The organism is Pseudomonas pisciculturae (genome assembly GCF_015461805.1).
GTDB lineage: Bacteria > Pseudomonadota > Gammaproteobacteria > Pseudomonadales > Pseudomonadaceae > Aquipseudomonas > Aquipseudomonas pisciculturae.
This window is the reverse complement of record NZ_JACVZE010000013.1, coordinates 1-111,362: the sequence shown is the minus strand read 5'-3', so window position 1 is coordinate 111,362 and position 111,362 is coordinate 1. Positions and strand designations below refer to the sequence as shown.

Genomic DNA, 111,362 nt, shown 5'->3' with positions numbered 1-111,362 from the left:
GCGGCCGAGTGGGACGTTTCGCTGATGGACGCGGCCCGTCGCCTGCAACCGGCGGGGGCGGTGTACTACGGCATGGATGAAGCCGATGTACGACGCATCCTCTCGCATCCGCTGTCGATGGTGGGGTCGGATGGGTTGCCCGAAGACCCTTTTCCCCATCCGCGTTTGTGGGGGGCGTTTCCACGGGTGCTTGGGCATTTCAGCCGCGATGTGGGGCTGTTCCCGCTGCATACGGCGGTGCACAAAATGACCGGGTTGTCGGCCGCACGTTTTGGCTTGGCCGAGCGCGGTGAAATTCGTGAAGGGCATTGGGCCGACCTGGTGTTGTTCGACCCGTTGCGGGTGCGTGATGTGGCGGATTTCAAGGCGCCGCAGCGGGCGGCGCAAGGGATTGAAGGCGTGTGGGTCAACGGGGAATTGAGCTACACCGAGCAGGGCGTATGTGGGCGGCGCTCTGGGCGCTTTCTGGCGCGCCAAGGTGATTTGCGTAAAGGGTTTTTGCCTAAGTGATGTCGGTGGTGGCGCATTGTAGGGATGGCATTTTCAGCACTGGAAAAGTTAATTGATGTTGTAGGAGAAGTTGCGGGTTAAGTGGTGTGTAAAGTTAGTATGAGGGGAGATGAAAATAAAACTCACACTTAACCGTTATATCGTGGCTTTAGAGGATGGTTAGTATTGGTGATGTGCCCGGCGCAATAAAAGAGCTGAGCGGGTGGGCTTTTTGAACGCGTCTGGTTTATTCAGCAGTTATCAGGGAAGTGATGATGATCTCACCAGTACGAGAGAATAGCTTTATCCAGAGCAATATCAACAGTGAAGCCGACGTCTCGGCCCCAGCAGAGGTTTTAAACTCCGATGTCAGTAGTGCACCTGTCGGGGTTATCCCCTCCGATAGCAGGATTCCCAATCTGCGAGAAACACTGAAGTGCTGGGTACAGCAAAAGGTCCAGCGGGCTACGGGTAAAGTGGTTGATCCCGATAAAGTCTATCTTCACCGATTTCCAGCCGCGCAAAGTAAGGCTTCCGGAGTAACGGTTACGCACTGGGAACATTCGGGTCGTCCTGATAAAAGTATGACGTTGATGGATGTCGTTATGAACGATTTCGCGAGTGCCGATCTCTATGGCTGGGTTGGTAAAACCCAAGCGATTGCACATTTCGCTTCCTCCAATGTGAGCGCGACGTCATTGTTTGATAGTTCGAGTGTGCCAGATTTTTTCTCTCGCTTGGGACTTCTGATTTGGGACAGGACATTACCCGGTTATATTTATTCGAAAGTTAAAGATGATGCTCCCCGCGCCAAGGAGAACTGGCGGGACCTTGATGCGGCCTATGGTATATATATGGACGGTCCCGAAAAGGGTCATTACAACGCAGAAAATGAATTGCGCCTCGCACCGTCTGCACTGTTGGATATTATTCGTGGCGGTAACTTGCAAGCTAAAATGGTGACGTTGGTTTCGACGTTTTGGAAAGACTATGGCGCTCAATGGCAAGCTGCGGCCAAAGCCCATTTTGTTGACGCGGCGAGAAACGCCCGCGCAGATAAAACGCTGACGGATGACGACTTTTCTTTATTGATGCAAGCTGGGGTGCCCACGCTTGATTTGAGTGAGTCTGCGTCCCAGGAACAAACCCAAGTGCAACTGCGTACACTTGCGCCACCGGCGCCCGGGACTCAAGTATTACGTTTCGACATCAATGGATATGCCGCCTCAGATATTTTGCGTTTCGTGCACAAAAATGGGCGTGAGGTGCTTTATGTTCCGGGTGCTACGCCTGCCTTTCATACGTTCAACAACACGCAGGCAGCCTATCAGTGGGTTGTTGAACAAGGGCGAGATCCGGTCAAGGCGAAGGCTTTGGCTCAGCATTTTTCTCTCGCTGAACGTCAGCAGGGTATTTTCGGGAAGTTAAGCGTCAACGGCGTCGATAAAACCCTTGAACTGCTCGGCAGCGGGCAGATGAACGCCGATAAGAGTCATATCAATGTCAACACACTGAGTATGGGAGAGGACGTGTTTGCGATGATGGCCAAGCAAACCCAATCCCGTATCGAGTCGGATATCGACACCCAAATGAAGTCCAACTCCGAAGTGATCAGGGACGATGCGTTGGGGCTCGCGCAATCTGCCAATGCCATTCTCTCCATTCCCTTGGCGTTTCTTGGGCCGCTGGGGATGGCCGTTAATGCCTTGTCATTCAGTACCCAGGTTGGCTTGGAGACCGAAAAGGCTGTTGAGGGAGATACCCGCAAAGAGCGCCAGGAAGGCATGCGCGGGGCCGTGATGGATGTGGCCATGATGGGCTTCACCCATGCAACGGGTTTAAGCCGAGTGTCGGGGCCATCAACGGAGTATCGCGTACTGGGTAGGGGAGAGATGCTCAACCCTCACTGGGACCCAAGCATGGATGTTTATCTGGAACCCCTGCGCGCAGGGCGAGCGTCACTCGGCTCAATCCAACAGAGCGAGCGTCCTAATTTACAGACCCCACGGCTGAGCCCTACGCCGGGCTCTGATCATGAACCTGCAAGCCCCGCAGGTTCTGAAGACTCCAGGCAGTACGACTCGGGCTCTGCTGATGAGTTTTCGGATTACGATGACAGTCATGTGCTGAAAACCAACCCCTACCAAGGCAATGTTCAGTTAGCGCCTGGTGGCTATTTTAATAGTATGGGAATGATTGAACGAACCGATTTGCCGTACGTGTATCGGGTAGAAAAAACCAATCGTGTCGATCGTCGAGGGTCGCCAGAGCGTTTCGGCTTTATGGATTCAGTTTGGTTCGGCGGCCCGGAAAAGATGATGGAGGGGCCGACGCTTATCGTCTCAAGAACACGCCAGGGCGCAGAGCGGTATGGCGACACTGAGTTCAAGGGTAACTACAAAATTTTCGAGATAAAAAGTAACGGGCTAAAGGCCGTTTCCATCAGGGAAAACATTAAATCAAACCCGCAATTTACGGCCGTCCGTCAGGGCAAACCCTCAGATTACATAACAGAGCCGGTAGACGAAGAAAATGTAAAGGATGTCGCCCCAAGTGCCTTTGAGTTCGATGAGGTCCATCTGTCGAACGCAGCGTTGGGGCCAGATCGGATTCGGCAGATGATGGCTTGGGAGCTTAGGGATAAACGCTGATCAGTATCCCTCAGCGTTTTATGAATACCGTTATAGTCGGTGTATTGAGAGAGGGAGTTGCGCGGATGCAATTGGGTAAAACGACACCGATTTTACGTATTTTTGACGAGACCAAAGCCCTTGAGTTCTATGTCGACTTTTTGGGGTTCAAGGTAGATTGGCAGCATCGCTTCGAGGCGAACTTTCCCTTGTACTTGCAGGTGTCGTTGGGTGAGTGCGTGTTGCACTTGTCTGAGCATCATGGCGATGCTTCACCGGGTGCGGCGGTACGGATTCAGGCGCATGGCGTCGATGCTTATCAGCAGCAATTGCTGGGCAAGGACTACCGTTATGCCAAACCCGAGGTTGAGCCCACGCCTTGGGGCTCGCGGGAGATGAGCATCAAGGATCCGTTTGGAAATCGGGTGGTGTTTGTCGAGGAAGGTGAGGGTTAATCGAGGTACAGCAATGAATACCTGTGGCCAGGGAGCTTACTCCCTGGGCACAGTGTTTTTTACACCCGGAAATGGCTGACCATCTGCTGCAACTGGCTACCCAAACGCGCCAGTTCCACACTTGATTTCGCCGTCTCATCACTCGCCGTTGCAGTCTGCTCCGACACATCACGCACGTTCACAATGCTGCGGCTGATCTCTTCAGCCACGGCGCTTTGCTGTTCGGCGGCGGCGGCAATCTGTTGGTTCATCGACTGAATATTCGACACGGTACGGGTGATGTTTTCCAGAGATGCACCGGCCTTGCGCGTCAGCTCGACGCTGCTGTCGGTGAGGCTTCGGCTGTTGTTCATCACAGTGGCCACCTGCTGGGTGCCATTTTGCAAACCGGCGACCAAACCTTCGATTTCTTCGGTGGATTTTTGCGTGCGCTGGGCCAACCCGCGCACTTCATCCGCCACCACGGCGAACCCGCGCCCGGCTTCACCGGCACGTGCTGCTTCGATCGCGGCGTTAAGCGCCAGCAGGTTGGTCTGCTCGGCCACCGCCTTGATCACGTCCATCACGCTGCCGATCTTGTTGCTCTCTTGTTGCAAGTGCGCCATGGCGTCAGTGGAGCGTGCCACTTCGGCGGCCAAGCGTTCGATCTGAGCGATGGCTTCGGCCACCACTTTGTCGCCTGCGCGGGCTTGACCATCGGCATCGGCGGCGGCTAGCGACGCCTGCTCGGCATTGCGTGCCACTTCTTGCACGGTGGCCGTCATCTCATGCATGGCGGTGGCGACCTGGTCGGTCTCGATCTTCTGGCTGTTCACACCGGCGCTGGTCTGCTCGGTGACCGCCGACAACTCTTCGGCGGCGCTGGCGATTTGGGTCACGCCGTCGCGAATCCCGCTGATCAGTTCACGCAAGGTGGTGCCCATGCGCTGGATGCCTTGTTGCAGCACGCCCAGTTCGTCGCGACGCGTGACCTGGATGTTGTGGCTCAGGTCACCGGAAGCGATGCGTTCCACCACGGCCAGGGTTTCCTGGATCGGGCGAGTGATCTGGCGGGTGATGACCAGTGCCGCGATGACGCCGACCAGCAGGGCCAGCAATGTGCTGATCAGTTGCAGGCTGCGAGCCTGGGCACTTTCAGCGTCGCGGCGATCCAGTTGGATGTCGTAGAGCTTGTCGCTGATAGTGACGATATCGGCACCCTGGGTGGTCATTTCGGCACGGGCGGTGACGATATTGGCATTGGCGGCCTTGTAGCTTTGTACAGCCGTGCGGTAGGCGCCGAGGGCGGTTTCCAGCGAGGCCAGTGCGCTTTGTTGGCTGCTGCCAAACACGGCGCTGAGGTTTTTCAAGCCGCTGATGGCTTTCTCGATTTGTGCGGCGGCCTGGGCTTCGGTGTCGGCGTTGACGTTGGCGATATAGCCGCGCACTTCGTAGCGGGCCAACAGGAACTGTTCCTTGGCCAGGGTCACTGCCTGAAACTGGGCAAAGCGCTCCGGGCTGTCGGCCATCTGCTGCACACTGGTGTCCAGCGCATTGATCTGCGTGTTGGCGATCTCGGCTTTGTCCCCCATGGCTTGACGCGCAGCATTGCCGTTACGGTAGGCCTCGCGCATTTTATTCAAAGACTGCTGGTAGGCCGTGATCACGGCTTTTTGCTGGTTGAGCAACTTGAGATTCTCTGGGCTCTTGAAGCTGTCCAGCAGTTTTTGTTGCTGGGCGGCAAAGGCATCCAGGTTGGTCTGTACGGTCTGCGCCACGGCTTCGTCGCCATTGGCCAGCATGTATTGCAGGCGCACGATGCGCAGTTTGGTCAGCGAGGCATTGAGTTGGGTGATGTCGCTCATCCAGTTGCTGCGGTCGATCAGGCCGCCAAGGCTGGTCCAGCCGGTCAATGCCAGGATCGAGGTGAGAACCAGCACCAGGCCGAAACCCAGGCCCAGTTTGAGATTGACGCTAATGTTGCCGAACCAGCTATTCATCGAATGCTCCGCGAAGGTGATATCTGTCTGCTGGACGGTGTTGTTATTTGAGCCAGCCAATGTGTAGGCCTATATCGGCGGGCAGGCGTGAATCTGAAACGGTTAAATCGTAAATCCTCAATGAATGCACCGCGCAACCGACCAGCGGCGCCAGGCTGGCATGAGGCGCCAGGCTCATCCAGTCATCATGTTTTGTGCTAGTCTGCGGGCCCTTTTAGTTCTGGATGACACGGGAAACCGTGTTGCCCTATTGCGGAGCCTCTTCATGTCCGAAGTTAATCTGTCCACCGACGAAACCCGCGTCAGCTACGGTATCGGCCGTCAGTTGGGCGACCAACTGCGCGACAACCCGCCACCGGGCGTTAGCCTGGACGCGATCCTGGCTGGCCTGACCGACGCGTTCGCTGGCAAGCCAAGCCGTGTTGACCAAGAGCAAATGGCTGCCAGCTTCAAGGTCATCCGCGAAATCATGCAAGCCGAAGCGGCTGCCAAGGCAGAAGCAGCTGCTGGCGAAGGCCTGGCCTTCCTGGCTGAAAACGCCAAGCGTGATGGCATCACCACCCTGGCTTCCGGCCTGCAATTCGAAGTGCTGACCGCCGGTGATGGCGCCAAGCCAACCCGTGAAGACCAAGTGCGTACGCATTACCACGGCACCCTGATCGACGGCACTGTGTTCGACAGCTCCTACGAGCGTGGCCAGCCGGCAGAATTCCCGGTGGGCGGCGTGATCGCCGGCTGGACCGAAGCCCTGCAACTGATGAATGCCGGCAGCAAATGGCGCCTGTACGTGCCGAGCGAACTGGCTTATGGCGCTCAAGGCGTTGGCAGCATCCCGCCGCACAGCGTTCTGGTGTTTGACGTTGAGCTGCTCGACGTTCTGTAAGACCTGGTAGCAACGGCGCCGGCTTCATGTGGGAGCTGGCTTGCCTGCGATAGCATCACCTCGGTGAGACGTAAGACCGAGTCGTCTGCATCGCGGGCAAGCCCGGCTCCCACACGGAGCTTGTGCATTCAGGTTGTGTGCGGTTGCTCATGGATGAAATTTGCCATTGAGCTCAGTGGCCGGGCGCAACGCTCGGGCATAGCAAAACAGAAACAGATTGCGCACCACCTCCTTCAACACCCCGGGCTCACTCGAACTCAGGCCATTGACGTCCAGGTCGCCCTGGTCCTGTAATTCATTCAGCGCTTCTTCTTCAAGCACCGCACAGACTTCGCCGGTTTCCCGATGCAGGATTCGCAGGTAAGGGTGTGGGCGATCCAGCCAGGCATCTATCAAATAAGTCATGGTCGTTCTCCTTGATGAATTCAATGAGAATAATTCTTATTCGTAGAATAGCAAGTGCCTATTGGCGGTTTGTGGTTTTTTCTGTGTGGGTATTGCGCGGGATCAATCGGGAGGGCGAAACGCCATCCCGCGGCGGGCGCGGGATGGATGCAGCAGACTCAGACTTTGCGCACGAACTCAGACTTGAGTTTCATCGGGCCAATGCCGTCGATCTTGCAATCGATATCGTGGTCACCGTCGCACAGGCGGATGTTCTTGACCTTGGTGCCGACCTTCACAACGAGGGAAGTGCCCTTGACCTTGAGGTCCTTGATCACGGTGATGGTGTCGCCGTCCTGTAGCACATTGCCTACAGAGTCTTTCTTCACGGTTTCATCGCTGGCCGCTTCGGCCTCGCCATTGGCGGACCACTCGTGGGCGCATTCCGGGCAGATCAGCTGGGCGCCGTCTTCGTAGGTGAATTCGGAATTGCATTTCGGGCAGGGTGGCAACGTGCTCACTAAGGCTCCTTGAGAGTCAGGGATGGCTAAAGTCGCACATTATATAGGGTTTTGTAGGCAGGGCGGGATGGTGAATTGGCAATACAAACCAAATGTGGGAGGGGCGGTGCGACGATTCGACTTGCCCCCGATTGCAGTGTGTCAGTCACTGAATGTGTTGACTGATACTCCGCAATCGGGGGCAAGTCGAATCGTCGCACCGCCCCTCCCACATTTTGGATTACACCCTTTTAGTGCGTACGGGCTACCGCAAACTCACTCAGCTCAACCAGGGCATCCCGGTATTCGCTGGCCGGCAGGGCTTCGAGACACTTGATTGCGCGAGCCACGTAGTCACGCGCCAACTGCGCGGTGTAGTCCAGCGAGCCCGAGGCTTCCACGGCTTCGCGAATGCTCTCCAGGTCTTCGATCCCGCCTTTCTGGATCGCCTTGCGCACCAGGGCGGCCTGTTCCGGCGTGCCTTCGCGCATGGTGTAGATCAGCGGCAAGGTCGGCTTGCCCTCGGCGAGGTCGTCACCGACGTTCTTGCCCAGGGTTTCGGCGTCGCCCTTGTAGTCGAGCAGGTCGTCCACCAGTTGGAACGCCACACCCAGGTGATCGCCAAAGGTGCGCAGGGCTTCAGCCTGTTCGGCAGTCGCGCCACACAACGCGGCAGCACTGTGGGTGGAGGCTTCGAAGAGCATTGCGGTCTTGCCGCGAATCACTTCCATATAGGTTTCTTCGGTGGTGCTGGCGTCGCGCACCTTGGACAGCTGCAACACTTCGCCTTCGGCGATGATGCGGGTGGCCTGGGACAGAATCTTCATCACTGGCATCGAGCCCAACTCGACCATCATCTCGAATGAGCGTGAATACAGGAAATCGCCTACCAACACGCTAGGCGCATTGCCCCACATGGCATTGGCGGTCTCGCGCCCACGGCGCATGCCAGACATGTCGACCACGTCGTCATGCAGCAGGGTGGCTGTGTGCAGAAACTCGATGGTGGCGGCCAGCAGGCGCAGGTCATCGCCTTCGCGGCCCAAGGCCTTGCCACACAGCAACACTAATAAAGGACGCAGGCGTTTACCGCCGGCCGACGTAATGTAGTCGCCAATTTTGGAGACCAACGGCACTTTAGACGTCAGCTGCTGCTTGATGATGCCGTCGACGGCGCTAAAATCGTCCGCTACCGCGCGGTAGAAAGCTTGGGGTTGCATCAGCGACAGTCGCTCCAGAAGGGTTGCGCGGCATGCTAGGACCCTCACCCCCGGGTGTCAAGGCGCGATGGGCGGCCCCTTGCAACGCGCGAAAGCCTTGCGTACAATCGCGCACCCTGAACTTCCTGGGCAGCACCTGCCTTACGCAATTGCATTCGGGACGTCCATCCCATGCAGCCATGCCAGCCAATACCTCTTCTTATAAAGAGCTGGGTGAGCAGGATTATCGGAGAAATACCATGTCGTACGCAGTAATTGTTACTGGTGGCAAGCAATACAAGGTCGCCCCAGGTGAATACCTGAAGATCGAAAAACTGGAAATCGCTACCGGCGAATCCGTTACTTTTGATCGCGTTCTGTTGGTCGCCAATGGCGATGACGTGAACATCGGCGCTCCAGTTGTTGCTGGCGCTACCGTTGTGGCTGAAGTGATCTCCCAAGGTCGTCACGATAAAGTCCGCATCATCAAGTTCCGTCGTCGTAAGCACCACATGAAGCGTATGGGCCACCGCCAGTGGTACACCGAGATCAAAATCACCGGTATTCAGGCTTAATTTCAGCCTAATTCCTCACTAGGAGAATTGACTCATGGCACACAAAAAAGCTGGTGGTAGTACCCGTAACGGTCGCGACTCAGAAGCCAAACGCCTTGGCGTTAAGATGTATGGCGGCCAGAAAATCATTCCGGGCAACATCATCGTGCGTCAGCGCGGCACCCAATTCCACGCCGGTTACGGTGTAGGCATGGGTAAAGATCACACCCTCTTCGCGAAAATCGAAGGCGTGATCAAGTTTGAAGTAAAAGGCGCGTTCAACCGCCGTTACGTGAGCGTTGTCGCAGCTTAATTGCGAGATCGCTGGAAAAGCCCTGTCTCGCGACGGGGCTTTTTCGTTTGTGGGGTGAGTCTCTTGCAAAGCTGTGTGTGATAGGCCCAGGCAGCGGATTTGCGGTCGCTGATTGAGGTCGCTACGCTCATTTTTGCAAGAGTCTTATGTCTTGGTTTTTTAAGCTCGTCCATGCGGCGAGAGGCGTTTTGTTATGAAGTTCGTTGATGAAGTTTCCATCCGAGTAAAAGCAGGCGACGGCGGTAACGGTTGCATGAGTTTCCGTCGCGAAAAATTCATCGAAAACGGTGGCCCCAACGGCGGTGACGGCGGTGACGGCGGTTCCATCTACATGATGGCCGACGAAAACCTCAACACCCTGGTGGACTACCGTTACACCCGGCACTTCGATGCCGAGCGTGGCTCCAACGGCGGCAGCACCGACTGCACCGGTAAAAAAGGCGAAGATCTGGTACTGCGTGTACCGGTCGGCACCACGATTATCGACTCCGCTACTCAAGAAGTGATCGGCGACCTGACCAAGGCCGGCCAGAAGCTGATGGTAGTGCAGGGCGGCTGGCACGGTCTGGGTAACACCCGATTCAAGTCCAGTACCAACCGTGCGCCACGCCAGACGACCCCAGGTAAGCCGGGCGAGCAGCGTGACCTCAAGCTGGAAATGAAAGTGTTGGCTGACGTGGGCCTGCTGGGCTTGCCGAACGCCGGTAAAAGTACCTTCATCCGCTCGGTCTCGGCCGCCAAGCCGAAAGTTGCCGACTACCCGTTCACCACCCTGGTTCCAAACCTGGGCGTGGTCAGCGTCGACCGCTGGAAAAGCTTCGTAGTCGCCGACATTCCTGGCTTGATCGAAGGCGCTTCCGATGGCGCAGGCCTGGGCATTCGCTTCCTCAAGCACTTGTCGCGCACCCGTTTGCTGCTGCACCTCGTCGACATGGCGCCGTTGGATGACACCAGCGCACCCGACGCTGCCGAAGTGATCGTCAGCGAACTGACCAAGTTCAGCCCGGCCCTGGCCGAGCGCGATCGCTGGTTGGTGCTGAACAAATGCGACCAGATTCTTGAAGAAGAGCATGAAGAGCGCGTCAAGGAAATCGTCGACCGCCTGGAGTGGGAAGGCCCAGTCTACGTGATCTCGGCCATCGCCAAAGAAGGCACCGAACGCCTGACTCGCGACATCATGCGTTACCTCGAAGACCGTGCCGACCGCCTGGCGGCCGACCCGGTGTTCAAGGCAGAACTGGCCGAACTCGATCAGCAGATCGAAGACGAAGCCCGTGCCCAGCTGCAGGCCCTGGATGACCAGCGTGCCCTGCGCCGCAGCGGCGTGAAGTCGGTCCATGACATCGGCGACGACGATTGGGACGAAGAAGACGTGGATGATGAAGACGGTCCAGAAATCATTTACGTGCGTGACTGATCCGTTGCAGTAAACTTGGACGCCGCTCTCTATAGAGCGGCGTTTTAGTATCCGGGTTTAACGTTATGGGCCGCGCTGGGTCGCGCAGCCCTCAATCTAAGGTTGAAGATGATGCGGAGCAAAGTGACAGGTGCGCAGCGCTGGGTCGTAAAGATCGGCAGTGCGCTGCTGACGGCGGATGGCAAGGGGCTCGATCGCGCAGCCATGAGCGTCTGGGTCGAGCAAATGGTGGCCTTGCATGAGGCCGGCGTTGAGTTGGTATTGGTATCGTCCGGGGCCGTTGCCGCCGGGATGAGCCGCCTTGGCTGGACCGCGCGACCCAGCGCGATGCACGAACTGCAAGCCGCCGCCGCCATCGGCCAGATGGGCCTGGTGCAAGCCTGGGAATCCAGCTTCGCCGAGCACGGCCGCCATACGGCGCAGATCCTGCTGACCCACGACGACCTGTCCGACCGCAAGCGCTACCTCAACGCCCGCAGCACCTTGCGCGCGCTGGTGGAGCTGAAAGTCATCCCGGTGATCAACGAAAACGACACCGTGGTCACCGACGAAATCCGCTTTGGCGACAACGACACTCTGGCCGCCTTGGTGGCCAACCTGGTGGAGGCTGACCTGTTGGTGATCCTTACCGACCGCGATGGCATGTTCGACGCCGACCCGCGCAACAACCCCGAAGCCCAGTTGATCTACGAAGCGCGCGCCGATGACCCGGCGCTGGACGCCGTGGCCGGCAGTGTCGGCGGCGCCCTGGGCCGTGGCGGCATGCAGACCAAGCTGCGCGCTGCGCGCCTGGCAGCACGTTCCGGCGCCCACACCATCATCGTCGGCGGGCGCATCGAGCGCGTGCTCGACCGCCTCAAGGCTGGCGAGCGCATCGGTACGCTGTTGTCGCCGGAACGCGGCATGCTGGCGGCGCGCAAACAGTGGCTGGCCGGTCATCTGCAAACCCGTGGCACGCTGGTGCTGGACGATGGCGCGGTGTCGGCATTGTCTCAGGGCAACAAGAGCCTGCTGCCGGTGGGCGTCAAGTTGGTGCAGGGCAGCTTCCGCCGTGGCGAGATGGTGGTGTGCGTGGCGCCGGACGGTCGTGAGATCGCCCGTGGCCTGGCCAACTACAGCGCCCTGGAAGCGCAGAAAATCATTGGGCAGTCGTCTGACGCGATTGTGAGTCTGTTGGGTTACATGGCGGAACCTGAACTGGTGCACCGCGACAACCTGATCCTGGTTTAACCAAAGGAATACACGATGCGCGTAATGAAGGGATTGCTCGGCCTGCTGTTGGCTATGCCGCTGCTGGCGTCCGCCGAAGAGATCGGCCAGGTGTCGACGGTATTCAAATTCGTCGGCCCCAACGACCGAATTGTCGTTGAAGCCTTCGATGACCCCAAGGTCGATGGCGTGACCTGCTACCTGTCCCGCGCCAAGACCGGCGGCGTCAAAGGCGGCCTGGGCCTGGCCGAAGACCGCGCCGAAGCCTCGATCGCCTGCCGCCAGGTCGGCCCGATCCGCTTCAAGGGCGAGCTCAAGGACGGCGACGAAGTGTTCAAGGAGCGTACCTCCCTGGTATTCAAGACCATGCAGGTGGTGCGCTTCCTCGACAAGAAGCGCAACACCCTGGTTTACCTGGTGTACAGCGACCGTCTGATCGAAGGCAGCCCGCAGAACGCGGTGACGGCCATTCCGATTCTGCCCTGGCCGACCGCTCAGTAACCCGCAGGCGAGTTTTGCAATCGGCGTCTATGATTGCAGGCTTGCGGGTTGTAATCTCGACGAGCCGCAATGCAAAGAACATGGGATATCTGGAGTTCGTCATGAGTGCTTTCCACGACCTGAAACTCAAAGCTTTGGACGGACAAGAGCTACCGCTGGCGCCCTTCAAGGGGCAAGTTGTGCTAGTGGTCAATGTGGCGTCCAAGTGTGGCTTGACCCCGCAATACGCGGCGTTGGAAAACCTCTACCAGCAATACAAGGGCCAGGGGTTTACCGTGTTGGGCCTGCCGTGCAACCAGTTTGCCGGGCAAGAACCGGGCTCTGAAGAGGAGATCCGCGAGTTTTGCAGCCTGAACTACGGCGTGACCTTTCCTTTGGGCAGCAAGCTCGACGTGAACGGCCCAGATCGTCATCAGCTCTACCGGCTGCTGGCGGGCGAGGGCGCTGAGTTTCCTGGGGATATCACCTGGAATTTCGAAAAGTTCCTGCTGGGCAAGGATGGGCGTGTGCTTGCGCGTTTCTCGCCACGCACGGCGCCGGATGACCCCACCATCGTCCAGGCCATCGAAAAAGCCCTAGCCTAACCCTCTGACAAGCGGGCTTTTGTGGTGAGCGGGGCAAGCCCGCTCACCACAGGTTTACGACAACCGCGCTATCTCGCTTTTACCCTTTAATCACCCAGATCAATAGTGCTGTTCATGTCCGTGCGCGGCCAATATTATCCACGTCATAAACCCGCCTTACGTGGAGTACACCCATGCCTGTCCAAGCCCTGTTCAAACCCTTCCAGCTAGGTGCATTGCAACTGTCTACCCGCGTAGTCATGGCGCCAATGACGCGCTCGTTCTCGCCAGGCGGCGTACCCAACTCCAAAGTGATCGAGTACTACCGCCGCCGCGCCGCTGCCGGTGTGGGCTTGATCATCACCGAGGGCACTGTGGTCGGTCACCAGGCCTCCAACGGTTACCCCAACGTCCCGCATTTCTACGGCGAAGCTGCGTTGGCCGGCTGGAAGAAAGTAGTCGACGCCGTACACGCCGAAGGCGGCAAGATCGTCCCGCAACTGTGGCACGTGGGCAGCGTGCGTCGTATCGGCACTGAGCCGGACGCCAGCGTGCCAGCCTATGGCCCTATGGAAAAACTCAAGGACGGCAAAGAAGTCGTCCACGGCATGACCCAGCAAGACATCAACGACGTCATCAACGCCTTCGCCCAAGCCGCCAAGGATGCCCAAAGCATCGGCATGGACGGTGTGGAGATCCACGGCGCCCACGGTTACCTGGTAGATCAGTTCTTCTGGGAAGGCAGCAACCAGCGCACCGACGAATACGGCGGCAGCCTGGCCAACCGTTCGCGTTTTGCCATCGAACTGATCCAGGCCACCCGCGCCGCCGTAGGCCCGGACTTCCCGATCATCTTCCGTTTCTCCCAATGGAAGCAGCAGGACTACACCGCACGCCTGGTGCAAACCCCCGAGGCGTTGGGTGAGTTTCTCAAGCCGTTGTCTGACGCTGGCGTGGATATTTTCCACTGCTCCACCCGCCGTTTCTGGGAGCCGGAGTTCGAAGGTTCTGACCTTAACCTGGCCGGCTGGACGCGCCAGCTCACTGGCAAGCCCACCATTACCGTGGGCAGCGTTGGCCTGGATGGCGAGTTCCTGCAGTTCATGGTCAACACCGACAAGGTCGCGCAACCCGCCAGCCTGGAGAAACTGCTGGAGCGCCTGAACAACGACGAGTTCGACCTGGTGGCCGTGGGCCGTGCCCTGTTGGTGGACCCGGATTGGGCCGTGAAAGTACGTGAAGGGCGCGAAGGCGACATCCTGCCCTTCAGTCGTGAGGCGTTGACGACTTTGGTGTAAGCGGCGACAGGGCGGGCACCGGGTGCCCGTCCTTGCACACCCCGCGCAACTGTCGTTCAAACTGCTCGATGATTGCCGGCCAGCCCTGGCGGCTCGCATGTTGTCGTGCGTTCAGTCGGGCTCTGCGTAACGTCTCCCGCTCTTCCAGCAGCCAGATGGCTGCATCGCAAAACGCCTCCTGATCCCCTGGCATTGCCAGCACACCGTTGTAGCCATGGCGGATATGCTGGGTGGCGGCCGCTTGGTCGTACGCGACTACGCCTAGGCCTGAGGCCATGGCTTCAAGCACCACATTGCCGAAGGTTTCAGTGAGGCTGGGGAACAGGAACAAGTCCCCGGAGGCGTAATGCCGCGCCAGTTCTTCGCCGCGCTGAGTGCCGCAGAACACCGCATCGGGCAGGCCAGACGCCAGCTGCGCACGTTGCGGCCCGTCACCGACGATGATCAATTTCAATTGACGCTGTGGATAAGTGCTACGCAAAGCATCAAAGCAGCGCTTGAGCATCCCCAGGTTTTTTTCCTGTGCCAGACGGCCTACATGCAGCACGGCGATATCGTCATTACCCAGGCCCCAATTCTCACGCAGGGCGTTATCGCGCTTGGCTGGATGAAACAGTTGGCTGTCCACCCCGCGAGACAACATGCCCAGGCGCTCGAAATGTCGGCGTTCCAACTCCAGGCGTTGGCTGGCGCTCGGCACCAGGGTCAGGGTCGAACGGTTGTGAAACCAGCGCAGGTAGTGGGTGACCACGCGGCTCAACAGGCTCAAGCCATATTGGTTGGAATACTGTTGGAAGTTGGTGTGAAAGCCGCTGACCACACTTATCCCCAGGCGCCGCGCAGCACGCAAGGCCGACAAGCCCAGCGGCCCTTCGGTGGCGATGTACAGCACGTCGGGGCGCTGACGGGTCCAGCGGCGCAGCAATTTGTGCATGGACGACTGGCCCCACTGCAACCCCGGATAACCTGGCAACGGCCAGCCACGGCACAGCAGCAATTGATCATCGCTGGGGCGGCTTTGGTCGGCGTTCTGGCGCGGGCGCACGAGTTCAACCTGGTGGCCACGCGCGCGCAAACCGTCGCACAGGCGACCCAGCGTATTGGCCACCCCGTTGATTTCTGGCGGGAAGGTTTCGGTAATCAGAGTGATGTGAAGCGAGGCTGTCGTCATGGCCCACAGTGTCGCCTTGGGCCATGTCGTCATTGTGTCATCGCGATGATGGATTTATGACTTGATCATCGCTTCGGCGCCTTGCTCGCGCACCCAAAACAACGTCGCCCCGGCCACCGCCGCCGGCATCATCAGCAGGTTGACCACCGGCACCAGCAACACCAGGTACACGACGCCGCCGAAGCTCATGCTCTGCCAGCGTTTCTGCCGCAGCCAGGCGAGCATTTCGTTCCAGCCCAGCTTGTGGTTGTCGGCCGGGTAGTCGATGTACTGGATCGCCATCATCCATACGCCGAACAGCAGCCACAACGGCGCCGCGATCAGATTGACCACCGGAATGAACGACAGGATAAACAGGCCAATGGCCCGAGGGAGGAAGTAGCCCAGCTTGCGCATTTCCCGCGTCAGGGTACGCGGCACCATGGCGATCAGCTCGCCCCAACTGAAAGCCGGGAAGTCATCGGTGCCGCGTACTACCACTTCAACCTTCTCCGAGAGAAAGCCGTTGAACGGCGCGGCGATGATATTGGCGAGCATGGTGAAGGTGAAAAACACCATCAGCACCACCAGCACCACAAACAAGGGCCATAACAGGTAATTCAAAAAGCTCAGCCAATTTGGCAGCGTTGGCATCAAGTGGTCGACCCACAGGCTGAACTGATGACCGGCGAAATAGATCAGGCCGACGAACAGCACCAGGTTAATCGCCAATGGCAGTAGCACGAACAGTCGCAGGCTGGGGCTCAACACCAGTTTGAGGCCTTCACGCAGGTATTGCGGGCCGGAAAGAGCAGGGGCGGGCATGGAGAACTCCGAGCAAAGGGGGCGAACGCGCCGACCTTACCGGCTTTGCCATACGGACGAAAGCGGCGACATCAGCTGTAACAAACGCGTCGATCAACCACCCCGACTGCATAGAGACCACCTATGAGCTGGATTGTTATTCCGTATTTCCTTAATCTTGCCCCCCTCTATACGCTGCACCCATTATTTTCAGGGTCTGCGAGTTAAAGCCTTCCCCAAGTGCTTCGTGGTCCCTTTTTTATTCCAGCCGCCTTGTTGTCCGGGCGGTCGACAGGAGTGAGTCATGTCTGATACCCGTCATTCGCGAGTGATTATTCTCGGTTCCGGCCCTGCCGGTTACAGCGCTGCGGTCTACGCTGCCCGGGCCAACCTCAAGCCGCTGCTGATCACCGGCATGCAGGCGGGCGGTCAGTTGACCACCACCACCGAAGTCGACAACTGGCCGGGCGACGTCCACGGCCTGACCGGCCCGGTGCTCATGGAGCGCATGAAAGAGCACGCCGAGCGCTTTGAAACCGAGATCGTCTTCGACCACATCAACCAGGTCGACTTCTCCAAGAAGCCTTACAGCCTGACCGGCGACAGCGGTGTGTACACCTGTGACGCGCTGATCATCGCCACCGGCGCCAGCGCCCGTTACCTGGGCCTGCCATCGGAAGAAGCGTTCATGGGCAAAGGCGTTTCCGCCTGCGCGACCTGCGACGGTTTCTTCTACCGCAACAAGCCAGTGGCTGTTGTGGGTGGTGGCAACACCGCTGTGGAAGAAGCGCTGTACCTGGCCAACATCGCGAGCACCGTGACCCTGGTTCACCGCCGCGAGACTTTCCGCGCCGAGAAGATCCTGATCGACAAGCTCCACGCCCGTGTGGCTGAAGGCAAGATCATCCTCAAGCTCAATGCCACCCTGGACGAAGTCCTGGGCGACAACATGGGCGTGACCGGTGCTCGCCTGAAAAACAACGACGGCAGCTTCGACGAGCTGACAGTCGACGGCGTGTTCATCGCCATCGGTCATACGCCGAACACCTCGCTGTTCGAAGGCGTGCTGGATGCCAAAGACGGTTACCTGGTGGTGCAGGGCGGACGTGAAGGCAATGCCACGGCCACCAACCTGGAAGGTATCTTCGCTGCCGGCGACGTGGCTGACCACGTCTACCGCCAGGCCATCACCTCGGCCGGCGCCGGTTGCATGGCGGCACTGGATGCCGAGCGTTACCTCGACGGGTTGCAGAACGCCTCGTTCTAAACAACGGCGCAAAACAAATGTGGGAGGGGGCTTGCCCCCGATTGCAGTGTGTCAGTCTCAACATCTGTAACTGATACACCGCAATCGGGAGCAAGCCCCCTCCCACATTTGGTTCTATGTCTGACTCAGGATTTGCGGGTGAGGGGTTGTGCGGTGAACTTCACCCCGGCCAGGCCGTGGGCGATCAGTGCACGGATATTGGCGTGGTCACTGCCCTCAGGCGTGGCTACCACCGAGCGGTAATGCTCGCCAAACGCCAGCAACGCTTCCTGGTCACTCAAGCCTTCCAGCACGGCCAAACCCAAGGTCTTGCACGACCCTTCATTCTGCCCGGCAGCGTTTTCCACATCGCCATTGGTAAAGGCCTGCGGCTGGTACTCATAACCTGCAGCAACAAACGCCAGGGTGTCGGCAAAAACATGTTCGCCGCTATTGAGGCTGGCGCGCAGGGTGTTCAGATCAGTCATGGGTTTTTCCTTTGGCGAACGCGGCCTGTTGGTCGGCGCTGGCTTCTTTCTGGTATTGGGCTTTCCACTCGGCGTACGGCATGCCGTACACCACTTCGCGGGCGTCATCGAGGCTCAGCTCGATATGGCGCTCATCGGCCTCGGCCTTGTACCACTTGGACAAGCAGTTGCGGCAGAAACCGGAGAGGTTCATCAGGTCGATGTTCTGCACATCCTTGCGGCTGTCCAGATGGGCCACCAGCCGGCGGAAGGCGGCGGCTTCGAGTTCGAGGCGTTGTTGGTCGTTCATAGGGCTCACGCAAATTCAGGGTTGGCGGCTGGCGGCGAGGGTAATCGATACCGACTCGGCAAAACGCAGCGCATGGGGCTTGTCCACTTCTACCTCGGCGTACAGCACCGATTCATTGCTCATCACCAGGTCCAGCAGTTCCTGGGTCAAGCGCTCCAACAAGGCAAAGCGGTTGCCTTCGACGTGGGCGATGATTGCCTTGGTGATGGTGCGGTAGTTCAGCGCGTGGTCAATGTCGTTGTCGCGCACGGCTTCCTGGGCGGCATACAGGATGGTCAGGTTGATCAGCACATCCTGCTTGTTGAGGATCTCGTCCTCATTGATGCCGATGTAGGTGCGCAGGCACAGGTCCTTGACCCGGATGCGCGCCATGCCTGGTTGAAGTTGTGGCATTGCTACTTGCTCCGTCCGATCAGTTGCAGGAACTCCATGCGCGTGGTGTTCGACTCGCGGAACGCGCCGAGCATCACCGAGGTGTTCATGGTTGAATTCTGTTTTTCGACACCGCGCATCATCATGCACATGTGCTTGGCTTCGATCACCACCGCCACGCCGGCGGCCTGGGTCACGCCCTGGATGGCGTCGGCAATTTGCCGGGTGAGGTTTTCCTGGATCTGCAGGCGCCGCGCATACATATCGACGATGCGCGCCAGCTTCGACAGGCCCAGCACCTTGCCGGTCGGAATATAGGCCACATGGGCCTTGCCGATAAAGGGCAGCAGGTGATGCTCACACAGCGAGTACAACTCGATGTCCTTGAGGATCACCATCTCGTCATTGTCGGAGGTAAACAGCGCGCCGTTGACGATCTCGTCCAGGTTTTGCTCATAACCGTGGCACAGGTACTGCATCGCCTTGGCGGCGCGCTTTGGGGTGTCGAGCAAACCTTCGCGCTCCGGGTCTTCGCCCAGGCCTTTGAGAATCTCGCGGTAGTGTTGGGGCAGGGATAAGGTCATACAACATCCTCACAAACGGCTTACTTGATATGCCGCCCGCCGTTGACGGTCAGGGTGGTACCGGTGACGTAGGGGTTATCCAACAGGTAACGCAGGCTCTGGTAGATCACCTCGGGGCCAGGCTCAATGCCCAACGCTGACTTGGCCAGCACCTTGGCGCGGTAGGCGGCGTCGTCGCCGTCGTTGAACATCACCATCGCCGGGGCGATGCCGTTGACCTTGATCGACGGCGCAAACTGCGCGGCAAACGACAGCGTAAGGCTGTCGAGCCCGGCCTTGGTGGCGCAATAGGCGATGTGCTGGCGGCTGCCCTTGCGCACCACGTCATCGCTGATGTGCACGATGTCGGCTGGTGTCGAGCGCTGCAGCAAGGGTGAACAATGCAGGTTGATCAGGTAGGGCGCAAGCATGTGCACGCTGAACATGTCGGTGAAGGCGCGGCTTTCATCGCCAGGGGGTTCCGCAACCCAGGCCGAAGCGTTGTGGATGATCGCGCGCAGGCTTTGGGTGTGGCTGTGCAGCTCGGCGATAAACGCCAGAATGCCGGCCTCACTGGAGAAGTCGGCAAACACACCGAGCGCGCCGCGCTCGCGCAGGGCCTGCACGCCGGGACGTTCGCTGCGGTAGCTGAAAATCACCGCATGGCCCTCGTCCAGCAGGCGCTGGGCGCAATGCAGGCCGACACGCTGGCTGGCACCGGTAATCAGGATCGGGGCGTCTGTTGCACTCATGGGGGGCTCGATTCGCTGGCAGGCTCAAATCATACCAGCGACCGGGCCCCCCTGTACTCACGCAGCGGCTTCGGTGGCCTTGCGTGGAGTGGGGGCGGGATGCAGCCAGTTGGCCAGCAGGTGGGTCGACAGCGGGATGAACAGGTAAACCATCAGTGGCGTCAGCGCCAGGGTGCTGACCAGTACGCGGGGCACCAAATCCAGTTCGCCCAGCAGCGGGCCCAGCACAAAGTTAAAGATCAGCGACACCGGGAAGAACGCCAGCCAGATAGCCACTGCCTGCTTCCAGCGCGGCGGGCGCGCACCCACGGCACCAAACCAGCCGTCGATACCCTGCACGCGGTGTTCGTGCGGGTTGGCAAACAAGTCACTGCCACGGCTAAGCCACGCGCTGCGTGAGGCAGAAAACTCCCAGGCATGCAGGGTCTGCTCATCGGCAAAGCGGAAAATAATCTGGAATTCATCATCATTGGGCGGTGGGGCGAGCACGCCGGAGCCCAGGTAACCGGGAAAGTCAGTGGCCAATTGCTCGCCTTCGCGCAGCCAGGCCATCAATTCTTCGTAACGACCCTTGGCCACGCGGCGCGCAACCATCAGGGTGACGGGGGAGGTAGACATTGTGTATCTCCAAATAAACGGGCGCGCTGAACCGGGTAGGTGGCGCACAAACGAGGCTGCGGGGTGTTGCAGCGACGTAGAAAAAACAGGCAAGGATTATTCCTGTTTTACACAAATACGCCAGACACTTCGGACGTATCGTCGAAAACCTTGAATCACGCGCGCTAATCAGCGTTAAATGGGATCCAAACCCGTATGGAAATTGCGACTCCAGATGCCCGAAATCATTGCTCCTCTTCGCGAAATTGCCCAGGCCAGTCATGCTGATTCAGAGGTGTTGTTTCCGATTCGCGAAGTTGCACGCATGACCGGCGTCAACCCCGTTACCTTGCGCGCCTGGGAGCGGCGCTACGGTTTGATCCAGCCGGTTCGCACCGAAAGCGGGCATCGGCTGTACTCAAGCACCGATATCGACACCGTGCACCGCATCCTCGACTGGATCGAGCGCGGCGTTGCGGTGAGCAAAGTGGGCAGGATCCTGGCTCGTGATGACTTACAGGGCGAGTCTGCCGACGGGGCAGGCATGGACACTGAATTGGAGTGGAGCCAGTGGCATGCCCAACTGCGCATCGCCATCAGTGCCTTCGACGACCGCCAGCTAGACCGCCTCTATGGCCAGATTTTCTCGGCTTACCCCATCGCCGTGGTGTTCCAGGACATTCTGATGCCGTTGTGGCAGCAACTGTTGCGCCACCAAGGGCGTTTTGGCCAGACCAGTGAATGGTTGTTCTTCGACAATTTCCTGCGTTCGCGCACGGCGCAGCGCTTGCACATGATGGTCGCCTTACCGGTGCCAAGGGTGCTGCTGGCGGCCATCGCCGGGGAGTGCCGCGAGCTGGAGTTGCTGGTGGCGGGTGTATTGATGTCGACAGACCAGTTGGCCGTGAAGCTTCTCGGCGTCGGCCAGCCTTTTGATGAGCTGACGCTGATCTGTGAAAAGACCCATCCTGAGGCGCTGGTGCTGTTTTCCAACCGCTCGCCCGGCAGCGAGTTGCCGCTACGGCTCCAGCGTCTGGCACTGACGCTGGATTGCCCGTTGATGCTGGCCGGTGATGCGTCGGACCTGGCAGAAGAAAGCCTGGCAGGTTCGCCGATTGGCTGCCTGGGCAACGAAGGACGGTTGATGCAGCGGCGCTTGCAGCAATTTTTGAGCGGCAGCCTGGACACCTGATCTCAGGCGTGGATCTCGGGGTGTACGAGACGGTGCTGATGCAGGATGAATTGGCGCAGGCGTTCGGTTTCGTCGGCGTCGCTCTGGTTCAGCCGATAGGCAAACAGGCCGCGCGCGGTTTCACGCTCGAAGGTGCCCCGCAGCGAAATACGCTCATAGCCCGAGGGGCTGAACCACAGCGAAAAGCTTTTCGGCGGTTTGACCCGGCCGCGAACTTCCACCAGTACACCCTTGAACGACACTTCATGCACCCACAGCGCGCCCGGTTGGCCCTTGATGTTTTCCAGGGCTACCGGTGCCTCCAGCGCCAGACGCCAAGGGCGGATCATCGGGCCATCTTCAAAAATCGTCGGTACGCCCAGGCGCAAGTGCACGGCGTGAAACTCGTCTTCCACCAACTGCAGAGGAAAGGTCAGTTGCTGGTTGTCGAATTGTGCCTGAATGGTCACGTGGTCGTGGGCGGCCAGGCGGGTGAGCAAATCGCGGATCTGCGCGCCACCATTGACGGTCAGGCTCGACGACGCATCCCGCAGGTTGAGCTGCGGGTTGTGGTGCATCATCTGAATGAAATCCAGCTCGTCCTGCGTCAGAAGTGCGTCGCGTTGCATGGGGCTTGCTCAACGGGTAGGTGTTAAAACGCCATTATCCTCTTAATGACCGTTTTTTCTAATTTTTGTTAGATCCGCTCGTCGCCTTGAGTGTGGCCAGCTCTGCCTTGAGCTCAGCCACCTGGGCTTCCAGTTGGGCTACGCGTTGCTGGGCTTTGACCTGCACCGTCACATCTTTTTGCACACCCACGAAGTAGGTCTGTTTGTCGGCCGGGTTGTAAGTTGTTGATAACGACAGCTCATTCCAGAAATGCGTGCCGTCCTTGCGGTAATTGCGCAGGGTTTCGCGGCAACTTGCGCCACTGCTCAACGCGTCGCGGATGGCCATCAGCGCCGGTTGGTCGCGGTCGCCCGATTGCAGGAAACGGCAGTCCTGATAAAGGATTTCGTCGCGGGTATACCCGGTCAGGCGTTCGAACGCCGGGTTGACGTAGATCAGCGGCAAGTCCTTGCCTTCCCGTTCAGCGATGACGATGCCGTCGTTAGAGGCGTCAATGACCATTTGCATCAGTTGAGCGTTAATCATGCGGGGAATCCGTCCTTTTGAGGTGACGCAAGTCTAAGACACTGCGCCAATCTGTCCACGGGGTGGCGACGTTTTTTCGTGTGGGTGGGTTGAGCTGGTAATATCCCACGCTTTCGCTCAACTACAGGATCAGATTGATGAAAGTCGCCATCCTTTCCGGCTCGGTCTACGGCACGGCTGAAGAAGTCGCCCGTCACGCGGCCGATATCCTCAACGCGGCCGGTTTTGAGGCCTGGCACAACGCCCGCGCGACGCTGGCAGATGTGCAAGCCTTTGCACCGGATGCGGTGTTGGCAGTGACGTCCACTACCGGCATGGGTGAGCTGCCCGACAACCTGCAACCGCTGTATTCGACCCTGCGCGACCAACTGCCGGCCGCCTTGCGCGACTTGCCCGGTGCGGTGATCGGCCTGGGCGATGCCAGTTACGGTGACACCTTCTGCGGCGGCGGTGAGCAAATGCGCGAGCTGTTTGGCGAGCTGGGTGTGCGCGAAGTGCTGCCGATGCTGCGCCTGGACGCCAGCGAAAGCGTCACCCCCGAAACCGACGCCGAACCTTGGCTGGCGGAGTTGGTGACTGCACTGCGCACGTGATTATCGCGCCTTTATTGGCGGCGCTTCTCTGACGCGGGTGACACCGACTTGAACTATTCTTCACGCTGACTCGTTCGGTCATCAAGCTGGCTGCGAAGGCAACTACTTCCGTCATGAGGTCTGACTAGACTGGCCCATCACCCAAAAAAACAATAAGAACGTGCGCCAAGGAGGTCGTTGCCGTGAGCCTAGCCCCTGTTGCATCGCCACAAAATGTCAAAGATCAGGTCAGTGCGGCCGAGTGGCAGGCCCGTGTAGACCTGGCGGCCTGTTATCGCCTGGTGGCGTTGCACGGCTGGGACGACCTGATCTTTACGCACATCTCGGCCAAGGTGCCGGGCACCGATGATTTTCTGATCAACCCTTATGGGCTGATGTTTCACGAGATCACCGCATCAAGCCTGGTGAAGGTTGACCAGGCCGGCAACAAGCTGATGGACAGCCCTTACGAGATCAACCCGGCGGGCTACACCATCCACAGCGCCATCCATGAAGTGCGCCACGACGTCACCTGTGTATTGCACACCCATACCGCCTCGGGTGTGGCGGTGTCGGCGCAGAAGCAGGGTGTATTGCCCATCAGCCAGCAATCGATTTTTGTGCTGTCGAGCCTGGCTTTTCATGCCTATGAGGGCGTGGCGCTGAACCACGAAGAAAAGGCCCGCTTGCAGGCCGACCTGGGTCAGAACAATTTCCTGATGCTGCACAACCACGGCTTGCTGACCTGTGGCAGCACCATCTCCGACACCTTCCTGATGATGTTCACGTTTCAGCGCGCCTGCGATATTCAGGTGCTGGCGCAAAATGGCGGTGCTGAACTGATCGCCATCGGGCCGCAGATTCTCGCTGGCGCCAAGGCGATGGTGGCCGCCGTCACCAAGAGTGCACAAGGCATGGGGGGCGCGCTGGCCTGGCCGGCGTTGCTGCGTAAATTGGACAGTCTCGATCCTGGGTATAAAAGCTGATGCCACTCGCCGAGATCCCGCTTAGAGCCTGGCGCAAGCGCGGCCAGGACTTCGTCTTTCGTGGCCGCACCATTCGTTATTGGGTGGCGGGGCAGGGCGAGCCGTTGTTGCTGATCCATGGCTTCCCGACCGCCAGTTGGGACTGGCACTACCTGTGGCAACCCCTGGCCCAGCGTAATCTGGTGATTGCCTGCGACATGCTCGGTTTTGGCGACTCTGACAAGCCGTTGGACCACGACTACTGCCTGCTGGAGCAGGCGGATCTGCAACAGGCGTTGCTTGAGCACCTGCGCGTGGACCAGCCGGTGCATGTGCTGGCCCATGATTACGGTGACAGTGTCGCCCAGGAATTGTTGGCCCGGCACTATGAAGGCCGTTTCCAGATGGCAAGCTGTGTGTTTCTCAATGGCGGTTTGTTCCCCGAGACCCATCGCCCGGCTCTGGTGCAAAAACTGTTGCTCAGCCCCCTGGGCTGGATGATCGGTCGCGCCTTCGGGCGCAGTTCCTTGTCCGACAGTTTCAGCCAGATTTTCGGCCCCAACACACGGCCGAGCGAAAGCGCCCTGGATGATTTCTGGAGCCTGCTCGATTGCAATGGCGGCACGCGCATCCTGCATAAACTCATTGCCTACGTGCCCCAGCGCCGACGCCTGCGGGAGCGCTGGGTGCAGGCGATGCAACAGGATGAAGTACCGCTGCGGGTGATTAACGGTGAAGTCGACCCGATTTCCGGTGCCCATATGGTGGCGCGTTACCGTGAGCTGGTGCCTTACGCCGATACGGTGTTGCTGGCCAATATCGGCCATTACCCGCAGTTTGAAGCGCCGGTGCAGGTGCTCAAGCACTACCTGGCGTTTCGCGAGCGAATTGCCGGCCCCGTGTGGGAGCTGGCTTGCCTGCGATAGCATCACCTCGGTGTGCCTGAATGACCGAGGTGCCTGTATCGCAGGCAAGCCAGCTCCCACAAAAAGCGGGCTCCACCGTTAGAGCATCAGCGGCTCATCGGCCATCATCCCCCAGCCTTATCGCGCACCATTCAGCCATAACCGTAGTTATTGTGACCAAAGCCCCCGTGCCCGACACTCAACCCATTCCCATTGTCGCCATTGGAGTTCGGTATGAGTGAGTCAGTGCAGTTTCAGGATAAGGTCGTGATCGTCACCGGTGCCGGCGGCGGATTGGGCCGGGCCCATGCGCTGCTGTTCGCCAAACACGGGGCCAAAGTGCTGGTCAATGACCTGGGCGGTTCCACCCAGGGTGAAGGTGCCAATGCCTCGGCCGCCGACCGTGTGGTAGCCGAAATTCGCGAAGCCGGCGGTATCGCCGAAGCCAACCATGACTCTGTCACCGACGGTGACAAGATCGTGCAGCACGCCCTCGACGTCTTTGGCCGTATCGATGTAGTGGTCAATAACGCTGGCATCCTGCGGGACAAGACCTTCCACAAAATGGACGACAGCGACTGGGACCTGGTCTACCAAGTGCACGTCGAGGGCGCGTGGAAAGTCACCCGCGCCGCCTGGCCCCATATGCGTGAGCAAGGCTACGGCCGGGTGATTTTCACCTCGTCCACCTCGGGCATCTACGGCAACTTCGGGCAATCCAACTACGGCATGGCCAAGCTTGGCCTGTACGGTTTGACGCGTACCCTGGCGATTGAGGGGCGCAAGAACAACATTCTGGTCAACGCCATCGCCCCCACGGGCGGTACACGCATGACCGAAGGCCTCATACCGCCGCAAGTGTTCGAGCGCCTCAAGCCGGAGCTGGTTAGCCCGCTGGTGGTGTACCTGGGCAGTGACGCCTGCCAGGAAACCTCAGGATTGTTTGAAGTGGGCGGCGGCTGGATCGGCAAGACTCGCTGGGAGCGCAGCCTGGGCGTGGGTTTCGACCCAGAGGCGGGTTTTTCCCCTGACGATGTGGCGGCGCAGTGGCAACAGATCTGCGACTTCGAAGGCGCCGTGCACCCCAAGGACACGATTGAGGCGCTCAAGCAGATGATGGACAACTTGCAGAAGTACAGCCTGTAATCGTTGCTGGAAAACCACGCAATACAACGGGGCGCCTTGGGCGCCCCGTTTTATTTGGGGCATAAAAAAGGCCGCTGCAGAGGCAGCGGCCGAAGTAAGACGTTTGATCAAGGAGCAATAAATCAACGTCAGTGAACACCGGTAACAGACTGAAAACAGGCATCAATCCATTTGAATCTGGCTTTTCTTCCGGGTGGGAAGCGGGCCATTTGCCCTGAAAGCCCGGCAAGAATAGTGGGTTGTAACAATTTGAGTAAGAGCGCTTCAGGACAAGGACTGTTACCGATATGGCAACAGTCGCCCAGAGCTCCATCCATTCTCCTGATAGCTCACCATCCACCTCGCCGATGCCCGCCCCCAGACGCAGCCCAGAGCGCTTGGTAATCCTTTCGGGCGACAACACGAATCCCTCCTTTGTGCGCTTATCGCTCTTCATGAGCGGCAGTAGGGTGGGGCCTTCTGTCACTCACCGGGGAAGACGCATGACAAAAACAACAATGCGCGCCATCTTCAGGCCACAGGCGCTGGCCGTAGCGGTTGCGTTAGGGTGCTGTGCCCAGGCACAGGCTGTTTCGTTCAACATTGGCGAGATCGAAGGGCAATTCGATTCTTCGCTGTCGGTGGGCGCGAGTTGGGGCATGCGCGATGCCGACAAGAAGCTGGTGGGCACCGTCAACGGCGGTACCGGGCAGGCTTCCACGGGGGACGACGGTCGTCTGAACTTCAAGAAGGGCGAGACCTTCTCCAAGATCTTCAAGGGCCTGCACGACCTGGAGCTCAAGTACGGCGATACCGGCGTGTTCGTTCGCGGCAAGTACTGGTACGACTTCGAGTTGCAAGACGAAGACCGCGAGTTCAAGCCGATCAGCAACCACAACCGCAAAGAAGGCGCTAAATCCAGCGGTGCGCAGATTCTCGATGCGTTCGTCTACCACAACTACTCACTGGGCGACCTGCCGGGCACTGTGCGGGCGGGCAAGCAAGTGGTGAGCTGGGGTGAAAGTACCTTCATCGGCAACTCCATCAACAGCATCAACCCTATCGACGTGTCGGCGTTTCGACGGCCTGGCGCCGAGATCAAGGAAGGGCTGATTCCGGTCAACATGCTGTTCGCGTCCCAAAGCCTGACCAACCAACTGACCGTAGAAGGCTTCTACCAGTTGGAGTGGGACCAGACGGTGCTGGATAACTGCGGCACCTTCTTCGGTGGCGATGTGGCGGCGGATGGCTGCACCAATAACTACACCGTGGGTAACCCGGCAATTGCACCCTTGCAACCGATAGCGGCAGGGGCGGGCCAAGGGTTCAGCACGACCAATGAAGGGGTGATCGTACGTCGCGCCGGAGACCGTGATGCACGGGATTCCGGTCAGTTCGGCACCGCCTTGCGCTGGCTGGGGGACGACACCGAGTACGGCCTGTACTTCATGAACTACCACAGTCGTACCCCGACGGTCGGCACCATCACCAACACGGCCAACCCACTCACGCTGGCCGCTATCTCGGCTGCCGCCGACGGTTTTGTGGCCGGCAGCGGCCAGGGCCTGGTCCAAAGCCTGATGCTCGGCCGTGGCAAGTACTACCTTGAATACCCGGAAGATATCCGCCTGTTCGGTGCGAGTTTTTCCACCACGTTGCCTACCGGCACGGCGTGGACTGGCGAGATCAGCTACCGCCCCAATGCCCCGGTGCAACTCAACACCACCGACCTGACCCTGGCGCTGATCAACCCCACGTCTGGCCAACTGGCCTCACCCATCCGCAGCAACTTCGGCGACGACAACAAAGGCTACCGCCGCAAGGAAATCACCCAGATCCAAAGCACCATGACCCAGTTCTTCGACCAGGTGCTGGGCGCCGAACGCCTGACGCTGGTGGGCGAGGCGGCCTACGTGCACGTTGGCGGTCTGGAAGACAAATCCAAACTGCGTTACGGCCGTGACTCGGTCTACGGTGCGTACGGTTTCCAGGGCGACACCGACGGCTTTGTCACCGCCAACTCCTGGGGCTACCGCGCCCGAGCGATCCTCGACTACAACAACGCGCTGTTCGGCGTGAACCTCAAGCCCAACCTGTCGTGGTCCCATGACGTGGCCGGTTATGGCCCCAACGGGCTGTTCAACAAAGGCGCCAAGGCCATCAGCATCGGCGTGGATGCGGATTACCGCAGCACCTACACCGCCAGCCTGAGCTACACCGACTTTTTCGGTGGCGACTACAACACCCTGACTGACCGTGACTTTCTCGCCCTCAGCTTTGGCGCGAACTTCTGATCTGGCTTAAACAAGGACAAGCATCCATGCGTAAGACAATTGCTGTATTGGCCCTGAGTCTGTTGGCGGCAAACGTGCTGGCCGCCGTGTCACCCGAAGAAGCCGCCAAACTGGGCACCAGCCTGACCCCAGTGGGCGCCGAAAAAGCCGGCAACGCCGATGGCTCGATCCCGGCCTGGACCGGCGGCATCCCCACCAACGCTGGCGCCGTGGACAGCAAGGGCTTTCTTGCCGACCCGTTCGCCAATGAAAAACCGCTGTTCGTGATCACCGCGGCCACCGTCGACAAGTACAAAGACAAGCTCTCCGACGGCCAGGTGGCGATGTTCAAGCGCTACCCCGAGACCTACAAGATCCCGGTGTACTCGACTCACCGTACGGTCAACCTGCCAGCGGACATCTACGAGTCGATCAAGCGCAGCGCGCTGAACGTCAAGCCGATCAACGACGGCAACGGCCTGGAAAACTTCACCGGCAACCGCTACTACGCGTTCCCGATCCCCAAGAATGGCGTGGAAGTGCTGTGGAACCACATCACCCGTTACCACGGCGGCAACCTGCGCCGCATCATCACCCAGGCCACGCCGCAGACCAACGGCAGCTACACGCCGATCCGCTTCGAAGAAGAAGTGGCGGTGCCGCAACTGATCCCCGACATGGACCCGGCCAAGGCCGCCAACGTGCTGACCTTCTTCAAACAGTCGGTGACCGCCCCGGCACGTTTGGCGGGCAACGTGCTGCTGGTGCATGAAACCCTAGACCAGGTCAAAGAGCCGCGCCTGGCGTGGATCTACAACGCCGGCCAACGCCGCGTACGCCGTGCGCCGCAAGTGGCGTATGACGGGCCGGGCACGGCCTCCGACGGCCTGCGCACCTCCGACAACTTCGACATGTTCTCCGGCGCCCCCGACCGTTACGACTGGAAACTGGTGGGCAAGAAAGAGATGTACATCCCCTACAACAGCTACAAGCTTGACCAGCCCACGCTCAAGTACGACGACATCATCAAGGCTGGCCACATCAACCAGGACCTCACCCGCTACGAGCTGCACCGCGTGTGGGAAGTGGTGGGTACGGTCAAACCGAGTGAGCGGCACATCTACGCCAAGCGCCACATGTACATCGACGAAGACAGCTGGCAGGTAGCGCTGGTAGACCACTACGACGGCCGTGGCCAACTGTGGCGCGTCGCCGAAGGCCATGCGCAGTTCTACTACAACCACCAGACCCCGGCGTACACCGTGGAAACCCTGTACGACATCATCGCCGGTCGCTACATCGCCCTGGGCATGAAGAACGAAGAGAAGAGCAGCTTCGTGTTCGGCTTCAAGGCCAAGGCCGCGGACTACACCCCGGCGGCCCTCCGGGCCGAAGGCGTGCGCTGAGCCCGGATTAAATCGGGATCAAATGTGGGAGGGATTTGTGTGGGAGCTGGCTTGCCTGCATCGCAGGCAAGCCAGCTCCCACACAAACCCCTCCCACATTTAGTTTTGTGCATGCCTTTCAATCACCCCGCTGAATACTTCTTCAACAACCGCCAATCACAGGACTAGGGTAGGCGCCAGGTTGCAAAACAATAAAAAAGCAGGATGCAGCAATGACCGCCATGACACGCTGCCTGGACCGTCCTGGATTCATGCCCCGGCTGTCCTCCCACCATGTGCTGCGCCCGCGCCTGACCGAACCGTTGTTGGCGGCGCAGGCCCGGGTCAAATTACTCTGCGCCCCAGGCGGCAGCGGCAAGAGCGCGTTGCTCGCCGAATGCGCGTTGCAGGCGCCCGCCGGTTGCCAGGTTTACTGGTTGCCCCTCAACGGCGTGGCCTTGAGCCCTCTCGATCTTTGCCAGCGCCTCGCGCAAAACCTGGGCCTGACGTTTACCGATGAAGCCACACTGCTGTTGGACCTTGCCCGCTGGCAGCCCGCCGCGTGGCTGTTTCTCGATGACTTCTGCCGCCTGCCTGCGCCACTCACCGACGCCTTGCTCGACCGCCTGCTCAGCGCCAGCAGCCCGGCCCTGACCTGGTGGCTGGGTGCGCGACGGCGGCCGCTGTGCAATTGGCCGCGCTTGCTGCTCGACGATGAGTTGCTGGAGTCCGGCGCCGAGCTGGCATTCAGCCCGGCGGAGATCCAGCAATTGCTGCCGGGGGAGCCCATCGACAACGTGCTGCAATTCAGCGCCGGTTGGTGCGCCGGGGTGCGCATCGCCTTGCTCGGCGACGGCCATCCCGAAAAGACCCTGCTCGACTACCTGCAACATGAACTGTTCATCACCCTGCCAGCCGAGCTTGCCGAAGCCTGGCGCGTGCTCGCCCACCTGCCGCGCTTCAACGCCGGGCTGTGCGAACACCTGTTCGGCTTTGGTGACGGTGACCAATACCTGCGCGACTTGCAGGCCCTCGGTGCGTTCATCCAACCCTGGGAAGACACCGACTGGTTGCAGGTTTTCCCACCGTTGGCCCAATTGCTACGCGATGAGCCCTGGCCGGCCAAGCGCTCCTGGCACCGGCGCGCCTGCCAATGGTTTACCGCCGAACAGGACTGGCAAGCCGCCTTCGAGCAAGCGCTGCTGGCCGAAGAATACGAAGTGGCCGTCAGCCTGTTGCAGCACTTTAGTTTCGAGGACCTGTTCCGTCAGCAGAACGCCGTATTGCTGTTGCGCCTGCATGAGGAACATGGCGATGAGTTAATGCTCGGCTCGGCGCAACTGGTGGGGCTGGTCACGGCGGCATTACTGTTTGCCGGCCGCTTTGACCAGGCTGCGCAGTGTATCGACCAATTGTCCCGTTTCGCCCCGCAACCCACGGCGGCGTTGCAACGCTACCTGCTGGCCCGCTGGCAGGCGCAATGGGGCTGGCTGCTGCACCTGGGCGGTGATGCCGAGCGCTCCCGCGTGCATTTTCTGGAAGCGTTGCAAGCGTTACCCGAGAGCGCTTGGACATCGCGGTTGATGTGCCTGTCGGGGCTCACCCAACAAGCCTTGCTACGCGGTGAATTGGACGTGGCTCAGTCGCTCAATCGCGAAGCGCTGTGCCTGGCCCGTGCCCATGGCTCGTTATTGCTGGAGGCGCTGCTGGAGCTGGATCACGCCCAGTTGCTGGAACAACGCGGCGCGCCATATCGAGCGCAGAGCCTGCTGGAAAATGTGCAGGCGATATTACTCAAGCAACGCCTCAAGGCCGGGCCGCTGGTCGGGCGCATCGCGCTGCGGCGTGGGCATCTGGCATTGCGCCAAGGGCACGACAGCCTGGCCGCCGAGTGCTTCGAGACAGGCTTGAAAATGTGCCTGCACAGCCAGGACAAACGCGTGCTATACGGGTTTCTCGGCCTGGCCTTGCTGGCCGCCAACCGTGGCGATTACGCCCAGGCGTTTGTGCAACTGCGTGACGCTGAACGCCTGATGCAGCAACGCCAGGTGCCCGACACGGTCTACCGCGCTGTACTGTTGTTGGTCAGCGGGCATTTCTGGTTGCAGCAGGGCCGCGCCGAGTTGACCGTCGAAGCCGTGCGCCGGGTGTTGCGCCACTTCCGTGGGGCCGAGGCCAAACAGGCGCCGCCGGCCACGTTGGAACTGATCCCGCGTCTTGAATACCTGCTGGTCTTGGCGGAGGTAAAACTGGGCTGCGCGGAGCAACCGGTGGCGCGGCTCAATGCCTTGCTGGCGAGCACTCACCAGCGCGGCATGTTGTGCCTGGAAACCGAATTGCATCTGGTGCTGGGGGAGGTGGCCTGGCAAGTCGGCGATGCCGCCCTGGCGCGGCGTTCGCTGCAAACCGGGCTGGATTTGGCGGCGCGCTGTCAGGTGCAACAAGCGATTCGCGAATTGCGTCTGCGTTCGCCGGGGTTGTTGAGCGAGTTGGGCCTGGAGCCCCAGGCTGCAACGCCGGGTGCGGTGGAAAACCCCTTGAGCCTGCGCGAACTGGAAGTGCTGCAACTGATCGCTCTGGGCAACTCCAACCTGGAAATCGCCGACCGCCTGTTCATCTCGCTGCACACCGTCAAGACCCATGCGCGGCGCATTCACAGCAAGCTCGGTGTAGAGCGACGCACACAAGCGGTGGCCAAGGCCAAGACGTTGGGGTTGATGGTTTAGGCGCAGAACGCCTGGCGATACTCACCGGGCGTGGCGCCCATGGCCTGGCGAAAGCGGTGGGTGAAGTGGCTGGCGCTGGAGAAGCCGCACATCAACGCGATCTCACTCAAGGGCAGGGCGCCGCTGCGCAGCAAGGCCTGCGCGCGGGTGAGTCGGCGTGCCAGCAGGTACTGATGGGGTGGCAGGCCGAAGGTTTGGCGAAACATCCGCGCAAAATGGTATTCGGACAGCGCGCACATCCCGGCCAATTGGCCCAGGCTGATCGGGTCTTCCAGATGCTGGTCGATAAACTCCACCAGGCGTCGTCGCTGATGCGCGGCCAGGCCGCCTTTCAACCGCAACCCTTCACGGGCGCCGACCTGGCTGAGCAGGGTGTGGCTGAGCATTTCATGGGCCAGGCTGCTGGTAAGCAGGCGCTCGGCAGGTTCTTGCCAATTGAGGGCAATCAACTGGTGAAAGCGCCGCGCTTGGCTGGCGTCTTCCAAAAACGTACTTTCGCGCAGTTGCAGCGTGCGCGGCTCGCGGTCCAGCAGGGTCACGCAGCCGAGGGCGAATTGCTCCGGGCTGAAATACACGTGGGCCAGGCGGATCTCGCCGTTGATCACCCAGGCTGACTGATGCTCGGCCGGCAGGATGCACAGCTTGTCTGGCCCGCCCTTGGTGCCGGGTTGGTCGCGCCGAAACGTGCCGGTGCCGCCGCCGATGTAGCACGACAAGGTGTGATGGGTGGGCGCCTGATAATCCTGGGCATCGTGATGGTTGCTCCACAAGGCCGCAGACAGGCCGTCACCGAGCTCGGCGCAGGCTTCGAGGCGTGCGTTGGGCGAGCGGTTAAGGGCTTGAAAGACTTGCAGGGATTCCAGGTCTGGCATGGTGAGTTCTCTTTGACGCCTTGCATCCTACTCTCGGATGCTGACGCTGTGATCCCACCGCCCGACAAAAGCGCAAGATTGTGCAAGAGGGCGCCACGGGTTCGGGGCAACACTGTGGCTCAATCGATGGAGCCCGCTATGAACCTTTCCCTGTATTTACTCACCGTGCTCATCTGGGGCACCACCTGGATCGCCCTCAAATGGCAACTGGGCGTGGTGGCGATCCCGGTGTCCATCGTCTATCGCTTCGGCCTGGCGGCGCTGGTGCTGTTTGCGCTGTTGCTGCTGAGCCGCAAGTTGCAGGTGATGAACCGGCGTGGGCATTTGATTTGCCTGGCCCAGGGCCTGTGCCTGTTTTGCGTGAACTTCATGTGCTTTCTGACGGCCAGCCAGTGGATCCCCAGCGGCCTGGTGGCGGTGGTGTTTTCTACGGCCACGCTGTGGAATGCGCTGAATGCCCGGGTGTTCTTCGGCCAGCGCGTGGCGCGCAATGTGTTGATGGGCGGCGGCCTCGGTTTGCTGGGCCTGGGCTTTTTGTTCTGGCCGGAACTGGCCGGCCATACGGCCAGCCCGCAAACCTTGCTGGGCCTGGGCTTGGCGCTGCTGGGGACGATGTGCTTCTCGGCTGGCAATATGCTCTCGAGCCTGCAACAGAAGGCCGGGCTCAAGCCGCTGACCACCAATGCCTGGGGCATGGCCTATGGGGCAGTGATGCTGGCGACCTACTGCGCGGTGCGTGGCATTCCGTTCGAGATGGACTGGAGCGCAAGGTACATCGGTGCGTTGTGGTACTTGGTGATACCGGGTTCGGTGATCGGTTTTACCGCGTACCTGACGTTGGTGGGGCGCATGGGGCCGGAGCGAGCGGCGTATTGCACGGTGTTGTTCCCGGTGGTGGCGTTGAATGTGTCGGCGTTTGCCGAGGGGTATCAGTGGACGGGGCCGGCGTTGGCAGGGTTGGTGCTGGTGATGTTGGGGAATGTGTTGGTGTTCAGAAAGCCCAAGCCTGCTAACCCAATCCTTAAGGCACAGCAGGCTTAATGTGGGAGGGGGCTTGCTCCCGATGACTGAGTGTCAGGCAATGCATGTGCTGACTGATCCACAGCTATCGGGAGCAAGCCCCCTCCCACATTTAACCAATGTGACCTTTCTATTTGAGCCCAAGCCGCTTGGCCATGCGGCCCAGGTTTGCGCGGTCCAGCCCCAGCTCACGGGCCGCACTGGCCCAATTGTGCTGATGGCGCTCCAAGCAGGCGCTGATGATCTGGCGCTGAAAATGCTCGGTGGCCTGGCGCAAGTCGCCGGTGACGAGAGGGGTGGCCTCTACATGAGCTTCGATCACCGGCGCGCTGACATCGGGTAAGTCCAGGTCCTGAGCACTCAAGCTAAGAATCTTCGGCCGCTCACGACAGTTACCCAAGGCCTTGAGCGCACTACGCCCAATCAAATGCTCCAACTCGCGCACATTGCCCGGCCAGTTGTACGCCAGCAGCGCCGCCTGGGCATCGCTGGTCAGGCGCAAGCTGCCCAGGCCCATGCGTGAGCGGTTCTGTTCGAGGAAGTAGCCGGCCAGCAGCAACACATCACGGCCGCGCTCGCGCAGGGCCGGCACTTGCAGCGGGTAGACGCTGAGGCGGTGATAGAAGTCGGCGCGGTAGCGGCCGTTGCGTACTTCATCGGCCAGGTCGCGGTTGGTGGCGGCGATCAGGCGCACATCCACTCGGTGTTCCTTGTCCGAACCCAAGCGCTGCAACTGGCCGCTTTGCAGCACCCGCAGCAGCTTGGCCTGCACGCTCAGGGACAGCTCGCCCACTTCATCCAGAAACAAGGTGCCGCCATTGGCCAGTTCGAACTTGCCGCGACGCTCATTCAGCGCGCCGGTGAAGGCGCCGCGCACATGGCCGAACAGCTCGCTTTCCACCAGGGTTTCGGGCAGGGCGGCGCAGTTGAGGCTGATCAGCGGTTTGTCGGCGCGGGAGGACGCAGCATGGATCGCCTGGGCCACCAACTCCTTGCCCACCCCGGTTTCGCCGGTGATCAGTACAGTGAGATCGCTGCCGCCCACCAACTTGATCTCTTCCACCAGGCGCTTGTGGGGTTTGCTCTGGCCGATCATTTCCTTGTGCTGCTGGCCGCTGGCCTCGCGGTAGATTTCGGCACGCAGGGTCAGGCGTTCGATACGCTGGGCCACGTTGACCGTGGCCGCGGCGAGGCTGGCGAAGGCTTGCAGGGCATCGAGCTCGACGCGTTCGAAGCGCTCGGTGTCGAGGGCATCGAGGGTTAACAAACCCCAGGGCTGGTCGTCGATAAACAGCGGGCACCCCATGCAATCATGCACTTCAAGCTGCCCATGCACGCCGGCGACCAGGCCGTCGTAGGGGTCGGGCAATTGGCTGTCGCTGTCAAAGCGGGTAGGGCCAGGGCTGCTCATCAGCGCGGCAAAACGCGGATGTTCGCTGACCTTGAAGCGCCGGCCCAGTGTGTCGGGGCTCAGGCCGTCCACCGCCAGTGGTACCAGCCACTCACCGTCCAGGCGCAACAGGGCGGCGGCATCGCAGGGCAGCAAGGCGCGCATCGCTTCCAGCAGGCGGCGGTAGCGCTCGCTTTCGGGGAGTTCGCGGGACAGGTCGGCGACCAGGGGCAGCAGGGTGGTGAGTAGCGATTGCGCAGTCATAATGACTCCTTGTAGTCCTTGTGACTATACGGCGTAGGAAGTCATATCGACTACAAAACATTTAAGTCATTGAAATTAAAAGTGTTATTAGTTGGCACGAATACTGAGTAACTAAAGGCAATCAGTAAAGAAGCCCAGGAGGCTCCCATGCTTAGTGCCCAAGACCGTGCCATCGTCAAATCCACCGTGCCCCTGCTGGAAAGCGGCGGTGAAGCGCTGATCACTCATTTTTATCGCATGATGCTCTCGGAGTACCCCGAGGTTCGCCCCTTGTTCAACCAGGCCCACCAGGCCAGCGGTGACCAGCCCCGTGCTTTAGCCAACGGCGTATTGATGTACGCGCGGCATATCGATCAGTTGGACCAGTTGGGCGACCTGGTGGCCAAGATCATCAACAAACACGTAGCCCTGCAAATTCTGCCAGAGCACTACCCGATTGTGGGCGCCTGCCTGCTGCGTGCCATCAGCGAGGTGCTGGGCAGCGAGATCGCGACCCCTGAGGTCATGAGCGCCTGGGGCGCGGCCTATGGCCAGTTGGCCGATATCCTGATTGGCGCAGAAGCGGCCATCTATGAAGAGAAGGCCCAGGCCCCCGGCGGCTGGCGCGGTGCGCGGTCGTTTCGGGTGGTCAAGCGTGTGGAGGAGAGCGCCGAGATCATCTCCTTCTATTTTGCCCCTGTGGATAACGGCCCGATCCTCGCGGCCGCGCCTGGCCAGTACATCGGTATGAAGCTGGTGCTGGATGGCGAAGAAGTACGCCGCAACTACTCGCTGTCGGCCCTGACCGATGCAGGCCTATACCGCATCAGCGTCAAGCGCGAGGCCGGTGGGCGGGTGTCCAACTACCTGCATGACCAACTGCACGTCGGCGCGACCATCGACCTGTTCCCGCCATCGGGCGAGTTCACCCTGGCGGTCAGCGACAAACCGCTGGTGCTGATCAGTGGCGGCGTGGGCATCACCCCCACCTTGCCGATGCTGGAAGCAGCCCTGGCGACGCAGCGGCCGGTGCACTTTATCCACTGTGCACGTAATGGCGGCGTGCATGCGTTCCGTGAGTGGGTGGATGGCCTGGCGGCGCAGCATCCGCAGCTCAAGCGTTTTTATTGCTACGCCGAGGACGATGGCGTGAGCCCGGCTGCCGATAAAGTGGGCCTGTTGAGCCAGGCGCAACTGGCGGCGTGGTTGCCGCAGCAGCGAGATGTGGATGCGTACTTCCTCGGGCCTAAAGGCTTCATGGCGGCGATCAAGCGCCACCTCAAGGCGCTGGGCGTGCCGGAGCAGCAAAGCCGGTATGAGTTCTTTGGCCCGGCGGCGGCCTTGGAATAATTTCGACAATCCACCACAGGGCAAATGTGGGAGGGGGCTTGCCCCCGATGGCGGTGTATCAGCTACCCGATATATTGGCTGACCCACCCTCATCGGGAGCAAGCCCCCTCCCACATTTGGTTCTGTATTCCCTCTGATTAATCTGCTGTTAACCCCCCTCTGGTTAAACCACTCTCGGTGTGTAAACTTGCGGCCATTGGCACGACCAAACAAAGGGAAGATGAGATGAGTGACGAATTGCGTTTAGGCAGGGAGCGGCGCTTTCTGGTGTTGCTGGGCATCATCTGCCTGGCGCTGATCGGCGGTGCTCTTTATATGCAAGTGGTGCTGGGCGAGGCGCCGTGCCCGCTGTGCATCCTGCAACGCTACGCCTTGTTGTTGATCGCGATCTTCGCGTTTATCGGCGCAGCCATGCGCCGCAAAGGGGCGATCACGCTGTTTGAAGGCCTGGTGGTGCTCAGTGCCCTGGGCGGCGTGGCAGCGGCAGGGCATCACGTGTACACCCAGTTCTTCCCACAGGTGAGCTGCGGTATCGATGTACTGCAACCGATCGTTGACGACTTGCCGCTGGCCAAGGTGTTCCCGCTGGGCTTCCAGGTCGATGGCTTCTGCAGCACGCCTTACCCTCCGGTGCTGGGGTTGTCCCTGGCGCAGTGGGCACTGGTGGCGTTTGTGCTGACGGTGGTTTTGGTGCCCCTGGGCATCTATCGCAATCGCCAACGCAACGCCTGAGCCGTTTACGGCAAACGCCCCGGCACTTCCTGAGGGAAGGTCGGGGCGTTTTTGCTTGTAGGGATTTGTGAACAGAGCGTGACGTGGAGCAATCCTGGGTGCGCGCAGCGTGCGACATGTTGTCACACGGACGTTGCCGCAGGACGTTTCTGACCCAGCAAATCGCCGCGTAAATTTGCACCAGACGGTCAAATTGTGCTGTCAGTTCGTGGTTTGCACGCTGGCGCGAAGTGCACGCCGCAGGCGCCATTGAGTGATGTCTGAATGCCTTGTTTTATGGGGGGTTGGATGGGTTTCGCATGCCCTTACAGGGTGTAAGGGCTGTGGCGGGTTGCCCTATAACACGGCAATTTTTGTGGTTTTTGTTGAGAATCGAACACGATAAGATCGCGAACCTTTGCGGTTTTGGTGAAGGATTATTGCTGTAATCGATAAAAATTATTTCTTTATAAGACATGGTTTATACATCGCTAGCTAACTACAATCGCCCGCACTGAATGTCCGGTGCTGTTCAATATTTGAGCACTGGAGCGGTCGAGGGGCAGATGGATGGCTCTGTGCGACCCCAAGGTTCCGACAGCCTTTCAACTATCCGCACCAAATGGAATTGGTCTGTAACAAGGCCTTTAACCACGAAATCGAATAAGAACTCACCGCAGGTCCGTGAAACGTCCCGATTTGGGGTGATGGGCAGGCTCTTATTCAATCGAAGAGAAATGCCAACCCTTGGCAGGGTGAAGTGTTGGCGATCAAAACCCAACTGCATTGCGCAAGCTGCTTTAGAGGTCGTGAGATGAGTAAAAACAGGTACCCCCGATTACTAGGCTTTTTGCCGCTGCTGGGCATGATGTTAATGCTGGGAGGCTGCAAGTGGACCTTGATGGACCCAAAAGGACAGATCGGTCTGGATCAACGAAACCTGATCATCACCGCCACCCTGCTGATGCTGTTGGTCGTGGTGCCTGTGATCATCATGACCTTCGCCTTCGCGTGGAAATACCGTGCGTCGAACACCAGCGCGACCTACGCGCCTAAGTGGTCGCACTCCACCAAGATCGAAATCGCGGTGTGGCTGGTGCCGGTCCTCATCATCATCGCCCTGGGTTACATCACCTATAAGTCGACCCACGAGCTGGACCCTTACCGTCCGCTGGAATCCGACGTCGCGCCGATTAATATCGAAGTGGTCGCGCTGGACTGGAAGTGGCTGTTCATCTACCCGGACCTGGGTATCGCCACGGTCAACGAGATCCAGTTCCCGGAGAACACCCCGCTTAACTTCCGGATCACCTCCGACGCCGTGATGAACTCGTTCTTCATCCCTGCACTGGGCGGCCAGATCTACGCGATGGCAGGCATGCAGACCCGTCTGCACCTGATCGCCAACGAAAAAGCTGAAATGGAAGGCATCTCCGCTAACTACAGCGGCGCTGGCTTCACCGGCATGAAATTCAAAGCGATCTCGACTAGCCAGGACGATTTCAACGCCTGGGTAGCCAAAGTCAAGGCAGCACCTAAACAGCTTGATCAAGCTGAATACGACGCCCTGACCAAACCAAGCCAGAACAACCCAGTCGCCCTGTACTCCACGTACGAGCCGAACCTGTTTCAGAAAATCGTCGACAAGTACGAAGGTATGAAGCCAGGCAAGCCGGTCAAGCACGAGAAGAAAGAAGTGGCCGCGGTTGAAGGTTCTGACACGGGCTCGCATTCAACTGCTGGGGCAGAGGAGTAAACGATGTTTGGTAAATTAAGTTGGGATGCGATCCCGTTCCACGAGCCGATTGTGATGATTACCATCGCCATGATCGCGCTGGGTGGTCTGGGGCTGTTTGCAGCAATCACTTATTTCAAGAAGTGGACCTACCTGTGGACCGAGTGGCTGACTTCGGTTGACCACAAGAAAATCGGTGTCATGTACATCATCGTGGCCATGGTCATGCTGCTGCGCGGTTTTGCCGACGCCATCATGATGCGTACCCAGCTGGCCATGGCCACCGAGGGTTCGCCTGGCTACCTGCCGCCTGAACACTATGACCAGATCTTCACCGCCCACGGTGTGATCATGATCATCTTCATGGCGATGCCATTCTTCACCGGCCTGATGAACCTTGCAGTGCCGCTGCAGATCGGCGCGCGTGACGTTGCCTACCCGTTCCTGAACTCCCTGAGCTTCTGGCTGCTGGTTTCCGGCGTTGTGCTGATCAACGTATCCCTGGGCGTCGGCGAATTCGCCAAGACCGGTTGGGTTGCGTATCCGCCATTGTCGGGCCTGCAATACAGCCCTGGCGTGGGTGTGGACTACTACATCTGGGCGCTACAGTTATCAGGACTCGGGACGACACTGACGGGGGTCAATTTCCTGGCCACCGTCCTGAAAATGCGCGCCCCTGGCATGAAACTGATGGACATGCCGATCTTCACCTGGACCTGCACCTGGGCAAACGTCCTGATCGTGGCTTCGTTCCCGATCCTGGCCGCTACCATGGCGCTGCTGTCGCTTGACCGTTACCTGGATTTCCACATTTTCACCAATGAACTTGGTGGCAATCCAATGATGTACGTGAACCTGTTCTGGGCATGGGGTCACCCTGAGGTGTACATCCTGATCCTGCCAGCGTTCGGTATCTTCTCCGAAGTGATCTCGACCTTTACCGGCAAGCGCCTGTTCGGTCACCACTCGATGGTTTACGCATCGGGCGCAATCTCTGTACTGGGCTTCATGGTTTGGCTGCACCACTTCTTCACCATGGGTTCGGGGGCGAGCGTCAACGCCTTCTTCGGCCTGGCGACGATGCTGATTTCTATCCCGACGGGGGTGAAGCTATTTAACTGGCTATTCACCATCTACCACGGCCGTTTGCGTATGACCAGCCAGGTTCTGTGGACCCTGGGCTTCATGGTGACCTTCGCCATCGGCGGCATGACCGGCGTACTGCTGGCCATCCCGGGTGCTGACTTCGTGCTGCACAACAGCCTGTTCGTGATCGCTCACTTCCACAACGTGATCATCGGTGGTGCTGTATTCGGTTACATCGCTGGTTTCAGCTTCTACTTCCCTAAAGCGTTCGGCTTCAAGCTGCACGAAGGTTGGGGCAAGGCTGCATTCTGGTTCTGGATCTCGGGCTTCTTCGTCGCGTTCATGCCGCTCTACGCTCTGGGCTTCATGGGCATGACCCGTCGTCTGAACGCTACTACCAACCCTGAGTGGGTGCCGTACCTGTACGTCGCCATGTTCGGTGCGATCATGATCGCGGTCGGTATCGCCTGCCAGCTGATCCAGTTGTACGTGAGTATCCGTGACCGTAAGCAGAACGCTTGCGACTCCGGCGACCCATGGAATGGCCACACCCTGGAATGGTCGACTTCGTCGCCACCTCCGTTCTACAACTTCGCCGTGATCCCGACTGCGAACACCATTGATGCGTTCACCGAAGCCAAGGAAGACGGTACTGCGTACCAGAAACCGGCTAAGTACGAACCGATCCATATGCCAAGCAACACCGCCACTGGCGTGGTGATGGGTGCGCTGTTGACCGTGTTTGGTTTCGCGATGATCTGGCACATCTGGTGGCTGGCAATCGTGAGCCTGGTGGGCACTATCGGTTACTTCATCGTTCACGCAGCCCGTGACGATCAAGGCTACATGGTGCCGGTCGAAGAGATCGAACGCATCGAAGCCGAGCAGCACGCTCGCCTGGTAGCCGAGAAGAAAATCCCGGCCAACCGTGTAGAAACCTCGTTGGAACAGGCTTAAACCATGTCGAACTTAGTGACCAATGCTGGACACGCCCATGTCGATGACCATGGGCACGATGACCATCACCACGACTCGGGGCCAATGACCGTTTTCGGTTTCTGGCTCTACCTGATGACCGACTGCATCTTGTTTGCGTCGATCTTCGCGGTGTACGCGGTACTGGTAAACAACGTAGCGGGTGGTCCGTCGGGCCACGACATCTTCGAACTGCCTTACGTGCTCGGCGAAACCGCCTTGCTGTTGTTCAGTTCGATCACCTACGGCTTCGCCATGTTGGCCTTCTACAAGGGCAACAAGAAAGGCGTACTGAGCTGGTTGGGCCTGACCTTCCTGTTCGGCCTGGGCTTCATCGGCATGGAGATCAACGAGTTCCACCTGCTGATCTCCGAAGGCTACGGCCCGCACCGTAGTGGCTTCCTGTCTGCGTTCTTCACGCTGGTAGGCACCCACGGTCTGCACGTAACAGCCGGCCTGCTGTGGATGGCGGTGATGATGTATCAGGTCAATAAACACGGCCTGACCAACACCAACAAGACTCGCCTGAGCTGCCTGAGCCTGTTCTGGCACTTCCTGGACGTGGTCTGGATCTGCGTCTTCACCGTTGTTTACCTGATGGGGACTCTGTAATGGCTAATGCACACTCCCATGACCATGACAGCCATGATGCGAGCCACGGCAGCGTTAAGTCCTACGCTATCGGCTTCATCCTGTCGGTAATCCTGACGCTCATCCCGTTCGGTCTGGTGATGTACCCGACCCTGCCGAAATCGATCACCTTGATGATCGTTCTGGCATTCGCGGTGATTCAGGTTCTGGTTCACCTGGTGTACTTCCTGCACCTGGATCGCTCGAAAGAGCAGCGCGATAACGTGATTGCATTTGTGTTCGCAGGCCTCGTAATCCTGCTGTTGGTTGGCCTGTCGATATGGATCATGTTCAGCATCCATACGTTCATGATGGCGAAGTGAGGTAAGACCCGATGTCGCTTAAGCACTTTATCCAAATCACCAAACCGGGGATCATTTTCGGTAACGTGCTTTCTGTGGCGGGCGGTTTCTTCCTGGCCTCCAAGGGACATGTCGATCTGGCCATCTTCCTGGCTGCGATGATCGGCACATCCCTGGTGGTAGCTTCCGGATGTGTGTTCAACAACTGCATCGACCGTGACATCGATATCAAGATGGAGCGCACCAAGAACCGCGTGCTGGTGCAGGGCCTTATCTCCCTGAAACTGGCATTGATCTACGCGACCGTCTTGGGTGTTGCCGGTGTAGCGTTGTTGTACAAGGTGGCCAACCCGCTGGCGGCGCTGTTTGCCGTGATCGGTTTTGTCATCTACGTCGGTCTCTACAGCCTGTACCTCAAGCGCAAGTCAGTTCACGGCACGCTGGTGGGCAGTCTGTCGGGGGCGATGCCGCCGGTGATTGGTTATGTGGCTGTAACCAATAGCTTCGACATGGCCGCGCTGACGCTACTGGTGATGTTCAGCCTGTGGCAGATGCCGCACTCCTACGCCATTGCGATCTTCCGCTTCAATGACTACCTGGCTGCGTCGATTCCGGTATTGCCGGTCAAGCGTGGCATTCAGGTCGCCAAGAAACACATCCTGCTGTACATCCTGGCCTTCCTCGTGGCGACCTTGATGTTGACCTTCAGTGGCTACGCCGGCATGAGCTACCTCGCCGTCGCTGCCGCCATGGGCATGTACTGGTTGTACATGGCCTGGACCGGCTACAAGGCGGTGGATGACACCGTCTGGGCGCGCAAGCTGTTCGTGTTCTCGATCTTCACCATCACCGCGCTGAGCGTGATGATGTCCCTGGATTTCCAAGTGCCGAAAGAGCTGTTGCTGACCTACGCTCACTGAGTGGTACCGCAGTGAAAAAGCCCCGCCTTCGTGAGAAGCGCGGGGCTTTTTCTTGGGCGGTCGGTTAAATCGTCCGGCGATTGTCTCGTCATACCCCAATGTACGAGCTGTGCGAATCCGTCATCCCCCTTACAAGGAGTTGCCACATGGTCAGCGTTAGTCGTCGGTCCCTGATTGCCCTTGGCGCAGCCCTGCCGTTACTGGGGCGCCTCGATTGGGCAGTAGCCGCCCCGCCTCCGGCAAAGACTGACACTGTGCTGCTCAACTACAACGAAAGCCCCTACGGCCCCTCACAGGCCGCCCGCGCAGCGATGCAGCAGGGCATTGCGACGTCCGGGCGTTATCCTTACAAACACATGTATGCCCTGGCCGGGTTGTTTGCCCAGCAGCAAGGCATCGCCGAACAGCAGGTGGCGGTGTTTGCCGGCTCCATGGCGGCCTTGCGCTACGCGGTGCTGGCGTTCACCAACGAACAGCGCGGCCTGGTGATGGCCACGCCGTCCTACGAAGTGCCGCGTGAGGCTGCCGAGTCAAACAAGGCGCCCGTGCTGGAGGTGAACCTCAACGCCGATCACGCCCACGACGTGCCGGCGATGCTCGCAGCCAATCCTCAGGCTGGCATGCTGTACCTGTGCAACCCCAATAACCCTACGGGCACTGTCACGCCGGTAGAGGCGATTCGACAGGCCTTGGCCAACAAGCCCCAGGGCAGCGTGTTGGTGGTGGACGAGGCCTATATTGATTTTGCCGACGCGCCCAGCGTGGTGAGTTGGGTCAAGGACCATGACGACCTGCTGGTGCTGCGCACGTTCTCGAAAATCTATGGCATGGCTGGTGCGCGCCTTGGCCTGGCGGTGGGTCATCCTGATTTACTGGCGCGGCTGGCGGTGTTTGGGGGGGGCAACGTCCCGGCGGGCCCCTCACTGCTTGCGGGCCTGGCAAGCCTCGAAGACATCAAGCTGTTGCCACAGCGCAAGGCGCTTAATCAGCAACTGAGGGACGAGACCATTGCCTGGTTGAAAGGCCGTGGGTTTACCTGCACCACGTCCGAGGCGAACTGCTTCATGATCGATGTGAAACAACCGGCAGAGCAGGTGATCGAGAAACTGGCCGCGCACGGTGTGCTGATTGGCAGGGTGTGGAAAAACTGGCCGAAGTGGGTACGGGTGACAGTGGGGAACAAGCAGGAGTTGGCGCGGTTTCGTGAGGTGTTTGCAACGCAGGTGGTGGGTAGTAACTGACACAACACAGATCAAATGTGGGAGGGGGCTTGCTCCCGATTGCAATGTATCAGTCACATTTTCATCGACTGACACTCAGCAATCGGGAGCAAGCCCCCTCCCACATTTGGTTTAGCGGCGCGGCTGAAAAATGAGTTACTGCTGCGCGATGCTGTAACCGTCGAACGCACTCTGCTGCTGCAACGCCGTAATCACACTCTTGCGGCTCAACGGCTGCTCGGCCCCCGAGTTATCCACAAAGCTCTCAACTTCCAGCTCGGCTTCATCACCTTCACCCACAAAGCTGAAACCCAAAAATTCAAACGCTTCACGGTCGACATTCAACTTCGAACGCGGCGTGCGCAGCGGCAGGGTAACGCTGATGCCGTCCTTGCTGATCACAAACACTTCGGCTTCTTTCTTGGGGCGTGCAGCCTTGCTCTTGCCCGAGCTTGGGTTGCTGATGGCCTGGTGGCTCTGGTTCAGCACTTTCAAGGCCAGGCCGTAGACGAGTTCCTGGAACTCGGGGTCGTCCTTGAAGCTGGACAGGATGCGGCTGATGGAGAACTTGCTGCTCAGGTCTTCGAGGGCGATGTTGTCGGCCGCCTCGGCGTCCTTGAGTTGCTTGAGCTGGCCCATCAGGTCGTAGGCCTTGTCGTCGTCGAAGGCATCGTGGGCCTGACGGATGGCGATACGCAGCTCGCGGATCTGGTCGCTTTCCTTGGACGTGTGGAAGGCGTCCAGCACCATCTCGCTGATGATCTTGGCCGCTGGCAGGTGCTGTGAAAGATTGATGGCGTTTTCGTACTCAGCTTTGGAGGGCAAGGCGACTACGGATTCTTCGTGGTGGGAATCAGACATTGAAATTTCACTTCAGTAAACGGGGGACAAAAAAGCGTCGGGCATTTTCAGGGGGGAGGGGGATCAGGTCAAGGCGGCACGTTGCCCACCTTGACGGTGTGCTCGGCTCAAAGCGGCGATGCATTCAATCGTTTGAGGCACCCTTCGAGAATATCCAACCCTTGCTCCAACACCGCGGGCTCAATCGTCAACGGCGCCAGCAAACGAATGATGTGCCGCGACTTGCCGCTGGGCATCAGCAGCAAGCCGGCATCGCGCGCCAGGCTCAGCAGTTGCGTCAGTTGCTTGGCGGCGGGCGTGCCGTCGGTGTTCACCAGCTCGATGCCGCGCATGGCGCCGACACCGGTGAGGCGACCGAGGTAAGGTGAAAGGCCCTGGGTGTGCCAGGCTTGATACCGGCTGACGATGGCTTCTTCGTGCTGCGCCCCCCAGGTGTTCAGGTGCTCGTCGGTCATCGCATCAAGAGTGGCCAATGCCGCCGCGCAGGCGATGGGGTTGCCCGAATAGGTGCCGCCCAGGCCGCCCTTGGGCAGGTTGTCGAGCAGTGCCTTGCGGCCGACCACCGCACCGAGCGGCACGCCGCCGGCGATGCTTTTGCCCAGCAGCATCAGGTCGGGCTCAATGCCCAGCCGTGAGAAGGCAAAGCGCTGGCCGGTACGGCCGAACCCCGATTGGATTTCATCGGCAATCAACAGGATATTTTTCTCGTTGCAGAAGCGCCGCAGCGCTTGGGCAAATTCGATATCCAGGGCCAAAAAGCCGCCTTCGCCCTGCACGGGTTCGATGATGAAACAGGCTACGTCCTCTACGTCAATTTCCACACTGAACAGGCGGTCCATGGCCTTCAGTGCTTCGGCACAACTCACGCCGTTATCGGCGCTTGGGTAGGGCAGGTGATACACAGGGCCAGGGAGTACACCGACCTTTTGCTTGTAGGGCGCCACTTTGCCGTTGAGGTTGAGGGTGGCCAGAGTGCGGCCGTGGAACGCGCCATCGAAGGCGATCACCGCCGTGCGTCCGGTGGCGCCACGCACGATCTTCAAGGCGTTTTCTGCGGCTTCCGCGCCGCTGTTGGTGAGCATGCCGCTGACGGGGTAGCCCACCGGGATGAACGCGCTCAGGCGATCCATCAGTTCGATGTAGGGTGCGTGCGGGGCGGCGTTGAAGGCGTAGTGGGTGAGTTGGGTGGCCTGGGCGCGTATGGCCTCCACCACACCGGGGTGGCAATGCCCGAGGTTGAGCACGCCGATACCGCCGACAAAATCGATATAGCGTTTACCCGTGGTGTCCCAGACCTCGGCATTTTTGCCGTGGCTGAGGGTGATGGGGTGAACGATGGAAATCGACTGGCTGATGGTTTCGCGGCTCATGACTCTCGGACTCGGCAGTGGCGGGCTTCTTTTTATCTAAGCCGCACGCCTGGCCCTGCCGCAAACGAAATAAAGTCGCCGGGTCATTCCAAATCGGAACGCAAGGGCAGTGCAATTTGTTTGGCGGCAATTAATCTGTGGCGAGGGAGCTTGCTCCCGCTGGGCCGCGAAGCGGCCCCGCTCTTTGGCTAAAGAAATGGAACTGCTACGCAGTCCAACGGGAGCAGTGTTCGCTTGCAACTGCCAGAGGTTAAGGCTTGCCTGCTCATGCAGTTACTCCGAAACCCCGTCTTTACCTGCGGCCTTGGCGCGATACAGCGCCTGGTCGGCGCGGGCCATCAAGGCGGCGGGCTGCTCAGCCAGTTGCCGCTCGGCGACGCCCAGGCTCAGGGTCACGCTGAAGTCGTCTCGCACGGGCATGCCCTTCAGCGCTTGGCGAATGTTCGCAGCCATGGCCTTCGCCTCTTCCAACGAGCTTTCCGGCAAGATCACCATAAACTCATCGCCCCCCCAGCGGGCCAGCAGGTCGTCGGGGCCCACGCAGCTTTCGAGGCATTCAACCACCCGCACCAACGTTTGGTCGCCTACGCCGTGACCGTATCGATCATTGATCGACTTGAAGTCATCGATATCCATGGCAATCAATGCCAGTGGCAGGCGAAAGCGCTCGGCGCGCTCACACTCCTCCAGCAGCACTTTTTCCAGGCGATAGCGGTTGGCAACCAACGTCAGGGTGTCCCGCTCAGCCAGGGAGCGGTTTTCATCCAGTTGCAATTGCAGTTGTTGATTGACCCGTGACAACTCCTGCGTACGCTCGGCCACCAGGGCTTCAAGGGATTGGTTGCGGCGCTCCAACTGTTCGACGGAGCATTTTTTAAGATGAATATCGCGGTGGGCGCCCACCATCCGCGCCACCGAGCCGTCGCCATTGCGCGCGATCACATAACCACGGTCTTCGATCCACAGGTAGCTGCCATCCTGTTTGCGGCAACGGTATTCGATTTGGTAATGGGGGGTACGACGGTTGATGTAGTCATCAAACCGCGTCATCACTTGGGGGTAATCCTCAGGGTGGATCACGTTTTCCCAGGTGAACACGTTGTTGTCCAGGGCGTGACGGGGGTAGCCCAGCATCTCGTACCAGCCTGGGTTGCGGTACACGAACCCAGTGTTGGCGTTCCAGTCCCAGATACCATCGCTGACCAACTCCAGGACGGTGTGCAACATATCGGCGTTGAGGTGCGAGAAATCAGTGTGCAACGGGCTATTGCCAGGAATATCGTTCATCTGCGTGCTCCATGCTGATGCTGGCTTCCAAGGCCAGTCAAATTGACGCCGATACTCCGTGGCTGGCGCTACTGTACAACGAGGCTTGGAGGCTTTGAATAGGGCGGGTGTGATGCTTTTGTAGCGTGGCAATAGGCTACTGCTTGGGCGCCAGCATTCTTGTCCGCATCTTTCCATTCGCGTTGTGCTGGTAGATCGCCTGCGGCTGGCCCTGTTCATTGAAAAACACCTGGCCAATTCCCGCCGAGTTCCACAGTCGCTCACCGGCCTCGGCATGCTCCGGAATATGCGGCACCACTTGCATGGTGCGCCGGCGCGTAAACCAATTGAGGGGCGAGCGTGGTGAGTAGAGCCAGCGGTTGAGGCGGTCGAACCATTCCAGTAGTCGCGGTGGGAACTCGTTCTTGATGCCACTGCTGGTGATTTGCCAGATTCGGGGGCCGGCGTTGCGATGGCGGATCAACACCTCGTAGACGAACGAATAGTGCACATCGCCCGAGAGCACCACGTAATTGCCCGGCGTGCGCGAGTGGCGAAAGATATTCAGGATCACTTGGGCGGCGCCGCGATGGGCCATCCAGTTTTCAGCGTCTACCAGTAGCGGATGGCCGCACCAACTGAACACTTTTTGCACCGTCTCGATCAGCTTGACGCCGAAGATCGGGGCGGGCGAGACGATGATGGCCGAGGGGTGGTCGAGCAGTTCCTGTTGCAGTTCACTCAGGGCTTCCCAATCCAGCAGGCCGGAGGGTTGCTTGAGGGTGAATTCGCTGCGCCAGCGCCGGGTGCGGGTGTCGAGCACCACCAGGGCGGGGGTGGTGGGCAACACGTAATGCCATTGCTGAAATTTGAGCAGGGCTTCGAGCAATTCATCCTGCGCAGCGGCATTCAGATGGTTGGCCTGGGCTTCACACGTGAGCGCTTGGGTTTGGCTTACCAGTTCGCCAAAAGCATCGGGCTGGTTGCCCCAGCCCTGGCACAACAGGTAGGCCAGCAGGGCGTTGCCGATGATGCGCTTGGAGAAGGGATGGCCGTAGGCCGTCTCTTCCCACTGGGCGCTGAGGTTCCAGTCATCGGTGATGTCGTGATCGTCAAAAATCATCAAGGTGGACAGGTGGGCGAATACACGCGCGACTCCGGGAAGGCCATCGCGGAATCGATCGATCTGCACGTGTTCTTGGGTATAGCGCGCCTGTTCGTCATTACTCAGTTGCGGTGGCTGCGTTGCGATCAGCGTCCAGGGCGTGGGTGACCAGACCAGCAGGTACATCGCCAGTACTTCGGCGAAGGTCACCAAGTGGTTGTCGGCGGTACTGCTGGTGAAGATAGGTTTTTTCACGCCACCGAAAAAGCGCTCGCGCAGGGTCTCGTTGCTGTCCAGCGCGGGTAACAGGTCGGCGCGGTGGTAGTAGCTGGCACGGTGCCCGTAGAGGCTGGCGCTGTCATCCACCACCGCGCCTTGCAGGTATTCGTCGAACAGGCCCAGGCGTTCGATCAGCGCGTGAATGGCTCGCAGCATTGGGCCCGCGACATCATCGGCATATACCTGGTCGCCGCTCATCATCAGTAGCGCCGGGCGGTCGGCCGGGGCTTGGGTATCGGCCAGCAAGCGGTCGACGCACAGCAGGCCTTCATTGGCGGGGTGATGCGGCTTGCGGCACGAGCCATGCACCAACTGGTGGATACGGCTGTGGAGTATGAACGTAGGCGCTTGTACGTTGGCGTACAGTAGGTGAGGGCCCCACTCGGCGATGCCAACGTTATCGATCAGCAGGTCATAGCCGATGACCACGTCCTGAGGCAGGGCATCGTCCAGCGACACATCGATCAAATGGATAAACGCGTGGCGGCCGACCGGTACGATTTGGCACTCGTGTTGGTCCAGCGTTATATCCCGGGTCTGTTCAGCGACACAAAGCCTCAACGTCATCGCCAGTGCGCGGCTGCCCACCAGCCACAGCACCAGACGGCGGGGTTCCAGGCGGCGCAGCAACGGACCGGCGAGTACGATGGGCAGTGTGTCTAGTTGAGGCATGCAGGTAACGGCTCACGCAGGGCAAACCAGAAGATTAGCGCAAAGGATGTCAGTGTTTTGTTAACGGCCAGCCTGAGGCTGTACTCCGTGGCGCGTCACCCGCGTGTTGCCGCCGTTCGCAGGGCTAAAGCAGATTGCCTTGCCCGAGGGAGTCCAGGTTCGAACTGTTCGATGTCGACTGGGTATTGTTCTCCCGATGGTTATCGTCGGTAGTTGCAAGTTTCTCTGCGGGTTTGGCGGGCTGCTGAACGGCTTCTATGGCTTGGCTCATGCTATGAGTATGGAACGTGCAGCCGATTATCATAGGAACACCTTTTGCTCAGATGGATTATTGGAATCACATCAATATTCCTTTTGAATGCGCACTCATTCAGTGGCATAGGCCGGGTCGAACGTTCCCGGCCATGGGTATTGGCATGTTTCCAAGGTGCACCGTACAGCGCCTCTCAGAGGGACTTTGGCACCGTAAACCTGAACTCACTGCCCCGGCCCAGCTCACTCTCAGCTTCGATTCGCCCACCGTGGGCCTGAATAATGCCTTGTGTGATATACAAGCCTAGCCCGCTGCCGGTGGGGTTGTTTTCGGTTTGGGTCCAATAGCGATCGAATACGTGAGGCAACTGCTCCGGCGCAATGCCTTCGCCGGAGTCGCGCACTGAAAACACAATTTCCTCACCATTGCTCATGGCACTGATGCCGATATTGCCTTGGCGCGGGGTGAACTTGATGGCGTTGCCAATCAGGTTCGACAGCACCTGGAACAGACGCTCCGGGTCGGCATTGATCTGCAGGCCGGGCTCGGCGTTGAACGACAGGTCGATGCCTTTCTCCATCGCCAGCGGCGCAAGCAGGGAGTAGGCCTCTTCGAATATCTGGCTGACATCCAGCGCCACCGGCTTGACCACATAACGCCCGGCCTCGATTTTCGAGGTGTCGAGCAGGTCCTCCAGCAGCACGTTCATGCGCCCGGCGGCTTGTTGCATGGTGTCGATGGCCGAGGAAATCCGCCGCGAGGTGTGTGGGCCATCGGAGCTGAAGGCCTTTTGCATCATGCCGCACAGCATCGAGATAACGGTCATCGGGTTGCGAAGGTCATGGGAGACCACCGCCACCAGCTCATCTCGCGCCCGCACCGCTTGTTGCTCACGCAGCACTTGGCGCGCCAGGTCGTTTTCCAGCGCTGAGCGGCGCAGGTCATTGGCGGCGAAGCGGTCGCCGTGGCTCCACTTGGTGGAGATACCGGCCATTTCGACCTTCCAGATTTCAAACGAGGTGCGTGGGCGAAGGCGCAGGCCGGCGTCGGAGGTTTCCAGGTCCAGCGGTTTTTTCGGGTCGCCACTCCAGTTGATGTTCTCTTTTACTTCCGGGCGAAACCACAGCACGCCGTTATCCACAGGCTTGGGCAAACTCATGGCCAACACGCCACTGGCCACCTGCTGGAACTCCGCGCCCGGCGGATACACTGAGGCCAGGTTATGGCTGGAAAACACCGGCTCGCCGCCTTCTTGCAGCCACTTGTGCAAGGCGCGGATCTGCGCCGGTTCCGGGCAATTGCCGTAGCGGTGCAGTTGCTTGTCTTCGATGATCGCTACGCCGCCGGCCAAGGCGAGTTCCATCAATACCTGAGGCTGCTGGGCCAGGCCGTCGAACACGTTTTCTTCCGAGCGCTTCATCGCTTGATCCAGCAGGGCCAAGGCCTCGACCTTCGCTTCGCGCTGGCGGCTCAGGTCCAGGGCTTCCATGGCGCTGATCTGCAACGACAGCACCTGGCCGATGGTCTGGCAGGCGGTGCGCAGGTCATTGGGCACCAGCAGTGGCTCGCGGTTGCCGCAGCTAATCAGGCCCCAGAGTTTGTCGCCCTTCATCAGCGAGATGCTCATGGACGACAGCACACCCATGTTCTGCATGTATTGGCAGTGAATCGGCGACACACTGCGCAAGGTCGCAAAGCTCAAGTCCAGCGGCTGGCCGGTGTCCGGGCGCAGCTTGGGCAGCAGCGGCACCGGCTCATACGCGGCGTTGGGGATGATGCGCAACCAGTTGGTGCGATACAGCTCGCGAGCCTGCTCGGGGATGTCTGACGCGGGGAAGAACAGCCCGTTGAACAGCTCCATCGACGGAGCCGACGCTTCGGCGATCACCTGGCCGTGGCCTTCGTCTTCGAAGCGGTAGATCAACACGCGGTCGTAGCCAGTCATGGCCTGGATTTCATTCACGCTGATTTCGTACAGCGCTTGCAGGGTTTTCGCCGACTGCAAGCGTTGCAGCATCTTGCCCAGGTCACTGGTGCGACCATTCAACGCCCGTGGGCGGAAGTCTTTGAGCAGCGGTTCGAACTCCAGCACCAGTACGTTCTGATGGCGATGCAGCAAACCTTCGAACGCTGCGCCGTTAAAGGTGACGTGCAGCGGCGGCGCGTCGAAGAACGTATTGTTTTCGGCCATCATCGCAACAGCCTTGGCATGCTCGGCGCCCACCAGTGTGTGCAGCGGCTGGCCCAGCAGCGCCTCGGGCGAGTGGCCGAACAGAGCAGCGATGTTGGCGCTGACCTGGATGATATTCAGGTCGGGTTCCGACAGGGTCAGCAGCACGCCGTGGGGCTGAATTGCCCCCGGAAAGCGGATGGGCTCGTCGGCACAGTTGGCAAGCAGCTCTTCAAAATCATCGGGTTTCATAGCAGTACCTCCTGGCTGTCGAGCCATTGCTCAAAACAGCTGAATGTCGAACGGGCCGCCTCCACCGCGCGCTGTTTAGCGCAGGCGTCCAGTGGCTGGTGGCCCAGGTAATCGAGAAAGTCTTTCCAGCGTCGACCGGTCTCGGCGCCGTATACATTGAGAAACGCACCGCCGTTCTCGGCGTGCACATCCAGGCGCAGGGCCATTTCCCGGCGCAATACCTGGCCGCCCAGCGTTGCGCCTTCCAGCACATACAGGGCACCGAGGCAGGCAGCGGGGGTGTCTAAGGTCGGTAGTTCGGTGCAGCGGGGCAGCGCGCGGATGGCGCCGTCAGCGAGTTGTAGCGCGTGCAGATCGTTCACCAATGTCGGCGTTTTCACACGCAACACCGTATCGAACCCATCGGGGATCAGGCCGCTGTCGTACAGCGCCAATTCCATCGGCCCATAAAACCCGTAGTACGCCTGGAGCAAACGCTGATACCAAACGGCATCCAGCCGTTCGCAGAAAAACGGCAAGCGCTTTTCCAACGCTACATGCAGCAGGGCGGTGCCTGTGCGCAACGCTTCCAGCAAAGAGGGCGCGGCCTGTGAATGCATTCAAAAAGCTCGAACTGTGGGCCTCTCGGCCATGAATGACGCATGGAAATGGGCGACGATTCTACACACCTCAAAGCGGTCAACTGTGCGCGCAAGGCGAAAAGGCTGACCAGCGGATCAGAAAGGTCGCTCCGTGCCTCATTAATGACCGCAGAGCGTGTTACGAAGTTCGATTTAAGTGATGTCGCGATGCTATCAATGCAGCGAGATGCCCTGCTGGGTCAATGCCGTCTGCACACACTCAATCAGATGTTCACTGCTCCAGGGTTTGGGCAGGAACCGTACCGAGCCGCCCAATTGCTCGGCTATCTTGGTATTGCCAGAGGTCAACACCACCGGCACGGTTGGCCAGCGATGGGCCACCACGCGGCTCAAGTCATAGCCATTGAGCAAACCGGGCATCTGTACATCGCTGACGATCAGGTCTACCACGTCGTCGCCCCGTTCCAGGTAAATCATCCCTTCATCCGCCGAAGGAAACGACGTCACCACCGCGCCGAAGTCCTCCAGTACATCCACCATTAACGAACGAATAATCTCGTCGTCTTCCAGCACTAAAATCGATGGCTGAGCCATGATCCTTACTCCACCATCAGGGTTCACTAAGGTGGAGTAGAACACGTCTGGATAGGTTCGATTGGATGTATTCGGGGCGATGGGTGGTCATCACAATAGCGTTGCAGGATACTGCACCCACCTCAAAGGCCACCTCGCACAAGGCAGTTCACCGTGAAAGACCCGGACTTGGGCAGCCGCATGATCAAAGTCGACCATGCCGGCGAGCATGGCGCGATCTGCATCTACAGCGGCCAACTGTTCATGGCGCGACTATTTGCCCCAGGCATGGTAGCTGAGCTGCAGGAATTTTTGTCCCACGAACGCCGTCATCGCGCTGTGTTCCAGGCCGAGTTGCAACGGCGCGGTTACCGGCGTTGCCGCAGCTACTGGCTGTGCGGACTAGGTGGTTTGGTGCTGGGGTTGATGACAGGGTTGTGCGGACGCAAGGCCATCGTCGCCACCACCGTCGCAGTCGAAAGCGTGGTGCTCAAACACTTGGCTCATCAACTGCACACCTTGCGCGATATCGACCCGCAGGCCGTGGCCGCCATTGCCTCGATCGTCGAAGAAGAACAGCACCATCACGACCACTCGGCCGCGCAGATTGATCGGCGCGACCCCTGGTTTCGCGCACTGGCGCCGGTGGTCACCGCCTGGACCGAAACCGTGATCTGGATGGGCATGCGTTCCTGACAAACAGGCATAATCGTCCGCTACACCTGCTGTGGAGCCCCCCATGAAGTACGCCGTGTTCGCCCTCGCCTTGATGTTTCCCACCAGCCTCGTCTTCGCGGCCGGCGATGCCGAGGCAGGCGGCAAGTTATTCACCAAGACCTGCGGCGGCTGCCACAGCGTTGGCGAAGGTGCACGGGGTGGGTTTGGGCCGGAGCTCAACGGCATCATCGGTCGGCCTGCCGGGACGACCACCGACTATCAATACTCCGATGCGATGAAAAACTCCGGCGTGGTCTGGACCCGCGACAAACTCGCCGCCTACATCGAAGCGCCGAAGAAAGTGGTGAGCGGCACGCGCATGATCTTCTGGGGCATCAGCGACCAGGAGAAGATCGACAACATCCTGGCCTATCTCGAAACGTTTCAGCCCAAATAGCCCAGCCCAAATAACCCAAGCCACCTCAATTTAACTGTGGGAGGGGGCTTGCCCCCGATAGCGGACTCTCATCCAGCTTATTCCTCACTGATCCACCTCCATCGCCAGTTGCGGAACATTCTGTCTAATCCCGGGTCCAGTCATCACGCCCATTCACACTGATAAGGACATCCCCCCTGTGAAGCGAATCGCCCTGCTTTCCCTCATCACCCTGGCCCTCTGCGCCTGCAACTCAAACCAACGCAACTCATCCCCCACCCTGCTCAACGACGGCATCCAACTGCGGCAAAAAACCGTAGCCGTCGACGCCGACCACGCCAAAGTCATCATGAAAGCCAACGGCGGCACCAACCCCGTCGAGTTTTCCATCCGCCGCGAAGGCGACCCCGACCAACGCATGGAAACCCTCGGCACCGTGATGGATACCGGCGAAGGCAAAGTCTTCAACTGGATCGCCAAAGTCAACCAAACCGTCGCCAGCGCTGGGTTCAAACGTTTCCCGCAATTGGAGACCCTGGCTGATCCTGGCAAAAAACTCACCGTCTCCAGCACAGCAGGCAGCCAGGGCAACGGGGTTTACTACAACTGTGGGCCGGTGATGAGCACGTTCAGCCCGCAGAAGGCCAAGGTGTATTTGGTGGAATTTCAGTTCAAGGGGCAGAGGTGTGAGCAGCATGTGTTTGATGTGACGGACCCTGCGCAGCGGGTTCCGGTGGATGGGACGGGGAGTTCAGTGAAGGCGGGCTAAGAGGCTCACTTCCTCGTTTTGGGAAGTGAGCCGGTGAGTGGGGGATCAAAGTCTTAAGTCAGCCCTGACCTCAGAACTGATACTTGAGCCCCACCATCACATTGCGCGGGTCGCCGTTGAAGTAGCTGTTATAGAGCCCGTAACCGGCATAGTACTGGCGATCAAACACGTTGTTGATGTTCACCGATGCACTCAGGTGTTTGTCTATGTCATAGCGCGCGAGCAGGCCCACCACGGCATAGCTGCCTTCCTTCGCCTCGGCGGGCAAGTCTTCGTTGACGTAGTAGGTGCGGCCCTGCCAGGTAACGTTGCCGCCGAGGGTCAGGTCCTTGAGTGCGCCGTCGAGTTTGTAGCTGGTGGCCAGTTTGAACTGCCGCTCGGGGCGTTGTGGGTCGATGCGTTTGTGTTGCTCGTCGCGTGGCTGGGCGTAGGTGAATCCCGCCAGTACCTGCCAGCGCGGCAACACTTCGCCGGAAGCCTGCAACTCGAAACCTTTGGTGGTATTCGATACGGCCTCATACGCATCGCGACCGTCGTCGGTGCTGCCTACGTATTGGGCGTAATTATCTTGCTGAGTCTTGAACACCGCGATGCTGGTGTTCAGTGCACCGCCGTAGAACTCGGATTTCAGACCCGCTTCATAGTTCTTGCCCGCTACCGGGTCGAGCACTTTGCCGCTCAGGTCGATGTTGCTTTGTGGCTCGAAAATATCGGTATAGCTGACATATACAGAGTGCTGTTCTGTCAGGTCATGCACGATGCCAGCGTAGGGAATGACCTTGCCGGTTTTCTTCGCGTCGTCGTGGTCCGGGTTGGCCGGGTCGGAGCTGTAGGCCAAGTCGCCTTCGCGTTTGTAGTTGACCACACGGGAGCCGAGGATCACCGCCAAGTCATCGGTCGGTTTCAGACGCACCGCCGCGAAGCCGCCAACTTCCTTGATGTGGTAATCCTGCGTGCTCCACGAAGCGTAGGACGTAGGACGCGGCGCGTTGTTAGCCCACGTATCGAAGTTGATAGGGAGGGTCGGGCTGTTGGCGTTTTCCGAAAAGTAATCCGAGCGACGATCGCTGACATTCAGCCCCAACATCACATCGTGGCTGCGGCCAAACAGGCTGAACGGCCCGGTGGCGTAAGCGTCCACCGAGTCGGTGTTGATCACGTAAGTCTTGTGGCTGCGGAACAACTGGCCTGTGCGGGTCTGCCGGTCGGGGAAGGGGCCCCAACCGATCAGGTTGCCCTGCAGTTGATCGGTGTCGCCTTTCCAGTGGCTGGCCTCGACCCGCAGCATCCAGTCATTGTCGAAGCGCTGTTCGACGCCACCGAAGTACTTGGTGCTTTCGCTGTCGCCGTAGGCCCACTTGGCGGCCGGGCTTTGGGAGCGTGAAAAGTCGCTACGACCACCGTCGGAAAAGAACAGCGGTAACTGGCCGAAGGACGACCCATTGGAGTCGATCTTCTGATAATCGATGCCGCCATAAAGCATGGTGTTGTCAGAAATATCCGCCTCACCGATGGCGTAGAACACGTTCTTTTTCGACGAGTAATAGTCGATGAACGAATGATCGTCCGCGTATGCCGCCACAACCCTGCCGCGTATCGCGCCGTTTTCCGACAAGGGGCCAGACAAATCCATTTCGGTACGGTAACGGTCCCAACTGCCGGCATTGCCCGACACATACCCCTGGAAGGTTTTGGTCGGCCGCTTGCGCACCAAGTTCACCACCCCGGCGGGGCTGCCCACGCCGCTCATCAGGCCGGTAGCGCCGCGCACCACTTCCACGCGGTCATAGATGGCCATGTCACGCACGCCCAGGCCATTGGTGTTGGTGGTGAAGTCCGATGTCGGCACCCCGTCGTACTGAAAGTTGTTCAGCGAAAAACCACGGGAATAGAAATTGAAGCGCTCGGTATCGTCATGCATCACTACAACGCCAGGGGTTTGCTGCAACACATCCGAGATGGTCGCCAGGCCTTGGTCGGTCATGTGCTGACGGGTGATCACCGTCACCGATTGCGGGGTTTCCCGTAGGCTCAGCGGCAATTTGGTCGCGGTACTGGTGGCGCCCGTGGTGTAGGAACCGGAGTTCTCCGTGGTAGCTCCCAGCCCTTGCGCCTGGATCGTCGTGGCGCCTAGGTTCACCGCGCCATCGCTGCCGGGTGGGGCGATCAGGTAACTGTCTTCTTCCACCTTCTGCACCTGCAACCCACTGCCGCCCACCAGGCTTTGCAGCGCTTGCTCCACACTCATCTGGCTGTGCAACGCCGGGGCCTGGCGACCTTCGGCGATGTCTGTGGCAAACAACACGCGGCTGCCGGTTTGCTGCGCCAGGGCGTTGAGGGATTTATCCAACGCCTGTGCAGGAATATCCACCCGATAAGTGGCGGACTGCGCATTGGCCAGCCCCGCCAGTGCGAGGCTGGAAGCCAGTAATGCCAAACGTTGCGCCAGAGTGTTGTTGCCCATCGTGATCCCCAAGTGGTGAAAAGTGTGCTCTCAGGGCATTGGCGTATCAGGTTGGGCAAACCTTGATGTGCAGTTGAAAATAATTCTCGTCTGTCAGCGCAGGCGATTGAGTATCACACTGCCATCGGCCGTACGTACCAGGCTCACTGGCAGAATTCTCGGCAACATGCCCACCAGTGCCTCGACGCGCTCGGTGTCGAATTCGCCCGACAAGCGCAACTCTCCAGTTGCAGCATCGGCCACGCGGATAGGGGCTGCGCGGTACTGTTGCAGGGTGCGCACCACTTCGCTTAACGGCGTACCGTCAAAGCGCAGCTTGCCGTGCTGCCAGGCGGTCAGTGCCTCACGGTTGGCCGGTTGCACCGAGCCGATCTGCTCGGCCGTGGCCCGCACCTGCTGACCCACGCTCAATACCTGCGGCGCGGCGCGGCCACTCCTCACCTCCACGCTGCCTTCAATCACCCCGACATCCACACCGCGAGCATCACTGCGCAGGTTGAACACCGTGCCGATATCCCGCACCCGCACACCCTGGCTACGCACAATAAAGGGCGAATCTTCATGCACCACCGTGAACGACGTTTCGCCGCGCACCAGTTCCAACTGGCGGCTGCGCAGGCGGTGTTCGATACGCAAATGGGTGCCGGAATTGAGGGTCACAGCAGTGCCATCTGCCAGGCGAATGTCCTGGCGCTGACCGATGGCAACCTGCACATCCTCCGTACGCCACGCCGGGTCTAGCTGCCACAGCCCACCCGCCAACGCCACTATCAACAAGCCTGCGCTGAGGGACTTCTGCTTGCTACGCCGGCTCTTGGTAAACGCCTTGCCCTCGGCGAGCAACGCCTCCTTGGACGGCACCCGCTCACGCAACGCATCGGCAAACGGCTGCAACGGATCGGGCTTATTCCCACGGGCCGACTTCACGACACCACCCCCAACGCCCGCCGCGCCGGTTCCCAGTGCAGCGCGATGGTCTTCATGGCGCGGCCGAAATGTTGCGTCACCATATTCACCGAAATCCCCAACTCATCGGCGATATCCCGCTGCGGCATGTCATGAATGCGATGCAGCAAAAACACCTGCCGCTGGCGTACTGGCAACGCATGAATGATGTCCAGCAACGCCGTGAGCTGCTGCTCGAAATCCAACGCCTGTGCACCGTCCCACTCATCCACTCCTACATATTCCGGTACATGCCCCTGCAAGTAGGCGTGACGCGTGCGCTCTGCACGGATGCGGTCGATGGCACGGTTGAAGGCCGTCTTACGCAAGAAGGCCAGGGGCGTGGCGATAGGCTCGCGGGGCGGTTTTTCCAGCATTTGCACACACACGTCATGCATCAAGTCGCGGGCGAAATCACGGCCATGGAAGCGACGCTTGATGTAGTCCACCAACTCGTCGTAATGAAGGGCGAGGGCGGTCATGAGGGGGTGATGGGCTGGGGGCGTGGGCATGGGAGATGCTGGGTTTATGAGAATAAATCGCAATCATAGGGGGTGTGGGGGAGGAGATGCAATGTGGGGGAGTATTTGGATAGCAGGTAAAACCTATGGGTCAGTAGGACTGTTCTCTATCTTCACCTCAATCTTGTAGTGAGCGGGCTTGCCCCGCGCTGGGCTGCGAAGCGGCCCCAAAACCAGACAACCGGATTGCGTTTGGAGGAATGCACGGGCCGGATTAGGGCTGCTGCGCACCCCAGCGCGGGGCGAGCCCGCTCACTACAGAGGTAGCGGCAAATGAGTCCGGGTTTTGTGCCCGAAATGATTGGAAGGTCTGGTACTTCCAACGCTCACCGCCTGGATATTCATCCGTTGTACTGACTTCGCCGTAGTACCAATGCTCTGACTCAAAGATATCTCCGTCCTCGTCCTCATGCACAAAGTGAAAACCAACCTCATGAAGCCCTGGCGGAACGGTCAGGCCCCACTCACTGGCAAGGCTTCGGCCCGTGATACGGGTATGACGGAACTGCTCGTAGTCAAAGGGTTGGGTATGGCCTAGAAAACGGCTTTTGTCGGTATAGACACAAACCTCGCTAGAGAACATATCGGGAATGATGATGTTTGCGACGATCCAGCATTCGGGAGCGTCGATGGGCCTGGCCTCAAGTAAATAACCAGCGGCCCTGATTAATTGTTGAGCGCAGTGGGCCAGGATTTCTGGTGTGGTTTGCTTGCCTTCGACGAGGGATTCGATCACGGGGATTTTCTCGTTTTCGAATCCGCGTTTCAGTGGTAGCTCTGCGTAGAAGCTGCCTTCGAAACTGTCGGCCCAGCGGGTGAGGGCTTTGAGGCGTCTGGGGATGTTGCGGAGTTTTTTGTTGGTTAGGGAGAGTCTGCGCATGGAGTTTGAATGCTCTTTGGATAATTAGTCGTGTGAGGTAAGGAATAAATCGAGGTGAGCGGGCAGTTCTAGAGCACTTGCCTCTTCTATTTTGAGTATTTGTTCTTTCGTCAATTGATAGTCAAAGACGCAATCCTCAAGTTTTTCCCATCCCATGATTTCCATCAGGTCTTGAGTGGACAGAGGTAACTCCTGTTCAAACGATGCAAAGTCTTCATTAGGCAAAACGCCCATGATTGAGTGGTTCATGGCTCTACCGACCTTCCAGGCTTAGCTGGCTTTCGCTGTTTACCGGTCAAATGTCGAACTCACTTCCTTGTGTGAGGGCGAGCCTATGGGCGCGAGGTAAGAGCCCGGAATCGGATTTGCTCGATGGTTATTGTGAGAAGGATCAGCTGGTTTTGTAGCTGGCTGACGGGCGTGGGTGTTGCCGTTCAGTCAGAGCTTGCGGGTAAGTAGGACCGTTCCGATTTCTATCTGACCGCCTCGCCAGAGGCCGAGCGTTTGCTACGGTCGCGCAAAAAACGCGATGGAAATGCCAAATGCTGAACTTCAACATTCTCTGGAAAAACCACCCCGAGATATTCGGCGACGCCGCCCCATGCCGAACTAACGGCGCTAAGAATTTCAGCGATCAATGCGCCATTAACCTCGGCGTTGCCCTGCGCAGATCCGGTGCAGACCTGAGCAGGTTAAGAGGGGTGCGCTATTGTTGGCAGCATCCCCAAAACGAAGGGCACGTACTGGCCGCAGAGGAAATGGCCAAGGCGCTCAGCAGCGCCAATATTCCGGGATTACAGCCTGTGAAAAAAATCAAACCCGAAGACTTCGACGATGTGCTGGCTGGGCAGCAAGGGATCATCTTCTTCAAAGACTTTTGGCGGCGGGGCAACGAGACGTTTGGTAATCGAAGCGGCGACCATATCGACCTGTGGAATGGGCGGCGGTTGACGGATTGGCTGAGCTATCCGCGTATTCAGCTGGGATTTTCGATTGAGGGGACGTTTTCGGATTACCACGAGTCCAGGGAGATTTGGTTTTGGAGGGTGGTATGAAGGTGGTTAAGGGGGTGTTGTTTGTGGTGTTGGTGGTTGCCGTGGCGGTTGGAGTGTTTAACGGGGTGGTGGTGGCGGTGTCTGCGTGCTTCGGGCCGTTTTATGAGGGGGATGCGGAGCAGAGTCGGAATTTTGGGCTTTGGTTGGTGGGGAATGGGGTGGTGGTTATAGGGGCGTTGGTTGGTGGGGTGGTTTGGTATTGCTGGTGGTTGGGGAAGTGGCGGTAGTTGTAGAGGTGTTTAGTGGTAGCGAAGTTTGGCTATTTTAAAATTGTGGCAGCGTCAGTGAGGTTGAGCCTATTTTGATTGCCTGGTTTTCGAAGGTTTATATGTTGTTGCCCTGGTTTTTTAGGGCTGTGGCTTTGGATGCTATAGAAATATCTTAATCGTCTTTTTTTATTGTTTGGCTTTTTGTATGTGATTCGATTATTTTGATAGTTTTTTTCTTTATGGCGTATTTGTTGTATTGGTGGGATTTAAGGTTTTCGATAAATTCGCAGTCAAAGTGTTCTTTATTAAGTATGGCTCGCTCTACCAGTCTCTCTGTCCAGTAACTTTTTTTGTTCATGGATTCCCAATTTGTAATGCCGCCTTCTCGAAAAAGTATTTGTGTTTTTAGTATTTTTGCACATGCGATTTCGGCGGTTTCTTTAGTGAGGTTTGTTATTGAGTCTTTCGCTCCCTTTCTGTATGCATACTTACCATTTCGCAACTGTAGCATAAGTTTTATTTCGTCTTGTGCAAGACCGAATGCTTTCAATGCACTCTCGTAGCCAAAAATGTATTTTGTTTTTAGCGCGTTCTTGCAGAAAATATAATTTCTTAGTGAGACGTATAAGACGTCCGATAGCCATAGTAGTCCTTTGTTTGAATCTGGGAACCATTCAATATTTCTAATGAAGGTCTCAGTTTCTAAAATGTTTTTCTGTATTGAGTTGTTGTTTGGCTTGAAGCCTCTTAGCATCGTCATCAAAGTTCGTTCCCCTAGGATGTATTTTCCATCCACACCAAGATGTGCAATGAAAAGGGAACCTTTGTCTTTCATTTTTTTTATATTTTGCTCTGAGTAGAAGACTATCTCTCCAAACTCTTTTCTTAACATCACAAAGTCTGGCTTTGGATCGTTCCAAATGCACACAATGTCCCTATCGCTTTCTGGGTTGAAGTCCCCTCGTGCAGATGAACCGCACTCAATTAATACAAAGCTCACTATTTCACTATCCTTTTAACAATTATTGCGGTCACAAGAGCACACCATATTACGGAGGATAGCAAGAAGATCATCGTTAAGATAAGAGCTGTGTCAGTTTTATTTGGAGCTAGATCTCCGTAGCCCACGGTGGTGAAGGAAACTATAGCGAAATATAGCGCTTTGACTAAGTTCATATTTTCTGAAGGAGATATAAAGTCTTTTATTAGCCAGGCAAAACCAGCTATCGATATCAAAGTGAAAAATAGTACGTTTATAATTCCGTACCCACACCCAAGTAAAATGTCAAAAAGAAAGCCTGCTATAAACTTGCCAATATTTCTTTTCAGACCAAAGAGGTATTCATATCTTCTGTAGAATAAAAAAGCTATATCGGCGCGCATTGCAAATTTTTCTTGGTGAACGTCCTTGGAATTTCTATATAGAGACTGAAATAGTCCGGCATTGACATTTGCATAATGTCTGTACCACTTATAGTTGAATTTGAATGATTTTGGGTCGATGTAGGTGTTGGAAAAAGTCGGTTTGTAAAAGCACGAATTTTTTATTAAGCATTTGTGGAATTCGCAAGAGTCGATGGTGACTCCGTTAAATATGCAGTCTATAAATGTGCATCCGTAAAAGTTAATGTTTTTTATAGTTTGCCCTGAAAATATGCATTTCTCGAAAGTAACATTTTTCACTCTGTGGAAAGGGGTGGGTTCGCCTTGTTGGGGGGTATCGATGAAGCAAAGTTTTATTTTGTGGTGGGCTCGTATTTCGTATGTGCCTACGTTAAGAATGTGCTGCCTGTTAGTTATTGGCTCTTTGATTCTTGGTAGTTCGGCCATGTCGATTGAGACTCGCAAAAGTTTTTAAGTTGTGATTGACGTTGGTGACTGTCGAGTTGAAAATCATTGTGCCTGTATTAGGAGTCTCCATGCTCTGGCGAATCATAGTAGATATTGTGGCTGTTCGAAATGCGTAGACACAATTTTGAGATTTAGATTTCGTCACCTTGAGGCTAATTTCTTCGAGTCGCCGCAACCCAGCGACCGGGCCTGGAAACCCGTGGAACAATAGCGCACAGGTGCCACTATTTATCACGATGTCTGGTGTTTTTGTGCCAGCATATCCGTGTTATGGCGGCTGTGCGCGGGAGACCTTCGGGTCTGCCGGGTTCCTATTGTCCCGGTTTTCCAGCCTGCGCATAGCTGCCACCCATTCGCCTGGAAACGAACGTGGCGGCTCTTCTCTACATTAGGAGTTAGGCCCATGAGTGTTTCTGTCTGGTTGTACCCTTGCAGTATCGAAAGCCGTGTCACCACTCTCGCCGGAGGTGCCCAATGATCAACCCACCCCCAAACAAAACCCTCGGCGTCATCACCTTCTCCACCTGCGGCACTCAGCCCGCGCTGCACCACCTATTCCGCGTCAACTCCGGCGTGCCCATCCGCGATGCGCTGGAGCATGCCTCTGAGCTTCTCCACTGTTCAAAACTGTTGGCAATGGATGCAGCGATGGACAAGAACGCCGACCGCTATGCCTGGGCCGCGCATTATTTGGGGGAGATGGCCAAGGCGGTGGTGGATGATTTGGCGAAGGGGATGTTGCCGAATGGGGTTGCTGAAGAGGGTGGGGTGTAAGGCTGGAGGTTGATGGTGTGGGGGAGGCCGTCATCGGGGGCAAGTCGAATCGTCGCACCGCCCCTCCCACATTTTGAGCCAGTACATCAGTTGAATCGTGTAAGCAGTAAAAAAGACCTTGGTGCGCCAAGGTCTTTTTTTGCCCGCCGATCAGCCCAGCAGATGCTTGGAAATCAACCGCGAAATCTCAACAATCGACGTCTTCCCCGTAAATTCAAACTTCACCTTCCCCAACGACGAAAAGTAAATCTCCAACTCCGAATCCAGGTCAAAGGTCCCGGACGTCTCCACCGAATACGCCACGATGTTTTTGTACGGCAGCGAGGTGAAGTCCTTCTTGCTGCCGGTAATCCCCTGCACGTTCACCGCGATAATGCGCTTGTTGGTGAACACCACCCCATCGCGCATGGATTTGTACGCGTCGATCACGGTTTCGCCGTCCAGCAGCAGGGCGGTGACGCGTTCGGCGTATTCGTTGTTTTGTTTGAGTTTGAAGAAGCCTTTGTTGTTGAAGTCGATCATGTGCCTGCCTCGTGGGTGTATGCCGTTTTGCTCGCGGATCTGTATCTAACGCGGGCATTTTGAACGCCCTACCATGACGGCCCACCTTACAACCTTGGCCAGATGTTTCAACCAACGGAGCCGAACCATGCCTGAACCGTCCAGCTGGCTTGCCTATGCGCTGATTTCCCTCGGCATGGTGCTCACCCCCGGCCCGAATATGATTTACCTGATTTCCCGCTCAATCTGCCAAGGGCGCACCGCCGGGTTGATTTCCCTGGGCGGCGTGGCGTTGGGTTTTTTGGTTTATATGCTGTGCGCCGCGTTGGGCATCACGGCCTTGGTGATGGCGGTGCCGTTTGCCTATGACGCGCTGCGGTTTGGCGGGGCGTTGTATTTGGCGTATATGGCCTGGCAAGCGATCCGGCCGGGTGGGCGTTCACCGTTCCAGGTGCGCGATTTGCCCGCGGACAGCCCGCGCAAACTGTTCACCATGGGCCTTGTGACCAACCTGCTGAACCCCAAGGTGGCGGTGATGTATTTGTCGTTGCTGCCCCAGTTCATCGACCCGAACGGCCACGGCAGTGTGCTGACGCAATCGTTGGTGCTGGGCTTTACCCAGATTTTCATCAGCGTGAGCGTGAACGCGGCGATTGCCACCCTGGCGGGCTCCATCGCGGTGTTCTTCGTTACCCGGCCCGGTTGGCAGGTGGTGCAGCGTTGGCTGATGAGCTCGGTGTTGATGGGGTTGGCGGTGCGTATGGCGGTGGAGGGGCGGCGCTAGGTCGCCTCACTGGATGTCTTTCAAGTAATCCTTAAGGTGCGCTAACGGCGCAGCCAGCTCATCCAACTGCTCGACACTTTGCACCCCCGCCGCCAGCCGTTGCAGTTCACGGCCCAGCACCGTGTCGACATCGCCCACGGCAACCAACGCCTGGCCCACGCATTCATCCACCTTGACCAAAACCCCAGCCAAATCCCCCTGGCGCACCAACAACCCAAACGCCTCCCGGTCGTAGCCCACCATCACCGGGTCATCGCGCAACACCGGGCTGCCGCCGTCCACCTCGTGCACCAGCTTCAGTGCAAAAAGCGCCACAGCTTCCAGCGTCAATTCCATGGTTTCGGTTCCTCAACATTCGGGGGGAGGGCGATGATCACTGTTCTGGATGGGAAAAAAAAGACCCGGCGGGCTTTGTGGCGTGGATCACATTCCGTCGCGTGCCCAAGGAACGATATTAATTAGCCATGCTCCAACCCGCCGTGCCGAGCACACCCAAGCAGTCGTTTTATCTACTTACAAGGACGCAAGCCCCCATGCACACTTCCTCTTCTCAAGCGCCTTCCAATGCTGGCGAGTTGATCGCCAGCTTCCGTCATGGCAAAGCCTTTCTTGTGGTCAGTCTGGTCTTTGGTGCCGTGATGCTGGGTATGGCCGGGTTTGTGCTGTACCTGAGCACCATCCTCCCGCAGGGCAACAGTGGCCCCGTCACTCTCCAGACTTCACGCGGCATGACCTTGAATTTCAGCGACCCGCTCATGGTGTTTTATGCCACCAGCGCCTTGCTGGCGGTGATCGGCCTGAGCATGTTTGCGGTCTACGTTTGGCACAAGAAACTGCGCGAGCCGCGTTACAACGTGTACGAGCATGGCATCGAGCGCTTCGTGAACGGTGAACCTGAATACACCGCTTTTGCCGATATCGAAGACCTGTACCTGTTCGGCTCCGGCCAAACCGTGTTGACCGGCATGGTCACTAACGTTGCCTATCGCCGTAACGCATCGGAGCCGTTTCACCGTGTGATCGAAACCCTCAAGGGCTTTCATGACTTCCAGCAACTGGTGCGTGAGCTGCACGTACGCGCACGCCTGCCGGCCGTGGCGGCGACGCTGGAAGCGGGCGGGGCGGTGACGTTCAATTGCGTCAGCTCCGCGCAGGTGTGGGGCAAGCGGGTGACGGGTAATTTCCTGAAGATCACTACCTCGCCGATTCTGGTCAGCGCGGCGTTTCTCGAATACCAAGGCCGCAAGGTGCCGATGGCCTCGCTGCGCACCGTCGATCTGAACGCCTGGACCGAAAACGTGGTGATCAAGGATGAAAGCGGCAAGGCCGTGCTGTCGACCATTGCCACCGGCATCCTCAGCCATGACCTGTTCCTCAACAGCCTGGAAGTGCTGTTTGCCGTTGAAGAACAACGCCGCGAGCTGGCTTGAGCCTGGGAGGACTGAACGATGATTTATCGCGGCGCAGGCTGGTTCACCTTGTTCACCCCGGTGGCGATGGTGCTGTTATTGATGTGGATGTGGCCCGACCCGAGCGTCAAGCCCGGCAACACCTCGCTGATGCAGGTGTTGCTCGGCGTGTGTATCGGCTCGGCGATTAACGTGGTGCTGGGTTTTGTGCTCAATCGCCAACCCCATGCCGATGGGGTGCGTCACCACTTCTTTTTCCTGCCGATGCAGTGGCCGGCGTTGGTGATCGGCGTGGTCTGCGGGTTGATCGCCCTGTTGAAATAACCCTGTGGCGAACACGCTTATTGTGGTGAGGGAGCTTGCTCCCGTTGGACTGCGTAGCAGTCCCAGTCTTTTTCAAACAAAGAGCTGGGGTCGCTTCGCGACCCAACGGGAGCAAGCTCCCTCGCCACAGGTGTTTGTGTGGCTTTAACCGAGCAGTTGCACGTAGGCAATCACCCCGATCATCACCGCGCAAAAACCCCATTGCAGCCAGTTCAGCCCGGCCACGCTTGGCGCGCGGATCATCCCCAGCAAGCCAGTCACCCCGTACGTCACCAACCCCAACACCCCAATCCACTGCCACACCACAAACCCCAGCGCCATCAGCGGCCCGCCATTGCGGATCACCAAATAACGCCGGTCCGGGATCAATTTATGGCGCACGCACCAGCCAGTGATGCGCTGGTCGAGGTCTTGCAGGCTGTCGGCCATGGCGGTCCAGTAGCTCAGCAGCCACTTGCCGATCAGGGCCATCAGCCAGCCGCCCAGTACGTAAAACGGCAGCATCAACAGGGTCGGCCCGAGGGCGAAACGGTCGGAAAGGCTGCCCAGCGCCAGGCAAGTCGCCAACACGGCGGTGGCGCGCTTCATGCCGTGGCGCGTTGGGCGATGGCCAACGAGCGCATGCCAAAACCACGGATTGTGATTGGGAAACAACCCCAGCAGGTCGGGGAATCGCGTGGAGAACTCGATGGAAAGTCGCTCACAGGCCAGCCAATCCGCCTCGCCAAACGTAGCCACCAATTGCGCTTGCTGCGAAGGCTGTGCACACATCAGAAACAACGCCCCCGCGCCCGGTTGCTGTGCCAACTCATTGAGCCAGGCTTGTTGCTCGCTGCGCCGCAGCAAGGCCTGCCACTGCGTCTGCTCGATAGGCACGGCGGCGCCTGCATCCCAGGCGAACAGCTGGCAGACCTGTTGGAACAGCTGCGGCGACCAGCGCTCCTGCGCGGTAAACAGGTTCAACACATGCACCTGCAAGGCCTGGTGATGGGCCAGGTCGATCAACCAGCCTTGCCTGCTGGCGCGTTCCAGGCGTTCGAAAAAAGCCCTGGGCTGGGCATCTGCAAGGTATTTTTCCAGATCAAAAAACAGCGCGCCCTTGAGGGCGTGCACCAGCCGTTGATGGGGAAAGCCACCGCTCTGGATTTGCTGCCAGGGGGTCAACCATTGGCGTTTTTCCACACCCCAGGTGAGCAGGGGCAAGTGCCGGTCGGGGGCATTGACGCAACGCTGGAACAGCAGTTGTTCAAACTCGGCGGCGCAGCCTTGGGCCAGGGCGCGGGCCCAGCATTCATCGACCTTCCAGTCATCGAACTCGGCCAGCAGCGCAACGGCGTGCTCAACGGGGGCAGGGGGCAAGGGCGTGGCGACAAATACGTCGCCGTCACGCAATCGCTGCAACGCCAGCTCGTAGGTTTCCCGCAGGCGCTGGAAGGCGACAGGGTCGTCATCCGGCCGCGTCACTTTGAGCAGCTTGGCGTACTCGCGCTTGAGGCTGCGCTCGTCCGGGCAGGTCAGCAGGTCGTCCATGTTCAGCATCGCCAGCCGTGACTCCAAGGGGAGGGCGATGATCACTGTTCTGGCGCGCTAAACACAACCCCGCTCATCAGCGCTCCAATATCAACTCCACGCGCCGGTTGCGGGCGCGGCCCTGTGCGCTGCCGTTATCCGCCAGCGGCCGTGTGTCCGCATAACCAATGGCCTCCAGGCGCTCGGGCTGGATGCCGTTAGCTTGCAGATAACGCACCACGCTACCAGCGCGGGCGCCGGAGAGTTCCCAGTTGGAGGGGAAGCGCGCACTGCGGATGTCTTGGGTGTCGGTATGCCCGGCGACGATCAGTTTGTGCGGCACGCTGCCCAATACCGGCACCAGTTTGCGCAGCACCGCCAGGCCGCCGAGGTTGAGGTCCGACTGGCCAGAGGGGAACAGAATCTCGCTGCTGATGCGAAAGCTCACACTGCTGTCGTTGGTGACCACTTCGATGTCATTGCCCAGTTGATCCAGGGGCAGTTCGTTAAGCAGGTCTTGTGTGCTGGGTTTTGGCGGTTCGGGTTCAACGACCGCGACAGGTTCAGGCTCCGGGGTCGCGACGGGCTCTGGCGCAGGCGGTTGTGGCACCAACAGCAACGCGCCAGGCGCCTCCACCGAGGTCAGGGTTTTCGCGGTAAACACTGGCGGCACACTGAACTCGCCACCGTGCTGTGTACGCGCATGGCCCTTGCCCGCCAACGCCAGCATGGCCATGGTCACCACCAGCAACAGGGTCATCATGTCCAGGTAGGTCATCATCCAGGTCTCACCCGCCGCGTCTTCAACCAGCGGGATGCCGCTGGCAATCGCCGCCGCCTGGATGCGCGAAACCGGCCTCATGTGCGCGCTTTCCAGCTCAGGCGCAGTGGCGCATGCACCGGCCCGTCCCGCAGCTCGTTCTGGTAATGGGCGACAAAGGATTTAAGCGTCTCGCGCATCAACCCAGGGCTGCGTTTGTTGGCCATCATCGCCACCCCTTGCAGCACCATGTTCATCACCACCACCCGTTGCTCGGTGCGGCGCTCCAGTTTCACCGCCACCGGTTTGCACAGCAGGTTGGCCAGCAGCACGCCGTACAGCGTGGTCATCAGGCCCACCGCCATTTGCCGGCCGATGGTGACCATGTCGCCGTCGCCCAGCACGAACATCAGGTTCACCAACCCCACCAACGTACCGAGCATGCCGAACGCCGGGGCGTAGCTGGCCATCACGCGAAACAGCTGGGCCTCGGCGTGTTCCTTGGCCCGCAGCCGTGCGATGCGCCATTGCAGCAGGTCGAGGATGTCGTCCAGTGGGGTCTTGTCGATCACCAGTTGCACGCCGGAGCGCAGGAACGGGTTTTTCACGCCGTCGAGCACTTCTTCCACGGCGCGCAGGTCGCCATCGATCCACAGCCGCGAAATGCTCACCAACTCGTCGATGTCTTCCTGGGTGTATTCGCGCTCGTGGCGCACCACGGTTTTGATCAGGCTGAAAATACGCAGCACTTCGCGCAGCGGGTAGCTGATGAAGGTCGCGGCAAAGGTGCCGACCACCACAATGCCCAGCGCTGGCAGGTCGACGAACAAACCGGGTTGTTGCGCGCTGAACACCAGCAGCACCGCCAGCAGTAGCAGGCTGGCGAGCATGCCGATCAGGGTTGAGGGGTTCATGCAGCACTCCTGTTATGGGCCAAGGCTGGCTTTATAACGCGAGGGGTGCCGATTCAAATGGGCTAATACAGGCACTTTCGTGGGCGAAATCCTTTGGCTGCGCAAATTTTTTTGGGGGCCTGCCTAAAGACGGCAGATCCGATCGCCGATGTTCGCTTTGTCTGTACGGCAACGGCGCTGAATGCATCGGCGACGGGCCTCGAATCTGTCCCAAGCGGCTCACCCACGAAAGGAACTGCACCATGTCAGTTATCAATACCAACATTACGTCCATGATCGCCCAGCAAAACCTGAACTCCTCGGAGAGCAGCCTGAGCACCTCGATCGAGCGCCTGTCGTCGGGCCTGAAAATCAACAGCGCTTCCGATGACGCCGCAGGCCAGGCCATTGCCAACCGCATGACCTCCCAGATCACCGGCCTTGAGCAAGCGAGCAGCAACGCCAGCGACGGTATCTCCCTGGCGCAGACCACTGAAGGCGCGCTGGACCAGGTGAACGACAACTTGCAGCGCATCCGTGAGCTGTCGGTACAAGCGGCCAACGGCACCAACTCCCAGTCCGACTTGCAGTCGATCCAGGACGAGATCACCCAGCGTCTGGACGAGATCGACCGAATCTCCTCGCAAACCGCGTTCAACGGCGTGGACGTGCTGTCCAAAGACCAGACCATCACCATCCAGGTCGGCGCCAACGATGGCGAAACCATCGACATCAAACTCAGCGAAATCAACGCCGACACCCTGGGCCTGAGCAGCTTCAACGTGAACGGCTACGACACCACCCTGACCGCCACCACCCTGTCGGACTCCTCGGGCACCGCGATCACCTCCACCAACACCAGCTACGTCGACAAGTCCGGCACCACCATCAGCGGCGGCACCCTGTCCTCCGACGCCCAGGGCAACTACTTCCTGACCGTCGATGGCAAAACCTACGCGGCCGATGTCACCACCACCACCGATGGCACCACCACCACGGCCAGCATCAGCATCGACACCGACAACGCGGTGACCAAGAAATCCACCAACACCCTGACCACCCTGGACAACGCCCTGAACACCGTGGACTCCATGCGTTCGGACTTGGGTGCGGTGCAAAACCGTTTCGACTCGGCGATCACCAACATCTCCACCACCACCACTAACCTGACGTCTGCCCGTTCCGGCATTCAGGACGTGGACTACGCCACCGAAGTATCGGCCATGACCAGCGCCCAGATCCTGCAACAAGCAGGTACCTCGGTATTGGCCCAAGCCAACTCCATGCCGCAACAAATGCTGTCGCTGCTGCAATAACAGCCGGCACGTAGCACGAAGGGGCCAGCGCACGCTGAGCCCCTTTTTTTTGTGGGCGCAATCCCCGGTAATCACCCTGCTGGAACGGGTTTATCCGGGCTTTGCCGAAGGGGTTGGCGCGATAGCATTTGCGCAGAATATTTACCCATAAGGCTGTCCTTCAATGCCCAAATCCCCGCGCTCTGGTTCCCATCGAAATACGCCAAGCCTCGCCCAACTGCAACGCCTCAGCGAGCAGCGCCCCAACGACGCGCAAGTGTGGAAAGACCTGGGCAACCTGCAATTGCACGCTGAACCCGAGCGGGCATTGAGCAGTTTCGAGCAGGCGTTGCGCCTGTTGCCCGATGAGCCCGAGGCGTTGGAATTGGTGGCCAAGGCCGCGCAAAAACTCGGCCAGGCCGATCGGGCGCTGGAGCTGGTGCTCAAGGCGCTACGTATCAATGAAGACTTCGTCGCTGGCCAGCACCGCTTGGCCACGCTGTATTTTGAGAAGGGCCAGTTCTCCAAGGCCCTGCCGCACATTGAACGGGCGCTGGAGAGGGCACCCAATAACGGCCGCATGCTGTCGCGCAAGGGCTTGATCCTCAACCGCCTGGAGCGTCACAGCGAAGCCATCGCGGTGTTCGACCAACTTATCGCCCGTGAACCCGGCGACTACAGCCACTGGAACAACGCGGCCAACCTCTATAAAGACATCGGCCAACTGGCCACCGCCGACACCTACTACCAAAAGGCCGTGGCCCTGGCCAAGCGCAAGGACGTGCTGCCGTATTCCAACCGCCTGACCTCGCTGCACTACGACCCCGAGCGCAGTCGCGACTATATCTTCGGCGTATGCAAGGAATGGCAGTCGCGCTTCGGCCCAAAATCCGTACCGCCACGCCCTGATGTCAAGGACCGCACCCCCGACCGCCGTTTGCGCATCGGCCTGGTGTCCGACGGCCTGCGTCAGCACCCGGTGGGCAATATGATCGTCGGCGTGTTGGAAAAACTACCGCGCCATCAGTTCGAATTGTTCGCCTACAGCACCAGCCAAGTGTGCGACCACCTGACCCGGCGTATCCAGGCCGTGACGCAGCAGTGGCTGGGCATCAAGCACACGGATGACCCCGCGCTGGCCCAGCGCGTGCGTGATGACCGTATCGATATCCTCATCGACCTGTGCGGCCACAACGCTGGCAACCGCATGGGCGCCATGGCCTTGCAGCCGGCGCCGTTGCTGGTCAAGTGGGTTGGCGGGTTGATCAACACCACGGGCCTGGATGCCATCGATTACCTGCTCACCGACCGCATCGAGTCCCCCGAGGGCGAGGATGCGTACTACACCGAAAAACTCATCCGCCTGCCCGACGATTACATCTGCTACGACCCACCGCCGTACACGCCGGATATCCGCCCGTTGCCTGCGTTGGCCAATGGATATGTGACCTTCGGCTGCTTCAATAACCCGACCAAGGTCAACGATGTGCTGCTGGCGCGTTGGGCCGAGTTGATGCGGGCGACGCCCACGTCACGCCTGCTGCTCAAGGGCGGCGCATTCGGCAACAGCGAATTGCGCGTCCATGTGCATAGCGTTATGGCAGCCCACGGCATTGCCGAAGAGCGCGTGCTGATCGAAGGGCCAGTGGGCCACAAGACATTGCTGGAAACCTACAACCGCATCGACATCGCCCTCGACCCCTGGCCGTATTCCGGCGGGCTCACCACCTGCGAAGCCTTGTTGATGGGCGTACCGGTGGTGACCTTCCCCGGCCCGACCTTCGCCGGGCGCCACTCGGCCACGCACTTGGTCAACGCCGGGTTGCCGGAGTTGGTGGTCAGCAACTGGGAGCACTATCAGCGGCGGGTAATCGAGTTGGCCAGCGATCTGGAGAGCTTGAAGCGCATTCGCGGCCATCTGCGCGATGTACTGATGAAATCGCCGGTGTGCGACAGCCAGCGTTTCGCCAACCATTTCGCCAGCGCCATGCGGGCGATCTGGCAGCGCTATTGCGAAGGCAAGTCGGCGGCGGCGTTGACCCTGGATGCCCAGGGGCAGGCTCGTTTTTACGGCGAGAGCAGCCCGGTGGAACTGCAACACCCCGCCGCGCCGGCCAAGGCGCCCGACTTCAGCTTCAAGTTCCAGGGCAAGGTGGTGACCCTCGACCACGGCGGCACGCTGATCGCCTCGGCGCAGTTCGTGGCCCTGCAAAAAACCGGCGCGTTCTCCACCGTCGCCTTCGACCCTGCCAGCCGCATCGACAACGCCCGGCAACTGGCCCAGCTCGGCGAGCTGCATTACTACCCCCATGCGGCGCTGGGCAATGGCCAGCCGGGCACGCTTTACGCCTGCCTCGACCCGGCCATGAGTGCCACGCTGGAACCGCTGGCGGCGTCCGGCGTACTTACGAAATTACCATTGCCCACCCTCAAGCTCGACGCCATCAACGGCCTGCCGCCGGTGGACTGGCTGCTGCTGGATAATCTCAATGACAGCCTGGCGGTGATCGAACATGGTCAGCGCACCCTGGCCGATGCGCTGCTGGTACAGGCGCGGGTCAACTTCGTGCCGACCCACGACCACCAGGCCGATGTGGGCTTGATCAGCCGCTGCCTGGCGCGGCGGGGCTTCAGTTTCTATCGCTTGAATAACCTGCAAAACCAGGGAAACGCCTCCCACTTGGTGTGTGCCGATGCGCTGTTCTTGCCGGATGCGGCGCGCATGGCCGCGCTGTCGGACAACCAACGGCTTAAGCTGGCGTTCCTGTTGCACACCGCCTACGGCGCCCATGATGTGGCGAGTGAACTGCTCAGCGCCATTGACCCTGAGTTGGCGGCGCAGTACGTCAAATACCGGGACAACCCGGCGCCGATGGAACAGCCCCGCGTGCCGATGCAAGAGCCTCAGGTCACCTTCCCGGCGGAGGTCGCCGCCTACGTAAAAAGCATCTATACCCAGGCCTCGGTGATCCTCGAATACGGCAGCGGCGGTTCCACGTTGCTGGCGGCGAACATGTCGGGCAAAACCGTGATTTCGGTAGAAAACGACGCTCGCTGGGCGCAAGACATGCAAGGCTGGGTCGCCAACGCCACGTTGCCTTCCAAACCGCGCATCTACCCCATCGACGTGGGCGAAACCGGCAAATGGGCGCGCCCTAAAAACGCCCGGCAGTGGAAGCGCTTTCACACCTACCCGTTGAAGGTCTGGGATGAGCCGTACTTCGAGCAACCGGACGTGATCCTGATCGACGGGCGTTTTCGCATTGCGTGCTTTGTGACAGCGTACTTGCGGGCGACCAAACCGATGATTGTGTTGTTTGACGATTATCTGGATAGACCGCATTACCACGTGGTGGAGCGGCTGGTGACGCCGACGGAGTTTGTGGAGCGGATGGCGCGGTTTGATGTGCAGCCGCTTGATCATTTGCCGCGAGCTGAATTGACCTGGTTGATCGCCAGCTTCAACGAAGTGGCCTACGCCGAACCCTGAGGTAAGTGAGTCTAGACTTTTGCAATACAGGCTAAATGTGGGAGGGGGCTTGCTCCCGATGGCGGTGTGTCAGCTACCTATGAGTTGGCTGATACACCGCCATCGGGAGCAAGCCCCCTCCCACATTTGATCCTAGGTGATCTTCAGAAAGGGGGTGAATCAGTCCCGCATGCTCACATGCAACCTGGCAATCGCCTGCGCATGCAACTGACACACCCGAGACTCACTCACTTCCAGCACCACGCCAATCTCCCGCAGGTTGAGCTTTTCGTGATGACACAGCGCAAGCAGCAACCGCTCCCGCGCGGGCAGTGCGTCGATGGCGCGGGTGAGGTTGGCGCGGTTGCGGTCGTTGAGCAATTCGGCGAACGGGGTTTGCAGGCGTGAGCTGGAACCTTCGCTGTGTTCTTCGTCGATGTCGTCGAAGGGCAGCATCTGGCTGCCGTTGGTGTCGTCGAGCACCTTCTGGTACTCGTTGAGGGTCAGGCCCATGGCCGAGGCCACTTCACGCTCCTTGGCCGGGCGGCCCAGGCTTTGTTCCACGCGGTGCATGGCGTCTTCCACCGCCCGTGCATTGCGGCGCACGCTGCGCGGCACCCAGTCGCGGGTGCGCAGCTCGTCGATCATCGCCCCGCGAATGCGTTGGGAGGCGAAGGTGGCAAAGGTGGCGCCGACGCTCAGGTCATAGCGGGTCATGGCATCGAGCAGGCCGATGCTACCGGCCTGGATCAAGTCGTCCAGCTCGATGTTGGCGGGCAGCCGGGTCTTCAACCCCAGTGCCTGGCGCCGGACCATAGGTAGGTACTGCTGCAGCACTTCTTGCTGGTTAATCTTGCCCTGTGCCGTATACATGGTGCGCGCCTGCGAAAGACAAAAAATCCACGGGATTATTACTGGTGCTCATGCCGGCTTAAGCCCAGAACAGCTACATGGCACACCACATATTCCCTGCTTAGCGCCGATCCAATGTGGGAGGGGCGGTGCGACGATTCGACTTGCTCCCGATAGCGGTGTATCAGTTACACATGTATTGGCTGACACACTGCCATCGGGAGCAAGCCCCCTCCCACATTAGGTCTCGTTGATTAGGAGTAAGCGCATGGCCAAATACCGCTGTGCGGCTTCGCGTAAATTGTTGAGCAGACCCGCTTGGGGCAAGCCGGCATGCAGCGCCAAGACTTGAGTCGGTCCGGCACGCAGCGAACTCAGTTGATTGAACGCCCGCCGAAACGCATCCAGATCACTGTCCACCCAAATCCCCCAGCGCGATTGCTCCGAGTCACGGTGATATTTATCCACAGCCTGCACGCGCCAACGAGTCGGGTCACCGACCCAGCGTTGGCCTTGCCGGTGCCAACGCTCCAGCGCCTTATGGGCCAGAACAGCTTCCTGCTCAGAGCCCAGTAGCATCAACGTGCGACGATTGGTTTGGGCCCACTGGCGCAACCCCGCTGCCTGGTCATGCATGCTCGAAGCAGCCCACGACGGCAGACAAGTGCAACAAACCCTCAAGAATATCCCCGGCATGCCCGCGTGGTTTTTTCGGCAGCAGCCCCAGCAGTTGTGCTCGCGCCTGGAATGCCCAGTCATCACGGGCTTGCGTCAACCGCACGGCGCTGGCGGCGAGGCCTGCGGCCAGGTATTGGCGCGGTCCGGTGTGCAGGTGTGGGTGCAGGTCGAGCAACAGGGTTGAGCCGCGTGCAGTCAGGCTGGCCAGTTCGTCCTGTTGCACGTGGTGCAGCAGTTCGGCGGCTTGTTCATTCAATTCGTGCTGTTCTTCGACCAGCCAGTAGCGTTGGCCCAGGTGTTGGCCGCTGTGGCTGTCTTGCAGGGTGGCGAACCAGGCGCGCACGGCGGCGCCTTTGAACGTCACCGGCAAGTGGCTCAGGCTCATGCGCGCGTGGCGGTTGCGGTAGCGCAGTTCGCGTATGCCAAAGGCTTGAGCCTGTTTGGCGAGGGTGCCGAGGGGGTGGCGCTCAGTGTTATGCACAGCCCGATGGCCAGCCTTTGCTGGCGTGACCCAGGTTGCGGACAACGGCGTTGGCGGCTCGCTGAGAAAGCCATCCCAACACGCCTGCGGCTGGGCCATCAACGGCCAGACCTGCGCCAATAAGGCAAAGCCCTCGACGTGGGTGATCAGGCTGTCGCGCAGCGCGAACACGGCCTTGCGCTGCCCCAACAGCCCGCGCACCAGTGCATCCAGATGTGGACGGGTCACCTTGCCGGGCGCCGCTGCAAAACGCGATGGCCTGGAGATATCCACAGCCTGCTGCAACACCGTTGAATTGCCCGGTAACTGCAAGTCTTCCGGCACTTGCTGGCCCACCGACAGGTAGTTCAGGCGCAGCCCGTGACGCATCACCGTCTCCAGCACCGGCCCCAAGCGGGCGGCTTCGTCGCACTTGCTGATGATGCAGTCGTCCAGCCTGCAACCAGCGGCGTGGGCGGCCTCGCGGTAGGTGTGCGCCACTTCGTCGAGGGTGTCGCCGTGGCTGGCGGCGTTGAGCACCAGCATCAGGCGTACGCCGCCCAGTTGCTGGATATGGCTGAGCAGGCGTTGATCGCGCTGGCTCATGCCCACGGTGTCGATGATCACCAAGCGCTTGCCGGCCAGCGTGTTCAGCAATGGACTTAGCGACGCATCCGGCCCGAGGGCATGCAGATCGACGCCGAGCAACCCAGCATAGATATTCAGTTGTTCATGGGCGCCGACCCGAAAGCTGTCGGTGGTCACCAGCGCCACGTTGTCCGGGCCATGGCGCATCACATAACGCGCCGCCAACTTGGCGGTGGTGGTGGTTTTACCCACGCCGGTGGGGCCGACCAGGGCAATCACTGTGGGCGCCTTGAACAACTCGGCTTCATGGGTCAGTTGGTTCAAGTGGTTGTCGAGGCGGTTCATCAGCCAGTCTTTGAGACGGGCCGGTGTGGCATCGGGCAATTGGGCGGGCCCACGGCCAAGCAGTTCTTGACTGAATGCGGTGCTGAAACCCGCCTCCAGCAGCCATTCCAGCAGCGGCGGGGGGCTCGGGGCGTCTTCGCCCTGAGCCATGATCTCTACACCGTCATCGGTCATGCGGCTGGATAAAATCAACGCGTCCTCACCCAAGGCCGCCCGCACCTGGTTCATGGCCTCGCGGCTGTTGGCGCCGATAAAACGTTGCGCACTCACTTGGGCTTGCCTCCGATCACGTTAGTCATGCGCAGGGTGCGGTCGTCGGGGATTTCACTCAGGGCGATCACCGTAAGCTGGCGCAAACGCCGACGCAGAAAGCGCGACAGCACCGGCCGCAGCTTATTGGGCACCACCAGCACCGGCGGCTCGCTGCTGTGTTCCTGGCGTTGCAGGGTCAGGGTGGTCTGTTGCATCAGGTTGTCGGCCAGGCTCGGTTCCAGCGCGCCGCCGTTGCCCACCGCTTGCATCAGCACTTGTTCGAGGTTGAAGTCCAGGCCGATCACTTTCAGCTCGGTCTTGTTACCAAACAGTTGGTTGACGATGGAGCGGCCCAGGGCGATGCGCACCACGGCGGTCAGTTCCTGCACGTCCGGCGGCTGCTGCACGCCGCCGTGTTCGGCGAGGGCGTCGAGGATGGTGCGCATGTCGCGGATCGACACGTTCTCTTCCAGCAGGTTTTGCAGCACCCGTTGCAGCACCGTGAGCGACACCAGCTTGGGCACCACTTCATCGATCAGGCCCTTGCTGTCGGGCCCGAGCTTGTCCAGCAGCTTCTGCACTTCGCCGCGGCCAAGCATATCTTTGGCGTGCTGGTGCAGCAGGTGGTTGAGGTGGGTGGCGGTGACGGTGCTGGCGTCGACCACGGTGTAGCCGTAGATCTGCCCGTGTTCACGCAGGTTGGGTTCGATCCAGATCGCTGGCAGGCCGAACGCCGGGTCTACCGCAGCGGTACCTTCCAACTCATGGGTGACTTTGCCGGGGTTGATCGCCAGCCACTTGCCGGGGAACACCTCGCCACGCCCGATCTCCACGCCCTTGAGGCTGATGATGTAGGTGTTGGCGGCCAACTCCAGCTTGTCGCGCACATGCACCACCGGCGGCAGAAAGCCCATGTCCTGGGCGAACTTTTTGCGCAGGCTCTTGATGCGGGTGATCAACTCGCCTTGCTGGCGCGCGTCCACCAGTTGGATCAGCCGATGGCCGACTCGCAGGCTGAGGGTGTCGACCAACTGCACATCGTCCCAAGAGGCTTCGCTGCCCTGGGAGGCGGATTTGGGCAGCAGCGTCTGGGTGGGCGAGCCCTCCGGTTCAAGTTCTTCCTGCTTGGAAAACCACCAGCCCAGCCCGGCCAGCAGCCCGGTGAGCAGTAAAAACACCAGGTTCGGCATGCCCGGTACCAGGCCCAGCAGGCCCATGACGCCGGCGGTCATCATCAGCACCTTGGGGCGGCTGAACAGCTGGCCCATCATCTGCTGGCCAACGTCCTGCTCGGTGTTCACGCGGGATACGGTCACACCGGCGGCAATCGAAATCACCAGCCCCGGGATCTGCGCCACCAAACCATCGCCGATGGTGAGCATGGTGTAGGTGTGCGCCGCGTCCGAAAACGCCATGCCGTGTTGCAGGATGCCGATGGCCAGGCCGCCGATGATGCACACGCCCATGATCACCAAACCCGCCACGGCGTCACCGCGCACGAACTTGCTGGCGCCGTCCATGGAGCCGAAAAAATCGGCTTCCTGGGCCACTTCCTTGCGGCGCTGGCGGGCTTGGGGCTCGCCGATCAGGCCAGCGTTGAGGTCGGCGTCGATTGCCATTTGCTTGCCGGGCATCGAGTCCAGGGTGAAGCGAGCGCCCACTTCGGCGATACGCCCGGCACCCTTGGTGATCACCATGAAGTTGATGGTCACCAAAATCAGGAACAGCGCCAGGCCCACGGCAAAGTTGCCGCCCACCAGGAACTCGCCGAAGGCCTCGATCACCTTGCCTGCCGCATCCGCGCCGGTGTGACCCTCCATCAAGATCACCCGGGTAGACGCCACGTTCAGCGACAGGCGCAGCAAAGTGGTAAACAGCAGCACCGAGGGAAACGCGGAGAAATCCAGCGGCTTCTGCGTGAGCATGCTGACCATCAACACCATGATCGCCAAGGCGATGTTGAAGGTGAACAACAGGTCGAGGATGAAGGTGGGCAGCGGCAAAATCATCATCGACAAGATGAGCACGATCAGCACGGGGCCGGTCATGACCTTCAAGTCGGTGTTGGCCAGCCAGGAGTCGGGGCCGAATAAATCGGTCATGCCTTTCATGTGTTCGGTTCATCCTCAGGTGTCGGGTTGCGCGGGCCACGCTGGTCCATGCCGGGCGGTACGTTCAGGTTGACCGGGGTGGGCGGCAGGTCGCCGCCTTGTTCGCCCACGCGCTTGAGGCGGATGGCCCAGGCGACGACTTCGGCGACCACGGTGTACAGCTCAAGGGGGATTTCACGGTCGAGATCGACATGGAAATACAGGGCCCGCGCCAGCGGTGGGGCCTCAAGAATCGGCAAGTTATGCTCAGTGGCGATTTCGCGGATGCGCAGGGCTACGTCATCGGCGCCCTTGGCCACCACACGGGGCGCGCCGTTCTTTTCTTTCTGGTACGACAAGGCCACGGCGAAGTGGCTGGGGTTGGTCACGATCACATCGGCCTTGGGCACCTTGCTCATCATGCGGCGCCGTGCGCGGGCCTGCTGCACCTGGCGGATCTTGGCCTTGATATGCGGGTCACCGTCGGAATTCTTGTGTTCCTGGCGTTGCTCCTCTTTGGACATGCGCAGGTTCTTGGCGTAGGTCCACAGCTGGTAGGGCACGTCCATGCCCACCACGATAATCAGCGAGGCCACGCACATCGCACAGGCGCTGGCGGTGAGGCTCATCATCGCGGCCAGGGCTTTTTGCGCGGGCATGTGGGGCAGGGTCAGCAGTTGGTCGAGATGGCTGCGCAGGAACATATAGATGACGAGGCCGATCAGGCTGGCCTTGGCGATGGCCTTGGCCAGTTCCACCAGCACCTGCACCGAGAACAACCGCGCCAACCCGCTTATGGGGTTGACCCGCGAGAACTGCGGACGCACGGCCTTGAGGGTGATCACCAGCCCGCCAAGCAATGCCGGAGCGGCGAGGGCGGCCAGCACCATCAGGGCAAAAAACGGTGCCAGGGCAAACAGCGCGGTCTGGGCCAGGGTCCACAGGGTGCTGAGCATGCGCGCGGTGTCGAACAGTTGGGCGCGGTCGAACAGCAACGCCTGCTCCATCACCTGGCCCAGCTCGTCATACAGATGGCCGCCGAGCAGCCACAGCCCGCCGATGCCGGCCAGCAGCATGACGAAGGTGTTCATTTCGCGGGAACGGGCGACTTGGCCTTCTTCGCGGGCCTTCTCTATTCGTCGCGGGGTCGCCGCTTCGGTCTGGTCTTCTTTGCTGGTCTCGGCCATGGCCGGTATTGTGCGTAGACGGCCTATTCACCTATCGCGCAAACACCCAGCAAAATCCCGCGTTATTGGGCAGATGGTTTGTGGGTAGAGGGTTCCGTCGGGCCGTATTCCTCCTGGGACAAAATGCGCTCGGCCACCCGACGGTCGAGCACGATGATCTCGATGCGCCGGTTGGCCGCGTCATACGGCCCGGCGCCGTGGAAGCGGATGCGGTCAGCCATGCCCGACACCCTCAGCAACTTGTCGGAATCCAGACCACCGGCCACCAGTTCCTGGCGCGAGGCCTTGGCGCGGTCGGCAGACAAATCCCAGTTGTTGTAGCCCGCATCACCGCCAGGGTAGGGGTGGCTGTCGGTGTGGCCGCTGATTTGAATGCGGTTGGGCAGCTCGTTGAGCACCGGGGCGAAGGTCTTGAGCAGCTTGCGCAGGTACGGCGCCACATTGGCGCTGCCCAGCTCGAACATCGGGCGCTTGTCGGTATCGAGCAGTTGCACGCGCAGGCCTTCGGGGCTCAGTTCGATTGCGATCTGCTGCTTGAGTTCGCGCAGTTGCGGGTCGCGGTCCACGGCGTTGTTGAGGCGTTGTTTGAGGGATTCGAGGTGGCGCCGTTCTTCGCCGGAGAGGCGCGGTGTGTAGCGGGTCTTTTCGCCCTCGGTGGTGCGTGGGTCCGGGCCGCCACCGGGAATCGCACTGGCGCTGTTGGCGTTGCGATCGCCTTTGCTTATGGCCGCCAGCAGCGGCGTGCTGAAGTACTCGGCAATCGCGTCCTTGTCGTTTTTGCTGGCGTTGGACAGCACCCACAACACCAAAAACAACGCCATCAGGGCGGTCATGAAGTCGGCGAAGGCAATCTTCCAGGCACCACCGTGGTGGCCGTGCTTGGCGGCTTTTTTGCGGCGGATGATGATCGGGCGGTCGCTCATGCGCCGCTGCCGCGCACGTAGGTTTCCAGCTCCAGGGCGCCGGGGCGTTCACTGGTGTGCAGGGCCTTGCGACCGAATTCCACCGCCAGTTGCGGTGGCAGGCCTTGCACGCTGGCCAAGAGCGTGACGCGGATGCATTGCAGCATCTTCACCGACTCGGCGGCCTGGCGGTCGATGCGGCTGGCCAGTGGTGCCACCAAGCCGTAGGCCAGGTAGATGCCGAGAAAGGTGCCGACCAGCGCGTGGGCAATCATCTGGCCCATCAAGTCCGGCCCGACGTTCACCGCACTCAGCGCCTTGACCACCCCCATCACCGCCGCGACGATGCCGAACGCGGGCAGGGCATCGCTGACTTTATAGAGAGCGTCGGAGGGCAACCCCGCCTCGTGCTCGAAGCCTTCGATCTCGTGCAGCATCAGTTCGTCGAGCTCATGGGCCTGCATGGCGCTGCTGACCAGCAGGCGCAGGTAATCAGTGATAAACAGAATGATCAACGGGTCGCTGACCAGGCGCGGGTATTGGGTAAAAATCGGGCTTTGCGTGGGGTCGTCGATGTCCCGCTCCAGGCTCAGCATGCCTTCGCGACGGGCCTTGCTGAGCAGGGCATAAAGCATGCCCATCAATTCCAGGTACAGGCGCTTGTCGTACTTGGCGCTGCGCTTGAAGCGCGAAATGGCGGTGAGGGTGGCGCGGATGGCCTTGCCGTTATTGGCGGCAATAAAGGCCCCGACACCGGCGCCGGCGATCATCAGCAATTCGGTGGGCTGGTACAGCGGGCCAAGGCTGCCACCGGACAGGACGAAGCCACCGAACACAGAGAGCAGTACAACGATAAGCCCGGAGACGATGAGCACGTGGTCGTTCCTTAGATTCAAGCAATGGGTGACTTGCTGAATATCGGCAACGGCGGGGGGGCAATTGAGGGCTTTTTGAACATGCGCGAAAGACAAACCAACACAGGTCCAATGTGGGAGGGGCGGTGCGACGATTCGACTTGCTCCCGATGGCAGTGTGTCAGTCAACTAATAGGTAGCTGACCCACCGTCATCGGGAGCAAGCCCCCTCCCACATTGGACCTGCTTTGACTTGAAGACCGCTCAGGCCTTGCGGATCAGCAGTTGTGCGTCGATATCTTTGCGCTTAAGGGTCTTCCCCGCCCGCGACGGCGGCTGGCAAATGCCACACACATAATGCTGCGCCGGCGCATGAGAGTGCGCCACAAACTCACCGGAACAACACGAACACCGAATCAACTCCAACATGTCGCTTTCAAAAAAACGCACCAACGTCCAGGCCCTCGTGAGGCCCAGCACCAGTTCGCCTTCCTGGTCGCCGACTTGTTCCAGGTACAGCCGATAGGCTTTGACGAACGCATCGATGCGATGCCCGCCGATTTCCATCAGGCTGCGGTAGATACCGTAGAACAGCGACGAGTGAATATTCGGCAGCCATGTCACGAACCAGTCGGTGGAGAAGGGCAGCATGCCTTTGGGGGGCGAGGCGCCTCGTACTTCCTTGTAGAGACGGATCAGGCGACCTCGGCTCAGCGTGGTCTCCGTTTCCAGCACCTGCAGCCGTGCACCCAGTTCAATCAGTTCGATTGCCAGCTGCACTTGCTGCATTTCGGTGACCAGGCTTTTGTCTGACATGGGTCAGCCTTCCCCGATACGCAAATCGCCTGTGCGATCGGCGGCGGCCATCAGCAGTGCAGAATGTATTTCCACCATACCCAGTTCGCGCGCATTGCCCAGCACCTTGGACAGGCGCTCGGTTTCTTCGAAAACCGGTCGGCAAATCAACTGGTTAACCCGTGCCAGTTGGGTCATTTGTTTGCTGCTTAGTTTGGTCAGCAAGTCGGCCATGGGTTCGCTGAGTTTCAGGCGAAAAATGGCGATCTCGCGATCTTTGCGTAATAAATTTTGGGCCAGTAATAAATACGAAAGATTCAGGTCCTGGATGTCTTCAAGCTCAGTGTTGGTATTTGGCAACTTTCTACCCCTCCCGTTGGGTACTACAGTTCGGCACACCTAATGGTGCGACCTCTGGCAGTCAGTGCTGCAAATCGACAAGTACTAAAGTCAGGCCTTTATGGTTGTACAACGAGTGCCTGTTTGTAGCGTTATTCGGTTATTCATGCTCCCGACCATCCGCTAGCTGGCCGTGAATACCGTTATTTTTTAATTTTTTCTAAAGTATCAAGTGTGCCGTACGATAACAGACTGAGGCAGGCTATTTCTTGTCTGTTTTCAGTGATTTATCGTACCTCAAAGATATTTTCACACTTATGTGTCGTGCGTAGAGGCAGCGTGTAGGTGCTTGTTATTTCTTTCGATACAAATAATGGCTTATTGGTATCACTTGATGGGATGACGCGCCGTAGGCGTTGTTCAGGTTGCTCTTCTTGCGATTGATCTGCATCAACTCGCCCAGGTCATTTTGCCGCGCATGCAAGAACGTATTTACTTGTTCTTCAAGCGCCAGAATCTGACTAAGTAGTTCAAGTTTGTATTGTTGGCCGTTGGCATCCATATCAACTTGGTCTTGTGCTCGGCGTAAGTAAGCTGCGTCGATCAGCCCTTGGGACTTCAACGCGAAGATCCCATCCCAATCGGCCTGCTTGGCGCATTCAAGCAGACGCTGGGACTGTTCGAGCAGTTGTTCGTAAGCAGCGATCAATTGTGTTTGCATCATGGCTGCCGCTCTTCCTCAGTGTGCGACCCAATGGCCAGCCAGGCGGCGGCGATATTTTCCAGTAGCGCGGCGGCCGTGGTCAGTGCTGTGTCGTCGTTATCCAGATTTGCACGCAGCAGCAAGCGCACCACGTAGTCGTAGAGTTGGTCCAGTTGCACGGCGATTTCACCTCCCTGTTCAAGGTCTAGCGCGGCACGCAAACCGCGGCTGACGATGTTGATTGCCTTGGTAATGGCCTGGCCTTTCTCGGCGATACGCCCAGCCTGCAAGTGCAGGCGCGCGATGCGGATCGACGCTTGGTAGCTGTCGAACAGCATCACGATGCGTTGGTGGGGGGAGGCCGCCAAAATGCCGCTTTCCACGCCGACCTTGGCGTAGGCGTTCGCGTCCCGATAGGCATTCATTGAGTGTGCTCCGCGTGGTTCGTCAGTCGCTGCTGTTGAGGGCATCGAACTGGGTGGTCAGGTAGTCAGCCGTAGAGTTGAGCGACGAAATCAGGGTGTCGAGCTGGGTGAATTGCTCGGTCCAGCGCGCCATTTCGGAGTCGATCAGCGCCTGTTTTTCCTCGTAACGGTCTTCCAGCTGTTCCAGCTTGGTGGCCAGGCTGTCGGTGCGGGCGACAATCAGGCCATCGTCTTCGTCCAGGTAAGTATCGAGGTCGGTGGTCATCTGGCCGATAAAACCAGAGGTGCCGTCGGTGCCGATAAAGAACTCCGACACGGCATCGATGTTGTCGGTGATTGCGCTGGTCAGGGTGTCTTCATCGATCAGCAAGGTGCCGTCGACTTCCAGGGAAATACCCAGCTGCGACAGGTAGCTGAAGGTGCCGCTGCCGACTGCGCTGTACAGGTCGCTGCTTAGCTTGGTGCTGATACGCCGGGTGGTCGAATCGCCGAGCAATTCGCCTGCGGTATCGGCGTCGGCATCGTAGGAGGTCAGCGTATCGACGGTGGAAACGTAACTGTTATAGGCGGTGACGAACGCGGAAACGGCGTCATAGATCGCGTCGGTGTCCTGGGAAATCGTCAGGGTCTGCGAGCTGCCGACGGCGGTCAGGTTCAGCGTGACACCTTGCAGTGCGTCTTCGACGGTGTTGGTCTGGCTGGTAATCGAAATACCGTTGATGGTCAGCTCGGCGTCCAGAGCTTCCACGGTCTGGGTCATGTTGCCGGTGCTGCCGTCGTAGCCAAACAGGCTGGAGGCCGCGTCGGTGCTGTCGTCGCCGGCATAGCTCACGGTCATTTCCGATGCGGTGCCGGTGCTGTCCGAGGTGAGTACCAGGCGATACGGTGTGCCGCTGCCGTCGTTGACGATGGAGGCGGTCACACCTGCGCCGGAGGCGTTGATCGCAGTGCGAATGCCTTCCAGGGTGTTGTTGCTGCTGGTCAAGGTGATCGACACCGCATCGGCCGTGCCCACTTGCAGGGTGAGGGTGCCGGTGCCCAGGGCGGTGGTCTTGCTCGCCACGCCATCGGTGGAAAGGCTTTGGGCCTGGGCCAGTTGGGTGACTTCCAGCTTATAGGTGCCGGCGACTGCATCGCTGGTGGTGGCGGCGGTAACGCCGCTGCCGGACAGGCTGGTGGTCAGCGAGTCGTACAGGCTTGAGTCAGCCAGGGCCTCAGCGGCGGTCTGCAATTTAGTCAGGGCGCTGGTCAAGGTGCCGTAGGCGGTGATCTCGGCGTTGACCGAGGTTTCCTGCGTGGTGATGGGGGTCAGCAGGCTGGCTTCCTTGGACTCTTCCAGGCTGGTCAGAATACTGTCCAGATCAAGGCCGGAGCCGACCCCAAGGGAAGTGATGGTTGCCGTCGACGTGCTGGAGGTTGTGGTTGCCATGTGTGCCTGTCCTGGTTTGTGCGCTTGAACCGAACATCGGCAAACGGCCAGCCCGTCTTTAGGGCTTTTTTAAACCTGCATCGCCATCACGTCTTTGTAGGCCGTGAGCAGGCGGTTACGCACCTGCACACCCATCTGGAACGCCACGCTGGCCTTTTGTGAATCGGCCATCACATCGCTCAACGACACCGACTCGCTGCCCGCCTGGAAGGCGTTGGACTGACTTGTCGCGGTCTGCTGCAACTGGTTGATGCGCTGCAACGATGACTGCAACTCACCGGCAAACCCGGTGGCCGGGGCCATGCGCTGGCTGCTGGCGCCTTCGGCCTGTTCGGCCAGTAGCGACAGCTGTTGCAGGGCGTTGGTGAGGGCGGACGAATTCATGGTGCGGGCCTCATAGGCAGCGATCAGGCCAGCAGATTACCAAGGGGGCTCACGTGCACATTCGCCCAATTGAGCACAAAAGCGGTGGCTTTTCCGGGGTTTAGCTTCTGGCATTTTCGCCAGAATGAACCCCTTACTACAGTTACCGGACGCTGCAATGTCTTTTGTACAGGCCCTACCCTCGCCATCGAGGTGTTCGTGAGTACCGCAGTCCTGGCCAAAGGCGCGCAAAAGAATCTGGCGCCCCGTGCTCCCGTCAAACCGTTGGAAGCGTTGACCACGCTGTTTCGCAACCAACCCCTGCTGCCCTTGCTGCTGGCGGCCGCCACCGTGATCGCGGTGGTGGTGGCGCTGTTGTTGTGGGCGCGCGAGCCGGAATACCGTGTGTTGTTTTCTGGCCTGAGCGAAGCCGATGGCGGGCAGATCATTGGCGAGCTGGACAAGCGCGCCGTGCCCTATCGCCTGAGCGAAGGCGGCAACACCATCCTGGTGCCCAGCGAAAAAATGAGCGCCCTGCGCCTGCAATTGGCCGAGCAGGGTTTGCCCAAGGGCGGCAGCGTCGGTTTTGAGCTGCTGGATAAACAGGCCTTCGGCGTCAGCCAGTTTGCCGAACACCTCAACTACCAGCGCGGCCTGGAAGGCGAGCTGGCGCGCACCATCGAATCCCTCGGCCCGGTCGCCAAGGCGCGGGTGCATCTGGTGATGGCCAAGCAATCGGTGTTTGTACGCGACCGTGAAGCCGCCCGTGCTTCGGTGGTGCTCACCCTGCAACCCGGCCGTGAGCTGGGGCAAAGCCAGGCCAGCGCGATTGTGCACCTGGTCACCTCCAGCGTGCCGGAACTGAGCGTGGACGCAGTCACCGTGGTCGACCAGAACGGTCGCCTGCTGTCCCAGGTCCAGGGCGACAGCAACGGTCCGGACGGCACGCATCTGGACTACGTGCATGAGATCGAGCGCTCCTATCAGCGCCGTATCGAGGACATCCTCACGCCGCTGCTCGGCAGCCAGAACGTGCATGCCCAGGTGGTCGCCCAGGTGGATTTTTCTACCCGAGAAAGCACCGCCGAACACTACGCGCCCAATCAGGACGCCAACGATGCGGCCGTGCGCAGCAAGCAGACCTCCGAACACGTAGTGGAAGGCGACGACGCCGGCCGTGGCGTACCGGGCGCGCTCACCAATTCGCCACCCAATACGCCTGCACCGACCAAGGCCAACGCGCCGACGCCAGCCGGCGGCGCTCCCGCTGCCGCTGAGACCAAAGGCGCCAAGAGCGCCACCCAAAGCGAGCACATGATCAACTACGAAGTCGACCGCAACGTCGAACACGTCAAGTCGAGCCAGGGCACCCTACAACGCCTGACCACCGCCGTCGTCGTCAACTACCGCACCGTGCTCAAGGACGGCGCTGCGAGCACCGAGCCGCTGAGCAAGGAAGAACTGGAAAACATCAACAACCTGGTACGCCAGGCCATGGGCTTTACCGAAAGCCGTGGCGATGCCTTGCAAGTTATCAACAGCCCATTTGTGACCGAAGACCTTTCGGTAACAGAGCAGCCATGGTGGAAAACCCCCGAGGCCTACAACCTGCTGAGCAGTGGCCTGCGTTACCTGCTGGTGGCCTTTGCCGCGCTGGCGCTGTGGTGGTGGGTGCTGCGCCCGATGCAAAAACGCAACGCCCATCATCAGGCGCAGATGCTGGCGGCCACCGCAGAGCCGGGTACCTCGCTGGTGCCGACCAGCGCCAGTACCGCCATGGTCGTGGCCGGTGGGGAAAGCACCCCGCACACCTTGCCGCGCAAGTCGGCGGTGTATGAACAGAACATGCAGAGCCTGCAACAGATTGCCGCCGAAGACCCGCGTCTGGTGGCCATGATCGTGCGCGGATGGATGAAGAAAAATGACCAGTAAAATGACCGGCTCGCGCCGCAGTGCGATCTTGCTGCTGTCGTTGGACGCCGACAGCGCGGCGGAAGTCTTCAAGTTTTTGCCCAGCAGCGATGTAGAAGCCATCAGCATGGAAATGGCGCGCCTGAGCCAGGTGTCCCATGAAGAAATGCGTCTGGTGCTGGAAGAGTTCATGGACGAGACCGACCAATACGCCGCCATCAATATCCAGACCAGCGACCATATCCGCGCCGTGCTCACCAAGGCCTTGGGCAGCGAACGCGCCGCCAGCCTGATCGACGACATCCTGGAAAACACCAACACTGGTTCGGGCATCGACAAGCTCAACCTGATGGAAGCCTCGATGGTGGCCGAGATGATCCGCGACGAACACCCGCAGATCATCGCCACCATCCTGGTGCACCTGGAGCGCCACCAGGCCTCGGACATTCTGCAATTGCTGCCCGACCGCCTGCGCAACGACATCATCCTGCGTATCGCCACCTTCAGCGGCGTGCAGCCGGTGGCCTTGCAGGAACTGACCGAAGTGCTTGGCGTGATGCTCGACGGCCAAAGCCTCAAGCGCAGCAAAATGGGCGGCGTACGCACGGCGGCCGAGATCCTCAACCTGATGAGTTCGGCCCACGAAGAACTGGCCATCGGCACCGTGCGCGAACACAGCGACGACCTGGCGCAGAAGATCCTCGACGAGATGTTCCTGTTCGAAAACCTGATCGACGTGGACGACCGTGGCATCCAGACCCTGCTGCAACAGGTCGATCAAAACTCCCTGGCCATCGCCCTCAAAGGCTCGCCGCCGGCGTTGCTCGAACGCTTCCTGCACAACATGTCCCAGCGGGCCGGCGCACTGTTTCGCGAAGACATGGAGGCGCGCGGGCCGATCCGTATGTCCCAGATCGAAACCGAACAGAAGGCCATCCTGGCGGTGGTGCGGCGCTTGTCCGACAGCGGCGATATCGTGACCGCACGCGGTAACGACACCTATGTCTGATCGCTGGCAACCCTGGCAGATGGACCCGTTGGGCAGCCCGGCCGCGCCCAACGACGACCCCCAGACTACTCACCGCGAGCGCCTGCGCAAGCAAGCCTTTCAGCACAAGCTGGAGATGCAGGTGCTGCGCGAGAAAACCATCAGCGAGGCCCAGCAACTCGGGCATGCCCAAGGCGTGGAACAAGGTTATACACAGGGCCTGGACGAAGGGCGCCAGGCCGCTGCGGTGGAGTTGCAGCAGCAACGGGTGCAAGCCCTGCAACCCTTGCTGGAGTTGTGCCGCAACTTCGACGAGGCGCTCAAGTCGATGGACCAGCACATCGCCCACCAACTGGTGCGCATTGCCCTGGACGCCGCCCGGCAATTGGCTGGCGACGCGCTGACCGCCCAACCGGAGCAGGTGCTGACGCTGGTAAAGGGCATGCTCGACAGCGACCTGGAGCTCACCGGCAAACCCAAGCTGTGGCTCCACCCCGAGGATTTGCAGCGCGTGCAGGACAGCCTTGGCGAACAGGTCGAAGCGGCGGGCTGGACCTTGCAGGCGGACGCCGCAATGCTCCCCGGCGGTTGCCGGGTGGCCAGCGCCAGCGGTGAGCTGGACGCCACGCGGCCGTCACGCCTGAGCCTGCTCACGCGCAACGTCGAGCGCGCCCTGGATGAATTGCCGTGAACCCGCATATCGCTCGATGGAACCGGGTGTTGGACGCCTGCCAGGGCAAGCCCTTGCTGATTGCGCCGCACCTGCGCAGCGGGCGGATTACCCGCGCCACTGGCATGGTGCTCGAAGCGGTGGGCCTGCGCCTGCCATTGGGCGCCGCATGCCGCATTGAACTCACCGATGTGTTTGCCGAAGCCGAAGTGGTCGGTTTTGCTGGCGAGACCCTGTACCTGATGCCGCTGGTGGAAATCCACGGCCTGCAACCGGGCGCACGGGTGTTCGCCGCCGATGAAGGTGATGGCAATCGCAGTTTCCCCCTCGGCATGGGCTTGCTCGGGCGCGTACTCGACAGCGGCGGTCAGCCGTTGGACGGGCGCGGTCCGTTGGTGGGCGCCCATCACGCGGGGCTGCATACCCAGCCGCTCAATCCCCTCAAGCGCGCGCCGATTGATCGCCAGATCGACGTGGGCATCCGCGCCATCAATGCCTTGCTCTGTGTGGGGCGCGGCCAGCGGCTGGGCTTGTTTGCCGGTTCCGGTGTGGGCAAGTCGGTACTGCTGGGCATGATGGCGCGCTACACCCAGGCCGATGTGATCGTGGTGGGGCTGATCGGCGAACGGGGCCGCGAGGTGCAGGATTTTATCGACAACATCCTCGGCGAAGACGGCCTGCGCCGCTCGGTGGTGGTGGCGGCGCCTGCGGACACCTCGCCGCTGCAACGTTTGCAAGGCGCGCTGTACGCCACGCGGGTCGCCGAGGACTTTCGCGAGCAGGGCAAGGACGTGCTGCTTATCATGGACTCCCTGACCCGCTACGCCATGGCCCAGCGCGAAATCGCCTTGGCCGTGGGCGAACCACCGGCCACCAAGGGCTACCCGCCATCGGTGTTCGCCAAGTTGCCCAAACTGGTGGAACGCACCGGCAACGGTCCGCCCGGCGGTGGCTCGATCACCGCGTTCTATACGGTGCTCAGCGAGGGCGACGACCAACAGGACCCGATTGCCGACTCGGCGCGGGCGATTCTCGACGGGCACATCGTGCTGTCGCGCCACCTGGCGGAAAGCGGGCACTACCCGGCCATCGACATCGAAGCGTCCATCAGCCGCGCCATGACCGCCATCGCCAGCGATGCCCAGCAGCGCAAGGCCAACCAACTCAAGCAGGCGCTGTCCCGTTACCAGCGCAACCGCGACCTGATCAGCGTCGGCGCCTATTCCCAGGGCCATGACTTGCAACTGGACCGGGCGGTCGGTTTGTACCCGCATATCGAACGCTTCCTGCAACAGCGCATCGACGATCGCGCCAGCGTCGACGAAACCTTGCACGGCCTCAGCCTGTTGTTCCCGGGCAACTGACCTTTTCGAGTAAGCACCGATGGCTAATCAATCCCTGCACCTGTTGATCGAAATCGCCGCCAAGGCCCGCGACGTCGCCGCTCGCGCGTTGGCGCAGAGCCGCACGGCCGAGCAGCAGGTGATCAACCAGTTGCGCACCCTGGACCAGTACCAGCAGGAGTATCGCCAGAACCTGCAATTGGAGTTGGCCAGGGACGGCATGAGCCCCTCGGCACTCACCAATTACCGGGGCTTTTTGCAGTCGCTGGAAGAGGCGGTGGAGCGTGCGCAAAAAAGCCTGGAACGCCACCGCAAACAAGTGGCGCACCACCAGCTCACGTGGATGGCGCAGTGGCGCAAGGTCAGCTCGATTGAAGCCTTGCTGGACCGCCGCGCTATGCAGGAGCAGGTGCGTGTCGGGCGTATCGAGCAACGCCAGTCCGATGAAATGGCCAGCCAGTTACGCCGCCGCGCGGCGACGTTTCCTTCCTCCCTCGACAGCGGCCTCTAAGGAACACCATGGACATTCTCGCGACATTAGTGCCCCAGGCTGCCGCGCCGGTGCAGGCCAGTACTGCCACCACCGATACGCCGGTTGCGCTGGTGGACTCGTTTTCGGCGGTGTTGAGCCAGGTGACTGCCGCTGTGCCGCAAGCCTTGCCGGAACCATTGCCGGTGGTGCAGCCCGAGGTTGCACCGGTGGTTGCCGAGCCGGTCGAAGTGCCTGCGCCTGTGGTGCCTCAGCCGTTGCCGGTGGCGCAAGTAGAAACCCTGCCGGAGGAGGATGTGCTGAGTGTCCTGCCCGATGCGCCCGTGGTCGACATGCAAGAAGCCAAGCCCACCGCCCAGGCCGACTCTACCCTGGACGATATCCGCCAGCGCATGGCCCTGATCGAAAGCGCTGGTCAGGATATGGCCTCGGTGATCGTCGTTCCGCCGATTCCGGTGAGCGTGCCGGTGCCGGTTAACGTTGCACCGGCCGACCCCGCGCCAGTGATCAACAGTACACCGACCCACACCCAAAGCCTGCCCGTGGCCGATGATGAGCCGGACGACACCGCCGACCCGGTGGACTTGCCCGATGCCCTGCCGACATTGGTCGCCACTGTTGCCGACAGCATCCCAGCGGTGCATGCGCAAACCGGTGACAGGCAGCCGGATAGCCAGTCGAATAGCCAGCCGGACCCACAAACAGTCTTCAACCTTGCGCCCGCATCGTTCGCCCCGGCGAGCACCGTCGCCGCCGACAGCGTGGCGAACAGCAGCCTGGTCCTCACCGCCGCCATCGGCAGCACCGATTGGGCGGCGGACTTGGGCCAACAGATGGTCGATATGGTCACCCGTGGTGATCAACAGGTGGACCTGCGCCTGCACCCCGCCGAGCTTGGGCCGCTGTCGATCAGCCTCAACCTGAACGACGGCACCACCCAGGCCCAGTTCCAAGTGGCCCATGCGTCGGTGCGGGCGGCGGTGGAGCAGGCGTTGCCGCAATTGCGCGAAGCCTTGGCCACCCAAGGTATTGCGCTGGGGCAGGCATCGGTGAACGACCAGTCTTCGCGCCAGCAGCCACAACGTGATCCGCAACCCCAGTCGACAAGCGCGCAGGTAAACCGCGTCGAACCGGCACCCGTGCAGCAAGTGGTGTTGAGCGGTTCGGCGGTGGACCTGTACGTCTGAATCCCAAATCAAAACAGCGAGATACCGCCGTTAGCCTGGTCTTATCGCGCCATGGGCGGGGCAGGGCGGTGGTCATACTTGAGCCCTGCCTAACCGGTTTCCTTTATTCAATGGTTTTTGCCAATGACCACCTCCCGCAAAACCCCCTGGCTCTTGATTCTGCTGCTGGCGCTGGTCGTCGTCGCGGGCAGTAGCGCTGGCACCTACGTGTACATCAGCCAGAACGCGCATGCCGATGAGGCCGCCAAGGCCGAGCCAAAACCCCAGGCCCCCAAGCTGGTGACCATCGCGCCGATGACCGTCAACCTGGTGAACGAGCGCGATGAACCCAGCCTGTTGTACGTGGGCTTTGCCCTGGAAGTGGCCGACGACGTCAGCCAGACCTTGTTGCAGCAATACATGCCGCAAGTGCGCAGCCAGTTGCTGACCCTGCTCAGCGGGCAAAACACCACGCAGGTCATCACCCCCCAGGGCAAGGCAGCGCTCGCCGCACGCATCCTGCAAACCCTCAAGCAGCCCCTGGCGCCGCAGCAGCCTGAACCCTCGGTGCTGCGCGTGCTGTACACCGACTTTATCGTGCAGTAACCCATGGCCATCGACGATTTGCTCTCCCAGGACGAGATCGACATGCTGCTTCGCGGCAGCGACGAAACCGACGCCGCCCACGAAGAGGCCGGCACCCTGGACGCTTCACGGGTACGCCCCTACGACCCGGCGACCCAGCATCGGGTGATTCACGAGCGTTTGCACGCCCTGGACATCATCAACGAACGCTTCGCCCGTTACTTTCGCATGGCGCTGTTCAACCTGATCCGACGCAGCATCGACATCACCGTCAAAAGCGTGCGCTATCAGAGCTACAGCGAATTCTCGATGCACATGCCGATGCCCACCAACATCAACCTGCTGGCGATGAAACCGCTGCGGGGCACGGCGCTGGTGGTGTTCCCGCCGGCGGTGGTGTTCATGGTGGTGGACAACCTGTTCGGCGGCGACGGGCGTTTCGTCACCAAGTCCGAAGGCCGCGAATTCACCCACACCGAGCAGCGCATCATTCGCCGTTTGCTGGGCCTGTCGGTGGACGCCTACAAGGACGCCTGGAAGTCGGTGTATCCGCTGGACATCGAATACCTGCGTTCGGAGATGCAGGCCAAGTTCGCCAACATCACCAGCTCGCCGAATGAAATCGTGGTCAACGCCACGTTCCACCTGGAGGTGGGCAACCTCTCCAGCGATTTCAACATCGTGATCCCGTACCTGATGATCGAGCCGATGCGCCAGTTGCTCAACGGCCCGCTCACCGACACCAATCCGGAAGAAGAGCGCAATTGGAACAAGCGCATGGCCGGCGAGATCACCCATTCGGAAATTGAACTGATCGCCGACTTTGTCGAAATGGATGCCCGTGTGGGGCAGGTCATGGCGCTCAAGGTGGGCGACGTATTGCCCATCGAACTGCCCGACATCATCAATGCGCGGGTCGATGGCGTGCCGGTCATGACCTGTGAATACGGCAGCCAGAACGGCCTGCGCGCGTTACTTGTGAAGGACCTGGTCGACCACTCCCTGAGCCTTTCTTCCTCTTCTACCAGCCGATTCGTGAAGGGCCACGTGTCCACTGCCAAGGAATCCGACCATGACTGATTCAAACACCACACCGCCCGAAGCGCCGGATGAATGGGCCGACGCCCTGGCCGAACAAACTATTGCCGAGGGCGCGGACGACGACCCGTGGGCGATTGCCTTGGCTGAACAAGAGGCTGCCGAGGCCGCTGAAGCTCCGGCCCCGAGCGTGGGCGCCAGCCTGTTCAAGCCGTTGTCGGCACCCCAGCCCACCGCCGCGGCGCGTGAGCTGGAAATGATCATGGATATTCCGGTCAAGCTCAGCGTTGAGCTGGGCCGCACCCGCATCACCATCAAGCAATTGCTGGAACTGGCCCAAGGCTCGGTGCTGGCGCTGGACGGCCTGGCGGGTGAACCGATGGACATCCTGATCAACAGCTACCTGATCGCCCAGGGCGAAGTGGTGGTGGTGGATGACAAGTACGGGATTCGCATCACTGAAATCATCACGCCGTCCGAGCGTGTGCAAAAGCTCAACCGATGAGTGCGCCCCTCGGCGTGCCCGATGACAGCGTGATGAACCTGGCGCTGCTCGGTAAGACCGCGTTGGCCCTGGCGGTGGTGCTGGGCTGTGTGCTGGTGTTCGGCTGGTTCGCCCGGCGCGTCGGCTCGCGGCCTTTGGCGCCCGGCAAGCAGATGCGGGTGGTCAGTAGCACCGGATTGGGCCAGCGCGAAAAAGTGGTGATCGTGCAAGTGCGTGACCAATGGCTGGTGCTGGGGGTGACGGCGCAACAGGTCACGGCGTTGGCGCAGATGGACGCGCCGGAGCCTGAGCCAGAAGCGGTCGTCGTGCCCGGCGACAACTTTGCCGAGCGCTTGGCTGTGGCGTTGAAGCATAACTTCAAGCGCAAAGGGCGTTCTTCATGACCGGTATCGAAGGCCTCAGCGCCTTTACCGGCCAGGCGGGCGGCGAGCAATGGTCCCTGAGCCTGCAAACCCTGCTGCTGCTCAGCGCCATGGCGTTCCTGCCGGCGATTTTGCTGATGATGACCGGCTTTACTCGCATCATCATTGTGCTGGGCCTGCTGCGCACGGCGCTGGGCACCACCTCGGCGCCGCCGAACCAGGTGTTGCTGGGGCTGTCGCTGTTCCTGACCTTTTTTGTGATGTCGCCGACCCTGGACCAGGCCTACAAAACCGCCTGGCAGCCGTTCTCCCACGATGAAATCACGGTGGAGCAGTTTTTGGACAAGGGCAGCCTGCCGTTTCGAAAATTCATGCTGACCCAGACCCGTCAGGGCGACCTTGCCCTGTTCGCACGGCTGGCGCAGATCGACGATCTGCAAGGCCCCGAAGACGTGCCCATGCGCGTGCTGCTGCCCTCGTTTGTCACCAGCGAATTGAAAACCGCATTCCAGGCCGGGTTCACCATCTTTATCCCGTTCCTGATCATCGACCTGGTGGTGGCGAGCGTGCTGATGGCGCTGGGCATGATGATGGTGCCACCGTCGACCATTTCGCTGCCGTTCAAGCTGATGCTGTTTGTGTTGGTGGACGGCTGGCAATTGCTGCTGGGCTCGTTAGCGCAGAGTTTCTACACCTGATGAGGACGTAAACATGACGCCGGAAATGGTCATGGACCTGGCTTACAAAGGCATGCGCATGAGCATGATCGTGGCCGCGCCCGTGTTGTTCGTGACGCTGTTTATCGGCCTGCTGGTGAGCCTGTTCCAGGCCGCCACGCAGATCAACGAATCGACCTTGTCGTTTATCCCCAAGATCATCGGCGTGTGCGTGGTGCTGGTGATTGCCGGGCCGCTGATCATGGAGATGCTGGTGGACTACACTCGCGCCTTGTTTACCAGCCTGCCCACGCTGATCGGCTGACGCGCCTTGATCGAAGTCAGCTCGGCGCAGCTGCAACTGTGGCTCACCACGTTTTTTTGGCCGTTCTGCCGGGTGCTGGCGTACCTGATGAGCGACCCGATCCTGGGGCATAAAAACGTCTCGAGCCAGGTGAAGGTGGGGCTGGCGATGCTGTTGGCGTTTTTGCTCGCGCCCAACTTGCCGCCGTTGCCGGACGTGGCACTGTTCTCCTGGCCGGGGCTGGGGGTGATCGTCGAGCAGGTGCTGATTGGCATGTCGCTGGGCATGGTGATGCGCGTGACTCTGGCGGTGGTGGAAATGGCCGGAGACATCTGCGGCATGCAAATGGGCTTGGCCTTCGCCACCTTCTTCTCGGCCGACACCGCCACCAACAGCCTGGTGCTGTCGCGCTACCTGGGCATGATCACCATCCTGATGTTCCTCGCGCTCGACGGGCACCTGATGGTGCTGGAACTGCTGGCGACCAGCTTCAAGACTTTGCCCATCGGCAACCTGCACTTTGACCCCAACGCCTGGAACCTGATTGCCCGTTACGGCAGCACTATTTACCTCACCGGTTTGTTGTTGGCACTGCCGATGGTGGCCACGCTGCTGATCATCAACTTGGCCATGGGTATCCTCAACCGCGTATCGCCGCAACTGACGGTGTTCTCGGTGGGCTTCCCGCTGACCCTGACGGTGGGCTTGGGTTTGCTGATGGTGGTGATGGGGGATATGGGGCAGTTTTTGGCTGGTTTGCTGACCAGCACCCTGCAATTTATGCAGTACCTGTTGGAAAACATGTCCCTCCCTTGATTTGTAAACCGGATCAAATGTGGGAGGGGGCTTGCTCCCGATGGCGTTGGATCAGATAAAGATGTACTGACTGACACACCGCAATCGGGGGCAAGCCCCCTCCCACAGTTTTGACCGCGTTCAGTCTGTTGGATGTACTCGAACAGTGGCATCTTCTGCTGCTGGCTTGGACGTGCGCCGGTCTCGAAAAGTGATTGCACCGCCGATCCCCTGTGGGAGCGGGCTTGCCCGCGAAGGAGGTGGGTCAGCTACAGATGTACTGACTGACACACCGCAATCGGGGGCAAGCCCCCTCCCACATTTGGATGTGTGTCTGGCTTGAAAAGTGATGACATTGCTAATCCCCCTCCCACATTTTCTAACTGCATTGAGGCGGTTAGATGTATTCGAACAGGGACATCTTCTGGATGCTGACGAAGGTCTGTTGCGCCGCCTGTAGCGCCACTTGCAACGCGGTGTACTGGGTCACCGACTCGGTGTAGTCGGCATCCACCAACCCTGACAAGCGTTCGGTGTAATTCAGCGCCAAGTCGTCGCCGATGGTGTCGAGCACATCCAGTTGATTAAGCCGTGAACCCACCGAGGTCTGCACCGTCAGCACATTGTCCTGGGCGTTGCTCAGTTGGCGGCTGGCGGTGGAGAGGGTGTTGTTGAGGTTGGCCTGGTCGGCGTCGGTTTCCACCGGGGTTTGCAGCACCGAGATCAGGTTTTTCAGGGTGGCGAACAGGTCTGGGTCGGCGTCGGCGGCTTTGCTGACGGTGATCGTGTCGCCATCCACCGGGGTGCCGGTGAGGGTCAGGGACAGGCCGTTGACTTGCAGGCTGTCGCCGGAGGTGTAGGCCACCGGGTCGGCGCCGTCGAGGCTGTATTGCACGGTGCCGTCGGCGGCGGTGCTGAAGGTGAGGCTGAAGCCGCTGCCGTAGTTGGCGTCCTGGGTGTCGGTGATGGTGGGGCCACTGAAGGTGACGCTGCCGCTGTTGTCGCCGGCCTCGGCGATGAAGCCGGCGGAGCTACTCACGGTGAGGAAGATCGTCGCGCCGGTATCGCCGCTGGCCATGCTCTGGGTGGAGCTGACCAACTGGGTTACCGCGTTGCTATCGCCCTGGTACACCAAATCGCCATTGGCATCGGTGGCAAACGCCGGGCTTTGGCTCTGGTAGCCGGAAAACAGGTAGTTGCCGTTGCTGTCGGTGGCGTTGGCCAGGGTGACGAGGGTGTCGTACACCCCTTGCAACGAGGTGGCGATGGACTCGCGGTCGGCGTCGCTCAAGGTGCCGTTGTTGGCCTGCACGATCAGCGCACGGGCGCTGGTGATCGCATCGTTGATGCTGTCCAGGGTGCTTTCTTCCTGGGACAGCGAGGTGCTGATGGCGCTGCGTGCGTCGGCATATTGCTCGTTCGCGGCGATGGCCTGGCGCACGTTGACAGCTTGGGCGGCGGCCAGGGAATCATCCGAAGGGTTGACCACCCGCGTGCCGCTGGACACTTGCTGCGCGGCGGTTTGGTAGGCGCTTTCCTGGGCGAGCATGGCGTTCAGGCTCTGGTTGTATATCGTCGCACTGCTAAGGCGCATGGCGTCACTCCGCTCAGTTGATGTCGAGGATGGTGTCGAGCAGGGACGTGCCCACTTCCACCACTTTCGCGCAGGCCTGGTAGTACTGCTGGTAGACGATCAGGTTGGCGGCCTCTTCATCCAGGTTCACCCCCGATTCGGACTGTTGCAGCGTGGTCAGTTGCTCGGTGAGGCTCGACTGGGTTTCCAGTTGCCCGGCGATTTTGCTGGCGGTGCTGCCCACGTCGCTGACCAGCGCCGAATAGGTTTGGCTAAGGGTCTTGCTGCCGCCGACGATGCTGTCGGTTTGCAGGTTGAGCATGGCCAGGGCGTTGCTGTTGTCACTGGCACCGGTGGAGGTGCCGGCGGCGATCAGGCTGCCGTCGGTGGTCAGGGTGGTGAAGCTGCTGGCGGCATTGCGCGTGGGCAGTATCAGGAAACTGTCGCCGCTGTCGGCGGTGCCGCTGATGGCCACGCTCATGCCGGCGAAGGTCAGGGTGGCGCTGCTGCTGTCGAACGCCGAGGTGACGCTGGCGCCGGTGTCGTTGCGGGTGACGGTGTAGCCGTCGGTGTCGGAGTACTTCACGGTGTAGTCGGTGGCGGCGAGAGCGCTGACATCATCGGTGAAGGTGGCGGTGAGCGTGGCGTCGCCGGTGTTCTGGGTGTTGCCGTAGGTGGACGGGTCGGCCACCGAAAACAGCGCCGTGCCGGTGTCGCCATTGAGGTCGATGCCGGAGGCCTGCAAGGTGTTGAAGGCTTGGGTCAGGCTGACGGCGAGAATGCCCAACTGGTTCTGTGCGTCCGTGAGGCTGGTGTCGCGAAAGTCCATCAGGCCGCCGATAGAGCCGCCTTCGAAGGTGGAGTCGTCCAGCGTGGTGGTGTGGCCGGCGGCGTCCACATAGGTGACCACGGTTTGCGTCGGGTCGCTGGCGGACACGGCGGTTTGCAGGTCGAAGCTGCTGTTGCCCGACACCAACGCCAGGCCATTGCTCAGGGACACGGTGTAGCTGCCGTTGTCTTGGGTGGTGACGTCCACGTCCACCAGTTCGCTGAGCTGGCTCACCAGCAGGTCGCGCTGGTCGAGCAGGGTGTTGGAGGTAGTGCCCAGTGCGTTGGTCAGGCTGATTTTTTTGTTGAGGTCGGCGATCTGCTCAGTGATGTCGTTGACCTGGGTGACTTGGTCGTCGATCTGGCTGTTAACGTCATCGGCCATGTCGTCCAGGTAACTGCCCAATTGGGTGAACTGGGACGTGAGGGTTTGCGCGGCGCCGATCACCTCTTCGCGGGCAGCGGTGTCGCTGGCGTCGGAGGTCAGGGTTTGCAGGGCCGAGAAGAAACTTTGCATCAGGGTGTCGAGGCTGGCGTCGCCGTCGGCCAGCAGGCTGTCGATCTGATCGACTTCGGTCTGGTAGGTGGACAGCGCGCTTTCGGCACTCACCGAGCTATTGAGCTGGCTGGTGACGAACTGGTTGTACTGGCGATCCACACTGGAGATCTGCACGCCGCTGCCCGAGGTGGACTCGGAGAAGTTGGCCACTTGCAAGGTGTAGCCCGTGGTGTAGGCGTTGGTGGTGTTGCTGCTGCTGGTACTGAGGGCGATCTGTGCGGCGGTCAGGCCGCTGACGCCAATGGAAATAATGCTCATCGAGAAGCTCCTGGGCTACATGGTTGGCACTATCGGCCCGGCGAAAGGGCATCTTGACCCCCGGCCTATAAATCGTTGCGTGCTTGTGTGGCGTGCAAGGGGCCGATGGTGGCCATGACGGAAATAAGCTTTTGCGCGTAACGCGGGTCGGTGGCGTAACCGCCTTGTTGCAGGGCGATGGCGGCTTGCGGTGCGTCAGTGGCGGTGCGTACGGCGGCATAGCCGGGGCGGCTGCGCATCAGGCGGGCGTAGTCGCTGAAGGCGGCGTCGTCGCTGGGGTATACGCGGAAGGCTTCGATCTGTTTTTGCGCGGTGTCGTCGCTGTATTCGGTGGTCATCACTTCGGTGGTCGCGCCTTGCCAGGCTGAGCCTGCCTTGATGCCGAACAGGTTGTGGCTGTCGGCACCCTGGGCGGTGGTGATGGTGCGCCGGCCCCAGTCGGTTTCCAGTGCGGCTTGGGCCAGGATCAGCTCGGCAGGCACGCCGCTGTTGCGCGCAGCGTTTTGTGCCGGACCGCTTAAGCGGGCGATAAAGGCTTGGACGTGATCGGGCTGGTCGTTGTTTGCGCCGCTGACTTCATGGCGCTTCCAGGCGGCGAAAGGGTTGGCGCGGGTGGGCGGCAAATCCAGAAATGCCGTGGTCGCCGCGCTCAGCTCGGGGGTTGGCGCATGGGTGTAACCGCTCAATTGCCGCGTGAGTTGCTCGGCCAGGCCGATGCCTTTGCCCGACAGGCTCTGTGCCCACTGCTGGTCGAGCATCTCGGTGTACATCTCGGTTTGTGAGTTGCTCGACATCTCTGACTTGGGCACCGCTGCGCGCATGCTTTTAAGCATCATCTGGATAAACACCGCTTCGAACTGCTTGCTGGCCTCCTTGAGCCCTGCATGCGGGTCCAGGTGCGCGCTGTTACGCAGGTGATCAAGGCCCTGCACGTCGAGGGCAAAGTGATCGGTGCTTTTCATCAGATGATCTCCAGCTCAGCCCGTAACGAACCCGCCGCCTTGAGCGCCTGCAAGATCACCATCAAGTCCTGCGGCGTGGCGCCCAGGGCGTTGAGGCCCTTGATCACGTCCATCAGATTCGCGGTGCCTTCCAGCAAATGCAGCGAGCCGCCCTGGGATTCGATGGAGATATTGCTCTGGGACGTCACCGCCGTTTGCCCACCACTGAATGCCCCTGGCTGACTGGCGGTGTTGGTGGTATCGATGATCACCGACAAATTGCCGTGGGCCACGGCGGCGCGGTAGAGCTTCACCGAGCTGTTGAGCACGATGGAGCCGGTGCGCGAATCGAGGATGACTTTTGGCCGCGCCTGGATCGGCAGCACTTCAATGCTCTCGATGCGCGCCATGAAGTTGGTGCGTTCGTTGGGCGACACCGGCCCCTGGATCTCGATCATCCCGCCGTCCACGGCCGAGGCCACGGTGCGGCGCATGTCCAGGTTGATGGCGTAGACGATGCGCTGGGCGGTGGCCGAGTCTGGCTCATGCAGCGCCAGGCTGAGCAGGCCGTGGTCGCTGTTCAGGTTCAGCGCCACTGCGCGCTCGATGATTGCGCCGCGTGGAATTCGTCCGCCCGCAAGCTGGTTGACCGTCACGCTGCTGCCGTTGGCCGATGCGCCCGCGCCGCCCACCAGCAGGCTGCCCTGGGCCACGGCATACACTTCGCCGTCGGCGCCTTTCATCGGCGTCATTAATAACGTGCCGCCACGCAGGCTCTTGGCGTTGCCGATGGACGACACCACCACGTCGATCTGCTGACCGGGGCGCGACAGGGCGGGCAGGTTGGCGGTGACGATCACCGCAGCAATGTTGCGCATCTGCATGTTCGCCCCGGCGGGCAGGGTGACGCCCAGTTGCGAGAGCATGTTGGTCAGGCCCTGTTCGGTGAACGGGCTTTGGGTGGTCTGGTCGCCGCTGCCGTCCAGGCCAACCACCAGGCCGTAGCCCACCAGGTTGTTGGGGCGGATGCCGGAAAAATCGGCGATGTCGCGGATCTGCTCGGCCTGCCCTGTTGCGCATAGCCACAACGGGCAGCTCAGCAGCAGGATTCTGGCGGCTCTTAGGAACATGGCAGCGTTACTCAGAAGGGTGAAACATTGAGAAGGATGCGATGGAGCCAGCCCATGCGCTGCGCTTCATTGATATAGCCGTCGCCCACGTACTCGATGCGCGCTTGGGACACCTGGGTCGATGACACGGTGTTTTCCCCGGTGATGCTGCGCGGGTTGACCAGGCCGGAGAACCGGATGAATTCGGTGCCCTGGTTGATGGCGATCTGTTTGTCACCGCGCACCCGCAGGTGCCCGTTGGGCATCACTTGCATCACTGTCACAGAGATGGTGCCGGTGAACGAGTTGTTCGCCTGGGAACCGCCTGCGCCGATAAAGTCGTGGGTGGTGGAGGCGTCCATCCCAAACGAGCCGACCTGGGAGGCGCGCGCCGAGGTGGTGGCGAACTTCAGGCCCATGGAACCGGCACGGCTGGCATTGGACGAGGAGTTCTTGCTGGCGCTGACCTGTTCTTCCAGTTGGATGGTCAGGGTGTCGCCGACCCGGCGCGGGCGGCGGTCTTCGAACAGCGGCTGCGAGCCGAGGCTGCCTTGGTAGATCGAACCGTTGGCCTGGCGCAGCGGGTAGACCGGCGCCGGCAGGTCTTCCTCGGGCACCACCGGTTTGTGGGGCAGTTGATCGCAACCGGCGAGTGCCAGCAGGCAGACGAATAGATACTGTTTAGCCATGGAAATCACAGTTGTGTGAGGCGCTGGAGCATTTCGTCGGAGCTCTCCACGGCCTTGCTGTTGATTTCGTAGGCGCGCTGGGTCTGGATCATGCCGACCATTTCTTCCACCACGTTCACGTTGGAGGTTTCCACGTAGCCCTGAGACAGAGTGCCGCCGCCGTTCAGACCCGGCGTGGTTTCTGTGGGCGAGCCCGACGCGTCGGTTTCCAGGTAGAGGTTCTGGCCGATGCTTTCCAGGCCAGCCGGGTTGATGAACAACGCCAGGTTGAGCTGGCCGACCTGGGTCGAGGTGGATGCACTAGGGGTGGTGACCGAGACAATGCCATCGGTGCTGATGGTGATGGCGGTGGCGTTGGCCGGGATGGTCACACCGGCCGAGAGTTTGTAGCCGTTGGAGGTGACCATCTCGCCGTTGGCGTCGAGCTGGAAGCTGCCGTCACGGGTGTAGCCGGTGCTGCCGTCGGGCATGTCCACTTGGAAAAAGCCGAGGCCGTTGATGGCCAAATCCTTGGAACTGCTGGTCTGCTCCAGGTTGCCTTGGGTGTGCAGGCGCTCGGTGGCCACTTCGCGCACGCCGGTGCCCACCTGCAAACCCGAGGGCAGGCGTGTGTCGGTGCTGCTTTGCGCGCCCGGCTGGCGCACGTTCTGGTACACCAGGTCTTCGAACACCGCGCGCGAGCGCTTGAAGCCGTTGGTGCTGACGTTTGCCAGGTTGTTGGCGATCACGTCCATTTGGCCTTGCTGGGCTTCGAGGCCGGTTTTTGCCGTCCACAGCGATCTGATCATCGTTCGGTTCCTTGTAGGTGCAACGGTGCGGTCAGCTCAGGGACAGCAGGCTGTTGGCGCTCTTGGCGTTTTCGTCGGCGGTGCTGATGGCTTTCATCTGCATGTCGTAGCGGCGTGAGTTGTCGATCATCGCGACCATGGCGCTGGTGGGGCTGACGTTGCTGCCTTCCAGGGCGCCGGGGGCGACGCGCAGGGTGTCGTCGGCCGGCAAGGGTTGTGTGTTGGCGGTGCGGAACAAACCATCGGTGCCGGGTTGCAAGGTGCCGGGCTGTGCCGACACCAACTTCAATTTGCCCACTGGGCTCAAACCCCGAGGGCTCATGCCCAGTTCACGCACGCTGATGGTGCCGTCGCTGCCGAGGGTGACTTCGCTGCCCAGGGGCACGGTGATCGGGCCGCCATCGCCGATCACCGGGCGACCACCCACGCTCATGGCGCCGGTGCCGTCCACCTGCAAGTCGCCGCGTCGGGTGTAGGCTTCGCTGCCGTCGCCGGTCTGCACCGCGAGCATCACGTTTTCGCCCAGGGCCACGTCCAATGCGCGGTCGGTGTGCACGATGGGGCCTTCGCTCCAGTCCACGCCGATGCCGTTGGCGGCCACCGACACACGGGTCGGCAGGCCGTCGCCCGCCACGGGTGACGACTGCATCTCCACCAGTTGTGCACGAAAGCCCGGGGTCACGATATTGGCCAGGTTGTTGGCCACCACCGCTTGCTGTTCGAGCGCCTGGTTGGCCCCGCTCATGGCCGTGAAAAGCATGCGATCCATAGGGTCAGGAACCGATGTTCACAGCTTGTTGCAGCACTTCGCTTTGCGCCGTCACCGACTTGGCGTTGGCCTGGAAGTTACGCTGGGCAATGATCAGGTTCACCAACTCCGCGGTCAGGTCGACGTTGGAGTCTTCGGTGGTGCCGCTGAGGATAGACCCCAGCGAGCCACTGCCGGCCACGCCCAACAGCGCCTGGCCGGAGGAGGTGGTGGCCAGCCAGGTGTTGTCACCATTGGCCTTCAAGCCGTTTTCATTGCTGAAGGTGGCGAGCTGGATCTGGTCGATGTTTTTGGTCTGGTCGTTGGAGTAGGTGGCGACCACGGTGCCGGTTTCATCGATGGTGAAGCTCACCAGGCTGCCGGAGGTGTAGCCGTTCTGGGTGATGTCGGACACCGCCGAGTCGTTGCCGAACTGGGTGGTGCCGGTCAGGTCCAGGGTGAGGGCGATGTCTGCCGCGCCGTTGTCTGGGTCGTAGGTGTAGGTGCCGGTGGCGCCGCTGGTGATCAGGCCGCTGGCGCTGAATTCGACGGTTTGGGTGTCGGTCAGCAGGTTGCCGTCGATAGCGGTGTGCACGGTCCAGCTGTTTTCGCCGCTCTTGGTGAAATACAGGGTGCTGGTGTGGCTGATGCCCAGGGAGTCGTAAAGCGTGGCGCTGGTGGAATAGGAGTAGGTGGACGAGTCGGTCTGGTCGAAGGTGGTGGTGATCACGTCTTCGCTGGCATCCAGGTTGAGCTCGGCATCCAGCTCGGTGCTGGCGCTGGCTTGCAGACCAGTCGTAGGAATCTGGATGACGCCGTTGACCCCCAGCAGTTTGTCGCCGGCGGCGTTTTCCAGGTAGCCGTCGGCGGTCAGGGTGAGCTGGCCGTTACGTGAGTACACGGTTTGGGTACCGTCGGTGAAGGTGAAGAAACCGTCGCCGTTGATGGCCAGGTCCAGGGAGTTGTCGGTGGTGGTCAGGCTGCCGGATTCGAAGTTCTGCACCACGCCGGACACCTGGGTGCCCAGGCCCACATCGGCGCCGGAGTACACGTCGGCGAACTGGGTGGTAGAGCTTTTGAAGCCCACGGTCTGGGAGTTGGAAATGTTGTTACTGACCACGTTGAGGTCGGTGGACGCCGCCGACAGACCACTGAGCGCTTGGGAAAAAGCCATGATGTTTCTCCTTTATAGAAGTGGGGCGTCAGAGGACGAGGCTGATATCGCTGAGGGCAACGTTGTCGTTGACGCCTCCCAGGTCCAGTGCAACCTGGTTGCTGCTGTCGGTGGTGACGCCGGTGACCAGGGCATATTTGAGTGCGGTGCTGGTGACCGCGACGTCGCTGGCGGTGGCGCTGATGCTGAAGGTGTAGGCGCCATCGGCGGCGGTGGTGCCGTCGTCTTGCAGGCCGTCCCACGACAAGGCCTGGGTGCCGGAACTCATGCTGCCTTCATCAATCGTGCGCACCACGGTGCCGGTGCTGTCCTTGATGGTGACGGTGACGTCGTCGGCATCGCTGTCGAGGGTGACGCCGAAGGTGGTGGCCACGCCGTCGCCGACCTGGATGGTGTTGCCGTCGATCAACACGCCATTGCCCACCAGCGCCGAGGCTTGCAGGGTTTCGGCGGCGCTGATCTGGCTGGAGATGCCTTCGAGGGTACTCGTCACATTTTCGATGCTGCTGATGGTGCTGATCTGTGCGAGCTGGGTGACCATCTCGCTGTTGTCCATCGGGTCGGTGGGGTCTTGGTTTTGCAGCTGTGTGGTCAGCAGCGTGAGGAACTGGTCTTGCAAGTCATCCGCCGCCGAGGTGGTGCTGTCGGCGGTGGTGCTGGTGCTGTTCATGGTCGACAGCACCGAGCTGGCAATCGTACTGGTCATGGTTTACGCCTCACCCAGGGTTAAAGTTTTGAGCATCATTTCCTTGCTGGTGGACATGACTTCAACGTTGGCCTGGTAGGAGCGCGACGCAGAGATCATGTTGACCATTTCGCCCACCGGCTCGACGTTGGGCATGGTCACGTAGCCCGACTCGTCGGCCAGCGGGTCGCCGGGGCGGTATTCCTGGCGCATCGGCGAGGCGTCCTCGACCACTTGGCTGACGCGTACGCCACCGATGTTGCTGCCGGCCTGGTACTGCGACTCGAACACCACTTGGCGCGCCCGGTAGGCTTCGTTGTCCGGGCCGCTGGTGGTGTCGGCGTTGGCCAGGTTGCTGGCGGTTACGTTCATGCGCTGGGACTGGGCGCTGAGCGCGGAGCCGGCGATATCGAAAATGCTGAACATCGACATGGTGCTTTCCCTGGGTTATTCGGACTGCATGGCGGTCTTGAGCGACTGCAAGCGGTTGGTCAGGAAGGTGAGGCTGGCCTGGTAGCGCACGGCGTTATCGGTGAACTGGGCGCGTTCGCGGTCCATGTCCACGGTGTTGCCGTCCAGGCTCGGCTGGTCGGGCACGCGGTAGAGCAAGTCGCGGCTGGCAAAACTGCTGGTGGACGCGGCGTGCAGGTGCCGGTCCGAGGTGGTGGCCAGGGCCATGCCGCTGCCCATGTGCTGTTTTTGCAGGGAGCTGGCCAGTTCGGTGGAGAAGTTGAAGTCCCGCGCGCGGAAGTTGGGTGTGTCGGCGTTGGCGATGTTATTGGCCAATACCTGCTGGCGCTCAGCCCGCAAACTCATTGCGTCCTGCTGAAAGCGCAGCTCGTTGTCGAGCTTGTCGATCATGGTTGCGGACCTGTGCATCAAATAAATGAACGGCTCGCAGGTTAGTCCCAAGGGTGGCGAGGCAAAGGCTGAAACAGGCGGCTATTTGGCGACTAATTCAGGATTTGCCCTGTGGGTGGGGGGGCTAGAATTTGGCGTTGTGAAGCCTTGAGGGTCGGATTTATGGCGTGGCGATTGGTCGGTTTGGCGTGCGTGCTGTGCAGTGCCCTGGCCCAGGCGGATGGCTTGGAAGACAAGGTGCGCGGCGTGATTGCACCGCGCTTGCCGGCGCGCGCCCAACTGGTGGCGGTTGATATCGGCCAGCCCGCCACTCGAATCCTGGAGTGTTCGCAGCCTCGGCCTTATCTGGTGCATCCCGAGCAGAGCGCTATCGGGCGTGTGGCGGTGGGGGTGCGTTGTGGCAGCGAGGTGGCCGGCTACCTGCAAGTGAGTGTGCGTGTGGAGGGCGACTATATAGTCAGTCGTCAACGCATCGAGGCGGGCGAGGTGATCAAGGCACCGATGTTGGAACTCAAGCGCGGCTCACTCGAGCGGTTGCCCAAGGGTAGCGTGTTTGAGATGGGCCAGATCATCGGTCGCCAGGCCAGTCGCAACCTCGGGCGAGGCATGGTGCTGACCCGCAGCCACTTCCGCGAGCCTTGGTTGGTGCAACGCAACCAGCGGGTGACGTTGCAGGCCCAGGGTGTCGGTTTCACTATCAGCCGCGACGGCAAGGCGCTGGATAACGGCAGCCTGGGCAGCAACGTACGGGTGGTGGGCAGCGACGGCAAAATGCTCAACGCCCAGGTGGTGGGCCAGAATGAATTGCTGCTGCGCTATTAATTTTTATCCAAGGTCAAAGTTTGCCATCGCGATTGCCGATAGTGACTCAACCACAGCCAATTGAAGCCTCTAACGTGAAAATCATAAGTGCGAACCTGACCAACCCCCCGGCACCTACTGACAGCAAAGTGGCGGGCGCCCAACGCATCGACATGCAGCCCCTGGATGCGACGCTTGATGATGGCGTGCAAGTGTCCAGCAGCACCGCGAGCGCAGACGTTGCCACGTCGGCGGATGTAGATATGGAAAAAATCGCGGCCCTGCGTCAGTCCGTCGAAAGTGGCACTTACCAGGTAAGCGCCGATTCGATCCTTGATGGGTTGGCGGCGAGTGTCCGCGAAACCGAATGAGCGCCCGTTGATGAGCCGCAGGTAACCATGAGTCTGAGTAAACATCTGCAGGTGCAGCAGCAGGCGATTGAGCAATTGGTGCAATTGCTGGAGCAGGAACGCTTGGCGTTGGCTCAGGCCAAGGTGGATGGCGAACGCCTGCAAGAACTGACGGCGAGCAAGCAGGCCGCTTTGCTCAGGTTGGAGCAGTTGGAAGCCATACGCGCCGGGGCGCAGTTGAAGCTGGGCTATGGGGCAGGGCGCCAAGGTGCGCTCAAGGCGGCTGAGGATGCTGATTGCGTGGCGGTTTGGCGCGAGGTGCAGGCGCTGGCGCGCAGGGCGCGGGAGTTGAACGTTGCCAATGGCGCGGCGTTGGGTGTGCGCATGGCGGCTAACCAGCGGATTGTTGGGTTCCTGAATACGGTGGTGGGGAACAAGCTGTATGGGCCGGATGGGCGAACGCAGCGGAATGACGCTTGAAGTTCTTCTATATAGAGAGAGTAGGGCGTTTCAGGCGATTTGATAGAAAAGCTAAATTAAAGGTTGACGGCAGATTCTGGAAGCCTATAATTCGCCCCACTTCCGGCGCAGTCGAAACGGAAAACTCCTTGGTAAACAATGAGTTACGCAGTTTTCGGCAGCAGGTTGCTTCAGTTCATCGAAGCGGTCA

Annotated in this window: 114 protein-coding genes and 2 pseudogenes (1 of these 116 running past the window's edge); 56 read left to right on the top strand and 60 right to left on the bottom strand. The window is 60.0% G+C overall.

Annotated elements, in window-relative coordinates:
- The 3 genes from ICY20_RS27085 to ICY20_RS27075 all read left to right on the top strand — a co-directional run.
- Positions 1 to 510: the end of an N-acyl-D-amino-acid deacylase family protein gene (locus ICY20_RS27085; protein WP_194939109.1), read on the top strand. The gene continues 954 nt to the left of window position 1, outside the view; the window shows 510 of its 1,464 coding nt (coding positions 955-1,464); the start codon falls outside the window, past its left edge; the stop codon is at positions 508 to 510.
- Positions 511 to 764: 254 nt separating this feature from the next.
- Positions 765 to 3,140 (top strand): dermonecrotic toxin domain-containing protein, encoded by a 2,376-nt coding sequence (locus ICY20_RS27080; protein WP_194939108.1) that lies wholly within the window; start codon positions 765 to 767, stop codon positions 3,138 to 3,140.
- 65 nt (positions 3,141 to 3,205) lie between these two features.
- Positions 3,206 to 3,574 (top strand): glyoxalase superfamily protein, encoded by a 369-nt coding sequence (locus tag ICY20_RS27075; RefSeq protein WP_159959650.1) that lies wholly within the window; start codon positions 3,206 to 3,208, stop codon positions 3,572 to 3,574.
- A 59-nt stretch (positions 3,575 to 3,633) separates the two neighbouring features.
- On the opposite strand, the pseudogene ICY20_RS28525 reads toward ICY20_RS27075, so the two are convergent.
- Together ICY20_RS28525 and ICY20_RS28520 are read right to left on the bottom strand one after the other, a co-directional pair.
- A pseudogene (locus ICY20_RS28525) lies at positions 3,634 to 4,227 on the bottom strand (methyl-accepting chemotaxis protein); the annotation flags it as partial.
- A gap of 261 nt (positions 4,228 to 4,488) precedes the next feature.
- Positions 4,489 to 5,553: pseudogene (locus ICY20_RS28520) on the bottom strand (methyl-accepting chemotaxis protein); the annotation flags it as partial.
- Positions 5,554 to 5,818: 265 nt separating this feature from the next.
- Here ICY20_RS28520 and ICY20_RS27065 point away from each other — a divergent pair.
- Positions 5,819 to 6,436 carry an FKBP-type peptidyl-prolyl cis-trans isomerase gene (locus ICY20_RS27065; protein WP_017477811.1) on the top strand — a complete coding sequence of 206 codons (618 nt, stop codon included), beginning with the start codon at positions 5,819 to 5,821 and terminating at the stop codon, positions 6,434 to 6,436.
- Between the two features lie 147 nt (positions 6,437 to 6,583).
- Here the strand turns inward: ICY20_RS27065 and ICY20_RS27060 are convergent, their stop codons facing one another.
- From ICY20_RS27060 to ICY20_RS27050, 3 genes are all read right to left on the bottom strand, one after another.
- The gene (locus ICY20_RS27060) at positions 6,584 to 6,841 is read right to left on the bottom strand and encodes a PA4570 family protein (RefSeq protein ID WP_003194088.1); all 258 of its coding nucleotides are present in this window, start codon (positions 6,839 to 6,841) and stop codon (positions 6,584 to 6,586) included.
- Positions 6,842 to 6,999: 158 nt separating this feature from the next.
- Positions 7,000 to 7,341: a zinc ribbon domain-containing protein YjdM gene (locus ICY20_RS27055; RefSeq protein ID WP_159959638.1), complete on the bottom strand. Its 342-nt coding sequence runs from the start codon at positions 7,339 to 7,341 to the stop codon at positions 7,000 to 7,002.
- A 230-nt stretch (positions 7,342 to 7,571) separates the two neighbouring features.
- Positions 7,572 to 8,540, bottom strand: coding sequence for a polyprenyl synthetase family protein (locus tag ICY20_RS27050; protein WP_105524260.1), 969 nt, complete (start codon positions 8,538 to 8,540; stop codon positions 7,572 to 7,574).
- A gap of 239 nt (positions 8,541 to 8,779) precedes the next feature.
- Here ICY20_RS27050 and rplU point away from each other — a divergent pair, with 239 nt between their 5' ends.
- The 7 genes from rplU to ICY20_RS27015 all read left to right on the top strand — a co-directional run bounded on the left by rplU (position 8,780) and on the right by ICY20_RS27015 (position 14,374).
- Positions 8,780 to 9,094, top strand: a complete 315-nt coding sequence (gene rplU, locus ICY20_RS27045; protein ID WP_003176051.1) for a 50S ribosomal protein L21 — start codon at positions 8,780 to 8,782, stop codon at positions 9,092 to 9,094.
- Between the two features lie 34 nt (positions 9,095 to 9,128).
- On the top strand, positions 9,129 to 9,386 hold the full coding sequence (gene rpmA, locus ICY20_RS27040) for a 50S ribosomal protein L27 (RefSeq protein WP_003176049.1): 258 nt from the start codon (positions 9,129 to 9,131) through the stop codon (positions 9,384 to 9,386).
- Positions 9,387 to 9,579: 193 nt separating this feature from the next.
- Positions 9,580 to 10,803: an Obg family GTPase CgtA gene (gene cgtA / locus ICY20_RS27035; RefSeq protein WP_017735024.1), complete on the top strand. Its 1,224-nt coding sequence runs from the start codon at positions 9,580 to 9,582 to the stop codon at positions 10,801 to 10,803.
- Between the two features lie 111 nt (positions 10,804 to 10,914).
- Positions 10,915 to 12,033, top strand: a complete 1,119-nt coding sequence (gene proB, locus ICY20_RS27030) for a glutamate 5-kinase (RefSeq protein ID WP_159959636.1) — start codon at positions 10,915 to 10,917, stop codon at positions 12,031 to 12,033.
- Positions 12,034 to 12,048: 15 nt separating this feature from the next.
- On the top strand, positions 12,049 to 12,513 hold the full coding sequence (locus ICY20_RS27025) for a CreA family protein (RefSeq protein WP_015885841.1): 465 nt from the start codon (positions 12,049 to 12,051) through the stop codon (positions 12,511 to 12,513).
- A gap of 101 nt (positions 12,514 to 12,614) precedes the next feature.
- Positions 12,615 to 13,097: a glutathione peroxidase gene (locus tag ICY20_RS27020; RefSeq protein ID WP_194939107.1), complete on the top strand. Its 483-nt coding sequence runs from the start codon at positions 12,615 to 12,617 to the stop codon at positions 13,095 to 13,097.
- A gap of 173 nt (positions 13,098 to 13,270) precedes the next feature.
- Positions 13,271 to 14,374, top strand: coding sequence for an NADH:flavin oxidoreductase (locus tag ICY20_RS27015; protein ID WP_194939106.1), 1,104 nt, complete (start codon positions 13,271 to 13,273; stop codon positions 14,372 to 14,374).
- Here ICY20_RS27015 and ICY20_RS27010 read toward each other — a convergent pair.
- Together ICY20_RS27010 and cysZ are read right to left on the bottom strand one after the other, a co-directional pair.
- Entirely contained in the window at positions 14,343 to 15,545 is a 1,203-nt protein-coding gene (locus ICY20_RS27010) for a glycosyltransferase family 4 protein (RefSeq protein WP_159959615.1), read from the bottom strand. The two genes, ICY20_RS27015 and ICY20_RS27010, sit on opposite strands and share 32 nt — an antisense overlap.
- A gap of 54 nt (positions 15,546 to 15,599) precedes the next feature.
- Positions 15,600 to 16,349: a sulfate transporter CysZ gene (cysZ, locus tag ICY20_RS27005; RefSeq protein WP_194939105.1), complete on the bottom strand. Its 750-nt coding sequence runs from the start codon at positions 16,347 to 16,349 to the stop codon at positions 15,600 to 15,602.
- 283 nt (positions 16,350 to 16,632) lie between these two features.
- Here cysZ and trxB point away from each other — a divergent pair, with 283 nt between their 5' ends.
- Complete coding sequence (gene trxB / locus ICY20_RS27000; protein WP_159959611.1) at positions 16,633 to 17,595, top strand: thioredoxin-disulfide reductase; 963 nt, start codon at positions 16,633 to 16,635, stop codon at positions 17,593 to 17,595.
- A 125-nt stretch (positions 17,596 to 17,720) separates the two neighbouring features.
- On the opposite strand, the gene ICY20_RS26995 is transcribed toward trxB, so the two are convergent.
- From ICY20_RS26995 to ICY20_RS26970, 6 genes are read right to left on the bottom strand one after another with little or no spacing between them, the layout of a single operon-like run.
- Positions 17,721 to 18,062 (bottom strand): HopJ type III effector protein, encoded by a 342-nt coding sequence (locus ICY20_RS26995; RefSeq protein WP_159959609.1) that lies wholly within the window; start codon positions 18,060 to 18,062, stop codon positions 17,721 to 17,723.
- Positions 18,055 to 18,351: a DUF1244 domain-containing protein gene (locus ICY20_RS26990; protein ID WP_065908484.1), complete on the bottom strand. Its 297-nt coding sequence runs from the start codon at positions 18,349 to 18,351 to the stop codon at positions 18,055 to 18,057. Before ICY20_RS26990 ends, ICY20_RS26995 begins: the two co-directional genes overlap by 8 nt.
- Before the next feature lie 15 nt (positions 18,352 to 18,366).
- On the bottom strand, positions 18,367 to 18,744 hold the full coding sequence (gene folX / locus ICY20_RS26985) for a dihydroneopterin triphosphate 2'-epimerase (protein ID WP_159959607.1): 378 nt from the start codon (positions 18,742 to 18,744) through the stop codon (positions 18,367 to 18,369).
- Positions 18,745 to 18,746: 2 nt separating this feature from the next.
- Entirely contained in the window at positions 18,747 to 19,307 is a 561-nt protein-coding gene (gene folE / locus ICY20_RS26980; RefSeq protein ID WP_159959605.1) for a GTP cyclohydrolase I FolE, read from the bottom strand.
- A gap of 20 nt (positions 19,308 to 19,327) precedes the next feature.
- A complete protein-coding gene (gene folM, locus ICY20_RS26975) occupies positions 19,328 to 20,038 on the bottom strand; it encodes a dihydromonapterin reductase (RefSeq protein WP_194939104.1) in 711 nt (236 codons plus the stop codon).
- 57 nt (positions 20,039 to 20,095) lie between these two features.
- Positions 20,096 to 20,656 (bottom strand): antibiotic biosynthesis monooxygenase, encoded by a 561-nt coding sequence (locus ICY20_RS26970; protein ID WP_194939103.1) that lies wholly within the window; start codon positions 20,654 to 20,656, stop codon positions 20,096 to 20,098.
- A gap of 214 nt (positions 20,657 to 20,870) precedes the next feature.
- On the opposite strand from ICY20_RS26970, the gene ICY20_RS26965 reads away from it, so the two are divergent.
- Complete coding sequence (locus tag ICY20_RS26965; protein WP_194939102.1) at positions 20,871 to 21,827, top strand: MerR family transcriptional regulator; 957 nt, start codon at positions 20,871 to 20,873, stop codon at positions 21,825 to 21,827.
- Between the two features lie 2 nt (positions 21,828 to 21,829).
- On the opposite strand, the gene ICY20_RS26960 is transcribed toward ICY20_RS26965, so the two are convergent.
- Both ICY20_RS26960 and ICY20_RS26955 read right to left on the bottom strand, forming a co-directional pair.
- Positions 21,830 to 22,435 (bottom strand): hypothetical protein, encoded by a 606-nt coding sequence (locus tag ICY20_RS26960; RefSeq protein ID WP_159959597.1) that lies wholly within the window; start codon positions 22,433 to 22,435, stop codon positions 21,830 to 21,832.
- 58 nt (positions 22,436 to 22,493) lie between these two features.
- On the bottom strand, positions 22,494 to 22,961 hold the full coding sequence (locus tag ICY20_RS26955; protein WP_159959595.1) for a PAS domain-containing protein: 468 nt from the start codon (positions 22,959 to 22,961) through the stop codon (positions 22,494 to 22,496).
- 137 nt (positions 22,962 to 23,098) lie between these two features.
- Here ICY20_RS26955 and ICY20_RS26950 point away from each other — a divergent pair, with 137 nt between their 5' ends.
- From ICY20_RS26950 to ICY20_RS26920, 7 genes are all read left to right on the top strand, one after another.
- Entirely contained in the window at positions 23,099 to 23,554 is a 456-nt protein-coding gene (locus ICY20_RS26950; RefSeq protein WP_159959594.1) for a flavodoxin, read from the top strand.
- A gap of 182 nt (positions 23,555 to 23,736) precedes the next feature.
- Positions 23,737 to 24,519 (top strand): class II aldolase/adducin family protein, encoded by a 783-nt coding sequence (locus ICY20_RS26945; RefSeq protein ID WP_194939101.1) that lies wholly within the window; start codon positions 23,737 to 23,739, stop codon positions 24,517 to 24,519.
- Complete coding sequence (locus ICY20_RS26940; protein WP_194939100.1) at positions 24,519 to 25,424, top strand: alpha/beta fold hydrolase; 906 nt, start codon at positions 24,519 to 24,521, stop codon at positions 25,422 to 25,424. Before ICY20_RS26945 ends, ICY20_RS26940 begins: the two co-directional genes overlap by 1 nt.
- Positions 25,425 to 25,637: 213 nt before the next feature.
- On the top strand, positions 25,638 to 26,549 hold the full coding sequence (locus ICY20_RS26935; protein ID WP_194939099.1) for an SDR family oxidoreductase: 912 nt from the start codon (positions 25,638 to 25,640) through the stop codon (positions 26,547 to 26,549).
- Between the two features lie 497 nt (positions 26,550 to 27,046).
- On the top strand, positions 27,047 to 28,822 hold the full coding sequence (locus ICY20_RS26930; RefSeq protein WP_194939122.1) for a DUF1302 domain-containing protein: 1,776 nt from the start codon (positions 27,047 to 27,049) through the stop codon (positions 28,820 to 28,822).
- Positions 28,823 to 28,848: 26 nt separating this feature from the next.
- Positions 28,849 to 30,207, top strand: a complete 1,359-nt coding sequence (locus ICY20_RS26925; protein ID WP_159959586.1) for a DUF1329 domain-containing protein — start codon at positions 28,849 to 28,851, stop codon at positions 30,205 to 30,207.
- A gap of 212 nt (positions 30,208 to 30,419) precedes the next feature.
- Positions 30,420 to 32,912: a LuxR C-terminal-related transcriptional regulator gene (locus tag ICY20_RS26920; RefSeq protein WP_194939098.1), complete on the top strand. Its 2,493-nt coding sequence runs from the start codon at positions 30,420 to 30,422 to the stop codon at positions 32,910 to 32,912.
- On the opposite strand, the gene ICY20_RS26915 is transcribed toward ICY20_RS26920, so the two are convergent.
- A complete protein-coding gene (locus tag ICY20_RS26915) occupies positions 32,909 to 33,784 on the bottom strand; it encodes a helix-turn-helix domain-containing protein (RefSeq protein WP_159959582.1) in 876 nt (291 codons plus the stop codon). The genes ICY20_RS26920 and ICY20_RS26915 overlap by 4 nt on opposite strands.
- A gap of 138 nt (positions 33,785 to 33,922) precedes the next feature.
- Between ICY20_RS26915 and ICY20_RS26910 the strand changes: the two genes are divergently transcribed.
- Complete coding sequence (locus tag ICY20_RS26910) at positions 33,923 to 34,825, top strand: DMT family transporter (RefSeq protein WP_159959580.1); 903 nt, start codon at positions 33,923 to 33,925, stop codon at positions 34,823 to 34,825.
- 109 nt (positions 34,826 to 34,934) lie between these two features.
- Here ICY20_RS26910 and norR read toward each other — a convergent pair whose 3' ends face one another.
- The gene (gene norR / locus ICY20_RS26905) at positions 34,935 to 36,458 is read right to left on the bottom strand and encodes a nitric oxide reductase transcriptional regulator NorR (RefSeq protein WP_159959578.1); all 1,524 of its coding nucleotides are present in this window, start codon (positions 36,456 to 36,458) and stop codon (positions 34,935 to 34,937) included.
- A 147-nt stretch (positions 36,459 to 36,605) separates the two neighbouring features.
- Between norR and hmpA the strand changes: the two genes are divergently transcribed.
- The 8 genes from hmpA to ptaA all read left to right on the top strand — a co-directional run bounded on the left by hmpA (position 36,606) and on the right by ptaA (position 45,387).
- A complete protein-coding gene (hmpA, locus tag ICY20_RS26900) occupies positions 36,606 to 37,787 on the top strand; it encodes an NO-inducible flavohemoprotein (protein ID WP_194939097.1) in 1,182 nt (393 codons plus the stop codon).
- 225 nt (positions 37,788 to 38,012) lie between these two features.
- The gene (locus ICY20_RS26895; protein WP_159959574.1) at positions 38,013 to 38,519 is read left to right on the top strand and encodes a disulfide bond formation protein B; all 507 of its coding nucleotides are present in this window, start codon (positions 38,013 to 38,015) and stop codon (positions 38,517 to 38,519) included.
- A gap of 793 nt (positions 38,520 to 39,312) precedes the next feature.
- A complete protein-coding gene (gene cyoA / locus ICY20_RS26890; protein WP_194939096.1) occupies positions 39,313 to 40,254 on the top strand; it encodes a ubiquinol oxidase subunit II in 942 nt (313 codons plus the stop codon).
- A 3-nt stretch (positions 40,255 to 40,257) separates the two neighbouring features.
- A complete protein-coding gene (gene cyoB, locus ICY20_RS26885) occupies positions 40,258 to 42,276 on the top strand; it encodes a cytochrome o ubiquinol oxidase subunit I (protein ID WP_122488850.1) in 2,019 nt (672 codons plus the stop codon).
- A gap of 3 nt (positions 42,277 to 42,279) precedes the next feature.
- The gene (locus ICY20_RS26880) at positions 42,280 to 42,906 is read left to right on the top strand and encodes a cytochrome o ubiquinol oxidase subunit III (RefSeq protein ID WP_017734786.1); all 627 of its coding nucleotides are present in this window, start codon (positions 42,280 to 42,282) and stop codon (positions 42,904 to 42,906) included.
- Entirely contained in the window at positions 42,906 to 43,247 is a 342-nt protein-coding gene (gene cyoD / locus ICY20_RS26875) for a cytochrome o ubiquinol oxidase subunit IV (protein ID WP_010206434.1), read from the top strand. The genes ICY20_RS26880 and cyoD overlap by 1 nt, the downstream gene beginning before the upstream one ends.
- An 11-nt stretch (positions 43,248 to 43,258) precedes the next feature.
- Complete coding sequence (gene cyoE, locus ICY20_RS26870) at positions 43,259 to 44,146, top strand: heme o synthase (RefSeq protein ID WP_003194050.1); 888 nt, start codon at positions 43,259 to 43,261, stop codon at positions 44,144 to 44,146.
- Positions 44,147 to 44,292: 146 nt separating this feature from the next.
- A complete protein-coding gene (gene ptaA, locus ICY20_RS26865; protein ID WP_194939095.1) occupies positions 44,293 to 45,387 on the top strand; it encodes a pyoverdine biosynthesis transaminase PtaA in 1,095 nt (364 codons plus the stop codon).
- Positions 45,388 to 45,522: 135 nt separating this feature from the next.
- On the opposite strand, the gene ICY20_RS26860 is transcribed toward ptaA, so the two are convergent.
- The 7 genes from ICY20_RS26860 to ICY20_RS26830 all read right to left on the bottom strand — a co-directional run bounded on the left by ICY20_RS26860 (position 45,523) and on the right by ICY20_RS26830 (position 54,769).
- Positions 45,523 to 46,227, bottom strand: coding sequence for a hypothetical protein (locus ICY20_RS26860; RefSeq protein ID WP_159959568.1), 705 nt, complete (start codon positions 46,225 to 46,227; stop codon positions 45,523 to 45,525).
- Positions 46,228 to 46,334: 107 nt separating this feature from the next.
- Complete coding sequence (locus ICY20_RS26855) at positions 46,335 to 47,597, bottom strand: 2-aminoadipate transaminase (RefSeq protein ID WP_194939094.1); 1,263 nt, start codon at positions 47,595 to 47,597, stop codon at positions 46,335 to 46,337.
- A gap of 273 nt (positions 47,598 to 47,870) precedes the next feature.
- Positions 47,871 to 48,884 (bottom strand): sensor domain-containing diguanylate cyclase, encoded by a 1,014-nt coding sequence (locus tag ICY20_RS26850; protein WP_194939093.1) that lies wholly within the window; start codon positions 48,882 to 48,884, stop codon positions 47,871 to 47,873.
- Between the two features lie 136 nt (positions 48,885 to 49,020).
- Complete coding sequence (locus ICY20_RS26845) at positions 49,021 to 50,919, bottom strand: alkaline phosphatase D family protein (RefSeq protein WP_159959554.1); 1,899 nt, start codon at positions 50,917 to 50,919, stop codon at positions 49,021 to 49,023.
- 446 nt (positions 50,920 to 51,365) lie between these two features.
- A complete protein-coding gene (locus ICY20_RS26840) occupies positions 51,366 to 53,594 on the bottom strand; it encodes an ATP-binding protein (protein WP_159959552.1) in 2,229 nt (742 codons plus the stop codon).
- Complete coding sequence (locus tag ICY20_RS26835; RefSeq protein ID WP_194939092.1) at positions 53,591 to 54,193, bottom strand: biliverdin-producing heme oxygenase; 603 nt, start codon at positions 54,191 to 54,193, stop codon at positions 53,591 to 53,593. Before ICY20_RS26835 ends, ICY20_RS26840 begins: the two co-directional genes overlap by 4 nt.
- Positions 54,194 to 54,388: 195 nt before the next feature.
- Complete coding sequence (locus ICY20_RS26830; RefSeq protein ID WP_159959548.1) at positions 54,389 to 54,769, bottom strand: response regulator; 381 nt, start codon at positions 54,767 to 54,769, stop codon at positions 54,389 to 54,391.
- A gap of 153 nt (positions 54,770 to 54,922) precedes the next feature.
- On the opposite strand from ICY20_RS26830, the gene ICY20_RS26825 reads away from it, so the two are divergent.
- From ICY20_RS26825 to ICY20_RS26815, 3 genes are all read left to right on the top strand, one after another.
- On the top strand, positions 54,923 to 55,444 hold the full coding sequence (locus tag ICY20_RS26825; protein WP_200846427.1) for a demethoxyubiquinone hydroxylase family protein: 522 nt from the start codon (positions 54,923 to 54,925) through the stop codon (positions 55,442 to 55,444).
- Between the two features lie 43 nt (positions 55,445 to 55,487).
- Entirely contained in the window at positions 55,488 to 55,862 is a 375-nt protein-coding gene (locus tag ICY20_RS26820; protein ID WP_159959546.1) for a c-type cytochrome, read from the top strand.
- A gap of 178 nt (positions 55,863 to 56,040) precedes the next feature.
- Positions 56,041 to 56,610, top strand: a complete 570-nt coding sequence (locus ICY20_RS26815) for a hypothetical protein (protein WP_194939091.1) — start codon at positions 56,041 to 56,043, stop codon at positions 56,608 to 56,610.
- 70 nt (positions 56,611 to 56,680) lie between these two features.
- Here the strand turns inward: ICY20_RS26815 and ICY20_RS26810 are convergent, their stop codons facing one another.
- The 5 genes from ICY20_RS26810 to ICY20_RS26790 form a co-directional block, all read right to left on the bottom strand.
- Positions 56,681 to 59,074, bottom strand: coding sequence for a TonB-dependent siderophore receptor (locus ICY20_RS26810; RefSeq protein WP_194939090.1), 2,394 nt, complete (start codon positions 59,072 to 59,074; stop codon positions 56,681 to 56,683).
- Positions 59,075 to 59,167: 93 nt separating this feature from the next.
- A complete protein-coding gene (locus ICY20_RS26805) occupies positions 59,168 to 60,001 on the bottom strand; it encodes a FecR family protein (RefSeq protein WP_200846426.1) in 834 nt (277 codons plus the stop codon).
- On the bottom strand, positions 59,998 to 60,501 hold the full coding sequence (locus ICY20_RS26800; protein ID WP_194939121.1) for an RNA polymerase sigma factor: 504 nt from the start codon (positions 60,499 to 60,501) through the stop codon (positions 59,998 to 60,000). Before ICY20_RS26800 ends, ICY20_RS26805 begins: the two co-directional genes overlap by 4 nt.
- 253 nt (positions 60,502 to 60,754) lie before the next feature.
- On the bottom strand, positions 60,755 to 61,420 hold the full coding sequence (locus ICY20_RS26795) for a DUF3916 domain-containing protein (protein WP_194939089.1): 666 nt from the start codon (positions 61,418 to 61,420) through the stop codon (positions 60,755 to 60,757).
- 24 nt (positions 61,421 to 61,444) lie between these two features.
- Complete coding sequence (locus tag ICY20_RS26790) at positions 61,445 to 61,669, bottom strand: pyocin S6 family toxin immunity protein (RefSeq protein ID WP_194939088.1); 225 nt, start codon at positions 61,667 to 61,669, stop codon at positions 61,445 to 61,447.
- A 293-nt stretch (positions 61,670 to 61,962) separates the two neighbouring features.
- Between ICY20_RS26790 and ICY20_RS26785 the strand changes: the two genes are divergently transcribed.
- Positions 61,963 to 62,475, top strand: coding sequence for a type VI secretion system amidase effector protein Tae4 (locus ICY20_RS26785; protein WP_194939087.1), 513 nt, complete (start codon positions 61,963 to 61,965; stop codon positions 62,473 to 62,475).
- A gap of 381 nt (positions 62,476 to 62,856) precedes the next feature.
- Here the strand turns inward: ICY20_RS26785 and ICY20_RS26780 are convergent, their stop codons facing one another.
- Together ICY20_RS26780 and ICY20_RS28565 are read right to left on the bottom strand one after the other, a co-directional pair.
- Entirely contained in the window at positions 62,857 to 63,684 is an 828-nt protein-coding gene (locus ICY20_RS26780) for a nucleotidyltransferase domain-containing protein (RefSeq protein WP_194939086.1), read from the bottom strand.
- Complete coding sequence (locus ICY20_RS28565) at positions 63,684 to 64,067, bottom strand: ion channel (protein WP_456107233.1); 384 nt, start codon at positions 64,065 to 64,067, stop codon at positions 63,684 to 63,686. Before ICY20_RS28565 ends, ICY20_RS26780 begins: the two co-directional genes overlap by 1 nt.
- Positions 64,068 to 65,009: 942 nt before the next feature.
- Between ICY20_RS28565 and ICY20_RS26770 the strand changes: the two genes are divergently transcribed.
- Positions 65,010 to 65,309: a DUF3077 domain-containing protein gene (locus ICY20_RS26770; RefSeq protein ID WP_194939084.1), complete on the top strand. Its 300-nt coding sequence runs from the start codon at positions 65,010 to 65,012 to the stop codon at positions 65,307 to 65,309.
- Between the two features lie 150 nt (positions 65,310 to 65,459).
- On the opposite strand, the gene ICY20_RS26765 is transcribed toward ICY20_RS26770, so the two are convergent.
- Positions 65,460 to 65,831, bottom strand: a complete 372-nt coding sequence (locus ICY20_RS26765; RefSeq protein ID WP_135289838.1) for a PH domain-containing protein — start codon at positions 65,829 to 65,831, stop codon at positions 65,460 to 65,462.
- A 127-nt stretch (positions 65,832 to 65,958) separates the two neighbouring features.
- Here ICY20_RS26765 and ICY20_RS26760 point away from each other — a divergent pair, with 127 nt between their 5' ends.
- Positions 65,959 to 66,594 carry a LysE family translocator gene (locus tag ICY20_RS26760; RefSeq protein ID WP_194939083.1) on the top strand — a complete coding sequence of 212 codons (636 nt, stop codon included), beginning with the start codon at positions 65,959 to 65,961 and terminating at the stop codon, positions 66,592 to 66,594.
- A gap of 6 nt (positions 66,595 to 66,600) precedes the next feature.
- On the opposite strand, the gene ICY20_RS26755 is transcribed toward ICY20_RS26760, so the two are convergent.
- Positions 66,601 to 66,930 carry a hypothetical protein gene (locus ICY20_RS26755; RefSeq protein WP_159959530.1) on the bottom strand — a complete coding sequence of 110 codons (330 nt, stop codon included), beginning with the start codon at positions 66,928 to 66,930 and terminating at the stop codon, positions 66,601 to 66,603.
- A 197-nt stretch (positions 66,931 to 67,127) separates the two neighbouring features.
- On the opposite strand from ICY20_RS26755, the gene ICY20_RS26750 reads away from it, so the two are divergent.
- Together ICY20_RS26750 and ICY20_RS26745 are read left to right on the top strand one after the other, a co-directional pair.
- A complete protein-coding gene (locus ICY20_RS26750; RefSeq protein WP_194939082.1) occupies positions 67,128 to 68,024 on the top strand; it encodes a hypothetical protein in 897 nt (298 codons plus the stop codon).
- 18 nt (positions 68,025 to 68,042) lie between these two features.
- The gene (locus tag ICY20_RS26745) at positions 68,043 to 68,327 is read left to right on the top strand and encodes a hypothetical protein (RefSeq protein ID WP_159959526.1); all 285 of its coding nucleotides are present in this window, start codon (positions 68,043 to 68,045) and stop codon (positions 68,325 to 68,327) included.
- Between the two features lie 144 nt (positions 68,328 to 68,471).
- On the opposite strand, the gene ICY20_RS26740 is transcribed toward ICY20_RS26745, so the two are convergent.
- From ICY20_RS26740 to ICY20_RS26730, 3 genes are read right to left on the bottom strand one after another with little or no spacing between them, the layout of a single operon-like run.
- Positions 68,472 to 69,902 carry a hypothetical protein gene (locus tag ICY20_RS26740; RefSeq protein WP_159959524.1) on the bottom strand — a complete coding sequence of 477 codons (1,431 nt, stop codon included), beginning with the start codon at positions 69,900 to 69,902 and terminating at the stop codon, positions 68,472 to 68,474.
- 31 nt (positions 69,903 to 69,933) lie between these two features.
- Positions 69,934 to 70,698, bottom strand: a complete 765-nt coding sequence (locus ICY20_RS26735) for an OmpA/MotB family protein (protein ID WP_194939081.1) — start codon at positions 70,696 to 70,698, stop codon at positions 69,934 to 69,936.
- Entirely contained in the window at positions 70,695 to 71,510 is an 816-nt protein-coding gene (locus ICY20_RS26730) for a motility protein A (RefSeq protein ID WP_159959520.1), read from the bottom strand. Before ICY20_RS26730 ends, ICY20_RS26735 begins: the two co-directional genes overlap by 4 nt.
- 242 nt (positions 71,511 to 71,752) lie before the next feature.
- Here ICY20_RS26730 and ICY20_RS26725 point away from each other — a divergent pair, with 242 nt between their 5' ends.
- Positions 71,753 to 72,805 (top strand): flagellin N-terminal helical domain-containing protein, encoded by a 1,053-nt coding sequence (locus ICY20_RS26725; protein ID WP_122486525.1) that lies wholly within the window; start codon positions 71,753 to 71,755, stop codon positions 72,803 to 72,805.
- A gap of 163 nt (positions 72,806 to 72,968) precedes the next feature.
- Positions 72,969 to 76,274 carry an O-linked N-acetylglucosamine transferase, SPINDLY family protein gene (locus ICY20_RS26720; RefSeq protein WP_194939080.1) on the top strand — a complete coding sequence of 1,102 codons (3,306 nt, stop codon included), beginning with the start codon at positions 72,969 to 72,971 and terminating at the stop codon, positions 76,272 to 76,274.
- 159 nt (positions 76,275 to 76,433) lie between these two features.
- On the opposite strand, the gene ICY20_RS26715 is transcribed toward ICY20_RS26720, so the two are convergent.
- The 13 genes from ICY20_RS26715 to fliE form a co-directional block, all read right to left on the bottom strand.
- Positions 76,434 to 77,126 (bottom strand): RNA polymerase sigma factor FliA, encoded by a 693-nt coding sequence (locus ICY20_RS26715; RefSeq protein WP_194939079.1) that lies wholly within the window; start codon positions 77,124 to 77,126, stop codon positions 76,434 to 76,436.
- A gap of 219 nt (positions 77,127 to 77,345) precedes the next feature.
- Positions 77,346 to 77,741 carry a hypothetical protein gene (locus ICY20_RS26710; protein WP_159959514.1) on the bottom strand — a complete coding sequence of 132 codons (396 nt, stop codon included), beginning with the start codon at positions 77,739 to 77,741 and terminating at the stop codon, positions 77,346 to 77,348.
- Positions 77,734 to 79,446, bottom strand: a complete 1,713-nt coding sequence (locus ICY20_RS26705) for a flagellar biosynthesis protein FlhF (protein ID WP_194939078.1) — start codon at positions 79,444 to 79,446, stop codon at positions 77,734 to 77,736. The genes ICY20_RS26710 and ICY20_RS26705 overlap by 8 nt, the downstream gene beginning before the upstream one ends.
- Positions 79,443 to 81,539: a flagellar biosynthesis protein FlhA gene (flhA, locus tag ICY20_RS26700; RefSeq protein ID WP_194939077.1), complete on the bottom strand. Its 2,097-nt coding sequence runs from the start codon at positions 81,537 to 81,539 to the stop codon at positions 79,443 to 79,445. The genes ICY20_RS26705 and flhA overlap by 4 nt, the downstream gene beginning before the upstream one ends.
- Positions 81,536 to 82,705 (bottom strand): flagellar biosynthesis protein FlhB, encoded by a 1,170-nt coding sequence (gene flhB / locus ICY20_RS26695; protein WP_194939076.1) that lies wholly within the window; start codon positions 82,703 to 82,705, stop codon positions 81,536 to 81,538. Before flhB ends, flhA begins: the two co-directional genes overlap by 4 nt.
- A gap of 62 nt (positions 82,706 to 82,767) precedes the next feature.
- On the bottom strand, positions 82,768 to 83,628 hold the full coding sequence (motB, locus tag ICY20_RS26690; protein WP_194939075.1) for a flagellar motor protein MotB: 861 nt from the start codon (positions 83,626 to 83,628) through the stop codon (positions 82,768 to 82,770).
- Positions 83,625 to 84,482 carry a flagellar motor stator protein MotA gene (motA, locus tag ICY20_RS26685; RefSeq protein ID WP_159959504.1) on the bottom strand — a complete coding sequence of 286 codons (858 nt, stop codon included), beginning with the start codon at positions 84,480 to 84,482 and terminating at the stop codon, positions 83,625 to 83,627. The genes motB and motA overlap by 4 nt, the downstream gene beginning before the upstream one ends.
- A 243-nt stretch (positions 84,483 to 84,725) precedes the next feature.
- Positions 84,726 to 85,277: a flagellar transcriptional regulator FlhC gene (flhC, locus tag ICY20_RS26680; RefSeq protein ID WP_159959502.1), complete on the bottom strand. Its 552-nt coding sequence runs from the start codon at positions 85,275 to 85,277 to the stop codon at positions 84,726 to 84,728.
- A 3-nt stretch (positions 85,278 to 85,280) separates the two neighbouring features.
- A complete protein-coding gene (gene flhD, locus ICY20_RS26675) occupies positions 85,281 to 85,616 on the bottom strand; it encodes a flagellar transcriptional regulator FlhD (RefSeq protein WP_159959500.1) in 336 nt (111 codons plus the stop codon).
- A 331-nt stretch (positions 85,617 to 85,947) separates the two neighbouring features.
- A complete protein-coding gene (fliT, locus tag ICY20_RS26670) occupies positions 85,948 to 86,319 on the bottom strand; it encodes a flagellar protein FliT (RefSeq protein ID WP_194939074.1) in 372 nt (123 codons plus the stop codon).
- Entirely contained in the window at positions 86,316 to 86,723 is a 408-nt protein-coding gene (fliS, locus tag ICY20_RS26665; RefSeq protein ID WP_159959496.1) for a flagellar export chaperone FliS, read from the bottom strand. Before fliS ends, fliT begins: the two co-directional genes overlap by 4 nt.
- A 22-nt stretch (positions 86,724 to 86,745) precedes the next feature.
- Positions 86,746 to 88,152: a flagellar filament capping protein FliD gene (gene fliD / locus ICY20_RS26660; protein ID WP_159959494.1), complete on the bottom strand. Its 1,407-nt coding sequence runs from the start codon at positions 88,150 to 88,152 to the stop codon at positions 86,746 to 86,748.
- 69 nt (positions 88,153 to 88,221) lie between these two features.
- Positions 88,222 to 88,536: a flagellar hook-basal body complex protein FliE gene (gene fliE, locus ICY20_RS26655; RefSeq protein WP_122486537.1), complete on the bottom strand. Its 315-nt coding sequence runs from the start codon at positions 88,534 to 88,536 to the stop codon at positions 88,222 to 88,224.
- A gap of 198 nt (positions 88,537 to 88,734) precedes the next feature.
- Here fliE and fliF point away from each other — a divergent pair, with 198 nt between their 5' ends.
- The 13 genes from fliF (at position 88,735) to fliR (ending at position 99,349) form a co-directional block, all read left to right on the top strand.
- Positions 88,735 to 90,447 carry a flagellar basal-body MS-ring/collar protein FliF gene (fliF, locus tag ICY20_RS26650; RefSeq protein WP_194939073.1) on the top strand — a complete coding sequence of 571 codons (1,713 nt, stop codon included), beginning with the start codon at positions 88,735 to 88,737 and terminating at the stop codon, positions 90,445 to 90,447.
- Positions 90,437 to 91,435, top strand: coding sequence for a flagellar motor switch protein FliG (gene fliG, locus ICY20_RS26645; RefSeq protein ID WP_159959490.1), 999 nt, complete (start codon positions 90,437 to 90,439; stop codon positions 91,433 to 91,435). The genes fliF and fliG overlap by 11 nt, the downstream gene beginning before the upstream one ends.
- A complete protein-coding gene (locus ICY20_RS26640; RefSeq protein ID WP_159959488.1) occupies positions 91,428 to 92,105 on the top strand; it encodes a flagellar assembly protein FliH in 678 nt (225 codons plus the stop codon). Before fliG ends, ICY20_RS26640 begins: the two co-directional genes overlap by 8 nt.
- 26 nt (positions 92,106 to 92,131) lie before the next feature.
- A complete protein-coding gene (fliI, locus tag ICY20_RS26635; protein WP_321186700.1) occupies positions 92,132 to 93,448 on the top strand; it encodes a flagellar protein export ATPase FliI in 1,317 nt (438 codons plus the stop codon).
- A 19-nt stretch (positions 93,449 to 93,467) separates the two neighbouring features.
- On the top strand, positions 93,468 to 93,938 hold the full coding sequence (gene fliJ, locus ICY20_RS26630; protein ID WP_159959484.1) for a flagellar export protein FliJ: 471 nt from the start codon (positions 93,468 to 93,470) through the stop codon (positions 93,936 to 93,938).
- An 8-nt stretch (positions 93,939 to 93,946) separates the two neighbouring features.
- Positions 93,947 to 95,104, top strand: coding sequence for a flagellar hook-length control protein FliK (locus tag ICY20_RS26625; protein WP_159959482.1), 1,158 nt, complete (start codon positions 93,947 to 93,949; stop codon positions 95,102 to 95,104).
- Positions 95,105 to 95,227: 123 nt separating this feature from the next.
- Entirely contained in the window at positions 95,228 to 95,689 is a 462-nt protein-coding gene (gene fliL / locus ICY20_RS26620) for a flagellar basal body-associated protein FliL (RefSeq protein WP_194939072.1), read from the top strand.
- A 3-nt stretch (positions 95,690 to 95,692) separates the two neighbouring features.
- Positions 95,693 to 96,748, top strand: coding sequence for a flagellar motor switch protein FliM (gene fliM, locus ICY20_RS26615; RefSeq protein WP_159959478.1), 1,056 nt, complete (start codon positions 95,693 to 95,695; stop codon positions 96,746 to 96,748).
- Positions 96,741 to 97,211 (top strand): flagellar motor switch protein FliN, encoded by a 471-nt coding sequence (gene fliN, locus ICY20_RS26610; RefSeq protein ID WP_159959476.1) that lies wholly within the window; start codon positions 96,741 to 96,743, stop codon positions 97,209 to 97,211. The genes fliM and fliN overlap by 8 nt, the downstream gene beginning before the upstream one ends.
- On the top strand, positions 97,208 to 97,594 hold the full coding sequence (gene fliO / locus ICY20_RS26605) for a flagellar biosynthetic protein FliO (RefSeq protein WP_200846424.1): 387 nt from the start codon (positions 97,208 to 97,210) through the stop codon (positions 97,592 to 97,594). Before fliN ends, fliO begins: the two co-directional genes overlap by 4 nt.
- Positions 97,591 to 98,271, top strand: a complete 681-nt coding sequence (gene fliP / locus ICY20_RS26600) for a flagellar type III secretion system pore protein FliP (RefSeq protein WP_194939071.1) — start codon at positions 97,591 to 97,593, stop codon at positions 98,269 to 98,271. Before fliO ends, fliP begins: the two co-directional genes overlap by 4 nt.
- 13 nt (positions 98,272 to 98,284) lie before the next feature.
- Complete coding sequence (gene fliQ, locus ICY20_RS26595; RefSeq protein WP_017735842.1) at positions 98,285 to 98,554, top strand: flagellar biosynthesis protein FliQ; 270 nt, start codon at positions 98,285 to 98,287, stop codon at positions 98,552 to 98,554.
- Positions 98,555 to 98,560: 6 nt separating this feature from the next.
- A complete protein-coding gene (fliR, locus tag ICY20_RS26590; protein ID WP_194939070.1) occupies positions 98,561 to 99,349 on the top strand; it encodes a flagellar biosynthetic protein FliR in 789 nt (262 codons plus the stop codon).
- A 376-nt stretch (positions 99,350 to 99,725) separates the two neighbouring features.
- Here fliR and flgL read toward each other — a convergent pair whose 3' ends face one another.
- The 11 genes from flgL to flgB form a co-directional block, all read right to left on the bottom strand.
- Positions 99,726 to 100,922 carry a flagellar hook-associated protein FlgL gene (gene flgL / locus ICY20_RS26585; protein WP_194939069.1) on the bottom strand — a complete coding sequence of 399 codons (1,197 nt, stop codon included), beginning with the start codon at positions 100,920 to 100,922 and terminating at the stop codon, positions 99,726 to 99,728.
- A gap of 13 nt (positions 100,923 to 100,935) precedes the next feature.
- A complete protein-coding gene (flgK, locus tag ICY20_RS26580; RefSeq protein WP_159959470.1) occupies positions 100,936 to 102,546 on the bottom strand; it encodes a flagellar hook-associated protein FlgK in 1,611 nt (536 codons plus the stop codon).
- A gap of 65 nt (positions 102,547 to 102,611) precedes the next feature.
- Entirely contained in the window at positions 102,612 to 103,508 is an 897-nt protein-coding gene (flgJ, locus tag ICY20_RS26575) for a flagellar assembly peptidoglycan hydrolase FlgJ (RefSeq protein ID WP_159959468.1), read from the bottom strand.
- Positions 103,508 to 104,617 (bottom strand): flagellar basal body P-ring protein FlgI, encoded by a 1,110-nt coding sequence (locus ICY20_RS26570; protein WP_228758605.1) that lies wholly within the window; start codon positions 104,615 to 104,617, stop codon positions 103,508 to 103,510. Before ICY20_RS26570 ends, flgJ begins: the two co-directional genes overlap by 1 nt.
- Before the next feature lie 11 nt (positions 104,618 to 104,628).
- Positions 104,629 to 105,285, bottom strand: coding sequence for a flagellar basal body L-ring protein FlgH (locus tag ICY20_RS26565; protein ID WP_194939068.1), 657 nt, complete (start codon positions 105,283 to 105,285; stop codon positions 104,629 to 104,631).
- A 5-nt stretch (positions 105,286 to 105,290) separates the two neighbouring features.
- Positions 105,291 to 106,073, bottom strand: coding sequence for a flagellar basal-body rod protein FlgG (gene flgG / locus ICY20_RS26560; RefSeq protein WP_194939067.1), 783 nt, complete (start codon positions 106,071 to 106,073; stop codon positions 105,291 to 105,293).
- A 31-nt stretch (positions 106,074 to 106,104) separates the two neighbouring features.
- Positions 106,105 to 106,842 (bottom strand): flagellar basal body rod protein FlgF, encoded by a 738-nt coding sequence (locus ICY20_RS26555; protein ID WP_159959460.1) that lies wholly within the window; start codon positions 106,840 to 106,842, stop codon positions 106,105 to 106,107.
- Positions 106,843 to 106,846: 4 nt separating this feature from the next.
- Positions 106,847 to 107,995 carry a flagellar hook protein FlgE gene (gene flgE / locus ICY20_RS26550; RefSeq protein WP_122486557.1) on the bottom strand — a complete coding sequence of 383 codons (1,149 nt, stop codon included), beginning with the start codon at positions 107,993 to 107,995 and terminating at the stop codon, positions 106,847 to 106,849.
- 28 nt (positions 107,996 to 108,023) lie between these two features.
- Positions 108,024 to 108,701, bottom strand: a complete 678-nt coding sequence (locus ICY20_RS26545; RefSeq protein WP_122486558.1) for a flagellar hook assembly protein FlgD — start codon at positions 108,699 to 108,701, stop codon at positions 108,024 to 108,026.
- Between the two features lie 3 nt (positions 108,702 to 108,704).
- Positions 108,705 to 109,112: a flagellar basal body rod protein FlgC gene (gene flgC, locus ICY20_RS26540; protein WP_122512426.1), complete on the bottom strand. Its 408-nt coding sequence runs from the start codon at positions 109,110 to 109,112 to the stop codon at positions 108,705 to 108,707.
- A 15-nt stretch (positions 109,113 to 109,127) separates the two neighbouring features.
- Complete coding sequence (flgB, locus tag ICY20_RS26535; RefSeq protein WP_194939066.1) at positions 109,128 to 109,541, bottom strand: flagellar basal body rod protein FlgB; 414 nt, start codon at positions 109,539 to 109,541, stop codon at positions 109,128 to 109,130.
- Between the two features lie 162 nt (positions 109,542 to 109,703).
- Here flgB and flgA point away from each other — a divergent pair, with 162 nt between their 5' ends.
- The 4 genes from flgA to ICY20_RS28215 form a co-directional block, all read left to right on the top strand.
- Complete coding sequence (flgA, locus tag ICY20_RS26530; protein ID WP_159959454.1) at positions 109,704 to 110,363, top strand: flagellar basal body P-ring formation chaperone FlgA; 660 nt, start codon at positions 109,704 to 109,706, stop codon at positions 110,361 to 110,363.
- 74 nt (positions 110,364 to 110,437) lie between these two features.
- Positions 110,438 to 110,713, top strand: coding sequence for a flagellar biosynthesis anti-sigma factor FlgM (locus ICY20_RS26525; RefSeq protein WP_194939065.1), 276 nt, complete (start codon positions 110,438 to 110,440; stop codon positions 110,711 to 110,713).
- Positions 110,714 to 110,740: 27 nt separating this feature from the next.
- Complete coding sequence (locus tag ICY20_RS26520; RefSeq protein WP_194939064.1) at positions 110,741 to 111,172, top strand: flagella synthesis protein FlgN; 432 nt, start codon at positions 110,741 to 110,743, stop codon at positions 111,170 to 111,172.
- Positions 111,169 to 111,362: hypothetical protein (locus ICY20_RS28215; RefSeq protein ID WP_228758604.1), on the top strand; the 194-nt coding region annotated here is incomplete at its 3' end. The genes ICY20_RS26520 and ICY20_RS28215, both read left to right, overlap by 4 nt.

Excerpts from the sequence above, each read along its gene's own strand:
- fliL (WP_194939072.1), top strand. The coding sequence starts at position 95,228 with ATGACCACCTCCCGCAAAACCCCCTGGCTCTTGATTCTGCTGCTGGCG.
- fliG (WP_159959490.1), top strand. The coding sequence starts at position 90,437 with ATGACCAGTAAAATGACCGGCTCGCGCCGCAGTGCGATCTTGCTGCTG.
- ICY20_RS26760 (WP_194939083.1), top strand. The coding sequence starts at position 65,959 with ATGCCTGAACCGTCCAGCTGGCTTGCCTATGCGCTGATTTCCCTCGGC.
- ICY20_RS26880 (WP_017734786.1), top strand. The coding sequence starts at position 42,280 with ATGTCGAACTTAGTGACCAATGCTGGACACGCCCATGTCGATGACCAT.
- ICY20_RS26810 (WP_194939090.1), bottom strand. The coding sequence starts at position 59,074 with ATGGGCAACAACACTCTGGCGCAACGTTTGGCATTACTGGCTTCCAGC.
- ICY20_RS26570 (WP_228758605.1), bottom strand. The coding sequence starts at position 104,617 with ATGTTCCTAAGAGCCGCCAGAATCCTGCTGCTGAGCTGCCCGTTGTGG.
- ICY20_RS26520 (WP_194939064.1), top strand. The coding sequence starts at position 110,741 with ATGAGTCTGAGTAAACATCTGCAGGTGCAGCAGCAGGCGATTGAGCAA.
- ICY20_RS26750 (WP_194939082.1), top strand. The coding sequence starts at position 67,128 with ATGCACACTTCCTCTTCTCAAGCGCCTTCCAATGCTGGCGAGTTGATC.
- ptaA (WP_194939095.1), top strand. The coding sequence starts at position 44,293 with ATGGTCAGCGTTAGTCGTCGGTCCCTGATTGCCCTTGGCGCAGCCCTG.
- fliO (WP_200846424.1), top strand. The coding sequence starts at position 97,208 with ATGAGTGCGCCCCTCGGCGTGCCCGATGACAGCGTGATGAACCTGGCG.
- folX (WP_159959607.1), bottom strand. The coding sequence starts at position 18,744 with ATGCCACAACTTCAACCAGGCATGGCGCGCATCCGGGTCAAGGACCTG.
- ICY20_RS26970 (WP_194939103.1), bottom strand. The coding sequence starts at position 20,656 with ATGTCTACCTCCCCCGTCACCCTGATGGTTGCGCGCCGCGTGGCCAAG.
- ICY20_RS26950 (WP_159959594.1), top strand. The coding sequence starts at position 23,099 with ATGAAAGTCGCCATCCTTTCCGGCTCGGTCTACGGCACGGCTGAAGAA.
- ICY20_RS26845 (WP_159959554.1), bottom strand. The coding sequence starts at position 50,919 with ATGCCTCAACTAGACACACTGCCCATCGTACTCGCCGGTCCGTTGCTG.
- flgG (WP_194939067.1), bottom strand. The coding sequence starts at position 106,073 with ATGATCAGATCGCTGTGGACGGCAAAAACCGGCCTCGAAGCCCAGCAA.
- folM (WP_194939104.1), bottom strand. The coding sequence starts at position 20,038 with ATGAGTGCAACAGACGCCCCGATCCTGATTACCGGTGCCAGCCAGCGT.
- flgC (WP_122512426.1), bottom strand. The coding sequence starts at position 109,112 with ATGTCGATGTTCAGCATTTTCGATATCGCCGGCTCCGCGCTCAGCGCC.
- ICY20_RS26855 (WP_194939094.1), bottom strand. The coding sequence starts at position 47,597 with ATGAGCCGCGAAACCATCAGCCAGTCGATTTCCATCGTTCACCCCATC.
- cyoA (WP_194939096.1), top strand. The coding sequence starts at position 39,313 with ATGAGTAAAAACAGGTACCCCCGATTACTAGGCTTTTTGCCGCTGCTG.
- flhC (WP_159959502.1), bottom strand. The coding sequence starts at position 85,277 with ATGTCAGACAAAAGCCTGGTCACCGAAATGCAGCAAGTGCAGCTGGCA.
- ICY20_RS26715 (WP_194939079.1), bottom strand. The coding sequence starts at position 77,126 with ATGTATACGGCACAGGGCAAGATTAACCAGCAAGAAGTGCTGCAGCAG.
- cyoB (WP_122488850.1), top strand. The coding sequence starts at position 40,258 with ATGTTTGGTAAATTAAGTTGGGATGCGATCCCGTTCCACGAGCCGATT.
- ICY20_RS26765 (WP_135289838.1), bottom strand. The coding sequence starts at position 65,831 with ATGATCGACTTCAACAACAAAGGCTTCTTCAAACTCAAACAAAACAAC.
- ICY20_RS26965 (WP_194939102.1), top strand. The coding sequence starts at position 20,871 with ATGCCCGAAATCATTGCTCCTCTTCGCGAAATTGCCCAGGCCAGTCAT.
- ICY20_RS27080 (WP_194939108.1), top strand. The coding sequence starts at position 765 with ATGATCTCACCAGTACGAGAGAATAGCTTTATCCAGAGCAATATCAAC.
- ICY20_RS27075 (WP_159959650.1), top strand. The coding sequence starts at position 3,206 with ATGCAATTGGGTAAAACGACACCGATTTTACGTATTTTTGACGAGACC.
- rplU (WP_003176051.1), top strand. The coding sequence starts at position 8,780 with ATGTCGTACGCAGTAATTGTTACTGGTGGCAAGCAATACAAGGTCGCC.
- ICY20_RS28565 (WP_456107233.1), bottom strand. The coding sequence starts at position 64,067 with ATGCGCGCCGATATAGCTTTTTTATTCTACAGAAGATATGAATACCTC.
- flgB (WP_194939066.1), bottom strand. The coding sequence starts at position 109,541 with ATGATCGACAAGCTCGACAACGAGCTGCGCTTTCAGCAGGACGCAATG.
- folE (WP_159959605.1), bottom strand. The coding sequence starts at position 19,307 with ATGACCTTATCCCTGCCCCAACACTACCGCGAGATTCTCAAAGGCCTG.
- ICY20_RS27060 (WP_003194088.1), bottom strand. The coding sequence starts at position 6,841 with ATGACTTATTTGATAGATGCCTGGCTGGATCGCCCACACCCTTACCTG.
- fliN (WP_159959476.1), top strand. The coding sequence starts at position 96,741 with ATGACTGATTCAAACACCACACCGCCCGAAGCGCCGGATGAATGGGCC.
- ICY20_RS26895 (WP_159959574.1), top strand. The coding sequence starts at position 38,013 with ATGAGTGACGAATTGCGTTTAGGCAGGGAGCGGCGCTTTCTGGTGTTG.
- motB (WP_194939075.1), bottom strand. The coding sequence starts at position 83,628 with ATGAGCGACCGCCCGATCATCATCCGCCGCAAAAAAGCCGCCAAGCAC.
- ICY20_RS26640 (WP_159959488.1), top strand. The coding sequence starts at position 91,428 with ATGTCTGATCGCTGGCAACCCTGGCAGATGGACCCGTTGGGCAGCCCG.
- proB (WP_159959636.1), top strand. The coding sequence starts at position 10,915 with ATGCGGAGCAAAGTGACAGGTGCGCAGCGCTGGGTCGTAAAGATCGGC.
- ICY20_RS26830 (WP_159959548.1), bottom strand. The coding sequence starts at position 54,769 with ATGGCTCAGCCATCGATTTTAGTGCTGGAAGACGACGAGATTATTCGT.
- cysZ (WP_194939105.1), bottom strand. The coding sequence starts at position 16,349 with ATGCCCGCCCCTGCTCTTTCCGGCCCGCAATACCTGCGTGAAGGCCTC.
- flgJ (WP_159959468.1), bottom strand. The coding sequence starts at position 103,508 with ATGAAAAGCACCGATCACTTTGCCCTCGACGTGCAGGGCCTTGATCAC.
- ICY20_RS26710 (WP_159959514.1), bottom strand. The coding sequence starts at position 77,741 with ATGCATGACCAGGCAGCGGGGTTGCGCCAGTGGGCCCAAACCAATCGT.
- fliQ (WP_017735842.1), top strand. The coding sequence starts at position 98,285 with ATGACGCCGGAAATGGTCATGGACCTGGCTTACAAAGGCATGCGCATG.
- ICY20_RS26860 (WP_159959568.1), bottom strand. The coding sequence starts at position 46,227 with ATGTCTGATTCCCACCACGAAGAATCCGTAGTCGCCTTGCCCTCCAAA.
- ICY20_RS26955 (WP_159959595.1), bottom strand. The coding sequence starts at position 22,961 with ATGATTAACGCTCAACTGATGCAAATGGTCATTGACGCCTCTAACGAC.
- ICY20_RS26820 (WP_159959546.1), top strand. The coding sequence starts at position 55,488 with ATGAAGTACGCCGTGTTCGCCCTCGCCTTGATGTTTCCCACCAGCCTC.
- flgK (WP_159959470.1), bottom strand. The coding sequence starts at position 102,546 with ATGAGCATTATTTCCATTGGCGTCAGCGGCCTGACCGCCGCACAGATC.
- ICY20_RS26755 (WP_159959530.1), bottom strand. The coding sequence starts at position 66,930 with ATGGAATTGACGCTGGAAGCTGTGGCGCTTTTTGCACTGAAGCTGGTG.
- flhB (WP_194939076.1), bottom strand. The coding sequence starts at position 82,705 with ATGGCCGAGACCAGCAAAGAAGACCAGACCGAAGCGGCGACCCCGCGA.
- ICY20_RS26960 (WP_159959597.1), bottom strand. The coding sequence starts at position 22,435 with ATGCAACGCGACGCACTTCTGACGCAGGACGAGCTGGATTTCATTCAG.
- ICY20_RS26915 (WP_159959582.1), bottom strand. The coding sequence starts at position 33,784 with ATGCCAGACCTGGAATCCCTGCAAGTCTTTCAAGCCCTTAACCGCTCG.
- fliJ (WP_159959484.1), top strand. The coding sequence starts at position 93,468 with ATGGCTAATCAATCCCTGCACCTGTTGATCGAAATCGCCGCCAAGGCC.
- ICY20_RS27020 (WP_194939107.1), top strand. The coding sequence starts at position 12,615 with ATGAGTGCTTTCCACGACCTGAAACTCAAAGCTTTGGACGGACAAGAG.
- flhA (WP_194939077.1), bottom strand. The coding sequence starts at position 81,539 with ATGAAAGGCATGACCGATTTATTCGGCCCCGACTCCTGGCTGGCCAAC.
- ICY20_RS26920 (WP_194939098.1), top strand. The coding sequence starts at position 30,420 with ATGACCGCCATGACACGCTGCCTGGACCGTCCTGGATTCATGCCCCGG.
- flgL (WP_194939069.1), bottom strand. The coding sequence starts at position 100,922 with ATGCGCCTTAGCAGTGCGACGATATACAACCAGAGCCTGAACGCCATG.
- trxB (WP_159959611.1), top strand. The coding sequence starts at position 16,633 with ATGTCTGATACCCGTCATTCGCGAGTGATTATTCTCGGTTCCGGCCCT.
- ICY20_RS26770 (WP_194939084.1), top strand. The coding sequence starts at position 65,010 with ATGATCAACCCACCCCCAAACAAAACCCTCGGCGTCATCACCTTCTCC.
- rpmA (WP_003176049.1), top strand. The coding sequence starts at position 9,129 with ATGGCACACAAAAAAGCTGGTGGTAGTACCCGTAACGGTCGCGACTCA.
- ICY20_RS26925 (WP_159959586.1), top strand. The coding sequence starts at position 28,849 with ATGCGTAAGACAATTGCTGTATTGGCCCTGAGTCTGTTGGCGGCAAAC.
- fliD (WP_159959494.1), bottom strand. The coding sequence starts at position 88,152 with ATGGCAACCACAACCTCCAGCACGTCGACGGCAACCATCACTTCCCTT.
- ICY20_RS26625 (WP_159959482.1), top strand. The coding sequence starts at position 93,947 with ATGGACATTCTCGCGACATTAGTGCCCCAGGCTGCCGCGCCGGTGCAG.
- ICY20_RS27050 (WP_105524260.1), bottom strand. The coding sequence starts at position 8,540 with ATGCAACCCCAAGCTTTCTACCGCGCGGTAGCGGACGATTTTAGCGCC.
- fliE (WP_122486537.1), bottom strand. The coding sequence starts at position 88,536 with ATGAATTCGTCCGCCCTCACCAACGCCCTGCAACAGCTGTCGCTACTG.
- ICY20_RS27065 (WP_017477811.1), top strand. The coding sequence starts at position 5,819 with ATGTCCGAAGTTAATCTGTCCACCGACGAAACCCGCGTCAGCTACGGT.
- ICY20_RS26745 (WP_159959526.1), top strand. The coding sequence starts at position 68,043 with ATGATTTATCGCGGCGCAGGCTGGTTCACCTTGTTCACCCCGGTGGCG.
- ICY20_RS27015 (WP_194939106.1), top strand. The coding sequence starts at position 13,271 with ATGCCTGTCCAAGCCCTGTTCAAACCCTTCCAGCTAGGTGCATTGCAA.
- ICY20_RS26840 (WP_159959552.1), bottom strand. The coding sequence starts at position 53,594 with ATGAAACCCGATGATTTTGAAGAGCTGCTTGCCAACTGTGCCGACGAG.
- ICY20_RS26910 (WP_159959580.1), top strand. The coding sequence starts at position 33,923 with ATGAACCTTTCCCTGTATTTACTCACCGTGCTCATCTGGGGCACCACC.
- flgE (WP_122486557.1), bottom strand. The coding sequence starts at position 107,995 with ATGGCTTTTTCCCAAGCGCTCAGTGGTCTGTCGGCGGCGTCCACCGAC.
- fliT (WP_194939074.1), bottom strand. The coding sequence starts at position 86,319 with ATGATGCAAACACAATTGATCGCTGCTTACGAACAACTGCTCGAACAG.
- cgtA (WP_017735024.1), top strand. The coding sequence starts at position 9,580 with ATGAAGTTCGTTGATGAAGTTTCCATCCGAGTAAAAGCAGGCGACGGC.
- ICY20_RS26785 (WP_194939087.1), top strand. The coding sequence starts at position 61,963 with ATGCTGAACTTCAACATTCTCTGGAAAAACCACCCCGAGATATTCGGC.
- ICY20_RS26940 (WP_194939100.1), top strand. The coding sequence starts at position 24,519 with ATGCCACTCGCCGAGATCCCGCTTAGAGCCTGGCGCAAGCGCGGCCAG.
- norR (WP_159959578.1), bottom strand. The coding sequence starts at position 36,458 with ATGACTGCGCAATCGCTACTCACCACCCTGCTGCCCCTGGTCGCCGAC.
- cyoE (WP_003194050.1), top strand. The coding sequence starts at position 43,259 with ATGTCGCTTAAGCACTTTATCCAAATCACCAAACCGGGGATCATTTTC.
- ICY20_RS26790 (WP_194939088.1), bottom strand. The coding sequence starts at position 61,669 with ATGAACCACTCAATCATGGGCGTTTTGCCTAATGAAGACTTTGCATCG.
- ICY20_RS26555 (WP_159959460.1), bottom strand. The coding sequence starts at position 106,842 with ATGGATCGCATGCTTTTCACGGCCATGAGCGGGGCCAACCAGGCGCTC.
- ICY20_RS26935 (WP_194939099.1), top strand. The coding sequence starts at position 25,638 with ATGAGTGAGTCAGTGCAGTTTCAGGATAAGGTCGTGATCGTCACCGGT.
- ICY20_RS26720 (WP_194939080.1), top strand. The coding sequence starts at position 72,969 with ATGCCCAAATCCCCGCGCTCTGGTTCCCATCGAAATACGCCAAGCCTC.
- ICY20_RS26730 (WP_159959520.1), bottom strand. The coding sequence starts at position 71,510 with ATGAACCCCTCAACCCTGATCGGCATGCTCGCCAGCCTGCTACTGCTG.
- ICY20_RS27010 (WP_159959615.1), bottom strand. The coding sequence starts at position 15,545 with ATGACGACAGCCTCGCTTCACATCACTCTGATTACCGAAACCTTCCCG.
- fliM (WP_159959478.1), top strand. The coding sequence starts at position 95,693 with ATGGCCATCGACGATTTGCTCTCCCAGGACGAGATCGACATGCTGCTT.
- ICY20_RS26835 (WP_194939092.1), bottom strand. The coding sequence starts at position 54,193 with ATGCATTCACAGGCCGCGCCCTCTTTGCTGGAAGCGTTGCGCACAGGC.
- ICY20_RS27025 (WP_015885841.1), top strand. The coding sequence starts at position 12,049 with ATGCGCGTAATGAAGGGATTGCTCGGCCTGCTGTTGGCTATGCCGCTG.
- fliP (WP_194939071.1), top strand. The coding sequence starts at position 97,591 with ATGACCGGTATCGAAGGCCTCAGCGCCTTTACCGGCCAGGCGGGCGGC.
- ICY20_RS26990 (WP_065908484.1), bottom strand. The coding sequence starts at position 18,351 with ATGAACGACCAACAACGCCTCGAACTCGAAGCCGCCGCCTTCCGCCGG.
- ICY20_RS26995 (WP_159959609.1), bottom strand. The coding sequence starts at position 18,062 with ATGACTGATCTGAACACCCTGCGCGCCAGCCTCAATAGCGGCGAACAT.
- flgA (WP_159959454.1), top strand. The coding sequence starts at position 109,704 with ATGGCGTGGCGATTGGTCGGTTTGGCGTGCGTGCTGTGCAGTGCCCTG.
- ICY20_RS26725 (WP_122486525.1), top strand. The coding sequence starts at position 71,753 with ATGTCAGTTATCAATACCAACATTACGTCCATGATCGCCCAGCAAAAC.
- ICY20_RS26565 (WP_194939068.1), bottom strand. The coding sequence starts at position 105,285 with ATGGCTAAACAGTATCTATTCGTCTGCCTGCTGGCACTCGCCGGTTGC.
- fliS (WP_159959496.1), bottom strand. The coding sequence starts at position 86,723 with ATGAATGCCTATCGGGACGCGAACGCCTACGCCAAGGTCGGCGTGGAA.
- hmpA (WP_194939097.1), top strand. The coding sequence starts at position 36,606 with ATGCTTAGTGCCCAAGACCGTGCCATCGTCAAATCCACCGTGCCCCTG.
- ICY20_RS26545 (WP_122486558.1), bottom strand. The coding sequence starts at position 108,701 with ATGACCAGTACGATTGCCAGCTCGGTGCTGTCGACCATGAACAGCACC.
- cyoD (WP_010206434.1), top strand. The coding sequence starts at position 42,906 with ATGGCTAATGCACACTCCCATGACCATGACAGCCATGATGCGAGCCAC.
- ICY20_RS26850 (WP_194939093.1), bottom strand. The coding sequence starts at position 48,884 with ATGAACGATATTCCTGGCAATAGCCCGTTGCACACTGATTTCTCGCAC.
- ICY20_RS26735 (WP_194939081.1), bottom strand. The coding sequence starts at position 70,698 with ATGAGGCCGGTTTCGCGCATCCAGGCGGCGGCGATTGCCAGCGGCATC.
- ICY20_RS26795 (WP_194939089.1), bottom strand. The coding sequence starts at position 61,420 with ATGCGCAGACTCTCCCTAACCAACAAAAAACTCCGCAACATCCCCAGA.
- ICY20_RS26800 (WP_194939121.1), bottom strand. The coding sequence starts at position 60,501 with ATGACCGCCCTCGCCCTTCATTACGACGAGTTGGTGGACTACATCAAG.
- ICY20_RS26930 (WP_194939122.1), top strand. The coding sequence starts at position 27,047 with ATGCGCGCCATCTTCAGGCCACAGGCGCTGGCCGTAGCGGTTGCGTTA.